This is a genomic window from Acidovorax sp. 35-64-16, assembly GCF_002281195.1.
GTDB lineage: Bacteria > Pseudomonadota > Gammaproteobacteria > Burkholderiales > Burkholderiaceae_C > Acidovorax > Acidovorax defluvii.
Genome location: NZ_NCFM01000014.1, coordinates 1 through 110,641 on the forward strand (window position 1 = coordinate 1; position 110,641 = coordinate 110,641).

Genomic DNA, 110,641 nt, shown 5'->3' on the forward strand with positions numbered 1-110,641 from the left:
GCAAGCTGCTGACCATGCTCAACGCCATGGTCAGAACCGGCAAACCTTGGGACGCATCGCTTCATAGTGCTTGACTTTGAAGACGGTTACTCAGGGGGGGCATATCAGTGGCTGCGAATCATGGTGCCGTAGGCCTGATCGGTCAGGATTTCCAGCAGCATGGCGTGCGGCACGCGGCCGTCGATGATGTGCACGGCATTCACGCCAGCCCGGGCCGCATCCAGTGCACCCGCAATTTTGGGCAGCATGCCACCCGAAATGGTGCCATCGGCAAACAGCGCGTCAATCTCGCGCGCCGTGAGGTCGGTGAGCAGCTTGCCCGCCTTGTCCAGCACGCCGGGGGTGTTGGTCAGCAGCATCAGTTTTTCGGCCTGCAGCACCGTGGCCAGCTTACTGGCCACCACGTCGGCGTTGATGTTGTAGCTTTCGTTGTTTTCACCAAAACCAATGGGGCTGATGACCGGAATGAAGGCATCGTCCTGCAGCGCCTTGACCACGCTGGGGTCGATGGACACGATGTCGCCCACCTGGCCCACGTCGTGCTCAATGCTCGGGTCCTTGTTGTCCACCATCTTGAGCTTTTGCGCGCGGATCATGCCGCCGTCGCGCCCCGTCAGGCCCACGGCCTTGCCACCAGCCTGGTTGATCAGGCCCACAATGTCCTGCTGCACCTCGCCGGCCAGCACCCATTCGACCACTTCCATGGTTTCGGCATCGGTTACGCGCATGCCCTGGATGAAATGGCCTTTCTTGCCCAGGCGATTGAGCGCCGTCTCGATCTGAGGGCCGCCCCCGTGCACCACCACCGGGTTCATACCCACCAGCTTGAGCAGCACCACGTCCTCGGCAAAGTCGGCCTGCAGGTCGGGGTCGGTCATGGCGTTGCCGCCATATTTGATGACCATGGTCTTGCCATGGAACTTGCGGATATAAGGCAGCGCCTGGGCCAGAATTTCAGCCTTGTCGCGGGGTGCTATCGAAAGAAGGTCGGTCATGGGGGCGTGCCATCCGGTGAAAACAATGAGGCGCAAATTGTGCCGCATTCGCGCGCACTGCCTATCAGCTGCCCCTGCCCGTGATCAGCGCCGCAGCCAGCCAGGCACCTTGAAGCGCACGATGGCAAGGTAAGCCGCCACATAGCTCACAACAAACAGGCCGCAAAACGCCATCAGCACCGGTGTATTGCTCCAAAACAACACGGCAGGCACTACCGTCAGCAAGGTGAAGCCCCACAGGTAGGGCGATGTGCGGTTGTTACGCATCAGCACACGACGCGACTCATCGTCGTGGAACACGCTGCGCACAATGCGCCGATAAATCAATTGGTGGAAATGCAGCGCATCGGCAACACCCGGCGACACCCCGCGAACCGTCTTGCGATAGATGGAAAACAAGGTCTCCCACACCGGGTAGATCAGCAGCAGCAAGGGGAACCAGGGCGAGACATCCGCGTTGCGCTGCACCAGGGAAATGCTGGCCATGGCAATCACCACACCCCAGATGTAGGCGCCACCATCTCCCGCGAACAACATGCCTCGGGGGTAATTCCACACCAGAAACCCACCGGTTGCAGCCGCAGTGCATACCAGCAGCGCCGCCAGTCCCCGGTCGCCCACCTGCAGCGCCACATGGGCCAGTGCAAGACAGACGATGATGGCCACCATGCCCGCCAGACCGTTGTAACCGTCAATGATGTTGAAGGCGTGGGGCAGCCCCGTCACGGCCAGCAGCGCAATGCCCAGGCCCAGCCAGGGCGCAGCCACCAGCAGGGTGTCTAGCCATGGCATGCCCAGGCGCGGCACAGCCATGTCCAACAAGCTGATGGCCAGCAAACCCGACATTCCGGTGAAAGCAAGTCGATAGCGCACTGTTAACCGTTGGGTCAGATCTTCGGCAATGCCACTCACAGCCGCCGGCAACACCACCAACAACCACAACCCCACCCAGCCGCCCAACCGAAGAGAACCAGAGTCCCCCCACCATTGCGATTGCGCCACCCCCAGCACCCAGCTGCAACACATTCCCAACAGAACCGCAGCGCCACCTACGCGGGGCACATCTCCCAGATGAAAGCGCTGGGGCATGCCATTGCCATACACGGACGCGTGACCGCTCATCCAGCGGACGATAAGCCCCGCCACCAACGCCGCCACTGCAAAAGCCACCAAAGACAACCAGATCATGAACGACCGATGGTACCTTCGCTTTTGTCCTGCGCGCGTAACATTTGGCACGCCTGCCAGTACACCGGCGAGCGCCATAGCCTTAGCAGACTTTGCACATGCCAGCGCAGATGTAACCATCGACGATGGCTGGCGCGCTGCCCGGCGTGCACCACCTGAGCGGGTGCAGGCGCCAGCGCAAGGCCCGCCAGGCGCAGACGCAGACACAAGTCAACGTCTTCGCAGTACATGAAATAGGCCTCGTCAAATCCCTGCAGTCTCTGCCACACAGGCTGCGGCAACACCAGACAGGCGGCATTTACCCAGTCCACACGCGCTTCCCGCTGGCCCAGCACCCGCCGTCGAAACAGCGCCGCGGGCGTGGGCAAAGCGCGCGCGCTGTCTTGCCAGCACCCAACGTTGTCTATCTGAACCGGATACGAACAGCCCACGCCTGGCTGCGCAGCGGCCTGAACCATCGCTTCCAGGGGATCACACCCATCCCACCGGACATCAGGGTTGAGCACACACACAAACGGCTCGCCAGCCCCGGATAGTGCGCGGTTATGGTTGGCCCCAAAACCCAAAGGTCGAATATTGCGCACGATGTGTAGCGCAAATGGCCAGCCCGCCGCAGGTGGCTGTGGCGCTGCTTCGGGCTGGTTCAGTGTGAGCACCACGCGGGAGATCCTGCCCCTGCTGAAGCGAACCAAATCGTTCAACAAGCCCTGCACTTGATGTTTATGTCCATGGCTGACTACTGACACCACCACAAGCCCTGATGAACCGCAGTCTGGTGCGGCCTCACTTGCCAGTGGCTGCATGGTGATCACGGCACCAATGCGCTGTTGACCTGAGCAACGCTTGCCTGCCGATCCTCACCCACCAGGGCCTGAAGACGGAGGCGTGACACCAGATACAAATACCGCGCCTGCGCCAGATCACGCTGGGCCGTGGTTTTCTGCTGTTGTGCATTCAGCACATCCACCGTGGTGCGCGAGCCGGCCTGAAACGACTTCTGATTCGACAGCACCGCCTGTTCGGCAGAGCGCACCGCCTGCTCCAGTGCCCTGACACGCAAAACGCCCTCCGTCACACCGCGAAACTCGCGGTGTACCCGCACGCCCAGATCCAGGCGCGTGGCCTCCAGCGCCTCACGCGCACGCTCTTGCGCTGCCACCGCCTGCCGCACGGCGGAGCTGACAGCGCCGCCCGCATACAAGGGCACCGAAAGCTGCAGGCCAATGGTCTTGTTGTCATAGCGCGAATTGACGTTGGTCACGCTGTCGCTGCTGCTGCGCGACCACTGCGCCACCGCATCGAGCGTCGGCTTGTGGCCCGCCTTCGCCTTCTCCACCTCCTCGCGCGCGGCATCGAGCTGCGCACGCAGGGACTGCATCTCGGGGCTGGCCTGCTCCGCGCGGTCCACCCAGGCGTCCAGCTGATTGGGCGTGGGCAATGCCGGGGTAAACCGCTGCACATCCAGGGGCGCCAGCACATCCACCTGCCGACCCGTCAGCACCTCCAGGCGCCGGCGGGTGAACTCCACGTTCTGCTGCGCTTCCAGCTCCTGGGCCAGCGTCAGGTCCAGCCGGGCCTGCGCTTCATCGACATCGGTACGCGTGCCCGATCCCGCCTGCAGCCCCCTGCGCGCAGCCTCCAGCTGCGTGGTGTAGGTGGACTTTTGCGCCCCCACCAGCAGCACCTGGTCCTGTGCCAGCAGCGCATCAAAGTACGCCTCGCCCACCCGGGTCACCAGTGACTGCTCATCGCGTTCGAGCGCCGCATCGGCATCCTTGACCTGCGCCTGCGCCTGGCGCACCTGCGCACTCACATAGGGCCGGTACAACGGCTGGCGCACCGACAGCGTCTGGCTGCCGCTGTAATACTGGTTCTCGGTCGTGGTGGGCTGACCCAGGATGTTGAGCGTCCGGCTGGTCAGGTCATTGTGGTTGCGGTTCGCGTTCAAGCTCACGTTGGGCAACTGCTGGGCACGCGCCTGCGGCAACCGCTCACGGCTGGCCTCGGCCCCTGCGCGTGCAGCGCGGATGGTGGCATCGTTCTCATAGGCCGCTTCATAGGCCTGTCGCAAGTCCATTGACCAGGCGGGCAGCGCCAGCCCCATGCCCAGCCATGCCAGGCAAGCGCTGGCCAGGCGGGCGCGCGGCGCAAATGCAGTGCGGTACTTCATGGGCTCACTCCTCCGTCATTGAAGCGGCCAGCCGCTTGGTCAGCGGATGCAGCAAATACGTCAGCATCGACCGCTCACCGGTCTTAAAGATCACTTCGACCGGCATACCCGGCTGCAACTGGCGCTTGCCCAAGTGCTCAAGCCCCTCGGGCGTCACCTGCACACGCGCCAGGTAATAGCTCACATTGGTCTGCGGCTCGGTCAGCAAATCCGCCGAGATCGACACCACCTTGCCCCCCACCACCAGTTGGGGCGAATGCGCGAAAGAAGAAAACCGAACATCTACGGGCAAATCAGCGTGCACGCGGTCGATCAGGTGCGGCGCCACATGGGCTTCCAACAACAGCGGCGCCCCCTTGGGCACAATGTCCATGAGCTTTTGCCCCGGTTGCACCACCCCGCCCACGGTCTGTACCGCCAGGCCCACCACCTGGCCACTGGCGGGTGCCTTGATCTCGGTGCGCGCCAGCTCATCCGTCACGGCGCGCATCTTCTCGTTGTCTGCCAGCACCTCGCGACTCACGTCGGCCAGCTGGGTTTCCACCTCTTTGCGGTGCTCCTGCTTTCTCGACAGCGCACGTTGGCGCATCTCGCCAATGGAACGGCGTGCGCGCTCGGTGTTGCCCATCAGGTCAGCGATGGCCGTGCTCGAATCAGCCACCATGCGTTCCATCTCCAGCTGGCGGTTGCGCGGCGCATAGCCCTCCTTGACCAACCCCCGCAAATGGCCCAACTCCTCATTGATCAGGCGCAACTGGCTCGAGCGGTTCTCCAGCATCCCCTTGTAGGCCACCAGCAACCCCTCCTGGCCCTGAATACTCTCCTCGATCGACTGCAGGTCCGAGCGCAGCAGGCTGCGCCGCGTCATGAACAACTGTTCCTGGTTCTGCATCTGCTGGCGAATCAGCGGATCGGTGCTGGCCGCCACCAGATCCGGGTGGAACGTGATCGACGCCTGCCCCGACTGCTCGGCCAGCAGCCGTCCCTGCATCGCGCGCAGCCCCAGATAGCGCTGGCGCACCGACTCATAGTTGGAGCGCGCCACGGCAGAGTCCAGGCGAATGAGCAACTGCCCTTCCTGCACCTCATCGCCCTCGCGCACCAGCACCTCCTGCACGAGGCCGCCACTGAGATGCTGCACGGCCTTGCGCTTGGTATCGATGGCCACCGTGCCCGGTGCGGGCACACCTTCGTCCAGCGGCGCCAGCGCTGCCCAAGCCAAAAAGCCCCCAAAGCCGAGGATCAGCGCCCACAGACCAATACGCCCCGGACGTCCAGAATCCTTTTTTGCTACATTATCAGTAGCAATTGAACTAGATTCCACAGGCGCTAAGCCGGTTTTCTTATCTAAAGACAACAAAGATTTGACCATATCAGTACCCGACAGAAAGAGGTATCCATAAAAGAAGACATAGCGCAACAGGCCTGCACATCACGCGGCCTGAGGGCGCAAAGCGCCTGAACCCTCAGGCCCGGATTGCGCCGTGCGAAGCGCGGCCAGCACCTCATCACGCGGTCCATCCGCCTTCACCACGCCATTGCGCAGAATCAGCACACGATCGGCCACCGCCACAATGCCCGGGCGGTGCGTGATCAAGAACACCGTACAACCCTTCACTTTGAGCTCCTGCACAGCGCCCACCAAAGCCGCCTCGCCTACGTCGTCCAAATTGGCATTGGGTTCGTCCAGCACCACCAACACCGGATCGCCATACATCGCGCGCGCCAGCCCTATGCGCTGGCGCTGGCCGCCCGACAGCAGGTGACCTGCTTCGCCAATCGGCGTGTCGTATCCTTTTGGAAAGCGCAAAATCATCTCGTGCAGGCCAGCACTGCGCGCAGCAGCAATCACCTTTTCGGGAGACACCTCGCCAAAGCGTGCAATGTTCTCGGCAATCGATCCCTCGAACAGTTCCACGTCCTGCGGCAGATAACCCACGTAGGGCCCCAGCTCATTGCGGTCCCAGCCTGCAATCGGCAAACCATCGAGAAGCACTTCGCCCGACACATCAGGCCAGATACCCAACATGCAGCGCGCCAAAGTCGACTTGCCCGAGCCCGAAGGGCCCAGAACCACCGTCACCGTGCCAGCCGACACCGCTACGCTCACGCCCTTGAGAATGGGCTCTGCCCTGCCCGGTGCCACCGCCACCACATCACGCAAAGCCAGCGCGCCCTGTGGCGCCACGCGCGACAGCGCCGGATCACGCTCGGGGTGGGCAGCCAGCAAGGCCTCCAGCCGCCTGAAAGCGCTGCGCGCCCCGATGAAACCGCGCCACGTACCCACCAGCATGTCAATCGGCGCCAGCGCCCGCGACATCAGCACATTGGCAGCGATCATGCCGCCCGGCGACAACTGCCCATCAATCACCAGCAACGCGCCTGCGCCCAGAGCCAGCGACTGCTGCGAATAGCGGATGAACTTGCTCCACGCCGTGATGCGGTGCGTGAGCGCCTGCGCCCGGCCCTGCAGTTGCTGCGCATGGGCATGGCGCTTTGCCCAGTGCGGGCGCAGGTTGTGCACCATGCCCATGGGCTCCAGCACCTCGGCATTGCGCAGCTTGCCCTGCAGGTACGACGTTGCTTCGCTGCCCGCCTTGGAAGCCTCCTCGGCCGGTGCCACCGTGGTCCGGTGACCGAACCAGGCCAGCGCACCCTGCACCGCCGCGAAGAACAGCGACAGAAAGCCCAGCATCGGGTGCAGGATGAACAACACCGCCATGTAAACAGGCGTCCATGGTGTGTCAAAGAAAGCCAAAATGCCATTGCCCGTCAGAAACTGGCGAATCTGGATCAAATCGCCGAAAGCGCGCGCCGGGCTCACGCCCGAAGGCGCCAGGTTTGCCTCGAAGCTGGCATTGAACACCCGCGTTCCCAGCAACGCATCGAGCCGCACCCCCGAGCGCACCAGCACGCGCGAGCGCATCCACTCGGCAAACGCCATCACGCAAAACAGGAACAGGGTGATCAGCGACATCGCCAGCAGCGTCAGCTCGCTGCGGCTGCTCATCACCCGGTCGAAAATCTGCAGCATGTACAGCGTGGGCGAGAGCATGAGCACATTGGCCACCATGCTGAAAGCACCCACCACCAGAAACTCGCGGCGAAAAACCCACAGCGCCTGGGTCAGCTCGCTGCGCTCAAAAAAACCAGGGGTCGTCATGAAAGGCTACCTTGTGAAAATCAGGATGCAGCCAACGCCGGGCCACGCGCAGCCGGCGCGGCGGGCTGCTGCGCCTGCTGCTGCGCTTGGTGCAGCGCCGCCAGCACCTCATCGCGGGGGCCAAAAGCCTGCTGCATGCCATCGCGCAGCACCAGCATCTTGTCGGCCACGGCCAGCACGCTGGTGCGGTGCGTCATGACCACAAAGGTCGTTCCGCGCGCCTTGCTCTCTTGAATGGCGCGGGCCAGCGCCGCATCACCCTCTTCGTCCAGGCTTGAATTGGGCTCGTCCAGCACCACGAAGACCGGGTCGCCATACAGCGCCCGCGCCAGTCCCACGCGCTGGCGCTGCCCACCCGACAGGCGCGCGCCCTCAGGCCCCACCGGGCTGTCGTAGCCCAGCGGCAGCGAAAGAATGAACTCATGCAGGCCAACGGCCCGAGCCGCCGCCTCGACCTTGGCGGGCTCGACCTCGGCAAAGCGTGCGATGTTTTCAGCCAACGTGCCCTCGAACAGCTCCACGCCCTGCGGCAGGTAGCCCAGATGCGCGCCCAGTTCGGCCTTGTTCCAGGTGTGGATGTCGGCGCCATCCAGGCGCACCTTGCCGCCCTGCGCCGGCCACAGCCCGACCAGCAGGCGCGCCAGCGTCGTCTTGCCCGCTGCAGACGGCCCCACCACCGCCAGCACCTCGCCCGGCGCCAGCGCAAACTGCACGCCGCGCAAGATGGGCGCGGGGCTGCCAGGGGCGCCAGCCACCAGCTGCTCGACCTGCAGCGCGCCGCGCGGCGCAGGCAACGCCATGCCTGGCGGCCGTGCCGGCACCGCCGCCAACAGCCCATCGAGCCGCGCCCAGGCATCGCGCGCATTCACCACCGTCTGCCACTGCGACACCACCTGCACCAGCGGCGCCAGCATGCGCCCGCCCAATATGGACGCCACAATCATCATCCCCCCGCCGCCATTGAGCTCGTTGTGCAACAGCAACCAGCACCCCAACCCGAGCAGCAAGGAGCTGAGCGTGTTCTGCAGCAGCTTCGAAATAGCCTGAAAGCCCCCTGCCCGCTCCGAGGCCAGCGCCTGCAGATCCAGAAAATCGCGCTGCTTGAGCAGCCAGCGGCGGTGCGTGTCGCGCAGCATGCCCATCGACTCGATCACCTCGGCATTGCGCAGCGTGTTGTCGGCATATTGCTGCGCCTCGATGGCCGCGCGGTTGGCCTGCATCAGCGGCGGCTGGGTGCTGCGCTCATTGAGCCACGCCACCAGCGTCTGCAGCACGGCAAATACCAGTGCCGACCAGCCCAGCACCGGGCTGATCAGGAACAGCAGCACCATCATCACCAGCGAAATGGGGGACTCCAGCAACGCCAGCAGCACCGGCGAATACAAAAAGTCACGCACCTGCCGGAAGTCATTGAGCGGCTGCTGCGTGCCCCCAGGAAGGCGGCGCAGGTTGGCCTCGAAAATGGCATTGAAAATGCGCGTGCTCATCTTGTGGTCCAGCTCCACGCTGGCTGCGCGCATCACCTCGCTGCGCGCCCACTCCAGCACCTCCATCACCACGTAGGCTCCCAGCACCAGAAGGGTGAGCATGACCAGCGTGGTGTGGCTGCGGCTGTTGACCACCCGGTCGTACACCTCCAGCATGTAGCCCGAAGGCGCCAGCACCAGCAGGCTGCAGACCAGACTGAACCAGCCAGAACGCACAAAAAAAGGCCGCAGCGAAGCGATGGCCTCGCGCAGCTCGGACGGTTGTTGTTTTTGCTTCATTGCACTTCTTCGACCACGATGTATTCGGGAATCTCGCCCTCGGCGCCATCAACTGCATCCGTTCCAGTGTGGGCCTGGACATTGCTGCTTTCCTGGGCGCTCACCAGCATGAACGCCAGCTCAAAAACGCCGTCGCTGCGCCGCGAAAGCACGATCTCGCGCAGCTTTTGCGTGTGAAAACGTTCCTCGTCCTGCGCTGCCAGCGCCAGCTGAAAACGCATGCGCCCATCCAGCGTGAACATCGACAACTGCCCTGCCTTCAGGCTCAGCGTGTGCCGGTCAAAGTACACCGGGCAACTGTCGGCAAAGCGCAACAGCGGCAAAGGCTTGTCGCCCAGGCGCGCCAGATTGAAAGGGCTTTGCGGGTGCTGAAACACCAGCCGCGCCGTGCGCGAAACCGAATAGATAGCGTTGCAGACCATCTGCGAGCCCATCTCGGGAAACTGCTCGCGCAGCTGGCGATAGCTCAGGTGGTGCAACGCCACCCGGTTCCACACCTTGGTCTGCTGCACCAGCGGCGCCAGCACATTGCACACGCGCGCAAAACCCACCTGCAAGGCCTGCAGGCGCTGCACCTGTTCGGAGTCGGCTTGTAGAGGGATGCGCAGCACGGAATTCATAAAGAGTGGCGAGTTTAACCACTTCTTATATGAAATTCATATAGGAAGCCCGCGTGTCGACATAAAACCAACATGCGCCTCCTGCAGACAGGCGGGGACCGCGGATTCAAAAGCACCTGATACTGAGGTTGCCCCTGAAAAGTGGAGTTCTTATTGATCCGGCACGGTTTATTCCTGAGATTCGATATCGTTCACCCTGAGTTTTTCGAAGAGCTTCGACAAACTCAGTCCGAACGGGGTTCACGAATAATTCGCGCCGAATCAATAGAACCTGTTCAAAATCTCTTGAGCAAGAGTGCCAGGAATGCCAGATGAATGAACTGCAAGCTGGTGTTCAGATGCCTCTCGCAGTTCTTCCACAGCCGCCTGTTTTTTTCCAGCCACGCAAAGCTGCGCTCCACGACCCAGCGCTTGGGCATGACCTTGAACGTGTGCAGCTCGCTGCGCTTGGCAATCTGCACCGTCACCTGCTCGCCCAAGATGCCCGTGACCCCTTGCGCAAAGGGCTGGCCCACGTAGCCACTGTCACACAGCAGGCTTTGCACCTTGTTCAGGCGCGGTTTGCAGCGCTGCAATGCCTGCAAGGCTCCCTTGCGATCCGTCACCTCTGCCGTGGTAACGGCGATAGCGTGTGGTAGCCTGCAGCCGCACATGCAGGCCAGCCTGGTCAAAGACGCGCTGGCCATGGCGTGGTGGCGCCGTAGCGCATCACTCAGGCAGGCAGCTTCGATCTCGTTCATCGTTTCGCGATCCACGGCGCCGATCTGATGCAAAGCCTGCATCGTCTCGTGAATGGCTCCCAAGGCCTCGCTGCGCGGTTTGGCACGCATCCTGACACCGACTACGGCATGACCACGCTGGTGTGGACTTCCACTTTCAGCGCACGCTTGATGGCGGCGAAGATCGCCGAGATGTTGCTCATGGTTGGATTGCCCGATGCCGACAGCATCCGGTGCAGGCTCTTAGCCGGTTTGTGGATCTCCTCAGCCAGTGACTCGAACCCGACCGTCGCGTTCACCAGGTCGCGCAGGATCAGTTTGGCCGTGTCGGGCTCGCCATCGATGAACAGGGTGATCGCCTCGTCCAGCAGCGCCTGCGCAAAAGCCGGATCGCTCTGCACACGGGCAGCCACGGTTTCTTTGAAATCACGGGTCAGTGCCATGGTTCACGTTCCTTTTTTCGTTTGTGCCTTACGGCGCTTGTAGTCTTCCCACAAGGCCACAGCCTCATCAATGTCCTTCTGCTGGCCCTTCTTTGTGCCACCACCGATCAGGATGATGATCTTCAGACCGTCCTTGGCCAGGTAGATACGGTAACCCGGCCCCCAGTCGATCTTGTACTCGCCAATGCCCCGGAACCACTCCACGTTGGAGAAATTGCCCTGTTCCATCCGCGCAGCGGCCACACTGACCTTGGCGGCGGCCATCGGGTCGAGTGTGGCAAACCACGCTGCGTAGGGGCTGCTTCCATCGGGCAGGAGCAGTTCTTTGACTTGGTAGCTCATTGAAGAAATGGTAACACATACGTTCCCATTGACGCCACTTGTATTGTGGGCGGCCCCCTGTGCCAATATGACCTGCGCCACCTTCCTCCGAAAGATTAGTGAGTAAAGAGGCAGGTAACGGAAGCGGCTGCATTCACATCAACGTCGTTGCCGGAATTGCCCGAGTCAGTAACGTTGGTCAGAGTCAGGGACTGACCAGAAGCCAGCGTGTAAGCGCGGGCTGCAGCGTTGACGTTGACCGTGTCGATTTCGAGAGAAACCAGGCCGGAAATGGTGGACACGTCGTAGTCAGCCGTTGCGCTCTTTATATAGAGGTTTTCAATACCAACCAAAGTTGGAAGAGCAGGGTTTGCGCTGCTGTTATACAGCTTCACAGTATCAGTGCCTGCACCGCCGTTGATTTGATCAGCAGCCGAAGCGGTATTGTTGTCGCCGATGAAGGTGTCATTGCCAGCCGTACCGGTCAGAACGTCAACACTGTTAGTGAGCGTAATAGCCAGCTACTCAGCAATCTCTTTACGAATCAAAGACTTACGCGCGTTTTGAAGCCCTCGAAACGCTTACTTCCGACGACTTTCCTACCGTAAAAGGCATATTTTCAGTCTTATCGGATATTTTCTTTGTGTTTTCAAAGACTTAGCCGCGTCACCTATCTATATAGACGCAATTTGCAGCCAATCCGACGCACCAACTACCTACCAACCGAAGCCATCTAGTTCAAAGGCCACCCAATGTGTCTCATCGGGTGGCCTTTGTGCCTTTTGGGTGGCTCAGGATGCTGTGGTCATTGTGGCGGATCAGGCGGCCTGATTGCCGTGTTCGGTGCCTTGAGGATGACGCCAATCGCGCCGTCATCGCGGGTAACAAATTCAATGCCTGCCCGGGTCAGGGCCTTGGCCACTTTGTTGAGGGTCGAGCCCCGGCTGTCGGCCAGTGCTCCTTCCATGCGCAGCAGCGCCGACATCGAGATATCCGAAGCCTTGAGAAGGTCTTCCCGGCTCCAGCCCAGCATCGCGCGTGCGGCGCGGATCTGTCTTCCGTCGATCATCGTCGACTCCTTTTGGTAGGTAAAAATATCTGCTCGTCTAGATGCTTTTTATGTCTTTTAGGACGCATTATATGCATAACATGACCTTCAATTGTTGAAGGAGGAAGACGATGCCAGCACAAGCCTTGACCACCGAATTTCTGGCCACGCTGCCAGGCCGCGAGCCCGCCTCTGGGGCTGTGGGTTACTTTGATACCGAGATCAAGGGCTTCCTGCTGGAGCATCGCGCCAGCGGTGGTGCCACCTTTTACTTCCGCTACCGCGATGCAGCCGGCAAGGTGCGCCTGAACCACATTGGCCGCTCCGACGAGATTTCGCTGTCGGACGCCCGGGCGAAGGCGCACAAGATGAAGCAAATGGGCACCGAGGGTGGCGACCCCAAGGTAGAAAGCCATCGCTTCAAGGATGTGCCGACCTTCGGGGATTTCGTCCGGGATCGCTACCTGCCCTACGCCAAGACCCGAAAGCGCAGTTGGGAGACGGATGAGACGATGCTGCGCAACCACCTGCTGCCGGTGTTTGCCGAGTTCCGGATGAACCGGATTTCGCGCTCGGACGTGGTGGCGTTTCACCACGCAGTATTCGAGAAAGGCTATGCAGCGGGCACCTGCAACCGGATGATCGTATTGATGAAATTCATCTACAACTGCGCGATCCGCTGGGATGTGCTGCCGCCCAAGGGCAACCCCTGCGATGGAGTTGAGCCTTTCGAGGACAACGGCGCAAGGGAGCGGTATTTAACGCAGGCCGAAGTGCAGCAGTTGTTCGACGAACTCGATACCAATCGCAATGTGCAGGTGGGTCAAGTGATCCGGCTGCTGCTCTACACCGGCGCCCCCAAGCGCGAGGTGCTGGACGCCAAGTGGGATGACATCGATTGGGCGCGCCAGATCTTGACGGTGCCGGCGGCGCGCTCGAAGTCGAAGAAGGCGCGCTACATCCCGCTGTCTGATGCAGCAGCCATCGAGTTGCTGCAGACGCTGCCCCGGCAAGACGACATCCCTTGGGTGTTTTTCAACCCCAAGACAAAGAAGCCGCCGGTGTCGATCTTTTATGCCTGGGACTCGATCCGCAAGAAGGTGGGGCTGGCCGAAGTCCGGTTGCACGACTTGCGGCACAGCTACGCGAGTTTCCTGGTGAATGCTGGGCGGTCGCTGTACGAGGTGCAAAAGCTCCTGGGCCACCACGGCCCGAAGGTGACGATGCGCTACGCGCACCTCTCGCCGCAGGCGATGCTCGAGGCGGTGAATGTGGTGGGGAATGTCGTGGGCAGGCGGCCGGTGGTGGCGAACCCGGGGCAGGCGAGTGTCGCACTTGCGTGACACATTGGACCGAGGCGCGACAAAAACAGCTTGAAGCGCGACACAAAGCACGACATAATTTTGTCGCTCTTTGTCGTGCTTTCATGACATTGCGTGACAGATTCACCACGAGGAGCCAGATCCGATGCCACGAGCCACGCTGACCGAAGAACTTAAACTGATCGAATTCATCGTCGAGGCGCATCCGAGCGGTATAGGTATTGCTGGCATTGAGGCCGAGATGGCTCGGCGCCAAGGTGACAAGCCTAACCGTCGCACGCTGCAACGCCGCCTGAAAAAGCTCATCGACGAGCAGCGCTTGACCACCGAGGGCGAGAGCATCGCATTGGTCTACAAGCTGGTCTCCGGCAGCGTCGTGCCGGCCAGTGGTTCGATGACGCTGACCGCAACCGCAACGGCGGAGGCTGAGCTTTATGTCCCAGTATCCCCGGAAGGAGCAGTGATCCGTGATCAGGTTCGGCTCGCGCTGATGCATCGCCGCCCAGTAGGCTATCAGCGTGAATTCCTGCAGGCCTACCAGCCCGGAGAAACCTTCTACCTGCCCGAGTCGCTGCGACGGCAGTTGCACGAGATGGGGCGCACGTCTGCCAATGAGCGACCGGCGGGCACCTACGCGCGGGACATCCTGGGCCGACTGCTGGTCGATCTTTCGTGGGCCTCGTCGAAGCTCGAGGGCAACACCTACAGCCGGCTTGACACCCTGAATCTGATCGAGTTGGGGCAAGTCGCCAAGGGCAAGAACGCCATCGAAACGCAGATGATCCTGAACCACAAGGCGGCTATCGAAATGCTGATCGAAGATGCCGATGAGGTCAGCTTTGATGCCTTCACCTTCAAGAACCTGCACGCGGTGCTGTCCCAGGACTTGATGCGCGATCCGCAAGCGAGTGGCCGCTTGCGTCGGCGGCCGGTGGATATCTCGGGCACCGTGTTTCATCCGCTGGCACTACCGCAGGTGATTGAGGACTGTTTTATGCAGCTGCTGGACAAGGCTGCTGCTATCCCCGATCCGTTCGAACAAGCCTTCTTCCTGATGGTGCAATTGCCCTACCTGCAGCCGTTTGAAGATGTGAACAAGCGCGTCTCGCGCATCGGTGCCAACATTCCGCTCTTCAAGCACAACCTTTGCCCGCTTTCCTTCATTGATGTGCCGGAGCACGCCTACATCGAAGGAACGCTGGGGGTGTATGAACTTAACCAGATCGAGTTGTTGCGCGATGTGTTCGTCTGGGCCTACGAGCGCTCCTGCCAGCGGTATCTGGCCATCGCGCAAACGATGGTCGAACCCGACCCGCTGAAGATCAAGTACCGGGAGGCGCTGATTCAGGCGGTTCAGACGGTCGTCAAGGGGCTAAGGCAACCCAGTCCTGCGGTGATTGCCGAAGTGGCACAGGATCACGCCGCAGAAGCCGACCAGGCAGCCTTCAGGGAGATGCTTACGGCAGCACTGCAACAGTTGCACGAAGGCAGCATCGCGCGGTATCGACTGCGGCGCTCAGAGTACATCGCGTGGCAGCACGCGCAAGACCAGGCCTGAGTCGATCAAAACGTCGCTAGATGTCCATATTCCCCGACGCTTTGATGCCCGCCAGGATCCGTAAATTCCGGAAGCAAGCGACGTAAATCTCGGAATCATCGGCCTGAGAATTCCGCCAATTGGCGGATTTACGCTTCGGATGGTGAACTCAGAGCCACGCCACCCAGCCCTCAACGCCAAACTCCCCCGACCCCACCGCCGACAAAGGCAGTGAAATCGGGGGATCGTCGTTTCAGGTTGTCGTGCGCTACCGAGCCGGCCCGCGTCACTTGTCGAAGCTGCGCGCACCGGTGTAGCCCAGGTAGCCGGCGCCAAAGAGCCACCACAGGCTCTCGGGTACGCGCACCTGTCGCCGCAGGCGATGCTTGAGGCGGTCAACGTGGTGGGGAATGTGGTCGCCGGAGCTAGGGTGGGACGGACGGTGGCGGCGGCGAATCAGTCGCAAGCGGCAGTGGCCACCGCCTGATTTGTCCGAATAGTGTTGCTTACTTTCGGACATGAATCCTCGATACCTCGCATTTTGTCCGATTTGTGTATATCCTATTCGGACAGGAAGGCGCCATGCGAGGTCCCAGTCTCAATCTCAAATCACAGATCAGCCAACGCGTCGCCGGGCATCAGCCGGGCTACGTGTGGACGCCTGTCGACTTCCTCGACCTTGGGCCACGCGATGCCATCGACAAAGCGCTACAGCGCCTGGTGGCAACGGGAGATTTGCGGCGTGTGGATCGCGGCCTCTACGACCAGCCCCGACACAATGCACTGACAGGCAAGACTGCAGCACCAGACTACCGCAGCGTGATTGATGCGGTCAGCCGCCGAGACCAGGTGCGTGTGTTGGTCGACGGCATGACCGCTGCCAATGCCCTGGGGCTGACCGATGCCGTGCCTGCTCAAGTGGTGGTGCATACCGATGGACGCCTGCGGCCCATTCAATTGGGCAACCTCACCATCCAGTTTCGCTTGACGGCCGCTAGCAAGTTGTATTGGGCTGGCCACCCGGCCATGCAGGTCGTCCAGGCATTGCACTGGCTGCGCGACACCCTTTCCGAGCAGCGCGATGCTGTCATCGTCCGACTCACGCGATTGCTCGCCAGCGACGCCAGCGGAGTGCTGAAAGACGACCTCCGGCAAGGACTGCCCACACTGCCTGCGTGGATGCAGGACCTGCTGCGCGAAATCCTGAAGGAAGCCGACGAGGCCGATACTGGCAGTAGGCCTTACTTGATGGCTCCAATACGACCAGCATTTCCCGCTGAGCGGCACCTAGTCCACTGAATCATTGAGATTGGCTGTATCGACGCTGCGGATTGTCGTACTTCCACTTGATGGGTTTGGGGTCTTTGTTGTACTGGCGGATGTAGCGCATGAGCTTCTTGTCCAAGTCTTTGACCGAGGTGAAAACGCCCCTGCTGATGACGTCGCGCTGGATACGCGCGAACCAGTTCTCGACTTGATTGAGCCACGAAGAGTAGGTGGGGGTGTAGTGGATCCGCACGTTCGGGTGCCCTGCGAGAAACTCCTGCACCAGCACCGTCTTGTGGCTGCTGACGTTGTCGCAGATGACATGTATCTCCCGGCCCTGCTGCTGGCTATCTATGACATCGCCCAGGAAACTCACGAACTGCTCGCTGGTGTGTCGCGGCGCTGTCATGCCCAGCACCTCGCCAGTGGCTGTGTTCAGCGCAGCAAACAAGCTGAGCGTGCCGTTGCGCTTGTACTCAAACCCGTGGCTCTCGGCGCCAATTCAAAATTGACCACCTGGGGGTGCGGATAAAAACTTGGACTGGTTTTATGCCGCAAGTCCAAGGCTCACCCGGTATTCGATCGGGCTGAGGGCCCCCAGGGAGATCTTGATCCGCTTCTCGTTGTACCAACGGATGTAGTCGTCGAGCACTTCAATGAACTGCTCAACTGTGACGCTCTTCCAGTCCCGAGGATAGAACAGTTCATTCTTCAACCGACCGAAGAAGCCCTCGCACGCTGCGTTGTCAGGCGAGCAGGCCTTGCGGGACATCGAGCGGGTGAGCTTGGCCTCGCTCATTCTGGATAGCCAGCCAGGCCAGCGGTAGTGACCTCCGCGGTCTGAGTGGACCACTGGTCGATCGCTTGTCTCTGTGACGGTCTCGATGGCTGCATCCAGCATGGTGTTGACCAGCTCTGCATCCGGACTCGTGCCGATGGTCCAGCTCACCACCATCCCGTCGAAGCAATCGATGATCGGCGACAGGTAGACCTTGCCTGCAGGGATCTGGAACTCCGTGATGTCGGTCAGCCATTTCTTGTTGGGGGCTGCTGCCTGGAAGTCACGGTTGATGATGTTCTCTGGTGCTGGGCTGATCTCGCCCAGGTAAGACGCATACCGACGCCTCTTGGGTTTTGCAACGACCAGGCTCTCTTGCTTCATCAGCCGCTGTATCACCTTCTCGGAGATCGGGCCTTGCTCTCTGGCCAGTGAGGCTTGCAGCCTGCGGTAGCCATAGCAGCGGTGATTGGACTCGAAGATCTCGGTGATGGACTGGCGCACCCTCACGTACTTGTCTCCGATTGCCGCGCGGGCCCGATGGTAGAAGTACGAGCTACGCGCAAGACTCAACTGTGCAAGGAGCTCTGGCAGGCCATAGTGCTCCCTGAGGGCGTCAATCAGCAGTGTCTTCTCCCGGTTGGACAGGAGCTGCAGATCGACGCCCAGGCCTTTTTTTAACAGTTCATTGGCCTTGTTCAAGAGGTCCTGCTCAAGGCGCAGTTGCCTGACTTCGTGGCGCAGTATCTCAACTTGGCGCTCGAGCTCTTCACGCTCTTGCGCCTGCGGTGATCGATCGGTGTGTTTCATTGATGCGGGTGCCTCACGCCCCAGAAGCTGGTTCTTCCAGTTGTACAACGTTGGCCGGCACACGCCGAGCCTGTCGGCAACAGCCTGTGCACTTTCCTGCCGGGTGCAAAGCTCCATCACTCCCGCGTGCTTCAAGCTATCGGGATATCTTCGCTGGCCCACACTGCCGACAAGGGCCATCCTGGCTTCAGGGAATGCCTCGCGGACCCACTTGGTTAGCGTTCCACGCCCTGGATAGCCCAGCGCCCTCATGGTGGCAGCGATGCATCGATCATGTGTGAGGTAGTGCTCGATGGCCGCTGCCTTCTGGCCCTGCGAGAACTTCGGCTGCCGACGGGCATATCCCAGCGGCAGGTCGAGCCGCTGCTGATACTCGCGGTACCACCCCTTCAATGCATTCTTGGTTGGGTAACCCAGCTGACGGATGGTCGGGCTGGTGCGTTTGCCGAGCTTGATGTAGAGCTCAACGGCTCGGATTCGGTCTTCGTAGGAATACATGAACTACCTTCTAGTAGTCCAAGTTTTCGTCCGCACCCCCCCTGATTGACGTCATCAGAAGGGTGTTGACGCCATTGACGGAGTCAGCAGCAGAAATCACTGCATTGACCGTTGCGTCAGCGATGAAGGTGTCGTTGCCAGCCGTACCAACCAGGGTGTCCACACCAGTAGTGAGCGAACCTGTCTAGCAACCCGGAAAGCCGAAGCCGCGCAACAGCTTACGGCTGTTCCGGTGAGCGGATTTCGCACCGCCCCACCACTTTCCCACCGGCAGTGGGGCAAAGTCGGCCCCTAAAACGGCCATCTGGCGAGTAAAGCCAACAGAATTTGCCCCGTTGGGTGCCCCACCCACTTCCCACCCAGCCACCGGAGCGGGCCAGCAGGATGGGCGAACCCGGCCGGTTAGCGGCCGGGCATCGCCCTTGCCGAGTCAAGCATGCAGCAGCGACAGCGCGTTGGGGTTGGCCTCAACGATCTTCAGTAGCGCACGGGCTGGACCGGCCGGGCGCACTCGGTGCTGTTCCCAGTTCTGTAGGGTCTTGGGCCTGACGCCGATCAGGTAAGCGAAACGGGTCTGGCTCAGGCCAGTACGTTCCCGGATGGCCTTGACGTCGGGCTCTGGAAACTCGCGTACCTTCGCACCAACGACAACTTCGCCACGCATGTGGCGACCCATGTCGCGAACGCTCGCCAGCAGGTCGTCAAATTGCTTATTGTCCATGGTTCACCTCCACATCAATCACATCGATCACATCGGCCAGGCGCCTTAGCTGGTCCTTGGTCAAGTCAGCGGCCACATTCTTGGCGTAGGCATAGACCAAATAGCACTGGTCGTGGCTGACCCAGTGGTAGTAGATCACTCTGGCGCCGCCTCGTTTTCCTCGCCCAGGCAACGGCACGCGCAACTTGCGAAGACCGTGCATTGGATGGTACGCTAGAAGCGGAGTTCCTTGCTCGCAAAAAAACACGCACAACCGGACATCGCCTTGGCGGGCGATGTCCGTGTTGCGTGCTTTGTCGTCAGGCCACCGCCAGGCTCAGCCCGGACACTTGCCCCAGGCTGTCCACGGCTTCGAGCAACGTGGCCTGCGACAGGTGCGCATAGCGCTGCGTCGTCTTGAGCTGGGTGTGCCCCAGTATCTTCTGCACCTCGTACAGCGACCGGCCCGAATTCACCAAAAAGCTGGCCGTACTGTGGCGCAGGTCGTGCATCCGCACCTCGGGCAACCCCGCCTGCTTGCGTGCGGTATCCCAGCTGTAAAACACCGAAACGTAGGGCTTCTGGGTCTTGGGATTCGGCACCACGTAGGCACACCTGTTCCAGCGTGGCAACTGATGGAGCAGCGCGATCACGTCCGCCGACAGCGGCACGTGGCGCGCCTTGCCGGTCTTACTGAGCGGGATGCGCCAGGCCCGGCGCTCCAGATCGAAGTGGTCCCATTGGCTGCCCAGCAGTTCGCGCTTGCGGCACCCGAGCAGCAGGAGCAACGGCACGATGTACTGCAGCTGGCGGTTGTCGCTGGCCCGGACGGCCGCGACCAGCCGCTGCACTTCTTCGGCGTTCAGGAAACGCTCGCGCTTGTTGTTTTCCTCGAACAGCTCCACCCCAGAGGCGGGATTGTGTTCGGCGCCAGGGATCTTCCACTTCTTGGCGAGGTTGAACATGTAGCGGGTCAGGATCACCACCCGGTTCGCCGTGGCCGGGGCGTAGCCCTTCGCTTGCAGGGCATGGTGGAACTCGATCACATCCTGCTGCTGGATTTCGTCGAGGTGGCATTTGCCCCAGCGCGGCAGCACATGGTTGCGCAGGAAGGACTCGTCGGTGTCCCAGCTGCGCTTGGCTCCTTTGACGTAGGGCAGGTAGCGATCGGTGGCGAAGGCTTCCAGCGTCGGGATGGTGCGCAGCAGCTTCTTGTCCTCGGCGGGGTTGTCGCCAAGGATCACCTTGGCCCGCAGGGTCTGCACGGCATTTCTGGCTTGTTCGAAGCTGATCCCGGCAGCATCGCCGATGCGGTGCTGGCGCTGCTTGCCGTGGGCATCGCGGTAGCGCAGGTAGTAGGTCTTGCCACCGCTGGGCCGGACTTCGAGGACGGAGCCCGGCGTGGCGGTGTCGTACAGGTCGAGCTTTTTCTTGTCCGCTGGGCAGGTGGCAGTACGGACCGTGTTGGCGTCGAGGGTGATGGTCGGCATGGGGAATCTCCTTGGGATTTTTGAAGTGAGGGGAATGGAGGGGATGGATAGCCCGGTGGGTCTGGAACCGGGCTATCCATCTGTTCACCCACCGTGAACTTCCGGTTTGGGGGTCAGATCAACTTGGGTGTAACGCATGGGGTTCTCCATAAAGGTCGAGGCAGTTCAGGCCAGCCGACCAGACAGCGCGTGCTGTCCGCGTCGGCGGCCCAGGGGCAAGGAGGTTGCATGGGAAAGGGCTCAAGCCAGAGCGATAAGAGGCTTCTTGCTGTAGGTGCAAAAAGCAAAAAAGCCGTTGGCGGCAATGGCCAACGGCTTGGTCGAAGGGGAAGACAAGGGGGTGCGCAATCAACTTCGCCAGCGCAGGCGCAGCTGCAGTTCGGCATCGAACTGGCGGGGAACAATAGTCAGGTCAAAGGGTTTCAGCATGGGGTTTCTCCTGGTTCAGACGGCAAAAAGCCTGTTCCCGCGCGGGCAGGAACAGGCACCAGAAAAATAATATCTGCCCCAAATCACCGTTGCTACGCCCACTGCGGCAGGCGAGGCCCCGGCCCACGGCAGGGGGGCCGGATGCACCGCTCTCCCTGCCCTGCCTGCACTGTCTGACTGTGACTGCGAAGCGTAGGCTAGGACATCCCGGCGAGCCGGCTTGGCAGGCGTTGCAGCGCACGAACACAAAAGAGGGGCCCGTTTTTTACAACAAGCAATCCTGCAGGCCAGGGCAGACCCATGCAGCAGTCGCTTGTCAGGACATCATCCGGACGATATGATGAACCCCATGCCAAAAATTGGGGGTAGCCATGAGCACCTTGAATCTGTCGAAAACCGAGCGAATCGATGTCCGGGCGAGCAGCTCCGTCAAACAACTGCTGCAGGAAGCTGCGCGCGCATGCCATAAAAATGTCAGCGAATTCCTGCTGGACGCGGGCGTGACTGCGGCCAATCAGGCGCTTGCGGATCGCCGCAATTTCGTGCTGAGCGCTGACCAATGGCAAGCCTTTGAGGTGGCGCTGGACCGCCCTGTTCAGGCCAAGCCACGTCTGAAGAAACTGCTCCGTGAGCCCGGAGTGCTCGATTGAGCGCAGCCTATGGACCGGTCCACAAACTCTCGGCTGCCGACCCGGTCGAGCCATTTGATTGCGGCCAACCGGCACTGAACCAATTCTTGCAGCGTTACGCCCTCGCCAACCAGAAAGCCAACAGCGCGCAGACCTACGTCTGCTGTGCGGACAGTGCCGTGGTGGGGTTCTACAGCCTGGCAGTGGGAAGCGTCGATCCAGAAGATGCACCGGCGCGGATCCTGAAGGGATTGGCGCGACATCCCGTGCCGGTCATGGTTTTGGCTCGACTCGCTGTCGATCTGAATCACCAGGGCAAGGGGCTGGGCAAGGCGTTGCTCAAAGATGCGTTGTTGCGCACGGTCCAGGCTGCTGATATCGTCGGCATTCGTTGCGTGCTGGTTCACGCCAAAGACGATGCGGCACGGCAGTGGTATGCGTCTTGGGAGTTCGAGTCCAGCCCAACCGACCCTTACCATCTTTTCCTGATGCTCAAGGACCTCAAGGCATTGTTGGCCGGTTAAAGCACACAAGAAGACCCTCAAGCACATCACTGCCCCGCTCAAGCTCCTTGCTGCTACGCCCGCCACAGCAGCCGACGCGCCCCTGGCCTCGGGCAGGAGGGGGGCCGGATGCACCGCTCTCCCTGCACTGTCTGACTGTGACTGCGAAGTGCAGGCAAGGAAATCCTGGCAAGCCCACCCTGGCGGGGCGGCTGGGGGCGGTAGCGACAGGGAGTGCAGGGAGCGCGCCACTCCCCCCCCCGCCACCGACAACACGGGCCGCTCGCTCTGCCAGGTCTGCGCGCACACGCTACAAGGCTTGACCCCGGCGTCTCTTCTTTGACCGATGGTGAAAGCTTACGCAACCTCCGCCTGTAAGCTGAATCGCTTTGCGGTCGCTCGGACTTCCTTCATCCGTCCGTGGCCAGGCAACACCTTGTAGGCAATCGTCACCAGCCCAGCACGCTCCAGCTCATCTATATCGCGCTTCACCGCACTGCGGTCTCGATGCAGACGCTCCGAAATCTGAGTAATCGAGCCGGGCATCTCTTTGACTGCACGGAACAGCGCCAGACGCGCCGCCGTGATGAGCTTCATGACGTCCGCAGGGTCTTCGAAGCTCACAATGCGTTCGTCGGGTAGCTGTTCACCGCGATCGGCCGCCTTGGCCAACTGGCGGCCACGCTTGAAAAAGTCTTCTTCAGTTCCGGTCTTGATGGTGAGTTTGGTCATTGGCTGTCCTTCAGGGCAATCCAGTCTTGTTCAAAGCGATCTTCAGTGTCTTCGAAACTGACAAATTCGACAGGTTCCACGACACCGAAATAGTGGCGATGGTGGCCATCATGCGCATTGTCGTAACCAACCACGCGCCCATTGTCGCCAGGATGGATGCTGTGATTGATGTAGGCCAGGTTGTATCGCGTGATCTTCTTTGTGACTTCATCAACCCAGACTTCCCGACGCAGTCTCCCATTCCCTCGCTTGTCGGAAATCTTGTGGGATTCATCGATGATCTTCTCGTCAGCCATGATAAATAACATCATGGCTGCTTAGGTTCTCGACGTTACGCCCGCCACGGCAGGCGACGTGACCAGGCCCGAGGTGGCCGGGTCACGCCAGCTTCCCTCCCTGCAATACCTGCCAGTGCTTCAGAGCAGGGCCGTGGATGCGCTAGTGTAGTGTTTCGTTCTGTTTAGAACTTATCTTTGAGTTCGCCCGAATGACCTTTTGCAGGATGTCGCGGGCGCTCTTGGTCCAGATGAACGGCTTGGGGTTTGTGTTGTGGTGCCGAACGTATTCATCAATGGCGCCCACCTGCCGGCCACGCTGCAGTGCGAACTGCCGGGGATCTTCAACTGGGCGCTGCAGGGGCTGCAGCGCCTGGAGCGCCAAGGCGGTTTCACCGAAGTGCCCAGCAGCCTGCAGGCCCAGGAGGCGTACCGGGCGGCGTCCGATCCGGTGCGGGCTTTCGTCAAGGATTGCCTGCGGATGCCGGCAACCACTACGAACAACGGCACCCGGGCCAAGCCCGGCAAGACGCTGACCAGCACGGTGTTCCGCGCGTTTCTGCGCTACTGCGAAGACCACGGTTACCAGGCACTTGATGATTCGTACTTTGGGCGCTCGCTCAAGGAGCTGGGGCTGCAGGCCCAGCGCTCCAATGGCCTGCGGTTTTACCCGGTTGTGCTGCGCGACAGCGACAGCGACGTGTAGGGCAGGGAATGCAGCCTCGGCAGCCGTGCCGCTTGATGAGAGCCTCACGGTGTCGGAAGCGCGCTGCCAGGGCTCAGCACCGTGCTCAGCAGACAAACTGGTGCCCATGGCGGGAATCGGACCCGCGACCTCTCCCTTACCAAGGGAGTGCGCTACCACTGAGCCGGGCGATTTTGTTGGCTGTTTTCTCTGAAGGCACTTTTTCGCTGGATTACACCGCCTTGGCCTCAAACACCCGCTGTGCCGCAGCCAAGCCGCGCAGCGCGCGCTGCTGTCGGTGGGCAGCAATTGCTATCAGCTTGGCCGGCGTGCCTATGGCGCTGGCAAAGTCTTTGAAGAAATGGTCTGCGGCGTTGATGAAGCCTTCAGCGTCCATGCCCAGGCGGGCAAGAATGGGCGGGGTGGTTGCGGGTATGGCGCCGCGCTTGGCAGGGTGCACAGCGCGGCCCATGGTGTCCACCAGCTCAATGTACTCTTGCAGGCCGAAGGGAATGGCCTGCTCAAAGCGGCCGGTCGCATCAAAGGGCATCAACGGCGCCTCTGGTATTGCCGCCAGCGCTGCCTCCGGTAGCAGACCAGGCAATTCAGATGGGGGCATGGGGGCTGCCGCGGTGGCTGCTTCTGGCTGCACAACAGGGGCCATCACAGGCACAAAAGGCTGGCCTTGCAGCTCGGCCAAGCGCGCTGCGATGGAGGTGTGGGCGCTGTCGTGCAGGGTTTCGGCCATGCCAGCGCGAATGGGGTTGAGGTCCACATAGGCCATGGCGGCCAGCAGCGCCTGTTCGTCCAGCAGCGCCTGGCTTTTGAAGCGCCCTTCCCAGAACCGGCCCTTGCAACCATCCTCGGCATTGGCCTGGCGGGCTATGGTCTCGTTAAGCACCCGCATGAACCACGATACATCCGCCAGCCTCTGGCGATAAAGGGCGGCAAACTCTTGCACCTTGGCACGCTCGGCCTCGCCCATCTGATTGCGGTCATCTGCCAGATAGCGCTGCACCAGCAGCGGGCCGGCAAACAACTGCGTCCAGCGGCGCAACACCGCCTCATCGTCGAGCGCACCCGCGCGGGCAGCATCCACACGCAACACCATGTGGTAGTGGTTGCTCATGACGGCATAGGCTGCCACATCGATGGTGAACACCGAGGCCAGCTCGCGGATACGGGTCTCGATCCAGCCCCTGCGGTGGTCAAAGTTTTGACCAGTAACGCCGTCTGCGCCGCACAAAAAAGCACGGCGCACGCAGCGGTTGACCACGTGGTACCAGGGCGTATCGGCCAGCGAGATGAGGGATGAGCGGGGGCGGGTCATGTCATGCGGGCGAATGCGTTTGCAGCCAGTCTTTCAAGGCGTCATTCATCCGTGTCTGCCAACCCTTGCCGGTAGCCTTGAAGGCCTCGATGACCTCCGCGTCATAACGCACCGTCAGGGCCTGTTTGGTGCTTTGCGCCTTGGGGCGACCACGGGAAAGCGCCTCACGCAGCGCGGCCGCGCCTGCTTGTGCCGATACCGGCTGATCACCGATTTTCCACTCGCCCTGCTCGAAGAAGTCTTGAGTCAACTCCGGTGCGTCGTCCGGGTCAACCCATGGCTTGGGCGAATCTTGCGATTTCACGTTCATTGGCTTTCCTCATGCTGATGATGCGGCGAACCTCGCCGCGAGGCGTCCAGACCAGGATAACCATCCGGCTGTCCAGCACGCCGACAGTGGTGAACCGTGGCTCACCGTAATCAAACCGGGCATCTTCCGCAGTGACGTTCACCCCGGCGAACACCTCGCCAGCATGGGCGAAATCCAAGCCACGCTGCGTGAGTGTCTTATCGCGCTTGTCGAGAGCGGCTCGTTAAGTCTAGGAAATGGCATTGAGATTGTCAACTAACGTGGGTGTCCTTTATATCCGGCCATGGGCAGGAGTTTAAAGAATGCTGTTTATTTAGGCAATTAAAGTGGGTGTCCTTTTTGTTAACCTGAATCACCATGTCGTCATGGCTGGCTTGCGGGTCGCCATGGTGCAAATACCCTCCTTGACCGAGTGGCAGCCAGCCTATGGATTCGGCTTGGATGGCTTGCAGCTCAGCGGCAAGAGCATCGACTACCAATGTGAGGCTGCTGTCCAATGGGGAAATCATTTCAATTGAACTTCAAGGTCTCACTGGTCTGAGCCTGCATCAGTGGTGACGGCAAGGCTGCTTTCAAGGCTTTGACATACGCCGCACGAGCGGTTTGCAGAACAGCCGCTTGGGCTTGCAGGCGGGCCAGCTCAGAGTCGACGAACTTCAGGCTTTGGAGCTGGGCCTTGGCTTCTGTGGAGAGGGTGTCGAGGTCGTAGGTGAGGTTGTCTATGGTGATTTGGGGCATGGTTTGGATGGGAGAAATGGTTGGCGTTGGACATGAAAAAACCCCTGCAACCGAAGTCACAGGGGTCTTGATAGGTTATCGCTTCAAGCACCTACCAGAGGGCGGGTGCTTGTCTCCGGGGGAGATTAGACGATGCCGTTCAACGAGGAAACCAGCAGGTCGAGGTCGGCGGTGCCGGTTACCTTCACCAACACGTCGACGTCGTCCACAAAGTTTGCGTCCGTACCGTTGTCGGCGTAGATGTAGGTGTCGCCACCGAACGTGAAGACCACTTCGTTCTTCGAGGAGCTGGCAGCCAGGTCGATCAGCGCAAGGTTCAGCGAAGTCGCGGCAGTCGTGACTTTCTCGAACGTTGCAGCATTCACCACCAGCACATCGGACAGGTCGAAGTCGATCTGCTTGCCGGTCACGTCTGCATTGTCCACCAGGTTCAGACCCGTCACCGTGTCCATGTTCTTCACGGTGGAGTTCTGCAGGCCGACCCAGTCAATGCCGGAGCCCAGCTTGACAGTTTCAGACTTGGAGCTGGTGGACCAGAAGTCCAGACCAATGGTGGTGTCGCCCTTGTCAGCACCCAGCGCATAGGTGCCACCCAATGCGGAGGCATCCACCGTCACCAGTGCGGAACCATCGAAGTTGGTCACAACGGCTTCACCGTTGCCGGTCAGGGTCAGGGTGGTCATGGCCTTGAGCACGCTGGCACTGGCAGTAACGCTCACGCTGGCGATGGTGTCTTCGGTTGCCAGTTCGGCCTTGGCGTTGTTAACGCCGTTGGTCAGGCTGACAGAAGCGGTCTTGACATCACCGTTCAGCGTCACTCCAACGTCGCCAGCAACCAGGCCAGCCACCTTCAGGTTGACGCTGTCAGCTTGAGCGGTGATGACGGTTCCGTCACCCTTGGCGGTAATGTCCAGCGAACCAGCGTAGGTGGTCTGGTTACCGGCGGTCACTGCGTCGCTGTCGAGCACGTAGCCAGCAGCGGTGGCAATCAGGTTGCCATTAGCCACCAGCGCCTGGTCCGCAGCAACCTTGGTCACGGTGGACTCATTTGCATTGAGCGTCGCAGCCAAGGTAGCTTGCGCCGAATTGTTTGCCGTGATCGCGTCCTGCTTGTTCGTCTCAGTTGTGACAGCGGCAGCCATAGCACCATCCAGAGTCGACTGGGTCGCAGCAGCGGCAGACACAGCACCATCCAGAGTCGACTGGGTCGCAGCAGCGGCAGCCACAGCACCATCCAGAGTCGACTGGGTCGCAGCAGCGTCAGCCACAGCACCATCCAGAGCCAGCTGGGTCGCAGCAGCGTCAGCCACAGCACCATCCAGAGCCAGCTGGGTCGCAGCAGCGCCAGCGATAGCAGAAGACAGAGTGGACGCAGCGGTATTGGCTGCGGTTTGAGCAGCTACCACAGCAGCGTCAGCGGTTGCATCAGCAGCAGTTGCCGTCACCACAGCAGCGTCAGCGGTTGCATCAGCAGCAGTTGCAGTCACCACAGCAGCGTCAGCGGTTGCGTCAGCAGCAGTTGCCGTCACCACAGCAGCGTCAGCGGTTACGTCAGCAGCAGTTGCATCCGTCACTGCAAGGTCAGCGGCGTTGTCAGCATTCTGCGCTACAGTAAATGCATTCTGAGCTGCGACGAGATCGGGACTGTTGTCGTTCAGCGTAGCAGTTGCCACATCTGGCGTCGGGTCGGAAAGCGTAGCGGTACCGGCAATAACGGGCTGCGTTGCAGCTGGTGCTGTGGAAGCCACCACGATGGCCGTGCCAACAACGGTCGCTTGAATGGCGAAGCCACCAGCCGTAAATGCGGTGTTCAGTGACGCCACAAGCGCTGTAATGTTTGACGCTGCCGGCGTGACAACAATATCACCGGTCGCAGCACCAGCAATAGTAAGGCCCGCCAATGTGTACGTGGCACCAGCAGTGATCGTGAAGCCCGTAGCGGACGTATCAAACGAAACCTGGTTTCCAGCAGCCGCCGTATTGAGATCGGTAGTAGCACCATTCAGAGCCAGCTGGGTCGCAGCAGCGTCAGCCACAGCACCATCCAGAGTCGACTGGGTCGCAGCAGCGTCAGCCACAGCACCATCCAGAGCCAGCTGGGTCGCAGCAGCGGCAGACACAGCACCACCCAGAGCCAGCTGGGTCGCAGCAGCGCCAGCCACAGCACCATCCAGAGCCAGCTGGGTCGCAGCAGCGGCAGACACAGCGGCTGCCAAGTCGTCTTGAGCAGTCAGGTTGGCAGTATCGGCTGCAGCGAATGCAGCGTCAGCGGCGGCATCAACAGCGGCTGCATTCGTCACTACAAGGTCAGCGGCGTTGTCAGCAGCGGTTGCATTCGTCACTACAAGGTCAGCGGCGTTGTCAGCAGCGGTTGCATTCGTCACTGCAAGGTCAGCGGCGTTGTCAGCAGCGGTTGCATTCGTCACTGCAAGGTCAGCGGTGTTGTCAGCAGCAGTTGCCGTAACCACAGCAGCGTCAGCGGTGTTGTCAGCAGCGGCTGCAAAAGCCAAATTCAGGGCCGTCGTGTTGGCAGCAGCTTGAGCGGCTGCAACAGCTGCGGAATCACCAGAAAATTCCAGTGTCTTGTAGCCGGCAATACGGCTTGCATCGAGAGTCGCCTTGCTGGTGAACGTGATGGCTTCAAAGCCGGTTGCCACTTCGTTCAGGGTGATGTAGTCCTCGGCACCCAGGGTCTTGCCAGCGATCACGATGGTATCGGTGCCTTCGCCACCATCGACCTTGTCGGTCGAAGCCAGGCTGCCCAGACCATCGACCAGAGTGACGGTATCGTTGCCTGCACCAGCTTTGATGTCAATACCGACGAGGCCGGTGTTGTTGACGTTGATCTTGTCGTCACCAGCGCCTGCATCGGCGGTTGCCTTGACACCGGTCTGGCCGTTGGCATTGACGAACACGTTGACGGTGTCCTTGCCTTCACCAGTCGCCACGGAAGCCGTCTTGCTGGTGGCGGTGGCAACCGTGTTCAGGGTCACGGTGTCCGCACCTGCGCCCGTCTTCACGTTGGCAACGGTGTTTGCAGCGTTGTAGGTGATGGCGCCAGCCGAAGCGGAGGCGTCAACGGTAGAAACGGTCTTGGTGCCGTTGTTGTTAACAGCCAGAGTGGTCTTCACGGCAGTGTTGACCGACAGGGATTCGACATCCTTGCCGACGGTGATGTTCAGCGCGGTAGCTGCAACAGTCTTGTCGTTGTTGGTGTCCTTGACGGTACCGGCAACGGTCACGCTATTCAGCGTGCCAGCAGCGCCAGAGGTCACGTTGATGGCGCGGCCTTCACCCAGGTTGTCCAGGGCAATCTTGGCGGTGGCGGCTGCATCGGCAGCTGCGACAGCGATGTTGGCGTCGACATTGCGGAAACCAGCAGTGGTGGTCGCAGCCAGCTTGGTTACGTTGGCGGCCGCGCCAATTTGCCACAGTTGCTCAACGCCTTCGAACTTGGATGCGTCGCCCAGAGCGGCAGCGCCTTCGGCGTTGTGAATATTGACGATTTCAACGTTCTTGACCGTGGTGTTGGTCGGGAAGGCAGCGTTGAATGCGTTGGTGGTGTAGATGTCCAGGGTATCGGAACCTGCGCCGCCGTCGATGGAGTCGAAAGCCGAGAAGGTGGTTGCGCCAGCGCCGTCAGCCTTGATCGACAGAGCGGTGATGGTGTCGTTGCCGGCGGTGCCAGCAACAGCATCCGCACCCGTAGTGAGCGTGAACGTCTGACCATTAGCGCCCTGAGCAGCCAGCTTGGCGGCGTCCACCGAAGCGGCAACTTCCGTCACGGAGGCAATGTAGGAGCTCAGCTTGGTCAGGTCGGTGGTGTTGACCAGCTGGGTTTCGGTGATGTACTGGGCCACGGCAACCTTGTTGGCCAGCATCAGGGAGGTTTTGCCCCACTGTGCATCGGTAGAAGCCTTGGCAGCCAGGTTGGTGAAAATCTGGAACACGATGTCGCCCTTGGTCCAGCCGGCGTTCAGTGCGGCGGCCACGTCAGCCTTGGCTTCCGTCTTGGCGGCGGCGGTGGCGCTGGCGCCCACCACGTTTTCGATCAGACGCTCGGCGAACTGCTCGTTCGTATCGAAACGGGGGTACAGCGTTTCGAACTGGGGCTTGGTGGTGTACACGTTGACGATCTGCTTGGTCGTCATGCCGGCGTTGTAAGCGTCGTTCAGCTGGTTCATGTATTCGACGCCGGTGGCGGCGCCAAATGCGACGATGAAGAATTGGTACGCCTCAGTCTTTTGGGTGGTGGTCAGTGCCATTGAGAACTCCTAGTGTTGAAAAAACCAACTGCGGGCTCGCAAGAACGCCAGCAGCCGCAGCGGCCATTCTAAGGGGCACTTTTTTTTCGCAAAGCATGTTGTGTGATGGCCGTCACACGGTTTGCCAAAACCCGGCCGGTGGCCATGCCCTGCGGCTAGCCCCCTGGCATGGGCGCGGCGGTGCTGGCAACCCTGGTGCCACACGCTGGCGCGGCACACACAATGTTAGTAAACATGACCCAAAAAACCTTGCAACCATGGGATTAGCGCCACTGGCGCTGCCATTGCAGGCCCAGGCCATAGTCTTTCCAGGCAAACAGGGGCAGGTTGCTCCAGCGCTGCGACCAGTGCAGGCTGAGCGCCAGTTGCCCCCCCAGCACCTCAGAGGCAAACTGGCGCTCAAGCGCCAGAGAGCCGGTAAAGATGCGCCGCGGCTTGTTGTTTGCAAGCAACGGACTGTAGCCCGCGCTGTCGGCCTGCGCTGTGCCAGAAGCGTGCAACAGCCAGCGCGGCGCCAGCTGCCGGTAGCCTTGCCAGCCTGCCCGCACGGCATTGGGCGATGGGCCCTGGGCATGTTCGTATTCGGCCCAGGCCAGGCCCTGCTGCGCCGCCGTGGGCGCGCCGGGCCAGGCCTTTTGCACGCGCGCAGTAAAGCCACGGCGGTTGGCCTGGGGTTCATCAAACACACCCAGGCCGTACAACGCAGGCTGCTCGTCAAAGTTGCCCCGTTGCCCCCCTGCGGCCTGCCATAGCAGCGACGCAGCATGGCGGCGGGCGCCATCGAGCGTTTGCTGGGCGGCCAGGCTCCAGTACAACGGCGCACGCGCGCCTTGCCCCAGGGGGCCGACCAGGGTGAACCGGCCGGCCGTGCGGGCATTGGCGGCACTGCTGGCCTGGGTGGCGGCCTGCAGCTCCAGCCCGCCAGACCAGCGGTGGTAGAGCTGCAACTGGCCGGTGGCGCCTTCGCCGCTGCGCTGTTGCAGGGGCACGGTGACGTTGCCTTGCGGGAGGGTGAGCACCAGTTCCTTGGCCTGGGTGGCTGCCAGCGGGTTGTGGCTGTAGGTCAGCCCCCAGCTCACCACGGTATGGGGCGGCGACTGCGTTGGCGTGGCCTGCACGGCGGCTGCCAGGCTCAAGGCCCTGGCGTTGCCCAGCAAGGTTTGCAGACGCTGGCGGTGTGCCGCCGGGGTGGCGGGGTCGTCCAGCAGCACTTGGATGAGCGCCATGGCGCTGTCGGGGTCGTCGCGCTGCGCCAGCAGCAAGGCCAGCTGCAGCAAGGCCTCGGCGTGGGCCGGATAGAACATGAGGGTGCGCTCAAGCAGCAACTCGGCTTGCAGCCATTGCTGCTGCAGCAGCGCCTGCATGGCCTGGGCGAAGGCGGCGTCGGCCTGCTGGCGGGCCTGCGCCAGGTCGGCTGCCTGCTCGGCCTGCGCACCGGCTATCTGGGTTGCGGAGGTTGCCTGGTCGGTTTGCACAGGGCGGCCCGATGCGGGGGCCGCATGCAGCGCAGGCGCAGTGGCGCAGGCCAGGGCAAGCACCGCGGGGGCCAGCAGGGCGGCGTGGCGCCGTTCAGCCCACCGCTGCGCAGGAAAAATTTTCGACATGCCCAACACGCCCCCGCGCGCAGCGGTCACAGCGGGACTCGGTACAGGGTTTTGGCGCACAGCTGGTCGGGCAGTATGAATTGGCCCAGGCTTTGCAGGTGCTGCTGCACCTGGGTGGTGAGGGTTTGCGCCGCCTGGGGGCCAATAAGAATGGGGCTGTCGAGTTCTTCGCACAAGGCCAGCATGCCGGCCACGTCGTTGGCCACTGGCCCGAGCAGCACGCTGCGGCGCGCGCCCGCCGCCCCCACCAGGCCCAGCAGGTAGGCGCCGCTTTCCAGCGCCGCGTAAAAGCTCAATGGGTAGCCTTCGCTGGCGTTGCGCTCCAGGATGGGCGCCAGCGTTTTGCGCAGCTGCCGCAGGCCGTCGAGGGCGGTGGCGGTGGCATTGGCGTCATTGCTGGGCCAGCTCATATAGAAGACGTCGCCCTGGGCATGTTCGAGTTGGCCACCATGGGTGCGCGATTCGGCCGAGGCAGCCGAATGCAACGCATGGATAAGTGCCAGCCCCTGCAGGCTGTCGACATGCCCCACCCAGCGCTGCAGGCCGGTGATCCGCACAGCGGCCAGCACGCCGTTGCAGGTGTAACCCAGGCTTTGCCCGCCGGGCAGTTGGGCTGCCACCTGCAGGGCCAAGGCCGGCGGCAGAAAACTTTGCAGGTGGCTGGACAGCTGGCGTACCCGTTGCCGCTGCTGTTGCACCTGCCACGCCAGCAAGGCTAGGCCGTGCAGCATGAGGGCCAGCAGCGGCGCGGCCACGGGCAGCATGAGCCCGGCAAGGCGGCCCAGCAAGGACAGCGCCAACGGGATGAGCATGCCGACGCAGACACCGGCCACAAGGGCACCGATGCGCCTGCGCGGCTGGGCCAGGGGCAGCAGCAGCCATGCTGCCAGCACGGTCGAGACGGCGGCCAGCAGCGTGGCACCACGCGGCACGATGGCAGTCCAGGTCTGCGCCTGCAAGCCGGCCGCCAGCAGTTCGGCGTGCACGCTCACGCCGGGGGCATTGGGGTGATAAGGGGTGCTGACGACATCGCTTAGCCCCAGCGCGGTGCCACCGACCAGAACAATCTGGTTGCGCAACGAGGGAATGGAGGCATCGGGATCGAGCACCTGGCTGGCGCTGATGGCATGCCAGGCGCCATGCGGGCGCTGGTAGGGTATGGGCAGATAGCCTTGGGCATCGAGAGCGAACTTCCAGGGGCCGCGGTGCAGCCATTGCTGCGGGCCGAACAAGAAGTTGCCGGGCTCCAGGTTCCAGGGCTGATCGGGCGTGTCGGCGGCGGCGGCGGCCAGCGTGATCTGGGGGATTCGGCGCATGGCGGCAGCCTCTCCCGCCCCGCCAGTGCGGGTGGCCTGCTCTGTTTTTGCTGCTATTTCCGAGGGCAGGCAAAGCACTGCGGGCAAGCGGCGCAGCGGCCCGTCAGAATCGGGCGTGGCCGAGAGGTGCCCTACATGCGCAGGTGCCAAGCCTGGTGCAACGCCCAGGTAGCCGTGTACAGGCTGGTGGCGGCTGCACAGCAGCGGCGCATGGGCGTCGGCCACCAGTTGACCTTCTTGGGGCGCGACGAGAACCTGCGGGTCCAGCACCGGGATCTGGCCAATGACGATGTCGGGCTGTTGCAGCTGGCGGCCGAATTCTGCGTCGGCAGGGCCGGCCTGCGAAAAAAACAGGTCCCATACCTGCAGACGGGCCCCTTTGTCGCGCAGTTGCTGGGCCAGCTGCGCCAGCACGGGCCGGGGCCAGGGCCAGGGACCGACCTCCTGCAAACTGCGCTCGTCGATATCGATGATGGTGACGGACTCGGGCGCAGCTTGCACGGCCAGCAAGGGCGTGACGGCGTCGTGCCAGGAGTGGTCGACCTTGCGCAGAGCGCCTATGGCCACCAGCCCCGCACTGAGCAAGGCCAGCAGGACCAGCCACAGGGCCAGGGCCCAGCGCCGCGTGGGGTGCGGCGGGCGCTCGGAATCGGCAACGCTCACTTTTTGGTCCAGAGCGTGAGGCCGTTATAGACACCTGCGGGGGCATTTAGCTGAAAGAGGTAGCCGGCTTCGGTGCCTTGCGCATTGAGCGCCCCAGCCACGCGCTGGTCAGTGGCCTTACCCAGGAAAACGCCTTCGGTATTGATCTTGCCGCTGACATTGAGCTGGGCCGCCGGCACAGTGGCAGCCACCATGCTGAGCCGGGTGGAGAACTGCATGCGATCGAAATCGACTTGCAGCTGGGGCTGGCTGAGGCTCAGCGCCGTGGTCTGGCCGCCAGCGCTGTAATAGCCTTCACCTGCGGCCATGGCGAAATCGGCGGTGCCGCGCAAGGGGGCCAAGGTGCTGGCGCCTTCGCGCCACAGCGCATAGCTGCCCAGCTCGCCTACCGTAACTTCGCGCCCCGTTCTGGCCTGGCTGTAGGCCACGGGCAAGCTCAGGGGCAGCTGGGTGGCATCGCTGAACCGCCCCCAAACGAGTTGCCGGGGCAACGCAATCACTTCAGGCAATGGCTGCGGACCTGCATCAACAACCGGCGGCTGAACGGGCGCGATGGCAGGCGGGGTGGCGACATCGGTGGCAGGCCGCATGGAGTCGACGGCGTGGGTTTCGGATGTGACCACCCAGCCGCCCCGCGAGGCCGTTGTGGACTGGGCCAGCAGGGGCGTGTCTGCCGCGGCGTCGCTGCGCGCAGGCGTGCCCGAAGCGCTGCCCTGCTGCGCCACCGCCAAAGCCGGCTTGCCGAGCCGGATGCCGAAGATGCGCTCGGCGTCCTCGGCAACCACATGGTACGACTCAACAGCGCCTTCAGCGCGGGCCAGCAGATAGTGCGCCTGGCCGGCCACGCTGAGCATTTGCGTACCTACGCTTTGGCCCATCTGCATGGGCTGCACGGTAATGGCACCCTCATGCACATAGGTCTGCACCGAGCCCTGGGTGGCCTGGGCCAGAAAATCCGTGCCGCGCACACCGATAGCGGCAATCGGGGTATTGAGGCGGTAGCGATCGGGCTGCCTTTGTGCCGCCTGGCCGGAGATTTGGCGCACTGTGCCGCGCATGAGCTCCAGTTGCAGCTGGGTGGCCTGACCGGAGGGGTCGTCCTCGTATTTGCGGATGACCAGCTCGCTCTCGGGACGTATGGCGACGCGGCCCTGGTCCGTGAAAACCAGCATGACCATGCCGCTCTTGCCGGTGACGACGCGATCTTGCTCGGAGAGTTCCACCCCCCGCACCAGCACCGACGATGCGCCGTTGGGCTTGAACAGGGTCGCTTCCCCGACAGCAAGGCTGACACGGGCCACTTGCACGGCCGACGCCATGCCCGCCCAGCAGCCCAACGCGCCCAGGACGATTGCCATTACCTTGTTTTTCATATGAACCCTTTGTTTGCGCGCCAACCCGTCTGCGCCGGACATTTGCTTATTTTAAGATAGAGCTCTTTTTTCAATCCCTCGGGAAGGCAGGTAATGTGGCAATTTCGGTGATGACGCTCACACCCTGTGCCTTTTTTTCGACTGCCTCAACGCCCGCCCTGCAATTTGCGGCCTCTCACATGAACCTGCTGCACATGCGCCGGCGCGAGGTGCTTCACCCGGGTGCCCAACCTGGCCAGCCGTTCGCCGGACTGGGCGTGGTGCTTCAAGGAGGGCTGCAAGCCATCGATCTGACACTGGACGGCAAGGAGGTCGGGTTGATGAACGTGGGGCCTCACGAGCCCTTCGGCCACACCCTGCTGCTGGCCGAGCGACCCATCGAGCTGACCTGGGTGGCCAGCAGCAACCCAACGACTGCCGCCGTCATGGAGCGGGACAAGGCCCTGCAATTGCTGGCATTCCCCGAAATGATGGCCATGGTGGCGCGGCTCAATGGGCAGCAGGTGAATGATTTGCTGGGATGGCAGAAGGTCCAGGCCATTCATCCGGTCAGCGCACGGGTCTGCGCCTGGCTGTTGCGCCAGAGCCACAAGGACAGCGTACTGCGACTGCCCACGCATGCGGAAATGGCGTGGAAATTGAACACCACGCGGGAATCGGTGACCCGGGTGCTGCAAAAGTTGCTGACGGAAGGCGTGTTGCGGCGCGACGGCGACGATTGGCATATGGTGAGCCCCAGTACCCTGGAGGAGATGGCTCGCGGTGAAGACCGGTGAGAGCCTGGCGTACACAATGAACCATGTCGTAGAAGTCTGGCGGGGTATCGCGTCGCTGATGGTGCTATGGGTGCACTGGGGCCCTGTGCTGGGTTGGCCCATGGGTCCAATGGTGTTTGGCTTCACGGGGGTGGATCTGTTTTTTGTGCTGAGCGGTTTTGTGTTCGCGCCGACCGTGATGGCTGGCAGAGCGCCATCGCTGGGGGCCTATGCCGTGCGCCGCTTCGCTAGGATTTATCCCACCTATCTGGCCGCGCTGGTTTTGTATGCGCTGCTGGCATGGCATGCGGGCAAGCCGCTTCTATACCTCCCGGAGCACCTGCTGATGGCGCATATGCAGTCGCGCGAGATGACCTTTTATTACAACCCGGTGTTCTGGAGCCTGCCTTCCGAAGTGGCGTTCTATGCCCTGGTGCCGCTGCTGGCACAGGGGCTGTGCCGCCACCGCCAGATCCGCTGGACCTTATTGTTTGCGCTGGCACTGGCGCTGCGCCTAGCCATGGTACGCCCGGCCGACGGTGCGACTCAAAACCTGGCCTATATCGGCCTGCACCACATCCCTGGTCTGCTGATCGAATTTTTCCTGGGCATCTGGGTCTGGCAGCGCAGCCAGCTGCCGCTGAAGACAGGGCATGCCTGGGCGCTTGGACTGGGCTCGGCCCTGGGCTGGCTGGCGCTGGCCACATTGTTCCGGCAGCTGGAGCAATGGACTGGGGGTTTTGACTGGCGCAATGGGCAGATCGGCCTAGCCGCCGCCGGATGTTTTGCATTGGCGTTGCTGGCAAGCCTGCAAGCCCCCTCTCCCCGCACGGGCAGTTGGACCGAGGTTGTCGGGCGTTGGAGCGGCAAGTTTAGTTATGCCATGTATCTGCTGCACATCGCCTGGCTTGCACCGGCGCAAATGCTGGTGCGTGACTGGGGCTGGCTGGCTGGCTCTGCGGTCGCCCTGGCAGGCCTGCTACTGAGCTGCTGGACCTTGCATGTCTTGGTGGAAGAGCCTGCACGTACACTGGGGCGCGCCTGGGCCGCGCGCATGCTGCCACCACACCGCGCCACCCACGACGTGTGAGCGCTGTGCCGTGTACGCACCGGCAATCCGGCACCGATGGCACCCCATTTCTACGAAAGAAACATGAAGACCGCAGCACAGCATTGGGATGAATGGCAACAGCAACGCACGCCCGGACGGTTCACTGACTGGGGCGACCATCCGTTGGCCTTCGCGCAGATCTGTGAAAACGCTTTTGGTGATGGTGACTGCGACTTCATCGAATACATCCGACGCTGCCTGCCTGACCTGTCGCAGGCCCATGTTTTAAGCCTGTGCTGCGGAGACGGCGCCTTCGAGCACTCCCTGCTGCAAAAAGGCGTGTTCGGGCAGGTCACCGGATTCGACTTATCGGCAGAGCGCGTGAACGCGGGCAACGCTGTGTTTGAGAGCGCGCATGGCGATGCATGCGCGCAAAAGATCCATCTCGAGTGCAAGGACGTCAACACGGCATCCTACGGTACAGCGAAGTACGACATCGTCTTCGCAAAATCTGCGTTGCACCATATCGAGAATCTGGAGCACGCCTTTGAGCAGATCGCCCGGTGTCTGAAGCCTGGTGGCAAACTGGTGACCATCGATTTTTTCGGGCCCACGCGCTTTCAGTGGACACAGGAACAATTGAAGGTCCGGTCGTGGTTCTGGCGCAACCACGTGCCAGAAGATCTGCGCAAAGACAGGGATGGCAACGATATTCCCGAAATTGGACGCCCCACCGTCCAGGCCATGATCGCCATGGACCCCTCGGAGGCGGTGCGCTCGGGCGAACTCTACGCGTTACTAAAGCAGTATTTCGCGCCCAGCCAGGATATTGCCCTCGGTGGCAGCCTGGTGAATCTGCTGCTGTACGGGGCCATTGTCAACAATTTCGACCCCGCGATCGAGAAGCACAACGCAGTGATACGAGATGCCTTTTCGCTGGAGCGGCTGCTGATGGACCTGGGTGTGCTGGGCAGTGATTTCCGACTCATCATTGCCGAGCCGCTTGCCCGCCCCACCCCACCACCGGGTCTGAGCAAACGCCTGGCAAAGCTCTGGAGCGCTGGCGCGAAATAAGCACCGCGCGCGGCGACCATCCCGATGGCCAGAACCGCAGCGCTCCCACTTTATTCAAAACACGTCGGTGTCGCCAGGTTGAAAGTGCGGACTTGTCCAGTGCGGGTGAAACGGCTGCCCCAACACTTCGACGGCATGAATAGGCGTTTGCTTGGCCGCTGCCTGTGTCTGGGGCAGCCAGCTGATCCAGCCAGGGGCTGGTGCCGCTACAGGGCCTGGCGGAGGCAGTGCCTGCAAGGCGGCAGTGGCCCAGGCGGGGCCCGGCGGCAAGCAGCTATCGACGACCACCGGTTGCGGTTGCTCGCGCGTGACCAGCCAGCCGAGCGGGGTCTGCCCGTATCGCCGCAGCAGCCACAGGGTATAGCGCGGCGCCCCCCCCTCGCCCGCCGGGACTTGCTGCGGATGCAGGAGATAGCGCCAGCGCAGATAGGCCGCATTTTTGATAACGTGAGGAGCGGCATCCCGTTCTGGCTGCGTTGCAATCCTCGCACAGTGCTGTTGCCATATGGCATCCAGCATTGCATCACTCCATGCATCCGTGCTGGCAGGCAGCGCCTGTACCCTAAGACGCCACGGACCATGGCGGCCCCAGAACGCAGCCCAGGCGCTTTGCGACGCGGTGTATTCGGTGCATATCTGCAGGGGCCGGTACACACCGATGCGCTCCCCCAGGTTGGCGGGACGCAGGCCGGGAAATCCGTACATGAACAGGGGTGCACACTGATCTCGCGACGGCGCATGGGCCAGTTGGCGCAGTGCGTTGTTCATGCGCTGATAGATGCTGTGCGGGCCGATGCCTGCACGAACATCGGGATGGAGCATGACGTCGCAGACCTGCCCCATGCGCAGCGCCTCGCCAGCCCGTGCCCCCGGCACGACGATGACCCCCATGTGACCGACCAGCCGGCCGGTTTCGATCTGCTCAACCACCACATTGAAGCTGCCGCCAGCGGGAGCTTGCGCGTATTTCCAGCGCCAATAGGACGGGTCCATGGGCTGGTGGAACACGGTTTCGAAGAGTTGGCAGACCCCTGCCAGGTCGGTTTTCGGGCACAGCCTGCGGAACCGGAAGCCGTCCGCCTCTGCGCCATTGCCAGAGTCATGCGGTATCACGGAAATATCTGATGCGCAAAAGTTCATAGCCCTGTAAATATCCCAAGTCGCAGACAGCGCGCCTCAGTTGCCACGCCCGGCGAGACCACGCAGGGCACGGGCCCAGCGCACGGGTCGCGATTGCAGCAGCATCTGCAGGCTGCGCTGGGCCAGGTCGTGCTCGGCCCGCAGCTGCAAAACCTGCGCCTGGGCCTGCTGCAGTTCGGTGCGGCAGGCGTGCAGCATGTCCTGGGACTGCTGCTGGGACTGCTGCAGTTCGGTGCGGCAGGCGTGCAGCAGCCCCTGGGTGTGCTCTAGGGCTTGGCGGCAGTCGCCCAACTGATCTTGGGTGTCCCGCAGGTCGTTGGCGGTGGCAAGTTGAGCCAGCTCGGCCCGATCAAGTGCGATGGCATGCCAGGCCAAGGCGGCGCTTTGCTCGCCCACGCCCCAGCGCTGGGCGTGCTGCTCCAGGATGCGCTGGTGCCATTTGGCCCAATGGTTGTCATGCTCGGGGTCGCCGAGGTGGGAGTCGCCCAGCCCCTGGCGATAAGTAGCCCCGATGCCGGGCACATGCACGAAGGTGCCGAGGCGGCTGAGCTGGCACCAGAAGTCCCAGTCTTCGAGCACGGGCAGGGCTGGGTCGAAGCATGCGCCCCCGGCCCGCACGGTTTGCAGCTGGAACAGCACGGCATGGATGGGCAGGTGGTTGATGCCTTGCAGCCTGCGTGGCTCCCAAGGGCTGTCGTAGTCGCGTATCCACTGCCCCCCAGGGCCTTCGACCCGCACACCGGAATAAGCCGCTACAGCCCGCCCTTGCGACTGCAACGCATCCACCAGGGTTTGCAGATGGGTGGGGGCCAGCAGGTCGTCGTCATCGAGAAACAAGGCGTAGCTCCCCACGCTGGCCTCCAGGCCGCGGTTGGCGGCTGCAGAGCGCCCCAGGCGCGGCAACTCTACGGCGCAATGCTCCCGGGTGGGCTCCCCTGCCGCAACGGGGTTGACCACGCGCAGCGCCATGCGCTGCGGCGGATAGGCCGGCACGGGATGGGTGGCACCGCTGGCGTTGACCACGACAACTTCGATGTGGGGATAGGTTTGTTCCGCCAGGCTAGCAATCGCCTGTGCCAGCGACGGCCTGTTCATGCTGCGAATGATGACGCTGACCAGCGGCACCTGCTCGGCATCTGAGGCCAATCCCACCGCTTGGCGCTGCAGGGGCCAGAATGCCATGTTGGCCAAGGCATCGGGTGCGTCCAGCGCCTGCGCCGGCAGATGCCAGAAGGCTTCGGCGGCCTGCACCTCGGAACCTGCGCCAAAAGCCCGCAGCGCAGCCAGCGACTGGGCATGGCTGCGGTAGGGATGGAGTGCCTCCTGCGACACAAACGCATCGAGTGCCCGCCATTTGAGGTCAGCGACGGAGGAGATGTCGACCACCGTGTTGGGCTGGGTCGGAGCCCCCACTTCATAGAACAGCAGATCGACCGGGGCGCCGGCACGGCGCGCGGCAGCCATGCCGGCCAGCGCCAGGGCCTGGTGGTCGGGATGCGGTTCGGTGAGGGCTGGCAACAACAGCCAATGGGGTTGAAACGCCTGCAGCGTGTTGACAATGCGCTCGATGAGTGGCTGCGCGTGGCGCAGCTGGCGATCGGACAGGTGCCAGCACTCGGGTTCAGGCAGCCCTAAAATGCACGCCGCGGCTTGCGATTCTGCCAGCCGCAGGTTGGTGGCCCCGCCCTCCGGGGCCACGCCCTCCTGACCCGCGGTGGCGATGATGGAACGCACCTGCAAACCCTGGCGCTGCGCCAGAACCAGTAAGCCGCCACAGCCCAACACCTCGTCGTCGGGGTGCGGGGCCAGACACAGCATACGATCCGAAGCGGCGAGCGCAAGCCTGCCGAAGTGGTAGTCGGGGATGTTGGCGAGTCGATCAAGCATGCTGGATTGTAAAAGTCATGTGACAGCAGGCCGGCGCGACCTGTATGGCTGATTCTGGCCTTTGTAAGGAATGTCTGTTGAAACGTCTTGTATATCTGGCCCCGGTACCGCTGAACAGCCCGTCGCAGCGGCCGCACCACTTTGTGCAGTGGGCGCATGAACGCCTGGGCTGCGAGGTCTGGTGGATAGAGCCCTACCCGGTGCGGTTGCCTCGCATCGGCGACCTGCGCCGGCTACACCCCCAGGCCCGCAGAAAAAGCCACGACCTGGGCCCAGTGTGGCGCGATGCACCCTGGCTGCATGTGCGGTCGGCCCGGAGCTTGCCGCTGGAACCCTTGCCCGGCGGAGCGCGGCTGCTAGGCTGGATGCAGCGCCCGCTGCGCGCGCAACTGCACGCCCTGCTGGAGCAGGAGGACACCTGGCTGGCCGTGGGCCGGCCCAGCGGGCTGGCGCGGGTGCTGTGCACGGGCCGCCAGGGTCAGCGCGTGCTTTACGATGTGATGGACGACATGCCCCAGTTCAGCCGGGGGTTGTCGCGCCGCTGGATGGGCCGCACGCACGACGCCCTGCTGGCCCAGGCCCAGGTGGTATGGGGGTCGTCCGCCCGCATCATCGAAACACTGGCGGAACGCACCCGCCAGCCGGCGGCCCTGGTGCGTAACGGAACCGTTCTTGTACCCGAGCTGGCACCCGGCGCCGATTCGGACCGCGATGGCGTAGGCAGCGCCGTGCATGCCCAGGCACCCCTGGTGCTGGGCTATGTGGGCACGATCGCGGCCTGGTTCGACTGGCAGGCGCTGCGGCAGTTGGCCCTGGCGCTGCCTCAGGCGCACATCCACTTATATGGACCGCTGGAGTGCACGCCCCCTGCGGTGCTGCCCGCGAATGTGCAGCTGCGGGGACCCGTACCGCATTCGCGGGTCTTCAGCCTGATGCGCAGCTGGCATGCGGGATTGATCCCATTCGTGCACAACACGCTCACGCAGTCGGTCGACCCGGTCAAATACTACGAATACCGCGCCTGCGGGCTACCGGTGCTAACGACGCTGTTCGGCGAGATGCCCCACCACGCCGCCGAAGACGATGGCGTGTGGCCGCTGGAGACGCTGCTGTCCGAGGGTCTGGAGGAACGCCTGCGCAACTGGCACCGGCAGCAGGCGTTGCTGCATGCACAATGCCTGCCGCTGGCGCCTGCAAGTCTGCAAACCGCAACCTGGGCGGATCGTTTCGAAGCAGGTGCGAGAGTCTGCGGCTGGGTGTAGAACAACGGGGGGCGACTGCAGCACCGCAGCACTACCATCGCTGACGTGTGTCAGCCTTGGCTACGGCGCAGAAGATGGCAGCGATACCCAGGCACCGGGCATCAGCCACGGCCCTTGATTGCTGCCCGCAGCCTTCAGCTCGATATGGGCGAACGGATCCACCCATTCGTAGACATAGCGTGCGTCCTTGCACAGCAGGTACACGCCCACGCGGTAACGCCCCTTGTTCAGGGGGAGATGGGGCAACTCGAAACGGATGCTGGCATGGCCCTGGTCGTTGTGCGCCCTAATCGCGCCTGCATCGCAGAAGGTGGAGCCAATGATCTTGCCGCTGTCAGACGAGATGACCACGGCCGCGCGCGGATTCGGCTCCGGCTCACTCACCTGCAGATGCATGTCCACTACAAGATGGCTTTGCATGCTGTGGCCACGCAGCTCCTTGCCCGAAATGCCGTCGAGCCAGACTTCGGCCTGGAGCAGCCGCACGAGTTCAGGGCGGGCGGCGCTGATGAGCCCCTCGGCAACCTCGGTGTGACTGTCCGTCCCCTCGGGGTCAGCAGGCGGCAAAGGAACCTGGTTGAGCGCATCAAGAAACTCCTGGTACTGCGGCACGACGGTGGCAGTGGGACCGAAAGCCTTGAGCTGGCCTCGGTCCAGCCAGAGCGTTTTGTCGCAGAACAGATCCACATGGAACAGCGCATGCGAGCACAGCAGCAGCGCCGTGCCTTTTTCGCGCAGTTGCATGACCCGGTCGAACGAGCGCTTGGCGAAAACACCGTCGCCAACGGACAGCGCCTCGTCCACGATGAGGACGTCGGGGTCCACGCTGGTAGCCACCGAGAAAGCCAGGCGCACCTGCATGCCGCTGGAATAGGTTTTGACGGGCATGTCGAGCGCGTCTCGCAAGCCGCTGAATTCGATGATGGAATCGATGCGGTCTGCCACCTGGGCACGATCCATGCCCATGGTGGCGGCATACAGGTAGATGTTCTCGCGCCCCGTGGCCTCGGGATTGAAGCCCGAGCCCAGCTCCAGCAGTGCCGCCACGCGCCCGTGCGAGACGACTTGACCTGCTGAAGGCGTGAGGGTTCCGGCTGCCAGTTGCAGCAGGGTGGACTTGCCGGCCCCGTTCAACCCGACGATGCCCAGCGACTGGCCCCGGTTGACTTGCAGCGACAAGGGCTTGAGTGCATGAAAGCTGCCCTGGGCTGCTCCCTGACGGCCACGCAGCTGGTTCCACAACTGGGCCATCGGCGTTCTCTGGGGGGGATAGGTTTTGCTGACTTCAGTGAACTGGAGAACGGTATCAGAGGACATCGGCAAACCCTGGCTTGGTGCGCTGGAAAAAGGCCCAGCCCATGACGGCGAAGGCGCAGGAAACCGCCAGGTGCAAGCCCCAGCCATCCCAAGGCGCCACCGTGCCGTTGAGCAACACGCTGCGGGCAGCCTCTGCGGCCCAAGCGAGGGGGTTGAGGTCGATCATCCAGCGCATGGACTCGGGCACCATCGAGGCGGGATAGAAGATCGGCGTGAGGAACAGCAAAAGGCTGCTGACAGAAGGCGCCAGGTGGACGATGTCGCGCAGATACACCGACAGCGCCCCGAGCAACCATCCCAGTCCCAGCACGTAGAGCAGCAGCGGCAGCAGGTACAGTGGAAGCAGCACCACGGCCCAATGCAGCCCTCCCCGCCACAACATGAAGGGCAAGGTGATCAGTAGGGCCAGCACTAGCTGCAGTCCTGCGGCGCCGACCTGTACCACGGGCAGCATTTCCACCGGAAAGCGCACCTTGGTGACAAGATAGGGATGCGACCATACGCTGGTCGGAGCGCGGTTGATCACATCGGCAACAAAGGTGTAAAGCGACAGTCCGATGAACACCTGCAACCCATATTCAGTGGCGGAGCCGTCGCCTACGGGCCAGCGCACTTGAAAAAATTTGTAGAACACCAACGTGAACAGCAAAATGTGCACCACGGGTTGCAAGATAAGCCAGCCCCCACCGACCGCAGAGGCCCGATAACGCATTCGCAACTCGCGCAAAAGCCATTGCAGGTAAACATATAACCACTGCTTCATTTAAACTTAATCCTTTTACTTTCTAGCGCAAGCCGCATGGCTCCAGCCATATGGCGGCGGTCTCCGATGAAGATGCTGTCTGTATTGGGCGCCGTTTGGCGCCGCTTGCCGTTGTCGATAGAGCACAAAAGAAATCTCAAGGCATGGATTGTGCGCCGCTGGCCTGCTCTTCAGCCTCGGGCTGCACTACCGGCAAGCAAGACAGTCGCCATGGACACCATGGCGAGCGATTCGCGAGCGCAGCCAAGGCGTGAGCCGCATCGGAATACGCCCGTTGGGCGCAGGGACTGGCTGGTTTTCAGCATCATAGGGTGGGATTTTCGCATTCAAAGGCCTCAGCATCTCGCGCGCGAACTGTCTCGAACAGGTGATACGACCTTTTACATCGAGCCACATTTCATTGCGGATGCGAAGGCGGGCTATCAAATCCGCCAGATTGAACCCGGCTTGCCGTTGTATGCAGTGACCCTGTACCTGGCTGGCGCGCCGCAGATCTATTTCAAGGCCGCAGATGCCGGGCAGCAGGCGCAGCTGCGCCAGTCGCTCGCCCTGCTGATGCAGGACTGGGGCATCGAGGCCAGCGCCGCCATGGTGGAGCATCCCTACTGGACGCCCGTGGTTTTGTCCATGCCTAACACGGTGCGCATCTATGACTGCATGGACCACCATGAGGGCTTTGGCGGCATGCCGCAGGATCTGATGGACCTGGAGCATGTGCTCATGCAACAAAGTGATGTCGTCACGGTCACGTCGCAATGGCTCCACGATTGGGCGCGCGACAAGGGCGTAGCCAGCAGCATCGTGCGCAACGGTTGTGACTACGCGCATTTTGCCAACCGCCCGGCACAGATCTATCAACCGTCGCAGAGCCAGCCTGTCATTGGCTATTTCGGAGCCATTGCAGAGTGGTTCGATGTGGTTTTAGTGGAGAAAATTGCCAAGGCTTTCCCAAACTGCGAGGTGCTGCTGGTGGGTGCCGACACAGTAGGTGCGGGCAAGACATTGGGGCAATTGCCCAACGTGCGCATGCTGGGTGAGCGGCCCTATCAGGAGCTGCCGTTTTACCTGCACAGCTTCGATGTCTGCCTGCTGCCCTTCCAGCGCATCCCCCTGACCCTGGCCACCAACCCGGTCAAGGTGTATGAGTATCTGTGCGCCGGCAAAGAGGTGGTCTGCAGCGACTTACCCGAAGTGGGCCAGTTCAGCGCCCTGGTGCACAAGGCGGCGGATCACGATGCGTTCATTGCCGCCATTCGGGCCAGCCTTGAACACCCAGGCGAGAGCGACGCGCAGACCGCCCGCATGAAGTTCGCGCAGGAGCAAACCTGGCAACATCGCGCCCAAGAGCTGCACGAGTGTATGCAGCGCATGCGTTTTCCCTCCATCAGCGTGGTGGTGCTGACCTACAACAATTGGGCCTATACCAAAGCATGCCTGGACAGCCTGCTACAGTGCACTGACTATCCGGGCCGTCTGGAGATCGTGGTGGCAGACAACGCTTCGAGCGACGAGACGGTGGAGCGACTCAAGGAGTGGGCCTCCCGGGAGCCGCGGATGAAACTGGTGCTCAACCAAGCCAACCTCGGTTTTTCTGCAGGCAACAATACGGGGCTGGCTGCGGCCAGTGGCGACTACCTGGTCATGCTGAACAATGACACGGTGGTCACCCGTGGCTGGCTGTTGACACTGCTGCGCCATTTCCAGGCCGATGCCCAGCTGGGCCTGCTCGGCCCCGCGACGAACCACATCGGCAATGAATCCAAAGTGCCGGTGGTCTATGACTCCATCGAGCACATGCCCGCCGCCGCCCGCCGGTATACGCTGCCCCACATGGGCCAGCTTTATCCCATGAAAACCCTGGCATTCTTTTGTGTGATGATGCCCCGTGCGGTATACGAGAAGGTCGGCCCCATGGATGAGAACTTCGGGCGCGGATTCTTCGAGGACGATGATTACAGCCGACGCATCGAGCAGCAGTGCCTGCATCTGGCATGCGCCGATGATGTGCTGGTGCACCACCGTTTATCCGCCAGTTTTGACAAGGTGAACAACGGCGAACGCCAGGCCTTGTTTGAAAGGAACAAGGCGTACTACGAATCGAAATGGGGGCCATGGACCCCTCACCGATATCGCGCGCAATAAGATGCAGATGCGCGACGGTGCAGGCGCCCCGCAACATGCCGGCCGTACTGACATCGGCCGCGCGTGCCTTGCCTGTCAGGCGAACAGGTACCGAGGATCGATGTCTCGCAAGACGGGTGCCACCTGGTCTTTAGCGGACAGCTGGGGGGGCACCCCGATCTCGGGCCAGGTGATGCCAATATCGGGATCGTTCCAGGCGATGGCACGCTCATGGCTGGGCGCGTAAGCCGCCGTGGTCTTGTAGAGAAAATCCACCCCATCCGTGAGTGTCAGAAAGCCATGCGCAAATCCGGCCGGCACCCAGAGCTGGCGATAATTTTCCTCCGTCAGCTCGGCGCCCACCCACTGCCCGAAGGTGGGGGAACTTTGGCGAATGTCGACCGCCACGTCGAATACGGCGCCCCGCGTCACCCGGACCAGCTTGCCTTGCGCAAAGGGCGGCAGCTGGTAGTGCAGGCCACGCAAAACTCCACGCCCGCTGCGGCTGTGGTTGTCCTGCACAAACTGCGTCTCCCCGATGGCCTGCGTCCAGGCTTGCGCGTTATAGCTCTCCATGAAAAATCCACGCTGATCCCCAAAAACCTGCGGCTCAATGATCAAGACACCAGAAATTTTTGTTTCAATAAACTTCACACCAACTCCTCTGAAAAATCTGGCCTGCAATGAACAATGCAATATCCACTGCAAGTGCCCCACCCCAAAATTCCAAGCTAATTAAATTCTGACATGAAAGTATTGACTGTATTTGGAACCAGGCCAGAGGCCATCAAGATGGCCCCCTTGGTCAAGGCGCTCGAGGCGCAACCGAGACTTGATGCCAGGGTGTGCGTCACGGGGCAGCACCGGCAAATGCTGGACCAGGTGTTGTCACTGTTTGACATCGCTCCGGACTATGACCTAGACATCATGCAGCCTCGGCAGACGCTCTCCAGCATCACCAGCCAGATTCTGTTGAAGCTGGAGCCGGTGTTGCAGGATTTCTCTCCGGATCTGGTGCTGGTTCACGGCGACACGTCCACAACGCTGGCGGCGGCCTTGGCCGCCTATTACCAAAAGATAGCAGTGGGCCATGTGGAGGCCGGCCTGCGCACGGGGAATATCTATTCCCCGTGGCCGGAGGAGGCCAACCGGCGTTTAACCGGCTCGCTCGCCGCTTGGCATTTTTCTCCGACACCCCAAACCCGGGACAACCTGCTCAAGGAAAATGTACCGGACGCCCATATTCTCGTTACCGGGAATACCGTTATTGATGCTCTTCTCTTGGTGCAAAGCAAGCTGCAAAACCAGCCGGAACTGCAAAAACAATTCCGGGATACGTTTAATTTCATCCGGGATGATGCCCGCATGGTGTTGATCACCGGCCATCGCCGCGAAAATTTTGGCGATGGTTTTGAAAGAATTTGCACGGCCATTCAAGATTTAGCGACGGAATTCCCTGAAACTGATTTTATCTACCCCGTCCACCTCAACCCCCATGTGCGGGAACCGGTCAACCGCCTGCTGAAGAATCTTCCGAACGTCCACCTCATCGAACCGCAGGAGTATTTGCCGTTCGTTTATTTGATGACACGTGCCTATCTGATTCTCACGGATTCGGGCGGTATCCAGGAAGAAGCTCCCTCGCTGGGCAAGCCGGTGCTGGTGATGCGTGAGTCCACCGAGCGACCCGAAGCCGTGGCGGCTGGCACTGTAAAGCTGGTGGGAACGGATGTCGCTGTGATCGTGCGCGAGGTGACGCGCCTCATGGACGATCAAAGTGCCTACGACGAGATGGCTTTCGCCCATAACCCGTATGGAGATGGCAAAGCCAGTGAGCGCATTGTGGAGTTCATCGCCAGGGGCTGATCCAGTCTGGCCTGCGATCGCAATAACCCAGTGCGTTGACGGGGCGATGCATCAACATTTTCTGCCGAACTAAACCATTGAGCCTGCCAACCGAAAGCTCTGGAACAGATCAATGCCCCACCTTGCCCTGCTCCAGCATTCGGAGCAGGTATTGCCCATAGCCGCTCTTGGCCAAAGGCTTGGCTAGCCGCTCGACCTGCTCAGCGGCGATAAAACCATTGCGCCAGGCAATTTCTTCCGGACAGGCAATCTTCAAGCCCTGGCGATGTTCCAGGGTGGCGATGAACTGCCCGGCATCCAGCAGGCTTTCGTGGGTGCCGGTGTCCAGCCAGGCGTAGCCACGCCCCATGGTTTGCACAGTGAGCTGGCCTTGCTCCAGGTAGGCCTGGTTGACGGTGGTGATCTCCAACTCGCCTCTCGTGCTGGGCTTGACGTTTTTGGCTATCTCCACAACCTGTACATCGTAAAAATACAGCCCCGTGACGGCAAAGTTGGATTTGGGCTGGAGCGGCTTTTCTTCGATGCTCAAAGCTTCGCCATCGGCATTGAAGTCCACCACACCGTAGCGCTCGGGATCCTGGACATGGTAGGCAAACACTGTGGCCCCCTGCTGTTTGTCATCGGCGTTAGAAAGCAGTGTTGCGAGATCGTGGCCATAAAAGATGTTGTCGCCCAGCACCAGCGCGCTGGGGTGGTTGCCGATGAAGTCTTCGCCAATGATGAATGCCTGCGCCAGGCCGTCGGGGCTGGGCTGCACGGCGTATTGCAGGTGGATGCCCCACTGGCTGCCGTCGCCCAGCAGCTGCTCGAAGCGCGGGGTGTCTTGCGGCGTGCTGATGATGAGGATGTCGCGAATGCCGGCCAGCATGAGGGTGCTGAGCGGGTAATAGATCATTGGTTTGTCGTACACCGGCAGCAGTTGCTTGCTGATGGCCAGCGTGGCCGGGTGCAGGCGGGTGCCGGAGCCGCCGGCAAGGATGATGCCTTTGCGGGTGGTGGCTGGGGTGGTTTGGAAAGTATTCATGGCGGGGACTGATGACCTTGATTCAGTGTTTTTTTTCGGTATGCGCCAAGCCCAATTCGGCGGCGATGGCGTGCAGCCTCTTGTCCCGCGTCCAGAGCAAATGCGCACCCAGCCGGGTGGCTGCCAGCAGGTGCATATCCACATAGCCTATGCCGCGCCCCATCAGCGCGTGCGCGTCCATAAAAAACAGCACTTCCTTGTCGGTGGCCACCTGGAGTTGGGGCAGCGCCTGCAGCAGGCCCAGCACCTCAGCGCGTGCTTGCAAGTTTCCACATGCCAACTCTCCCACCACAAATGGATGCATATCCACCTGCCCGACCTGAAGTGCTGCCGTCAGCTCAGCTTCACCATGGCGCAAATGGTCAATCCACACGGATGTGTCCACCAACATCACGCTTGAGGCTCTCGGCGGCGGGGAATGGGCTGCAATTGGGGTTCGGTCCCGCCGAGCCGGGCCAGACGGCGCGCGCTCTCGCGCTGCACCAGCGCCCGGAGTGCTTCGCGGATCAACTGGGTGCGTTCAGTCAAACCACTGATCTGCTGCGCCTGCGCGAGCAATTCATCGTCAAGAGTGAGTGTGGTACGCATGGGTTCCTCCTTTGGACACCAGACAATGCATCGGTTGTCGCATCAAATGATGGCCGATTTTATGCCAATGCCTCTTGCAGCATACGTGCCACGCCCTGCTGCCAGTGGGGCAGCGTGAGGCCGAAGGTGGCTTGCAGTTTTTGGGTATTCAGGCGCGAGTTGTGCGGGCGCCGGGCGGGTGTGGGGAAGGCGCTGGTGGGCACGGGTGCCACTTCAGTTGCTTTTAATTCAATAGCAGCTTGCGCTTTCTGCGCCTGGGCTAGAACGTATTTTGCGTACAAATGCCAGTTGGTCTCGCCGGCAGCCACGCAGTGGTACAGGCCAGCGTCTTGTGGGCATTGCTGCAGGTGGCGGATGGCGTGCGCGGTGACGTCGGCCAGCAGGTCGGCGCCGGTGGGTGCGCCCCACTGGTCGTCGATGACGGTCAGGCGCTCGCGCTCTTGTGCCAGGCGCAGCATGGTCTTGGCGAAGTTGCCGCCACGGGCGGCGTAGACCCAGCTGGTGCGCAGGATGAGGTGTTTCGCGCCCGATTGCGCGATGAGCTGTTCGCCCTCCCACTTGGTGCGGCCGTAGACGCTCAGGGGCGCGGGGGCATCGGTTTCCACCCAGGGGCGGGTGCCGCTGCCATCGAACACGTAGTCGGTGCTGTAGTGCACCAGCCAGGCGCCCAGGCGGGCGGCTTCTTGGGCCAGCACGCCCGGCGCGGTGGCGTTGAGGGTGCGGGCCAAGTCGGGTTCGCTCTCGGCCTTGTCCACCGCGGTGTGGGCGGCGGCATTGACGATGATGTCGGGGCGCAGCGCGCGCACGGTGTCGGCAAGGCCTGCGGGATTGCTGAAGTCGCCGCAGTGCTCGGTGCTGTCAAAGTCGAGTGCGGTGACTTGGCCCAGCACCGAGAGGCTGCGCTGCAGCTCCCAGCCGACCTGGCCACCTTTGCCAAAGAGGAGGATGTTCATGCGCTGGCGGGGGTGGAGGCAGGGGCTTGCGCGTATTGGGTCTGCACCCATTCGCGGTAGGCGCCGGTCTGCACGTTGGCCACCCAGTCGGCGTTGTCCAAGTACCACTGCACGGTTTTGCGGATGCCGGTTTCAAAGGTCTCGGCGGGCTTCCAGCCCAGTTCGCGTTCAATCTTGCGGGCGTCGATGGCATAGCGGCGGTCGTGGCCGGGGCGGTCTTTGACGTAGGTGATCTGGCTGCGGTAGCTTTGCCCGTCGGTGCGGGGGCGCAGTTCGTCGAGCAAAGCGCACACGGTGTTGACGATGTCGATGTTGGGTTTTTCGTTCCAGCCGCCCACGTTGTAGGTTTCACCCAGCTTGCCCGCTTCGAGCACGCGGCGGATGGCGCTGCAGTGGTCGCGCACGTAGAGCCAGTCGCGCACCTGCATGCCGTCGCCGTACACGGGCAGGTTTTTACCGGCCAGGGCGTTGACGATCATGAGGGGGATGAGTTTTTCTGGAAAGTGCAGCGGGCCGTAGTTGTTGCTGCAGTTGGTGGTGAGCACGGGCAGGCCGTAGGTGTGGTGCCAGGCGCGCACGAGGTGGTCGCTGGCGGCCTTGCTGGCCGAGTACGGGCTGTTGGGCTCGTAGGTGTTGTCTTCGGTAAAGGCGGGGTCGGTGGCCGAGAGGGTGCCGTAGACCTCGTCGGTGCTCACATGCAGGAACTTGAATGCTTCTTTTTTGATAGCTGGTAGCGCTTGCCAGTAGTGCCGCACGGCCTCCAAAAGCCTGAAGGTGCCCAGCACGTTGGTCTGAATGAAGTCTTCGGGGCCGTGGATGGAGCGGTCTACGTGCGATTCGGCCGCAAAGTTGATCACGGCGCGCGGCTGGTGCTGCGCCAGCAGGCGGTCCACCAGGGCGGTGTCGCCAATGTCGCCTTGCACGAAGATGTGGCGCGCATCGCCTTGCAGGCTGGCCAGGTTGTGCAGGTTGCCGGCGTAGGTGAGTTTGTCGAGGTTGAGCACCGGCTCGTCGCAGGTGGCAAGCCAGTCAAGAACAAAGTTGGCGCCAATGAAGCCGGCGCCGCCGGTGACAAGAATCATGATGTGAACCGAGGAAGCAGCCTGTCGGCAAAGTCGCGAATTATCCCACCCGCTCGCGGCACGCACGTAACCAAGCGCAGCGCTTGCCCGGCACGACCGGCGCCAGCCGCGTCCACTGCACTTTTAGGAGCACACCCCTACACCGGCAGCCCCACGCGGCGTAAAGTGCATTTTTGTGCCAGCGGCAAGGGGCCCTGGCAACCCACCCTTACCCATTCCGGAGTCCCCATGGCCAAAAAAATGCAAAAGACCAGCAACGACAAAAAGCAGAGCAATGCCCAACTGTCCAGCACCGTCAAGGATTCGGCGCAGCAAATCTGGCTGGCGGGCCTGGGGGCCTTCTCGAAGGCGCAGGAAGAAGGTGGCAAGGTGTTTGAAGCCCTGGTCAAGGAAGGCATGACCATTCAGCGCAAGACGCAGGCCGTGGCCGAAGAGAAGATTACTGAAGCCACCAACCGCATGACGCACATGGCCAGCGACATCGGCTCCAAGGCCCAGGGGCAGTGGGACAAGCTGGAGAACATTTTTGAAGAGCGTGTGGCCAAGGCCCTCGGCAAGCTGGGTGTGCCCTCGGCCCGCGACATCGAGGCGCTGCATGCACGCATCGAGGCGCTGACCAAGGCTGTGGGCAAATCCGCAAGCGCAAAGACCACGGCGAAGCCGGCAGCCAAGACCGCCGCCATAGCCAAACCTGCCGCACCGTTGGCAACCAAGGCCGCCCCGCGCAAGGCAGCCGCCAAGCCCGCAGCCAAGCCCGCCGTGAAAGCGGCTGCCGCCAAAAAGGCCGCTGCAAAGCCGCGCACGCCTGCGGCCCCCAAGGCCGTTACCGAGCCAGATACGCTCTCGGCGAACTGAGCACTACCGGCCCATGCCGGGTTCCGGCCTCTGGGGTCAAAGCGACTGACACGCCCGTGCGTGCAGTCGCTTTTTTCTTGCCTCTCAACGCTCCACCGCAGCGTGGCAACCGGGCCGATGCTCCCGCAAGCGGCACCAGCGCTGCGCCTCGATGCTGCATTGCAGCAAATGCAGCTCGGTTAGAGTAGCCACAAGAGAGCAAGAAACAACGACATCAAAGGGCATGCATCCATGGTGAAGAAAGCGCCGCGCCGCACTGCCGAACGCATCCTGGAAGCATCGCTGGACCTGTTCAACCGGTTTGGCGAACCCAACGTTTCCACCACGCTCATCTCGGCCGAGCTGCGCATCAGCCCCGGCAATCTTTACTACCACTACCCGGCCAAGGACGAGCTCATCAATGCGCTCTTTGACCGGTATGAACACGCGCTGAACGAATTGCTGGGTGCCGGCGACAGCGTGCGCAATGTGGAGGACGCCTGGTTTTTCATGCACACGCTGTTTGAAATCATCTGGCAATACCGCTTTTTGTACCGCGATCTCAATGACTTGCTGTCCAAGAACCGCCGGCTGGAAACGCATTTCCAGACCATCCTGAAAAGCAAGACCCGCGCGGTGCGGGCCATGCTCGACAGCATGGCCCGTGCAGGGGCCTTGCGCATCGAAGCGTGCGACCAGAAGGTCACCGCCACCAGCATGGTGGTGGTGCTGACCTATTGGCTCAGTTTCGAGTATGTGCAGGACCCACGCCATGCACTGGAGCCCGAGAGCGCCCAGGCCGCAATGCAGCGGGGAGCGCACCATGCGCTGACCCTGCTCATGCCGTATCTGGAAGACGGACAACGGGCGCATCTGCAGCACATCGTGGCCGCCTACGCGCCGGCAAATGGCTAAACGCCAAGCGCAACAACCCCTACCGAGGAGACACACCATGGCCCGATGGACCCCTTTCCCCCATGCTGGTGACTACCGGTTTGATGTGGCCAGCGTGAAGAATCTGTGGAGCCAGCTGCACTTCGGCGATGCCGAGCCCTGCCCCCACGATGCCGCCGTGCTGCAGGCCTGGGCCCTGTACCACAACGGCGAATTTGAGCAGGCGGCGGCAGCGGGCCTGGGCGCAGGCGGGCCGGGCATCACGGTGGCCAACAAGGCCACCGCGATTTACGCCAACTACCTTGAGCCCAAGGAAAGAACCCGCCTTGATCTGTTCATGCAGGCGGCCGAGCGCGCCCAAGCCCAGGCGGCCCAGGAGCCAGCCAACGCCAACGCCTGGTACTGGCATGCCTACGCGCTGGGCCGCTACAGCCAGGGCATCAGCGTGGGCAAGGCGCTGGCACAAGGGCTGGGCGGCAAGGTCAAGAATGCGCTGGAGACAGCCATTGCCCTGTCGCCCCGACATGCCGATGCCCGGATTGCACTGGGCACCTTCCATGCCGAGGTGATCGACAAGGTGGGCGCGCTGATTGGCGGCATGACCTATGGTGCCAAGAAAGACACAAGCCTGCAGTTGTTTCAGGAGGCGCTGCGGATCCACCCGGGCTCAGCCATTGGCATGATCGAATATGCCAACGCGCTGGTGATGCTGGAAGGCGAGCCAAAAATGCAGCAGGCTACGCAGCTATATGAGCAGGCTGCTGCCTGTGAGCCCCGGGACGCGCGAGAGCGCCTCGACGTGGAAATGGCGCGCGTCGAACTGGAAGCAGACTGAGCCAGCGCACTCCCTGAGCGCGGTAGGGATGGGTGGTGCTGGAAAGCTGGGTAGCGGGGTGGGGGCCGACGCCCCGGCTCAGCCGAAACGCCGTGCGGCGATCTCCAGCAGGCCGTCAAAAATCAGGTTGTCCACCAGCTCGAATGGGCGCGTCATGCTGGGCGCCATTTTCCAGCCGGCACCACCGGTCATGACGCACGCCGGCTCGGCGCCGCAGTGGGCAATGACATGCTGCACCATGCGCTCGACCGCCCCGGCAATGGCATAGGTGCCGCCGCTGGTCAAAGCATCGCTGGTGTTGGTGGGAAAAAGGCGCACCTCGCCCGTTGGCACATGCAGGCCGGCCGTGCCGGCCTCCAGGGCGCGCAGCATGATGCCGTGGCCGGGCAGGATCAGGCCGCCCAGAAAGCGCCCTTCTGTGTCGATGCATTCCACGGTGACCGCCGTGCCCACCATCACCACCACGATGGGGCGCGCGGGGCCCTTTGCCAGCACATGGTGGCGCGCACCGATCATGGCCACCCAGCGGTCCGAGCCCAGGCGTGAAGGGTAGTCGTACCCGTTGGTGACACCGGCCTCCTGCGCCGACGACACCACCCATTGCGCCGGCACATCCCACAGTTCCATCTGGTCTTGCACGCGGCGTTTAACGGCATCGCCCGCCACCACGCACCCCAGCATGCGGCTGGGCGCCGACAGTTGCGCCCACGAGCCTTCGGCCAGGCGGTCGATGTGATCCAGGAACTCGGCGCCGTGCGCCAGCAACGCAGCGCCCGGGCGGTGAGCGTCGTACAACGCCCATTTGAGACGCGTGTTGCCGACGTCGATGGCCAAAAATGTCATGCGGCGGATTATCCAGAGTTTTTATTCCCCCCATTTGCACTTTTCGCAGGCAAGGTTGGCACCCCAACCCAGCCACCCACACTGGGCGCGTGGCGACAAGCAGCAAGACCGGTACGACGGGTGCGCACGAGATCAGGCACTTGTCTGACATGGCGCGCAGCACCTGTTGGACTACAGTGACCATTCAATAATTTGCAACCACAGGAGAATTGACATGGGTCTATTCAGTTTCATCAAAGAAGCCGGCGAAAAACTTTTTGGCGGCAAGGACGCAGAGGCGGCAACGCTGAACAACCCCGCGGCCACCGAAGAACTCAACGCCAAGGCGGCCAAGGCCATCGAGACCTACATTGCATCGCAGAACCTGGGCGCCAGCAACGTGCAGGTGGCGTTTGACGGCGCGCAGGGCAAGGTCACCGTAAAAGGTACGGCACCCACGCAATCTGCCAAGGAAAAAATCACCTTGTGCTGCGGCAACGTGGCCAATGTCACCAGTGTGGACAACCTGATGGATGTGACCAACCCCGAGCCCGAAGCCCAGTACCACGACGTGGTGCGCGGCGATACGCTCTCGGCCATTGCCAAGAAGTTTTACGGCGATGCCAACAAGTACCCACAAATCTTCGAGGCCAACAAGCCCATGCTGACGCACCCCGACAAGATTTACCCCGGTCAGAAACTGCGCATTCCGCCCGTTTAAGGGCACTGGGGCGCTTCAGCCCCTCAAAAAAAGCGGGCCCCTCCAACCGGACGGGCCCGCTTTTTCATGGAGCAGCGCCGTTCAGCCTTGGCGCCAGGGCAGCCCCTGCCTGCGCCAGCCGCCCTTTTTGCCTCGCTGCGCATGGCTGTCGGGGTCGCCCTCAAAGCCTTCGAGGATGTTGTAGGCGGTGATGCCCAGCTCGGTGGCGCGGCGCGCGGCGGCCACCGAGCGCACGCCGCTGCGGCACAGCAGCACGGCGCGGCCGCCTTCGGGCACGGCGGCGCGCAACTGTGCGTCGAAATCGGCATTCATCACCATGCCGGGCCATTGCTTCCAGGCCACGGCAATGGCGCCGGGCACCTGCCCCACCCATTCGCGCTCGGCATCGCTGCGCACATCGATCAGCACGGCCTGCCCGTCCTGCACCCATTGCCACGCCAGGTGGGCCGACACATCACCCGCATAGCCCTCGGCTGCGCGGGGTGCCTGCAGGGTGGCGCCATCGGCATCGTGCCGCAGGCCCGAGTGCTGGTTGGCGGGCACCGCCTCGTCGATGCGGCGCGGGCGCGGCAGGTGCAGCGACTCCATCAGCGCCACAAACTCGGCCTGGCTGCGCCCGGCCACGCGGGCGTTGTTGACCTTTTCGGCGCCGATGGTGGAGTGGCTGCGCCCGTTGTAATCGTGGCCGGGCCAGACGGTGGTGCCCTCGGGCAAGGCAAACAGCACGCCGGTGATGCTGCGGTAAAGGTCGGCCGCGCTGCCCGACTGGAAATCGGTGCGGCCGCAGCCGTTGATGAGCAAGGCGTCACCCGTAAAGACATGGTCGCGCCACAGGTACGACATGCTGCCCGCCGTGTGGCCGGGGGTGTGCAGGGCGCGCAGGGTTTCGCCGCCAAAGGTCAGCGTCTCGCCGTCGAGCAATTGCACCGCCGCCGTGCCAATGCCGCAGCCCGCAGGCACTGCCGTGCGCGCACCGGTGTGTTCGGCCAGGCGGCCCGCGCTGGTGATGTGGTCGGCATGGGCGTGGGTCTCCAGGGCCCAGCGCAGCGTGAGGTGGTGCGACTGCAGCACCGCCAGATCGCGGTCGAGCTGCTCGTCCACCGGGTCGATGATCAACGCATCGCGCGTGGCGGCGTCGTGCAGGATGTAGGTGTAAGTGCTGGAAGCGGGGTCGAACAGTTGCAGGGGAATCATGGTGGGCATCCAGGCAATGAGATTCAGGCGGAATGGATCGTCATTTTGCCGCGCACTGCCCTGGACTTCCAACCCTGGCCGTGCGTTGCTGCGCGCTTATTCCCACAGCGGTGCCGGTTGTTCGCGCAGCGCGTGGCGCAGCACCGGGTAGTCGGGCACCACCGTGGCCACTGTGCCCCAAAAGCGCGGGCTGTGGTCCATCACGCGCAAGTGCGCCAGCTCGTGCGCCACCACGTAGTCGATGATGGCCGGGCGGTAGTGCAGCAGGCGCCAGTTCAGGCGGATGGAGCCGTCGGCCTTGGCACTGCCCCAGCGGGTCTGGGCGCTGGACAGGCGCAGGCTGGTCCAGCGCACATCAAGCAGTGGCGCGAAATAATCGAGCCGGGCGGTGAAATGGCGGCGCGCATCGCGCATCAGCCAGGCCTGCACGGCATCGCGGATCTGCGCCGGGCTGGCGCTGTGGGGCAGGCCGATGCGCAGGCTCGGCCCACCAGCGTCTTCACTGCCAGAGTGCAAGGCGCCGCCCTTGCCAGTAAAGCCGTGGGTGGGGTCCAGCACCACGGTCAGCGCCTCGCCCAGGTAGGGCAACTGCGCGCCATGGCCCCAGGCGATGCGACCGCCTTCGATGCGCTGCTGGCGTTCGCGCGACTCGTTCAGTTTGCGCAGGATCCAACCCGATTTCTCGCGCAGCGCCGCATCCACGGCCGAGAGCGTGACCCACGTGGGCGCCCGCACGGCCAGACCATCGGCCCCAACCGTGAAGCCAATGCTGCGCCGGCGCACGCGCTGCAGCGCATAGGCCACCACGGCATCGCCCAGCAGCACCTCGCGGTTGGCCTGGGGATGGCGGAATTCAGCGGGGGACAGCAGCGACGCCAAGGCGGGCGCCGGTGCAGCGGAGGGAGGCGCGGCGCTTGCTCCTGTTTCAGGAGCTTCTTGCGCTTTATCGATAAGGGCTACAGGCCGTTCTGGCTTGATTTTCTCTGTCGACAAGCCCGCCACCGAGGGCGAAGCACCGGCAGCGCGCTCCTGCGGCCCGGGCGGGTCGAACAGGTCGAGCGCCAGTTGCACCAGCCGCTGCATCATGGCGCGCTCAGGGTTTGGCGGGATATGCCTCGGGGTCGAGGCGGCGCATTTCGGCTTCAATCCAGTCTTCGACCTCCCGCATCAGCTCGTCGGGCTTGCGGCCCACGCTGGGGATGGGCTGGCCAATCGACACATCCACCACCCCGGGGCGCTTGATGAAGGCCTTGCGCGGCCACACCCGTGCCGAGGTGACGGCCACGGGCACCACGGGCACCCCGGCGTCAATGGCCAGCCGCGTGCCGCCACTCTTGTATTGGCCCACCTGGCCGCGCTCTATGCGCGTGCCCTCGGGGAACATGATGACCCAGGTGCCCCGGGCCAGCAGCGCCCGGCCCTGTTGCACCACCTTGACAAAAGCCCGCACGCCCTGGCCCCGGTCGATGTGGATCATGTCCAGGCTGCCAATCGACCAGCCAAAAAACGGCACGCGCAGCAGCTCTTTCTTGAACACATAGGCCAGCGGGCGCGGCATGATCGCCGGCATGAGGAAGGTTTCGTAGGTGGACTGGTGCTTGACGAGCAGCACCACGCCCTGCTTCTCTTGCGTGGGCAGGTGCTCCATGCCGGTGATGCGGGTGCGGATGCCCATGATGACGCCGGCCGAGTCCACACTGAGCTTGAGCCAGGCCCGCGCAATGCGGTAGCGCGTGCGGCTGCTGGCACCGAACAGCCGCACCAGCAGGATGGCCAGCGTGTAGGGCACCACGGTGATGCCCATCCAGAGCATGTGAAGGATGGAACGGATCAAGGCCATATTTATAGTGTTTTTTGGTTCTAGCGCTTACCAATCAAGCGCAAGTAGCTATTAAATATATAGCATCAAGAAAAGAGCGGCGGTGCATCCGCTGCGGGGCGGTGCGATGCGTCTGGCCCACCGGCAGCCTGGTGCGCAGCCGCTGGCTGGGGCACAGGCGTTGAAGACGCCGGGGGCAGCAAATGCTCGACAAATGCTGCCAGGCTGGCATGCGCCCGCGTGGTGGCGGGAAACTCGATGGGCAAGGGCTGCCCGGGTTGCAAATGGGCCGCGCTGCCCGTGCACACCAGGTGCACCTGCGCGCCCAGCGCCGCGCCCGCCTGCAGATGCTCGGCGCAACTGCCCACCACCCGCGCATCGAAAGGCTCCACGCCATAGCGGTCGCAGATCTGTTCCAGCAGGCCGGGCGCAGGCGTGCGGCAATGGCAGGCCTCGTCGGGCGCGTGCGGGCAATAGAACACGGCGTCGATGCGCCCCCCCACCGCCGCCACCTGCCGCAGCATCTTGGCGTGGATGGCGTTGAGCGACACCACGTCGAACAGGCCCCGCCCCAGCCCCGGCTGGTTGGTGGCAACCACCACACGCCAGCCGGCATGGTTGAGCCGGGCCACGGCCTCCAGCGCGCCAGGCTGGGCGCTCCACTCCTCGGGCGAGGTGATGAAGTCATCCCCCAGCGGGTTGAGGGTGCCGTCACGGTCGAGGATGGCGAGTTTCATGGGTACCCTTGCCAAGTTGAAGCAGCCAGCCTAGCAGACGGCTCAGGAAGCCAGGCGCGAGAGATCGGCCACGCGGTTCATTGCCTCGTGCAGGGTCTTGAGCAGGCCCTGGCGGTTCAGTCGCAGGTCGAGCTGCTCGGCGTTGACCATCACGTCGTCAAAGAACGCATCCACCGGTGCGCGCAGCACGGCCAGGGTTTGCAGGCTGGCGGTGTAGTCGCCCGCATCAAACTGGGCATTGGCCTCGGGCACGAAGCGCTGCAGGGCGGTATAGAGGTCTTTTTCGGCCTGTTCCTGCAGCAAGGCGGGGTTGACGTGGGCGTCCACCGGGCCTTCGAGCTCGGCCTTCTTGAGGATGTTGCCCACGCGCTTGTTGGCCGCAGCCAGGGCCGGGCTTTCGGGCAGTGCGGCAAAGGCGCGCACCGCCGCGAGGAACTGGGGCACCTGCGCCAGCCGCTGTGGGCGCAGGGCCAGCACGGCATCGACCTCTTGCGCGCTGTAGCCCTGCTCGCGCAGGCTGCCAGCGAGGCGGTCGTAGATGAAATCGGCCAGCGCGGCCGAAGCATCGGCGATCTTGTCGCCAAACGCGGGCACGGCACCGGCCAGCAGCGCGTTGAGATCGAGCGGCAGGTCTTTCTCAACCAGCATGCGAATCACGCCCAGCGCGTGGCGGCGCAGCGCGAACGGGTCGCGGTCGCCCGTGGGCAGGTTGCCAATGCCGAACATGCCGACCAGGGTTTCGAGCTTGTCGGCCAGCGCGACCACCACGCCCGAGGTGTTGCGGGGCAGGGTATCGCCGGCAAAACGCGGCTTGTAGTGGTCTTCGATGGCATCGGCGACCGTTTCGCCCAGGCCGTCGTTGAGCGCGTAGTAGCGGCCCATCGTGCCCTGCAGCTCGGGGAACTCGCCCACCATGTCGGTCACGAGGTCGGTCTTGGCCAGTTGCGCGGCCAGGTCGGCTTGCTGCACCAGTTGCGCATCGCCCAGCTGCGTGGCAATCGCCTTGGCAATGGCGCGCACGCGCTCCACGCGTTCACCCTGCGTGCCGAGCTTGTTGTGATAGACCACCTTGGACAGGCCCTCGACGCGCGAGGCGAGCGTCTTCTTGCGGTCCTGGTCGAAGAAGAACTTGGCGTCGGCCAGACGGGGGCGCACCACGCGCTCGTTGCCGCCGATCACAAAACTCGCATCGTCGGGGTTGATGTTGCTCACCACCAGGAACTTGTTGGTCAGCTTGCCTGCGGCGTCGAGCAGCGGGAAGTATTTCTGGTTGGCCTTCATCGTGAGGATGAGGCATTCCTGCGGCACATCGAGGAACTGTTCTTCAAACTGGCAGATAAGCACATTGGGGCGCTCGACCAGCGCGGTCACTTCATCGAGCAGCGCGTCGTCTTCAATGGGGCGCGCGCCGTTGCCTGCTTGGGCGGCGGCAGCGGCCAGCTGGCGCGCGATTTCGTCGCGGCGGGCGGCAAAGCTGGCAATCACGGCGCCGTCGCTCTGCAGCACTTCGGCGTATTGGTCGGCGTGCGGCACCACCACCGGGCTCACCAGGGCCTCAAAACGGTGGCCTTGCGTGGTGCAGCCGGCGCTCAAGCCCAGCGCCTTGACGGGCACCACGGTCGTGCCGTGCAGCGCGACCAGGCCGTGCGCGGGGCGCACAAAGTGAACGCTGCTCCAGCCGGGCAGCTCGCAGTCGGTCTCCAGCTGGTAGCTCATCACCTTGGGGATGGGCAGCTTGGCAATGGCCTCGTCCAGGGCCTTTTGCAGGCCGGTGTCCAGCGTGGCACCGGTGACCAGGCTGTCGTAGAACAGCGCCTCGGCCTTGCCGTCCTGCGCACGCTTGAGCGCGGCCACAGCGGCAGCGGGGGCAGACAGGTCAGCGCCCAGGGCTTGCAGTTTTTTCAGCAGGGCGGGCGTTGCCTGGCCCTCGGCATTCAAGCCCACGCTCACAGGCATGAGCTTTTGCTGAACCGCCTTGTCCTCGGCCTTGATCGCCACATGGCTCACATGGGCCGCCAGCCGGCGCGGCGAGGCGTAGGCGGTGACGGCAGTGTCGGCAGAGGTCAGGCCTTGCGCCCTGAGCTGGTCAGCCAGCACCGTGGCGAAGGCATCGCCCAGCTTCTGGAGCGCCTTGGGGGGCAACTCTTCCACAAACAGTTCGACGAGAAGATTTTGGGTGGTCATGGGATCGATCAGCTCAAAGACGGCGTAACCGCGCTGTAGTGCAGCACGGTGGGAAAGGGGTCATAGAAATGGTGCAGCAGCGCACGCCATTCCTGGTATTGCACAGAGCCACGGAAGCCCTCGGTGTGGTCCTGCAGCCTGGCCCAGCGCACCAGCAGCACGTACTGGTGGTCGTCCTCCAGACAATGCTGCAACTCATGCCCTTCGTACCCGGGCATGGAAGCAATGATGCGCTGCGCCTGGGCAAAAGCCTGCTCAAACGCGGCCGTCTGGCCGGGCTTGATCTGCAGGGTGGCAATCTCCAGAACCATCAGGCGGCCTTCTTGGCCGTGGGTGCCATTTGTGCCACCCATTCGCGGGGCGCCATGGGAAAGCCCAGGCGTTCACGGCTCTCGTAATAGCTCTGCGCCACGGCCCGGGCCAGGTTGCGGATGCGGCCGATGTAGGCGGCGCGCTCGGTCACGCTGATGGCGCCGCGGGCATCCAGCAGGTTGAAGCTGTGCGCGGCCTTGAGCACCTGCTCGTATGCAGGCAGCGCCAGTTGCTGCTCCATAAGGTGCTTGGCCTGCTTTTCGTGCGCATTGAAGGCGGTGAACAAAAAGTCGGCGTCGCTGTGCTCGAAGTTGTAGGTGGACTGCTCCACCTCGTTTTGCTTGTACACATCGCCGTAGGTCAGCTTGGAGCCGTCGGCGCCTTCGGTCCAGGTCAGGTTGTAGACGTTGTCCACGCCCTGCAGGTACATGGCCAGGCGCTCCAGGCCGTAGGTGATCTCACCCGTGGCGGGCTTGCAGTCGATGCCGCCCACCTGCTGAAAATAGGTGAACTGCGTGACTTCCATGCCGTTGAGCCAGACCTCCCACCCCAGGCCCCAGGCGCCGAGCGTGGGGTTTTCCCAGTCGTCCTCGACAAAGCGGATGTCGTTCTTTTTCAGATCGAACCCCAGCGCTTCGAGCGAGCCCAGGTACAGCTCCAGAATGTTGGCCGGTGCGGGCTTCAGGACCACCTGGAACTGGTAATAGTGCTGCAGGCGGTTCGGGTTCTCGCCATAGCGGCCGTCCTTGGGGCGGCGGCTGGGCTGCACGTAGGCGGCCTTCCAGGGCTCGGGGCCGATGGCGCGCAGAAAGGTGGCGGTGTGGCTGGTGCCAGCGCCCACTTCCATGTCGTAGGGCTGGAGCAGTGCGCAGCCCTGGGCGTCCCAGTACGACTGCAGCTTGAGAATGATTTGCTGGAAGGTCAACATGCGTTTGTCTGGCATGGCAGCAAGGCCATGCGCGGTTGGTGTGTGTGGGTGCGCCTGGTGCTGCGCAAGATCCCCTGATTTTACGAGCCGTGGCCGCAAACAGGGCTTATAAGCAAAAAGAGCCGCAAGCGCCCGTCCATCAAGCGCAAGCAGCTCTCACTTTAATAGCAACCAGTGCGCGCGACTCAAGGCTCCCAGCGGCGCAGCACCAGGCTGGCGTTGGTTCCGCCAAAGCCGAAGCTGTTGGACAGCGCGGTGCGAATGGGCGCGTCAACCGTCTTGCGCACCAGGGGCATGCCTTCTGCGGCGGGCTCGAGCGTTTCAATGTTGGCCGAGCCGGCAATGAAGCCCTGGCGCAGCATGAGCAGGCAATAGATGGCCTCTTGCACGCCCGTGGCGCCCAGCGAGTGGCCGGTGAGTGACTTGGTGGACGAGAACGGCGGAATGGTGTCGCCAAACACTTCGCGAATGGCGCGCAGCTCGGGCACGTCGCCCACGGGGGTGGAGGTGCCGTGGGTGTTGATGTAGTCGATGGGCTCGCTCACGGTGGAGATGGCCTGGCGCATGCAGGCAATGGCGCCGTCGCCCGAAGGGGCCACCATGTCGGCGCCATCGGACGTGGCACCAAAACCGACAACCTCGCCCAGAATGGTGGCGCCGCGCGCCAGGGCGTGATCAAGGCTTTCGAGCACCACGGCACCGCCGCCACCCGACAGCACGAAGCCGTCACGATTCGCGTCGTAGGCGCGCGAGGCTTTCTCGGGCGTGTCGTTGTAGGCGCTGGACATGGCGCCCATGGCGTCAAACAGCAGGCCCATGCCCCAGGTGACCTCTTCGCCGCCGCCGGCAAACATCACGTCCTGCATGCCCCAGGCGATCTGCTGGGCTGCGGCACCGATGCAGTGCGCCGAGGTGCTGCAGGCCGAGGTGATGGAGTAGTTGATGCCCTTGATGCCGAAGTTGGTCGAGAGACACGCAGACACGGTGGAGCTCATGCAGCGCGTGACCTGGTATGGCCCCACGCGGCGGATGCCCTTGCTGCGCAGAATGTCTGCCGCCTCGATCTGGTTGGCGGGCGAGCCGCCGCCCGAACCCATGATGAGGCCGGTGCGGGGGTGCGACACCTGCTCGGGCGTGAGGCCCGACTCGGCAATGGCGTTGGCCAACGAAATGTGCGCATAGGCCGCCGCATCGCCCATGAAGCGCAGCTGCTTGCGGTCGATCAGCGCTTCCAGATCGATCTGGGGCACACCTGCCACGCGGCTGCGCATGCCCAGCTCGGCAAACTGCGGCATGGCACGGATGCCCGAGCGGCTTTCGCGCAGCGAGGCCTCCACCGTAGCCATGTCGTTGCCAATGCACGAGACGATGCCCGAGCCCGTGATCACCACGCGTTTCATGCGGCCTCTCCTTGCGGTGCTCCGTCTTTTGCCGCGTCTTCCTCGCGCTTGAACAAGCCCACGCGCAGGTCGTTGGCCACGTAAATCTCTTTGCCATCGGCCAGCAGGCGGGCATCGCCAATGGCCATGACCAGCTTGCGCTTGATGACGCGCTTGATGTCGATTTCGTAGGTCACCAGCTTGACGTCAGGCCCTACTTCGCCGGTGAACTTGACTTCGCCCGCACCCAGCGCACGGCCACGGCCAGGCAGCTGCAGCCAGGTCAGGTAAAAACCGATGAGCTGCCACATGGCATCCAGCCCCAGGCAGCCGGGCATGACCGGGTCGCCCTGGAAATGGCAGGCAAAAAACCACAGGTCAGGGCGCACATCGAGCTCGGCCCGGATTTTCCCCAGCCCATGGGCGCCGCCATCGCTGTCGATGTGGGTGATGCGGTCAAACATCAGCATGGGTGGCAGCGGCAGACGCCCGCTGTCAGCGCCGAACAGCCGGCCCTCGCCCGAGGCAATCAGTTGTTCATAGGAAAAGGAATCTGCCATTTTCAGTCGTGCTCCAGAACAGCGGCCGTGCCGCTTCAAAAATTCACCATTTGCAACCCCCTGCTACCGGTTGCAGGGCTCCATTATCAAGGCACATCCAGGCCGACCGACCGCACAGCCGCCGATTGGCCTGCCGACCGACCACCACTCCCCCGCACGGCATGACCTGGATCAATGCCTGCCATGCCGTGCGGCCGCGTGCCGTGGTGTTGGGTTTAGCGCCGCCAGCGCCGCGCGAACGCCGCACCGGCAACCACGCACACGCCCACCACCCACAAGGGCGCCAGGCCCCAGCGCGCCACCCACCAGGCATACGGCGTGATGCCCCAGCCCTGCTGTGCGCTGAGCCCGCGCCCGTGCACCTCGCCGGTCAGCACGCCACGGGTGTGGCGTGCCAGCGCATGGGTGACCACGCCCCGATGGTCGATGATGGCGGTGGCCCCGGTGTTGGTTGCGCGCACCATGGGGCGCTCGAACTCCAGCGCACGCATGCGGCTGATCTGCAGATGCTGGTCGATGGCGACGGTGTCGCCAAACCAGCCAATGTTGCTGAAATTGACAAACAGCGTGGGGGCGGTGGCCGGGTCCGCAAACCGTGCGCCCAGCTCTTCGCCAAACAAGTCCTCGTAGCAGATGTTGGGGGCAATGCGCTGCCCCGCCCAGGCCAACGAGGGCTGCCCAACGGCACCGCGATTGAAGTCGCCCAGGGGAATGTTCATCATGGCCGTGAACCACTTGAAGAACGGCGGGATGAACTCGCCGAACGGCACCAGATGGTGCTTGTCATACTGGTACGGCACCTGCTGGGCGGGCTTCAGGCCCAGCACCGAATTGGTGTAGCCGCGCGCCTCGTCGCCCAGCGGAATGCCGATCAGCGCTGCCTGCTGGCCCTGGCCGAAATGCGCCGCCAGCCCCTCCAGATACCCCGGCATGAGTTGCTGCGGCAGCAGCGGGATGGCGGTTTCAGGCGCCACGACGAGGGTTGCCTTGGCCGCGAGCAGTGCATCGGCATACCACCGCAGCGCCAGCGGCACGCCGCTGCCGGGCTGGAACTTTTCGTCCTGCGGAATATTGCCCTGCAGCAGTGCCAGGCTGATGGGGGCAGGCTGCGCCGCCGCCGGTGTGTGGCACCACTCGATGGCGCATTGGCGCTGCAGCCCCGCGCCCACCAGCACCAGCGCGCCCCCCGACACGAGTGCCCAGGCGCGCAGGCTGCGCCAATCGCTGGTGCGCGCCTGCGCCAGCAGCATGGCCAGCACCGCGGCCACGAACCCGACGCCATACACCCCCACGGTGCGCGCCAGCGCACTCAAGGGCCCTTGCACATGTGCATAGCCGCCAGCGCCCCAGGGAAAGCCCGTCCACAGCGTGCCGCGGGCCAGCTCGGCCAGCAACCAGACCGCTCCGAAAAGCATAGCTACCAGCGCACGGTGGGCGGGCGCAAAACGCGAAAAAAGCGCCAAAGCGGCAGCGTAATAGCCGCCCAGAAAGCCCGCCAACCCCAGCACGGCAACCACCGCGAGCGGCGCCGCCAGGCCGCCATAGGTGTGCATGGAGATGAAAAGCCACCAGAAGGTGGCCGCCAGCCAGGCGGTGGCGAACACCCAGCCCAGGCCGGCAGCCTGGCGCCAGGTCGTTGGGCCGCGCACCAGCCAGGCCAGCACCGCCAGCGACAGGATTTGCAGCCACCACTGCGGCGCGCCATTCCCGGGCCAGGCCAGCGACAACGCCTGCGCCACACCCGCCGCAGCGGCCAGGCAGGCGCGCACGGCGAACGCAGCCCCAGGCAGGCGTGGCAGCCGGGCCATCAGTCGGCGGCGCTGTTTTCGTCGACGCGCGACACCTTGAACCAGCGCACTGCGCCGCCCTTGGTGTGCAGCACCACAAAGTGCAGTCCGCACAGCTGCAGGTGCTCGCCGCGCTTGGGCACATGGCCCATTTCATGGGCGATCAGACCGCCGATGGTGTCGAAGGTTTCGTCGGGATCGCTGCCTTGCACGGTCACACCAAAGGCCTCGGCCACACGCTCGATGGGGGTGTCGCCGCTCACGCGGTAGGTGCGGTCTGCCAGACCAAAGATGTCGCCTTCGTCCTCGGGGATGTCGAACTCGTCCTCGATCTCGCCCACGATCTGTTCCAGCACATCCTCGATGGTGATGAGACCTGCCACACGGCCGAATTCGTCGATCACGATGGCCAGGTGGTTGCGGTTGCCGCGAAACTCGCGCAGCAGGTCGTTGAGCCCCTTGGTTTCCGGCACAAAGGCGGCCGGGCGCAGCAAGGCGCGGATGTTCAGCTCGGGTGCCCGCTGCAGCTTGAGCAGGTCTTTGGCCATGAGGATGCCGATGATGTTTTCGCGCTCCCCCTGGTACACCGGAAAGCGCGAATGCGCGGTGTTGATCACCAGCCGCAGCAGCTCGTCGAAGGGCGCCTCGATGTTGACGAGGTCCATGCGTGGTGCGGCCACCATCACATCGCCGGCCGTCATGTCGGCCATGCGGATGACGCGCTCAAGCATCACGCGGGAGTCGGCGCCAATGATTTCGTTGTCCTCGGCCTCGGCCAGGGTTTCAATGAGCTCTTCAGTGGAGTCCGGTCCGGGATGAATGAACTCGGCCACTTTTTGCAGAAAAGTGCGCTTGTCTTCCTTGTCGGGCAAGCGCTGGGGGTGCGGGTCGGACACTGTCTTGGAGTGCAGGACGTGCGGTAGTGAAACAGGCCGCTAGGATACCGGATTGTTGTGACACCGCCCCTGCCGCGGGCCGACGAGTGGCTATTCGGCCGATTGGTGGCGGGCTTTGCGCACGCCTTGGCGTACTTCCTGCACACCCGCCAGAAAGTCCCAGAACTGCTTTGCCTGGCGCTTGAGGCGGTAGTCCAGCTCGGCGTATTGCTGCTCGACAATCTCGGCCATGCGCGTGTCCAGGCTGGGCGGGGCAATCTGCAGATAGGCCTCGGATTCAGATCCGTCGCGCTGCACCGTGGCACCCGCGTTGCGCGCAATCTTGAGCATGGCGGTGTTTTCCGTCAGTGCATGGATGAACACCATGTTCACCCCTTCATTGCGGGCGTGCATGACGGCCCGTTCAAACAGCCGCGCACCAAATCCCCGGCCACGCGCCTTCTTGAGCACCGACACGCCAAACTCGGCACATTGCTTGTGATCGGCGTTCTCGGCAAACGCCAGATGGGCCATGGCGATGAGCTCCAGACGGCGGTTGTAGATGCCGAAGATTTCGTCGCGATCAAAATCGAGCTGCTCGGTGTAGCGGCGAATCTGCTCGTCGGTGGCGGCGTAGCCAAAGCGCAGGTAGCGGTCTGGCGGCTCCAGCTGCAACAGATGCTGCGTGATGCGCTCGCGGTAAGACGGGCCCAGCGCTCGGATGGGCACCATCACGGGAGTGGGCGCGTGGGCCTCACCCGACGAACGGCCAGAGAGGGGCGTCAGCATGTCCTTGCCAGCGTCCCACGAAGCCTTGAGCCAGTCTTTGGTTGCGATCATGGAGTCCACTTTACGGGTTTTCCCTCGTCAATTCCACATTTTTTGCTGCACTGCAACAAAAATAGTGGCGCCTACCAAAACCCAACAAAATGCGCTAAGACCCATACGGATAAAGCGCTTACAGCTACTAACATCATAGCAACTGTTACACAACCACCCCGTTGCGGCGTCCTGCCAGCGTCACACGGGCACGGCGGTGGTGGCTTTTACCCGGTCGAGCACGAAGCTCGTTTTGCAATCCTGCACGCTGGGGTGTTTGAGCAGCGTATCCATGATGAAGCGGCTGTAGTGCGCCATGTCGGCCACCACCACGCGCAGCAGGTAATCCATCTCACCCGTGAGTGCGGCGCACTCCACCACTTCGGGCCAGGTCTGCACGCTGGCGCGAAACAGGTCCATGGGATTGCGCTTGTGGCTTTCGGTGTGTTTTTCGAGCCGCACATTGAGGTAGGCCGTCAGCCCCAGCCCCACGGCCTCGGGCCGGACCAGTGCCACATAGCGGGCGATCACGCCACTGTCTTCCAGGCGCTTGACGCGGCGCAGCACGGCGCTGGGAGACAGGCCCACCTGCTCGCCAATCACATCGTAGGTTTCGCGTCCGTTGTCCTGCAGGCGGCGCAGGATGGCCTTGTCCAGCTTGTCGAGGGCATTGGCGTCGTTCATTGCGCAGGATTCTACGAACAGGGCCGGCGTCAGGCGCCCCCGATTTCGGGGCACCGGGTATGTCCCGATAGTGACAACGCACAGGCCGCTGAACAATGAACTTCGCGAAAAAGTACGGCCGTTCTTTTTCGCGAAACCAAAAATCAAATACCAGGAGACAAACACATGACCGGTTTTACCAGGCGCCTCTTGCGCCACCTTTCGTTCGCTGTCACGGCCTGCGCGCTCATGCTCGGGGCCAGCGCCCATGCGCAAAATGGCTACACCCAGACACGCTACCCCATCGTGCTGGTGCATGGGCTTTTTGGCTTTGATTCGGCGCTGGGCGTGGATTATTTTTATGGCATTCCGGACGCCCTGCGACAAGGCGGGGCGCGGGTCTTTGTGGCGCAGGTATCTGCCGCCAACAGCACCGAGGTGCGCGGTGAGCAATTGCTGGCACAGGTGAAGACCATTCTGGCCGTCACCGGCGCGTCCAAGGTGAACCTGGTGGGGCATTCGCACGGCGGGCCCACCACGCGCTACGTGGCCGGTGTGGCGCCGGGTCTGGTGGCATCGGTCACCTCGATTGGCGGCGTCAACCGGGGCTCCCGCGTGGCCGATATCCTGCGCGGCGTGGCGCCCGCCGGATCGGTCTCGGAAACCGTGGCCAACGGCGCCGCCTCGGCGTTGGTGGGGTTGATCAACCTGGTGTCGGGCGGCAGCGGCCTGCCACAAATGCCCACGTCAGCGCTCGATTCGCTCACCACCGCCGGGCTGGCAGACTTCAACCGCCGGTTTCCACAGGCTGTCCCCACGGGCTGCGGCAGCGGTGCCGAGCTGGTGAATGGCGTGCGCTATTACTCGTGGACCGGCACCCAGCAACTCACCAACGTGCTGGACGTGACCGACGGCCCACTCGCCGTCATGGGGCTGGTGTTTGGCGAAGCCAATGACGGGCTGGTGTCGGCCTGCTCCTCGCGCCTGGGCAAGCATCTGGGCGACTACCGCCAGAACCACCTGGACGAAGTGAACCAGCTGGTGGGCCTGCGCGACTGGTTCTCTGCAGATCCGGTCACGCTGTACCGCCAGCACGCCAACCGCCTCAAACAGGTCGGCCTGTAACGCCATGCCCCGCCACCGCACCCTGCCTGTGGCGGCCGCCGCCGCCACGGTAGCCGCCGGCGCGCTGCTGTGGCTGGCCTGGCCGGCGGACCCTGCGCCACTGCGCACGCAGCTGCAACCCGGGGGCGCGGCGGTGGCCGGCCACAACCCCGGCGCCCTGCGCGCTGCAACGCCGACAGAGCACCGCCTCGCAGCGCAGGCTGCGGGCGCCGGCGTGGATGGCCGCGATTCTTTTCTGACCCGCGAACTGCGCAACACCCTCGAAGCCCTGCTGCTGGAGGCTGGCGACGCCGCCGACCCCGCCACACTGAAGCAGCGCCTTGCCGCACTGGTGGGGCGGCACTTTGCCCCCGACCTCGCCACCCGCGCGCTGGCGATGGCCGAGCGCTACGTGGATTACCGCGTGGCCCTGGGGCAACTGCGCGCCCCCACCGACCTCGCCGACCCGCGGGCCCTGCGCAGCGCACTGGCAGAGCGCGAGCAATTGCGTCGCCAGCATTTTCAGGACGAGGAATACGAAGCGCTTTTTGCGCACGAGGCCGAGCTTGACCAGTACACCCTCGCGCGTCTTGAGATCGCCCACAACCCCACGCTGACCGCACAACAAAAAGAACTGGCCCTGCGCGAGGCGCAAGCCGCGCTGTCCCCTGAGCGCCAGGCCGAGCGCGCCAGCGCCACCCTTCATATGACCGTGGCCCAACAGACCCAGCAATTCAATGCCCAGGGCACGGACGAGCGCACGCGCCACGCCGCCCGCAGCGCCCAATATGGTGAAGAGGCCGCACGCGCCCTGGCCCAGCTCGACCGGGACGAGACCGACTGGCAAAACCGGCTCGACCAGTACAGCCAGGCCCAGGCGCAAACCACCGACAGCGCCGCCTTGCAGCAGTTGCGCCAGCAACTCTTCACGCCGCAAGAGCAGCAGCGCCTGGCCGCCGCACAGGCCGTGCGCAAGCTGCAGCCGGCGCCCGCCCCGCGCTAAGCCCTGCCCCAAAGAAGGCGACAAGACACCGCAGAGGGCCGCGAACCGGCTAGCACCATCCCTTCATCGCGCATTGATCTGACGCAGCATTCCTGCAAACAACCGTTCATTGCATCTCCAAATCGCCGGAAACATGAGACAGCACGCGCCTACAGTGCACGGCATTCCTATTTTTTTGGCCGGAGACAACATGAACGCAACATTGCCGCAGCAAGCCACGCAAGACACCGCCGCCTGGGAGAACCCCATGGGCACGGACGGGTTCGAATTCATCGAATTCGCCGCGCCCGACCCGCAGGCCATGGGCAAGGTGTTCGAGGGCATGGGCTTCAGGCCGGTGGCGCGCCACCGCCACAAGAACGTGCTGCTGTACCGCCAGGGCGAGATCAACTTCATCATCAACGCCGAGCCCGACAGCTTTGCCCAGCGCTTTGCCCGCCTGCACGGCCCCAGCGTCTGCGCCATTGCCTTTCGCGTGCACGACACCAAAGCCGCCTACGAGCGCGCGCTGGGTCTGGGCGCCTGGGGCTACGCGGGCGTGGCGGGGCCGGGCGAGCTGAACATTCCGGCCATCAAGGGCGTGGGCGACAGCCTGATTTATCTGGTGGACCGCTGGCGCGGCAAAAACGGCGCCCAGCCGGGCGACATCGGCAACATCGGCTTCTTTGACGTGGACTTCGAACCCCTGCCCGGCGTGAGCGCCGACGAGGCCCTTAACCCCGTGGGCCATGGCCTGACCTACATCGACCACCTCACGCACAACGTGCACCGGGGCCGGATGAACGAATGGGCCGACTTTTACGAGCGCGTGTTCAACTTTCGCGAGATCAAATACTTCGATATTGAAGGCCAGGTCACAGGCGTCAAGAGCAAGGCCATGACCAGCCCCTGCGGCAAGATCCGCATCCCGATCAATGAAGAGGGCAAGGAAAAGTCCGGCCAGATCCAGGAGTACCTGGACATGTACAAGGGCGAGGGCATCCAGCACATCGCCATGGGCTCGGACCACCTCTACGACACCGTGGACGCGCTGCGCGCCAGCGGCGTGCGCCTGCTCGACACGCCCGACACCTACTACGAGCTGGTGGAAAAACGCATCCCCGGCCACGGCGAGCCGCTGCAGGCCCTGAAAGACCGCAAGATCCTGATCGACGGCGTGGCCGGCAAGCTGCTGCTGCAGATCTTCAGCGAGAACCAGCTGGGGCCCATCTTCTTCGAGTTCATCCAGCGCAAGGGCGACGACGGCTTTGGCAACGGCAACTTCAAGGCGCTGTTTGAAAGCATCGAGCTCGACCAGATCCGGCGCGGCGTGCTCGAAGGCAAGAAGGCCTGAGCGGAATACGGCCATGGCCATCGAACCCGTCGTCTACGGCGCCAGCGAGCGGGCGCCGCGCGGCGACTACTCGCGCGCAGCCGCCAACTACACCTGCCCGCAAAACCATGCGGCCTACACCGCCGCCGACCACGACACCTACCGGCGCCTGTACGAGCGCCAGAGCGCCCTGCTGCCGGGCCTGGCCAGCGAGGCCTTCATCGCCGCCCTGCCCTCGCTGGGCATCAAGGACCACATTCCACGCTTCGAGGAAATCAACGAGCGCCTGTACCGCGCCACGCGCTGGGAGATCGTGGCCGTGCCGGGGCTGATTCCCGAGGTGCCGTTCTTCACGCTGCTGGCCAACCGCCAGTTCCCTGTCACGGACTGGATCCGTACACCACAAGAGTTTGACTACATCGTCGAACCCGACATCTTTCACGACCTGTTCGGCCATGTGCCGCTGCTGTTCAACCCGGTGTTTGCCGACTATGTGCAGCGCTACGGCCAGGGCGGGCTCAAGGCCCAGCAGCTCGGCGCGTGCGAGATGCTGAGCCGCCTGTACTGGTACACCATCGAGTTCGGGCTGATCCGGGAGGCCGGTGGACTGCGTGCGTATGGCGCAGGCATCCTGAGTTCATCAGGGGAGTTGCCGTATGCCGTGCAAAGCCCCGAACCCCAACGCCTGCCCCTGCAGCTGGAGCGCACCATGCGCACGCGCTACAAGATCGACACCTACCAGCAGACATATTTCGTGATCGACAGTTTTGAGCAGCTGTTTGACATGACGGCGGCGGACTTTGCGCCGATGTATGAGCGGCTGCGGGGGATGCCGGAGTTTGCGGCGGATGAGCGGGGCGTTGTGGTTTGATTTTTGAATGGAATTGGCCGCTGGCGCTTATTTATCAAGCGCTAGCAGCTATTGTTTTTATAGCTTGGTGGGTGCGCTGGGTGAGGGCGGAGGCCGGGTCTCGCCCCGGCGGGCGAGGTACTTTTCTTTGCTTCGCCAAAGAAACGTACCCAAAAGAAAGGCGACCCTACACGCTGCGTCCCTTCGCTTCGCTGCGGGCAACCTGCGGTGCTCGCGTCCAGCGGGGTCTCGCTCGAACTCGCTTCGCTCAAACAATCGCGAGCCCTGATCCGCTGGCCGCTGCGCTCCTCGGCGCATCCTGAAGGGAACCCGAAGCCGGACACCCCTTCGGGCCATCGCTTCGCTCGGCCCAGTTTGCGCAGCGCGTGGCGCTTGCGCCCGCGCGGTGTGGGCCGAGCGCAGCGATGGCCCGTGCGGCTGTTTGGCGGTTTACCCCCTTCTGGCTGCGCCTGCGGCGGGGCGCTTGCGGGGTGAGCATGGGCGCCTTCGCGCGCATGCCTCGTCAACTGACTCGCCGTGGTTGTCCGAACGGAGCGCCGCAGGCGCGCAGTGAGTTACGCGGCGCACCCCGCAAACGCCCCGACGCAGGTTTGCCCCGTAGCAACGCGAAGGGGTCGCAGACTGCAGGGTCGCCTTTCTTTTGCTTACTTTTCTTTGGCGAAGCAAAGAAAAGTGAGTCGCCCGCCGGGGCGAGACCCGGCCTCCGCCCTCAAAAAACACACAACATTCACTACAAAAACAATAGCTACTACCGCTTGATACATAAGCGCCAGCACCCAAAAACGCCCAAACCGAACATCACCCCCGCGCAATCTCCTCAAGACAAGCCCGCATTACCGCTGGATCAAAAGCCATCTGCATATGCGCAACCCCCTCCACCAACCGGTTGTCCGCGCCCGCCAACATCGCCGTGCCCGCCGGAAAAACGATGTTGTCGCAGTTCGAATACCAGCAGGTAAACCGGGCCGCACGGGCCGCAGGCTCTTCCTGCTGCAATTGCCGCACCCACTCGCCCCCCAGCGCCATTTGCTGGCCATTCACCGAGCGGCTGAAACGCCCGGCCCAGGTGCCGCCATGCGGCGTTCCCAGCGTGATGACCCGGTGCACGCGCGCCGCAGCGCTGTCCGCAGGCAACGAGCGCAGCCAGGCGCGGACCACCAGCCCGCCCATGCTGTGGCCCACCACCACCGGGGCCATGCCGGTGGCCTCTTGCACCCGCTGCACGGCAGCGTCGATGGTGGCGGTGTAGTCGTCTATCGAGCCAAAGGCGGGTTCCAGCGTGACCGCTACATGGGCGTGGCCGCGCTCGCGCAGCGCGGCCATCCACGGCAGCCAGAAGCCGCGGTTGCACAGAAAGCCGTGCACAAGCACCACGCCCCGGCGCGTGGCCTGCTGGCCAGGCGACAGGGGTGACAGGGGTGACAGGGGCGGCAGCCAGTCGGGCTCGGCGTTGTGGCGAAAAGGCTGGCGCCAGCCAAACACCACCAGCGCCAGCCGCGCCTCGGCCCACCAGGCCACCACCAGTTGCCGCCATGACGGCCGTGGCGCGTGGTCGGACCGGTTCACGCGCCGCATGATCACAAACTGCAGCCCCAGCACCAGCCCGAACAACGCCAGTGCGCCACCCACGCCCGCCAGCGCCACCAGCGGCGAGCGGGGCCACTGCCATGCCAGCCAGGCGATGGTGGCCAGTGCATTGAAAAGGACCACAACTTGCTGCCAGCGTGCGTTCATGGAATCGGGTTTGTCGTTGTAAAGCAGCGCGCATTGTGCGGCCTGGCCCTTCAGCACTGCTTGGATGCGGCGACGCGAAACCCTGCAGACGCTCTGGCTGTTGGACGCCAACCCTGTCGCCTGCGAGACCGAACCGGCCCGCACCCTAGGACAAGCCCGGTAGTCGAATTCGCGCCCCTGCTCCCACAATCTGTGCCCACACCTATTCCCCCCTTTCGGAGCACCCGAGGACACCGCATGGAAAAGATCTGGCTCAAAAGCTACCCCCCGGGGGTTCCCCACGATGTGCAGCCCGAGCAATACCGCTCGGTGGCGCACCTTCTGGAAGAATCCTTTCGCAAGCACGCATCGAGCCCGTTTTCGGTCTGCATGGACCAGTGGATGTCCTATGGCGAACTGGAGCGCCTGTCGGCAGCCCTGGGCGCCTACCTGCAGGGCCTGGGGCTTGAGCCCGGTGCGCGCGTGGCCATCATGCTGCCCAACGTGCCGCAATTTGGCGTGACCATGGCGGCCGTGCTGCGCGCCGGCTACACCTGCGTCAACGTGAACCCGCTCTACACCGCGCGCGAGCTGGAGCACCAGCTCAAGGATTCGGGCGCCACGGCCATCGTGATCCTGGAGAACTTTGCCCACACCCTGAGCGAAATCGTCGACCACACGGCGGTGCAGCATGTGGTGATGGCATCCATGGGCGATCTGCTGGGCACTTTTTATGGCCGGTGGATCACCTTTGCCGTACGCCACCTGGCCAAGATGGTGCCCGCCTACGAGTTGCCCCTGTCCCATGGCCGCAAGGTGGTCAGTTTCAAAAAGGCGCTGTCGCTGGGCGAGCGCCGCACGCTGGCCCCCAGCCAGGCCACGCTCGACTCCATCGCCTTTTTGCAATACACGGGCGGCACCACAGGCTTGTCCAAGGGTGCGGTGCTCACCCACCGCTGCATTGTGGCCGCCACGCTGCAGGCCGAGGCCTGGTTCACCCCGGCTCTGGCCAAGGTGGGCGATCTCAGCCGCGCCAACAGCATTGCCGCGCTGCCGCTGTACCACATCTTCGCGCTCACGCTGTGCCTGCTGGCCATCCGCCAGGGCTCCAGCCTCACGCTGATTCCCAACCCGCGCGACATTCCCAAATTCGTCGAGGTGCTCAAAAAGCGTCCCTTCCACATGCTGCCGGCCGTGAACACGCTGTTCAACGCGCTGCTGCAGCACCCGCAGTTCAAGTCCATCGATTTTTCGCACCTGTGCGTGTCGCAGGCTGGCGGCATGGCCGCATCAGAGGGGACGGCGCGCCACTGGCAAAAGGTCACGGGCAGCACCATGATCGAGGGCTGGGGCATGAGCGAGACCTGCGCCATCGGCACCAACAACCCCGTGACCAACACCGAGTTCAGCGGCTCCATCGGCCTGCCGCTGCCGGGCATCGACATCGCCATCAAGGACGACGCGGGCAACAGCCTGGCGCTGGGCGAATCGGGCGAAATCTGCATCCGCGGCCCCAATGTGATGACCGGCTACTACAACCAGCCTGCCGAAAACGCGCTGGCCTTCACGGCCGACGGTTTCATGCGCACGGGCGACATCGGCATCATGGACGCGCAGGGCTACACGCGCATCATCGACCGCAAGAAGGACATGATTTTGGTGAGCGGCTTCAACGTGTTCCCCAACGAGCTCGAACAGGTCATCAGCCTGTGCCCCGGCGTGGTGGAGTGCGCGGCCATCGGCATCCCGGATGAAAAACAGGGCGAGGCCATCAAGGTGTTCATCATCAAGAACGACCCGGCCCTCACCGAAGACGAGGTGACCAATTTCTGCCACGCCAACCTCACCGGTTACAAGCGCCCCAAGTACATCGAGTTCCGCGACGAGCTGCCCAAAAGCAACGTGGGCAAGATCCTGCGGCGCGAGCTGCGCGCGGCCAAGTAATTTCGTTCACTCACCTATTCATAGCAGATGCCGCAACACCCACCTGCGCTGCCGCCCGATATCACGGTGCTGGAGCGCGGCTGGCTGTCGGCCAACAGCATCGTGTTCAGTGGGCGGCACGGCACGGCGGTGGTGGACACCGGCTACTGCAGCCACGCCGACCAGACGGTGGCGCTGGTGCACGGCGCACTGGCGGGCCGTGCGCTCGACCGCATTCTCAACACCCACCTGCACAGCGACCACTGCGGCGGCAACGCCGCGCTGCAACAGGCCTGGCCAGGGGTGGAGACCTCCATCCCGCCGGGGCAGGCTGCCCAGGTGCGCAGCTGGGACGCCTATGCGCTCAGCTACACCCCCACCGGCCAGGAATGCCCGCCATTTCGCTTCGACACCCTGCTGCAACCCGGCACCACCACGCTGCTGGGCGACAGGGCCTGGCAGGTGCACGCCGCGCCGGGGCACGACACGCACTCGGTGGTGCTGTTCGAGCCGCACAACCGCATCCTGATCTCGGCCGACGCGCTGTGGGAAAACGGCTTTGGCGTGGTCTTTCCCGAGCTGGAGGGCGAAAGCGCCTTTGCCGATGTGGCCGCCACCCTCGATGTGATTGAGCACCTGGCTCCGCGCACCGTGATCCCGGGCCACGGCCCGGTGTTTACCGACGCGGCCCGCGCACTCGACGGCGCCCGCCGTCGCCTGGACGGCTTTGCGCGCAACCCGGCCAAACACGCGCTTTATGCCGCCAAGGTGTTGCTCAAGTACAAGCTGCTCGAATGGCAGCAGATTGCGCTGGCAGACCTGCTCGCCTGGGCGCGGGCCACGCCCTATTTCGGTATGCTGCACGCCCGCCACTTTGCCGACCGGGACCAGGCCGAATGGCTGCAAAGTCTGGCCGATGATCTGGTGCGGTCAGGTGCCGCCGTGAGCCAGGGTGAGTGGCTGCACAACGCTTGACGCCGCAGGGTGCCGAGGGGCCCTGCCACCACCGCAGCGACAACCGGGTTGCGACATATTTAACAAAAACAGGCTACAGCCCTTATATAACAAGCGCTAACAGCTATTAATTTAATAGCATAAACACGCCGCCGACCCGCGTGTGGGGCTTCAGGGCAGATCGGTGTTCACCTCGGGCGCAGCCGCATCACGCGGGCCGATGGTACCGAGGCGTGCCTTGAGCGACTGGGGCTGGCCCGTCAACATGGCGGCGTAATTGGTGGTGTTGGCCAGCACTTTTTTCACATAGTCGCGCGTTTCGGCAAACGGCACGTTTTCGGCCCAGATGGCGGCGTCGAGCACCGGACCATTGCGCCAGCTGCGCGGGCGGCCGGGGCCGGCGTTGTAAGCAGCAGCAGCCATGGGCATGGAGCCCGCGAAATCGTCCAGCGCCAGCTTGAGGTAGGCCGTGCCAATGGTGATGTTGGTGTCACGGTCGGTGATCTGATCGGCGGTGAAGCCGGTCAGCCCGATCTTGCGTGCCGTCCAGCGCGCGGTGGCGGGCATCACCTGCATGAGGCCCGATGCGCCCACATGCGAGCGGGCGTCCATGATGAAGCGGCTTTCCTGGCGGATCAGGCCATACACATAGGCCGGGTCCAGCCCGATGCCCTGGGCACGCTCGACCACTGCGGCGCGAAACGGCATGGGAAAGCGTTGCGCCATGTCGGTCACGGTCTTGGTGCGCTCGCTGGTGTTGATGCAGCGGTCCCACACCTCGCGCTGGCAGGCAAAGTCGGCGGCGGCCAGCAGCTCGCGGTCGGCCATGCCGCCGGGCGTGTGCAGGTTGGTGGTGTAGTTCCACTCGCGCACGCCTTCGCTGCGCAGGCCCAGCAAGATGGCGTAAAGGCCGCGGTTGAGCCCCGGGTTGGCGCGGGCAGCTGCCTTTTCCTCGGCGGTCAGCGGCGCAGGCGCGGGCGGCACGGTGATGCGCTGGCCCAGCTCTTCCAATGCCAGCTGTTCATAGAAACCGCGCGTTCCGGCAATGCCCTCCAGCAATTGCCGCGCTTCGGCGCGATCGGCTTCGCTGGGCTTGGTTGCCAGCATGACGCGGGCTTTCCAGTACACCCAGGTGCTGTCCTGGCGGGCCTCGGCGCCCATGGCATCCACCACATTGCGCACAGCCTTCCACTGGCCGGCGCGCAACGCGGCGCGCACCTTCCAGCCCAGCAAATCGTCGTTCAGGTGGCTGTTGCGCGTCACGTTGGAAAAATAGCCGTGTGCGCTGCCCGAGAGCTTCTGTGCAGCAGACTTGCCAATGACGCCCCAGGCCCAGTTGCGCTCCTCGGCAGAGAGGTATTCGCTCCACTTGCTGTCGAGCTGGTGCGCAGCGCTGTCAGGGTCGCCGGAGGCCAGCCTGATCAGCGCAAGCAGCACCAGTTCCTGGCGCACCCTGCTGCCTGCCATGTTGCGCGCCAACAGGTATTTGCTGGGCGCGTCCAGCACCTCCTTGAGCTGCGTCAGCACCTCGGGTGCGACGATCTCCACCGCAGCCCGCACCGCGCGGGGGCGGTTGGCCTCGGCGCCCAGGCGGGCCTTGCGCCAGATGTCCACCGCCGAGAGCTTTTTGTAGCCGTACAGCTCTCCCGCAGCGTGGGTGCAGCCGTCGTCTGCATCGCGCTGGGCATACCAGTTGCTGCGCACATCGTCGGCCACCGTGGCGGGCGCCGTGCCCTTGATCTGGTCGATCAGCAACGCGTAGCAGCGCACTTCGCGGTCGTCGGACATCCGGTAGTGGGGGTGCTGCTCGGCAAACTGGCCCCAGTCGCGCCGCTGGCCCAGCAGCAGCAGCCAGTCGTTGCGCAGGCGGTCTTCCTGGTAGCTGCCGGCATAGCGCTGCATGAAAGCCTGCACTTCTTGCGGCATGGCTTCGTTCAGGCGCGCCTTCAGCTCCCAGTAGGCGGCCCAGGGTTCCAGCGCATGGCCGCGCGCGGCGGGCAAGAGCTGTTCGAGCTTTTTGCGGTCACCCTTGCGGAAGGCCTGCTGCATTTCCAGCAGGGTGTCGTCACCCCGGTTTTGCGCCTGGACAAGGGGCGCAGCAGCGGCCAGCACGGCGGCGGCGACAAGGGGTGTCAGAATCGCTCTGAGTAATTGCATGGGGGAATTATCTGATGGACAAAGCAGCCCTTCGGCGCGCATTGATAGAAGAACGCCTCAATCTGCCCGACCGCCTACAGCGCTCCGACCTGTTACAACAAGTGATGCGCATCTGGCTGGTGAACCGGCCGGACACCGTGATCGGCGCCTACTGGCCTATCAAGGGCGAGTTCGACCCCCTGCCCGCCCTGCACCGCTGGAAGGAAGACGGCGAACTGCTCGATGAACCCCAGCGCCGGCGCATCGGCCTGCCGGTGGTCAACAAGGTGCACAAAACGCTCACCTTTCATGCCTGGCACCCCGGCTGCCCCATGGAAGAAGACGCGTATGGCATCCCCAAACCCAAGGACACCGAGGTCATCGTGCCCACGCTGCTTTTTGTGCCCTGCGTGGGCTATGCGGCGGGCGGCTACCGCCTGGGCTATGGCGGCGGTTTTTACGACCGCACGCTGGCCACGCTGCAGCCCAAGCCGTTCACCGTGGGGCTGGGCTTTACCAACGGCTATCTGGATGACTTCGAGCCCGAAGCGTTTGACCTGCCACTCGATGCCATCCTGAATGACAACGGGGTGGTCTGGCCGGTATAGAGTCGTGTATAGAAGCCCCCCCCCCTGTGTCGCCTGCGGCGCCTTCCCCCGAGGGGGCGCCACCCGTGGCCTGGCGAAGCCAGTTCCACGATGGCACTGGTATGGGGGGCTCACTCGGAGGCCAGAGTCTGCACGCATTGCAGCTTTGATGCGCATCGTGCATCAAACAACGGGGCAATGAGCATTGGCGAAAGCCAGGGCCGGGGTTAGCATCCATTTTTCCGCCCCAGCAAGACTTTTCAATCATGCCCAAGCTCTATATCGGCAACAAGAACTACTCGTCCTGGTCCATGCGCCCCTGGGTGCTGCTGCGCCAGGCCGGCATTGCGTTTGAGGAAGTGCGCGTGCGCTTTGACAGTTTCGAGGCCGACTCCGAGTTCAAGCGCACCATCGGCCCCGTGAGCCCCACCGGCAAGGTGCCGGCGCTGGTCGACGGCGACCTGGTGGTGTGGGACACCCTGTCCATCGCCGAATACCTGGCCGAAAGCTACCCCGAAAAACATCTCTGGCCCCAGGACAAGGCCGCCCGCGCCCACGCCCGCAGCGTCTGCGCCGAAATGCACAGCGGCTTCACCGCCCTGCGCGGCGCCTGCCCCATGAACATCGAAGCCCACCTGCCCGATACCGGCGCCCTCATCTGGCGCGACCAGAGCGCCGTGCGCGCCGATGTGCAGCGCCTGGTGGACATGTGGAGCGGCCTGCTCGCGCAATATGGCGGCCCGATGCTGTTGGGCGAGTTCAGCATCGCCGACGCCTACTTTGCACCCGTGTGCATGCGGCTGCACACCTACGCCCTGCCTGTGCCCGCCCCCATCAAGGCCTATGTGGACCGCGTGCGCGAGCTGCCCGGCGTCAAGGCCTGGATCGACGAGGCCCTGGCCGAGAAGGACTTTCTGGACTTTGAAGAGCCGTACCGGCTGAGGCGCTGAAACGATCGGCCCGGCTGATTTCCCGAAACGCATGGCACATGTAGCACTTGCGTGCTACATTGACCTACCATTGGAGCCGCGATGTCCACCACCACCATACGCCTTGAAGACGACCTGAAAGCCCGCATCAACGCCGCTGCTGCGCAGGCGGGAAAAACGGCCCACGCCTTCATTCTGGAAGCCATTGCCCAGACGGTGGAGCAGGTGGAGCTGGACAACACCTTTCATGCACTGGCCGACGAGCGCTGGGCCCGCATCCGCGCCACGGGCCAAACGGTGGGCTGGGAAGACGCCAAGGCCTACCTCGCCTCTCGCGCCCAGGGCGGGCGCCCCCGCAAGCCCGCTGCACGCCTCCCGAACGAGTAAACGCCAGCGCCTACCGCCACATGACCCGCATTGAGCTGGCCCCGGAAGTCCTGGACGACTTCGACCGTTTCTTCGAGCACATCGCCCAATACGACCCCGAATCCGCACCCGATCGCATTGGCTCCATTCTGGAAGCCCTGCAAATCCTCGCCCACAGCCCGCAGATCGGGCGGCCCGTGCAAGGCGGCAAGCGCGAACTGGTGATTGGCCGCGCCTCGCGGGGCTATGTGGCGCTGTACCACTACGTGGAGGCTATTGACACCGTGTTCGTGCTGGCGGTGCGCAGCCAGCGGGAGGCAGGATTCAAGCGCTGAGGCCTCGCCTCACCCCTGCCGGAACTGCTTGCGCAAAAACGCCTTGTGCCGTGCGATGTGCGCCAGCTGCGCGGCGGCGATGGTGCCACCCAGGTCTTCCTCTTCCACGTTGAGCACCTGGTTGGCATAGGCCAGCGCGCGCGCCACCACGTCTTCGTCGCTCACGCCCTGCTCCGCGGCCAGGTCCAGCGCCACGCGCTTCATGGCGCGCTGCGACAGCATCCACATGGCGCCAAAGGCATCCCACGCGGCCATCGCCTCCTTGAACTTATCGCGGTCGGCCAGGATTTCATTGAGCGGCTTGGCCAAAATTTCCTGCAGGTCGTCCACTTTGGTCTGCAAGGCTTCGAACTGCGCCTCGCGCTGCAGGGCTTCGGCTGCGGCGTTGGCCGCCGCATCGGGCGCGGTGGGCACGGGAACGCTGCCGTCAGGGTTGAGCTGGGCGATGGTGAGGTCGGGCGACAGGGACATGGTGGGCTGGAATATACGGCGCAGCGCAGGTTCTAAACTCGCCGCATGCAAATCTACATGGTAGGCGGCGCCGTCCGCGACAAGCTTCTGGGCCGCCCCGTGAATGACCACGACTGGGTGGTGGTGGGCGCCACGCCCGAGCAGATGCTGGCGCTGGGCTATCTGCCGGTGGGGCGGGACTTTCCGGTTTTTCTGCACCCCGAAACGCGCGAGGAGTACGCGCTGGCGCGCACCGAGCGCAAGAGCGGGCGCGGTTACCGGGGCTTTGTGGTGCAAAGCTCGCCCGATGTAACGCTGGAGGAAGACCTCTCACGGCGCGACCTCACGATCAATGCCATAGCCTCTTGCACCAGCGAATCAGGCGCTGGCAGCCTGTTTGATCCCTACCATGGCGCCCGCGACATCGAGGCGCGCGTGCTGCGCCATGTGACCGACGCCTTCCACGACGACCCGGTGCGCATCCTGCGCGTGGCGCGCTTTGCCGCACGCTTCACCGATTTCACGGTGGCGCCCGAGACGATGCAACTCATGCGCTCAATGGTGACGCATGGCGAGGCCGACCACCTGGTGGCCGAGCGCGTGTGGCAGGAGCTGGCGCGCGGGCTGATGGAAGAAAAGCCATCGCGCATGTTCGATGTGCTGCGCGCATGTGGCGCCCTCGCCGTGGTGCTGCCCGAAGTGGACCGCCTGTGGGGCGTGCCCCAGCGCGCCGATTACCACCCCGAGGTGGACACCGGCGTGCACCTGATGATGGTGCTGGACATGGCCGCGCGGCTGCAGACGCCGCTCACCGTGCGCTTTGCCTGCCTGGTGCACGACCTGGGAAAAGGCACCACGCCCGCCGACATGCTGCCGCGCCACATCGGCCACGAGCAGCGCAGTGCCAAATTGCTCAAGGGCCTGTGCGAGCGCCTGCGCGTACCCACCGAATGCCGCGAAATCGCCGACGTGGTGGCGCGCGAGCACGGCAACATCCACCGCAGCGGCGAGCTGGGCGCAGCCGCCCTGGTGCGCCTGATCGAGCGCTGTGACGGCATCCGCAAGCCGGCACGCTTCGACGAAATTTTGCTGGCCTGCGAATGCGATGCGCGTGGACGCCTGGGCTTTGACGAAGCGCCCTATCCCCAGCGCCAGCGCCTGCGCGAAGCACTGGCCGCCGTGCAATCGGTTACGACCAGTGAGATCGCTGCGCGCGCAGCGCAAGCGGGCGTTACGGGGCAGAAAGTGGGTGAAATGATCCACGCTGCACGGGTGCAGGCTGTGGCCCGTTGGCTTCAGACCACTGCAGCCGACTGAACCTGCGCAGGAGCACCACCAGCCGCCTCACCAGCGCAACAGGCGCGGCCCCAGCGCCGCACCCACGGCCGTGGGGATGGCCATGCCCAGCAGATACCACACCGCCAGGAACGGCGCCGCCATCTCGGGGCAATGCAGTGCATAGACCAGCGTTCCCAAGGTGCCTGCCAGCAGGCCGGCGCCAGCCCCAGCCCATGCCGGGCGGGTGGGCGCCGCCCCTTTGAGCGCCCACAAGCAGGCCGCCAGGGCCGGCGCCGACAGGGCTGCGATATTGAACGGGCAGGTGCGCCAGGTGCTGCCCAGCAGCAGGGGCAGGCGCTCGGCCGGCGCGGCCTGCCACAGGGCCCATGCGGCCATGGTCCACACCACCAGGGGCGGCACGGCCAGCCACCAGGCCGCGCCCCCCAGGGCCGCACCGGGGCGTGCCAAGCGCCGCAGCAACCCCAGACCGGCCACCGCGAGCGACGCAGCAAACATCAGCTTGCCCCAGAACATGGGCAAGGTCGCGGCCTGCGCCAGGTCCGGCCGCAAGCCAAACCCGGCAAACAGCAGCATGCCGGCGCCCGCAAGACCCGCCACGGCGGCCACGGCAAAGCGCTGCTCGATGCGATGGCGAGCCACCGGCGTGGCATTCGTGGCCAGCAAAGAGATCAATTCATCGGTTTTCATGCCATTCCCCTGATCTTGGCGGCCAGGGCCTTGAGCCCCCGATGCACGCCGATTTTGACCGCCGACTCCGACAGCCCCGTGAGTTGCGCCGTCTCGACCACCGATAGCCCGTGCAACTTCACATGCACGATGGGCAAGCGCTGGCGGTCGGGCAGTGTCTGCAGCAACTGACCCAGATCGCGCCGGGCCTCAGCGGCTTCGGCATCGCTGCTGGAGAACAGCTCGTGGGCATCGTCCAGCGGATCGTTGCGCGCTTCTTTCACCGCGTGCGAGCGCAACCAGTCCACCAGCTTGTAGCGGGCAATCGCATGCACCCACGCCGTCACCGGCATCTGGGGCTGGTAGGTGTGGCGCTGGTTGTGCACGGCCAGCAGCGTCTCCTGCACCAGGTCTTCCACCGCGTCCGGCCACTGCGCCAGACGGCGCCGCAGGAACGCCCGCAGATGGGCGCTCAACTCCTTCAAAAACCGCTGGTAGGCCGCTGCGTCGGCGTCCAGCCCTTGCAGCAGCAGCGCACGCAGCCTGTCTTCAATCTCCATGGTGTCTCCCAGAAGGGTATTCGTGCGCTGGAGCCATCCGGTTACAGCAGGCTTCAAAAAAAGCTGCCCATTTTTTTGCACTCGGTGTAACCCGCCCCGCATGCAGCGCGAATTACATCGCAGATCGGGGACTGCGGCGCACCGCGCTCTGGCACCCAGGTCTGCTTTCCTGTCATTCATCTTTTCTGGAGAAACTGCCATGACCACACGCACCCTCACCCTTGGCGCACTCGCCTTTGCCGCCCTCGCCTCCGGCGCCGCCCTGGCGCAGTCGGACAACATGAACAAGTCCGGCGACATGGCCAAACCCGCCATGGAGAAGTGCTACGGCGTTTCCATGGCCGGCAAGAACGACTGCGCCGCCGGCCCTGGCACCACCTGCGCGGGCACCGCCAAGGTGGATTACCAGGGCAACACCTGGAAGTATGTGCCCGCAGGCACCTGCACCAGCATCAAGACGCCCAAGGGCATGGGTTCCCTGGAAACCATGAAGAGCTGACCGAAAGCCGCGCCATGACACCCCTTCTCACCGCGGGCCTGGGCCTCAAGCCCCAGCACTACGACGAGGCCCTGCACTGCACCGCCAGTGGCCTGTGGTGGGAAGTGCACCCCGAAAACTACCTGGCCGACGGCGGCCCGCGCCTGGCCTGGCTCGAAGCCATCCGTGCGCGGCACCCGGTGTCGCTGCATGGCGTGTCGCTCTCGCTCGCGGCAGATGCGCCGCCCGATGCGGAGCACCTGCACCGCCTGGCGCAACTGGCGCGGCGCATCGAGCCTGCGCTGGTGTCCGAGCACCTGGCCTGGTCGGCCTGGCGCGGGCGCTACCACCCGGACCTGCTGCCCTTCCCGCGCACGCACGAGGCGCTGGCACGCATCGCGGCCAACATCTGCGCCACGCAGGACGCCCTGGGCCGCACCATTGCCATCGAGAACCCCACGCACTACCTGCACCTCGAGGGGCACGACTGGTCTGAGACCGATTTCCTGGCCGAGCTGGTGCGCCGCACTGGCTGCAGCCTGCTGTTGGACGTGAACAACCTGTACCTCAGCGCGCACAACCTTGGCACTTGCGCCAGCGACTACCTCGACGCCTTTCCGGTGCAGGCCATCACCGAAATCCACCTCGCGGGCCACCATGCCGACCCGCGCCTGGGCGACGCGCTGCTCATCGACAGCCACGACGCCCCCGTGGCCGAGCCCGTGTGGGCACTGTACGAGCACCTGATCGCGCGCACCGGCCCCCGGCCCACACTGATCGAACGCGACGATGCCATTCCGCCTCTGTACGAGTTGCTGACCGAGCGCGAACGCGCGCACAGTGCCCTCACGAACCTGGAGGCAATGCCATGCGCCTGAGCGATTTTCAGGACGGCCTGGCCAGCGCCCTGCTGCCAGGGCCCGGCGCCAGCACACCGCCGCCCGCCTGGCTCGATGCGCTGCTCGCGCAGCCCGGTTTTGCCGTGTACCGCAACACCGTGGCCAAGGGCTGCATCGACGCGCTGCAGGCCAACTACCCCGCCGTGCACGCCCTGGTGGGCACCGACTGGCTGCGCGCTGCGGCGCACGCCTTCGTGCACCAGCACCCGCCGACGGACGGGCGGCTGATGGGCTATGGCGCGGGTTTTGCCGAATTTCTGGAAGGCTTTGGCCCCGCCGCCAACCTGCCCTACCTGGGCGCCGTGGCGCGGCTGGACCGCTGCTGGACCGAGTCCCACCTGGCCGCCGACGCACCCGCGCTGCAAGCCGCCTGGCTGGCCCAGCAAGCGCCCGAGGCCCTGGCGCTGCTGCGCCTGCAGCCCCACCCGGCCGCGCGCTGGCAGTGGTGCGAAGACCACCCGGCCTACACCCTGTGGCAGCGCCAGCGTGAGCAGCTGCAGTGGGACGCCCACCTGCCCTGGCACGGCGAAGGCGCACTGCTGACCCGCCCGCACGACGCCGTGCAGTGGGTGCCCCTTTCGCACGCGGGCTGCGCGCTGCTGGACGCCTGCGCAGCGGGCGCCACATTTGAGGACGCCGCCGCCCAAGCCCTGCAGGCCGACCCCGCCGCCGACCTGCCCGCACTCGTCGCGCTGCTGCTGCGCAGCGGCGCACTGCGCGCCCCCGAAACCTCGTTGAACTAGGAGCACCCCATGCACACCACCCACTCCCCCATCGGCAATGCGCCCGCATCCCACCCCGGCCTGCGCGGGCTGTGGAACGGCCTGGCCCAGCGGCTGGAGCAGTGCACGCCGCACAGCCTGATCGCGCTGGCCGCACGCCTGGCGCTGGCGGGCATATTCTGGATGTCGGGCCGCACCAAGGTGGATGGCGTGTTCACGATCACCGACACCACCTACCTGCTGTTCCGCGAGGAATACAAGCTGCCGCTGATTCCCCCGGAATGGGCGGCGCAGATGGCCACCGTGTCTGAGCACCTGTTCCCGGTGCTGCTGGTGCTGGGGCTGGCCACCCGCCTGTCAGCCCTGGCGCTGTTGGGCATGACGCTGGTGATCCAGGTCTTTGTGTACCCCGATGCCTGGCCCACGCACTTGTCGTGGGCGGCGCTGATGCTTTACCTTGCCGGACGCGGCGCGGGCAGCCTGTCGCTGGACCGCTGGCTGGGACTGCGCTGAAACTCGCGCATCACAGCACCGAACGCACCCAGCGCTCGATGTCCGCCGCACCCAGCGCGCCCGAAATGCGTGCCACCTCGGCCCCGCCGTTGAACAGCACCATGGTCGGAATGCTCCGGATGTTGTAGGGCGCCGCCACCTGCGGATGCGCTTCGGTATCGAGCTTGGCCAGCCGCACCTGCGGCTCCAGTGCGCGCGCCGCCTGCGCAAAGGCCGGCGCCATCTGGCGGCAGGGACCGCACCAAGGCGCCCAAAAATCGACCAGCACCGGGATATGGCTGCGCTGCACATGCTTGGCAAAGCTGGTGGCGTCCAGCGCCAGCGGTGCGCCCGCAAACAAGGGCTTGTGGCAACTGCCGCAGTCGGGCGCGCTGCCCAGTTGCGCCGTCTGGACGCGGTTGGTGGTGTGGCAGTGGGGGCAGACGATGTGCAGGGATTCGGTCATGGCACAGACATCGGGCCAAACCCCGCAAAAATCAAGTCAGTGTCTCCACTGCGCATTGCGCGACCCGCGACGCCTGAACTGGCGCGACCCAGGCCAGGGCTCCCGCGCAAGGGCCGCCCCGCTGCGCTGGGAGCGTCCCCTTGCCCGCAGCGCGCAGCGCTGCGAGAGCGGGGGGAAGGCACAAAGCGCCACAGGGGGGGTGTTTCATATCAGAGCCACTTCACCGCCAGGCTCAGCACAAAACTCAGCAGCACCGTGCTGGCCAGCGGAATGAACCACTCGCGCCCGAACAGCCGAAAGCGAAAATCCCCCGGCAGCCGCCCCAGCCCCATGCGCTGCAGCCAAGGTGACAGGCCGTTGATGAGCACCAGCGCCAGGAACACAACGATGAGCCAGCGGATCATGGCAAGGCCTTTTTCATGAACTCATAACCGGTGCGAACGGTCGCCGCGCACAAAACCCAGTGCATCCCACGCCGTGCCCTTGGCCAGCGCAAGCACCTTGAACAGCTCGCCCATCTCGTGTTCCATGATCAATTTGGCCGCTGTTGCCCGCTGCGCCTGCGCAAGCTGCTCCATTTTTGGGAGCATTCCGCAGTTGATCAGAAAGTGCGCCTGCGTGGTGTAGCCCAGCACTTCCAGCCCGGCATCTTGTGCGGCCAGCGCCATGGCGGTGAAGTTGACATGGGCGGTGATGTCTTTCAGGCCCACCGCCACCAGCGGGTCGCTGTCGGCCAGGTGGCCCTGATGGCACATCACGGTGCCCATGTGGCGCTGCGGGTGGTAGTACTCACTCTCGCCAAAACCATAGTCCAGCAAGAAGATGGCGCCGCGCTCCAGCCGGTCGGCCAGGGTGCGGATGAAACCCTCGCCCTGGGCGTGGATTTCGGTCAGGTAGTCGTGCGGGCCTTCAATCTCGACGGGCGGGCGCAGCTCGGTAGGCCGGTCGGCCCACGCAAAAGCACCGCTATCGCCCACCACCACGCCGCGTTCATGCCATCGCCCGCCCTCGTGCCCGCCATGGCGGGCCAGCAGCTGCACGGGCATGGCATCGAGCACCTCGTTGCCCACCACCACGCCCTTGAACTGCGCAGGCAGCGCGTCCACCCACTGCAACTTGTGCGCATGCCGGGCCAGCAAGGTCTGCTGGCGCACCCGCAGGCTGCCCGAGAGGTCGACGATGGTGTAGCGCTGCACGCGGTCGCCCAGCGCATCGAGCAGTTGCAGGGCCAGGGCGCCCGAGCCGGCGCCAAACTCCCACACCTCGTGCGTGCCGGTTTGCGCCAGCGCCTCGTCCACCTGCAGGGCCAGGGTCTGGCCGAACAGCGGCGTGAGCTCGGGCGCGGTCACGAAGTCGCTGCCCGACTGCGGCATGGCGCCGAACTTGGTGGAATCGTTGGCGTAATAGCCCAGGCCGGGCGTGTACAGGGCCAACGCCATGAAGCGGTCAAACCCGATCCAGCCGCCGGCAGCGGCAATGGCCTGGGCGATGTGGGTTTGCAGGGCGGTCGTTAAACTGTCGGGTCTTTGGGTCACGGCCCGCATTGTCCCCCACATGTCCACCCCTTTTCATTCTTCCCGCCCGCGCACGGTTCTGGTGACGGGCGCCGCCCGGCGCCTGGGCCGCAGCATTGCGCTGGCGCTGGCGGCAGGCGGCTGGCAGGTGGCGGTGCATTACCGCTCATCGCAGCAAGACGCTATTGATACAGTAGCTGCTTGCGCAAGCCTGGAAAGGGCTAGTGCCCATTTTGATGCTGATTTTGAAGACGAGGCATCGGTGCGCACCCTGCTGCCCCGGGTGATCGAGCACTTCGGCGGCGTGGATGCGGTGGTCAACAGTGCCTCGCTGTTCGAGCACGACAACGCCCAATCCTTCGGGTTTGCCGCACTCGAAAAGCACCTGCGCAGCAATACCGGCGCCCCCATCGTGCTGGCCCAGGCCCTGCACCAGCATCTGCAAGACCGCGCTGCCGCAGGCGAAGCCGACGCACAGGGCGCCGTGGTCAACCTGCTGGACCAGAAGCTCTGGAACCAGAACCCCGATTTTTTAAGCTACACGCTCTCCAAGGCCGCGCTGGAAGCCGCCGGCACCATGCTGGCGCTGGCGCTGGCCCCGCGCGTGCGGGTGGTGGGCGTGGCGCCGGGCCTCACGCTCACCAGCCATTTGCTGAGCGACGAGAAGTTTCAGCAGCTGCACGCCCTCTCCCCGCTGGGCCGCTCGTCCACCTCCGACGACGTGGCGGCCACCGTGCGATTTGCGCTGGAAAACCGTTCCATCACCGGCACCACGCTGCTCGTCGATGGGGGCCAGCACCTGATGAAATTCGAGCGTGACTTTTCCCTGATGTGAGCCCATGCTCACACCCAACACCATGAACCAAGCCTCTGGTCTCCAGACCCTGACCCTCACCGGGCTGCGCTTTGATGCCAACCTGGGCATCCTGGCGCACGAAAAAAACGCGCCCCAGCCCATCCAGGTGGATGCCGAGCTGAGCCTGGGCGCGCAGCCGCTGGCGCCGCACGACGACGACATCGAGCATGTGCTCGACTACCGCAAGGTGCGCCAGATCATCATCGACGAGTGCACAGCCGAGCATGTGAACCTGCTCGAAAGCCTGATCGGCAAGCTGGCCCAGCGGCTGATGCAGCTGCCCGGTGTGCGCGGCGTGCGCGTAAAAATAGCCAAGCTCGAAATTTTTGACGACTGCGAAGTGGCCATTCGCATGGAAACAGGACAGTGGTGAACGCAATGAATGCAATGGATACCAGCGCCTGGACGGGCGAAGAAACTGCGGCGGCGGCGGAGCGCGTGCCCTTTGATTTCAAGATCGAGCGCGAGGCGCACAAGCTCGAAAAGCGCCTGTGCCGCGAGGCCGGCAAGGCCATCGTGCAATACAACATGATCGAAGAGGGTGACAAGGTCATGGTTTGCATGTCGGGCGGCAAGGATAGCTATACGCTGCTCGACATCCTGCTCAAGCTCAAGGCCCGCGCGCCCATTCACTTTGAGCTGATCGCGGTCAACCTGGACCAGAAGCAGCCCGGGTTTCCCGAGCATGTGCTGCCCGACTACCTGCGCAGCGTGGGCGTGCCCTTCCATATCGAGAACGAGGACACCTACAGCATCGTCAAGCGCCTGATCCCCGAGGGCAAAACCACCTGCAGCCTGTGCAGCCGCCTGCGCCGGGGCATTCTGTACCGCGTGGCCGACGAGCTGGGCGCCACAAAAATAGCGCTGGGCCACCACCGCGACGACATTCTGGCCACGCTGCTGCTCAACATGTTCTTTGGCGGCAAGCTCAAGAGTATGCCCCCGAAGCTGGTGAGCGACGACGGCCGCCATGTGGTGATCCGCCCCCTGGCCTTTGTGGCCGAAAAAGACACCACGCAGTGGGCCAAGGTGCGCCAGTTCCCCATCATTCCCTGCAACCTGTGCGGCAGCCAGGAGAACCTGCAGCGCAAGCAGGTGGGCGAAATGCTGCGCGAGTGGCAGAAAAAATACCCCGGCCGCGTGGAAAACATGTTCAACGCCCTGCAGAACGTGGTGCCCAGCCACTTGCTCGATGGCGCGCTGTACGATTTCAAGGGCGCACGCGCCACAGGCGTGGCCGATGACAACGGCGACAAGGCGTTTGACGCCGAAGATTTCCCGGAGCCATCTGCCTTGCCTGGCGTTCAGGTGGTGCGCATCCAGTAAAGGCCGGCGCACCGCAGCCGGCGTTTTTTCTCAAGGAGTTGCCATGAGATGGATCACTTTGCCCCTGCTGTGCGCAGCACTGTGGCTGACCGGTTGCGCCAGCACCCGCCTGGTGGACAGCGACGTGCAATCGTTCTCCCAGCTCGCCGGCGCGCCCGCGCGGGCCACTTACAGCTTCGAGCGCCTGCCCTCACAGCAGGCCCAGGGCGCCCAGCAGTCGGCCGTGGAAGAACAGGCCCGGCTGGCGCTGGCCAAGGTGGGCCTGCGCCAGGACAGCGCGGCGCCGTTTTATCGCGTGCAGGCCCATGCCCGCATCGACCTCCAGGCCTATCCGGACTACTGGGATGGCCCCGGGTGGGGCTGGGGTGGCTGGGGTGGCCTGGGCGGTGGCCGCGGCTTTTATGGCGGCCTGTCAATGCGTTTTCCGCCCCCCACGTTGTACCGGCGCGAAGTCGGCCTGATCCTGCGCGAAGCGGCCACCGGCAACGTGGTGTACGAAACCCGCGCCGTGCACGAGGGTGTGTGGACCGACAACCCGGCCGTGTTTGCCGCCATGTTCGACGCGGCCCTGAACGGCTTTCCCACACCGCCCACAGGGCCGCGCCGCATCGTCCTGGAAATACCGCGCTGAGGCGCGCCCAGTCCCCATGCATGCCACCCGCATCATTGCCATACGCCATGGCGAAACCGCCTGGAACGTGGACACCCGCATCCAGGGGCATCTCGACATCCCGCTCAACGACACCGGCCTCTGGCAGGCGCGGCAGCTGGCGCGGGCCCTCGCCGACGAGCCCGTGGCCGCCATCTACACCAGCGATCTGCAGCGCGCCCGGGCCACGGCCCAGGCCGTGGCAGACACCACGGGTGCACCCCTCACGCCCGAGCCCGATCTGCGTGAACGCAGTTTTGGCCACTTTCAGGGCCGCACCTTTGCGCAGATCGAGGCCGAGCTGCCCGAAGACGCACTGCGCTGGCGCAAGCGCGACCCGCACTACGCGCCCGAGGGTGGCGAATCGCTGACCTCTCTGCGCACCCGCATCGACAGCACTGTGCACCGCCTGGCCGCGCGCCACCCCGGCGAGCTGGTGGTGCTGGTGGCGCACGGCGGTGTGCTCGACGTGATTTACCGCCTGGCCACCGGCCAGGACATCCAGGCGCCGCGCACCTGGCAGCTGGCCAACGCGGGCATCAACCGCTTGTTGTGGACCCCCCAGGGCCTGAGCCTGGTCGGCTGGGCCGACACCCAGCACCTGGACAACGCCGCCCGCGATGAAACCACTGCCTGATCTCCCGGGGGCGCTGGAGGCCAGCATCGGCCTGCGCGTGGACCAAATCGACACGCCTGCGCTGGTGGTGGACCTGGACGCCATGGAGCGCAACATCGCGCGCATGGCCGACTTTGCGCGCAAGCACCAGGTGCTGTGGCGCCCGCACGCCAAGATGCACAAGAGCGCCGAGATCGCCCTGCTGCTGCAGCGCGCCGGCGCCGTGGGCGCCTGTGTGCAAAAGACCGCCGAGGCCATGGCCCAGGCAGCGCCGCAAGCGCGCATCGACGTGCTGGTCGAGATCGACGTCGGCCAGGGCCGCTGCGGCGTGCCGCCGGGCGAGCCGGCCCTGGCGCTGGCCCAGGCCGTGGCGCGGCTCACGCCGCTGCGCTTTGCCGGCCTGCACGCCTACCACGGACGTGCCCAGCATCTGCACAGCGCGGCCGACCGGCGCGACGCCATCGCGGCGGCCGTGCAGGCCGCGCGCCACACGCGCGACCTCCTCACCAACGCGGGGCTGCCGGTGCCGCTGGTCACCGGTTCGGGCACCGGCACGCTGGTGCACGAAGCGGCCAGTGGGGTGTACGGCGAGCTGCAGGCGGGCTCGTTCCTGTTCATGGATGCCGACTACGCACGCAACGAGCGCGAGCCCGCGCAGCCCGCTTTCGAGCAGGCGCTTTTCGTGAAAACACAGGTCATCTCGGCCTGCAGCAGCCACGCCGTGTGCGACGCGGGGCACAAAAGCCACGCCATCGACTCGGGCCTGCCCACCGTGGCCCTGCTGCCACCGGGGCGTGCCCTGCGCTACGCCAACGGCGGCGACGAGCATGGCGTGCTGTATGCCGACGGCCCCCAGGCCCGGCTGCCCGCGCTGGGCCAGATGCTGTGGCTGGTGCCGGGGCACTGCGACCCCACGGTGAATCTGCACAATTTCTTGATCGGCGTGCGCGGTGGGCTGACCGCAGGCGTGGTGGAACGCATCATCAGGGTTGATGCCAGAGGCGCTTTGACCTGATTGGGGCAAGAATCAGCGGACATTTTGTTGTCCTGCCATGAGCCCCAGCCAAATCATCGTTCTTGCCACCCCGGTCTTTTTTCTGCTGATCGCCATCGAGCTGGCCATTGGCCACAGGCGCCAGCGCAACACCTACCACCTGGCCGATGCCATGAGCAGCATCGGCCTGGGCATGCTGAGCCAGACCAGCGCGGTGTTCACGCGGCTGCTGCGCATTGGCATTTACATCGCCCTGTTCGAGCATGTGGCGCTGTGGCGCAACGATGCGTTCTGGACCAGCCTGCCGGGCTGGCTGCTGGCGCTGGTGTTCTACGATTTTTGCTACTACTGGCTGCACCGCATGGGCCATGAGTCGGCCGTGCTGTGGGCCGCGCACGCCGTGCACCACCAGAGCCAGGACTACAACCTCAGCACCGCGCTGCGCCAGACCAGCTCGGGCGCTCTTCTGGGCTGGGTGTTCTACGTGCCCATGGCCTTGGCGGGCGTGCCGCCGCTGGTGTTTGCGGTGGTGGCGCTCATCGACCTGCTCTACCAGTTCTGGGTGCACACCGAGCAGGTGGGCAAGCTGGGCTGGTTTGACCGCTGGTTCTGCAGCCCCAGCAACCACCGCGTGCACCACGCCGTGAACGACGCCTATCTGGACAAGAACTATGGCGGCATCCTGATCCTGTGGGACCGGATCTTCGGCACCTTCAAGGACGAGGATGACAAGGAAAAATGCGTGTACGGAACGCGCGGCCTGCTCAACAGCTGGGACCCGCTGTGGGCGAATGCCCAGGTGTATGCCGGGCTGGCGCACGACAGCTGGCACGCGCGCAGCTGGGGCGACAAGCTGCGCGTGTGGCTCAAGCCCCCGGGCTGGCGGCCCGCCGACGTGGCGCAGCGCTTTCCCAAGCCGGCCTTCGACATCGCCCGGATGCCGCGCTACAACCCCGCCATGACGCCCGCCACCCGCTGGTTCGCCAGCGTGCAGTTTGTGTTGCTGCTTGTGGGTGTTTCGGTGTTTTTGTGGCACGCAGACAGCGCCCCGCTGGCACACAACACCGCATGGTTTGCCGCCCTGCTGGCCACGCAATGGGCCCTGGGTGCCGTGGTGCAGGGCCGCATCAGCATGCTGCTGGCACTGATGATCGAAGCGGGTGCACTGGCCACCGCCACCAGTGCCGTGGGCTGGACCGAGTGGCACCTGGTGTTCAAGCCCCTGACGATGGTGATTGCTATAATATTAGTAGCTTCCTGCGCTTTATCCATAAGCGCTAGAGGCCGATTTGATGCAAAACCATGGGTCACCATGGTGCTGGCTTTGGGGTTGTCGCTGGCCGGCGATGTGTTTTTGATGCTGGACGGGCTCTTCATTCCCGGCCTGGTGAGTTTTCTGGGTGCGCACCTGGCCTACATCGCCCTGTTTCGGCAGGGCGTGCCGTGGTTTGCCCACCGCGGCGCACTGGTGACCACACTCGCCGTGGGTGCCGCCATGTACGCTTTTTTGTGGGCGGGCGGTCTGCCTGCTGCACTGCGCGGCCCGGTGGCGGCCTATGTGCTGGTGATTGCCCTGATGGCGGCGCAGGCCCTGAGGCGCGCACGGGTGCTGGGCACCAGCGCGGCGCGCATGGTGGCAGTGGGCGCGTGCCTTTTCATGGTGAGCGACTCGCTGCTGGCCACCAGCCGCTTTGTGCAGGCCTTGCCCATGTCGCAGTTCTGGGTGCTCTCCACCTACTACGCCGCGCAGGTGCTCATCGTCTGGGGCTGGTTGCGCGGCCAGTCGCAGGAACAGGCCGATGCACGCCTGGGGGTGGATGCGGCGCAGGCCCCAGGGACAACTCCCGCGCCTGTCGAAACTTACCCGGCAGCGCAGACAAGCCCGGGCTGAACCCCTGCGCGTCAGGCGGTACAGGCCAGGGCCTGGGGCGAAGCTGCATCGACCACCGCCGGGAACCCGGTGAGCACCTCGGCCGACGATCCGATGCGCGCGTGCAGCGCCACGGTATCCCCAATCATGACCAGCGCGGGCGGGTTCACGCCGTAGGCCACGCTCAACTGCGGCAGCGTTTGCAGCGTGCCCACAATGCTGCGCTGCCCGGGCAGCGTGGCGCGCTCGATCATGGCCGCTGGCGTGCTGGCCGGCAGGCCGTGGGCGATGAGCTGGGTGCAAATGGTGGGCAGGGTGCCGACTCCCATGTAGATCACCACGGTCTGGTGGGGCCGCGCCAGCGCCGCCCAGTCGAGCGCGACGGTGCGCTCGCCCTCTTCGCCCTGCAGATGGCCGGTGGCAAACACCAGCATGGCGGCATGGTCGCGGTGTGTGAGGGGAATGCCCGCAGACGCGGCCGCGCCCTGGGCCGCACTGATGCCCGGCACGGTGTCGCAGGCAATGCCGGCAGCGGCCAGCGCCTCGGCCTCTTCGCCGCCGCGCCCAAAAATGTACGGGTCGCCTCCCTTCAGGCGCACCAGTGACCGGCCACTTTGCGCCAGCCGCACCATGAGTTCGATGATGCCTTCCTGTGGCAAGGTGTGGTTGCGGCTTTGCTTGCCGACATAAATCCTTTCGGCGCCGGCCGCGACATGCTGAAGCACGTCATCGGACACAAGGTGGTCATACAGCACCAGACCAGCGCTGGACAGCGCACGGGCTGCCTTGAGCGTGAGCAGGTCGGCATCGCCCGGACCCGCGCCCACCAAAGTGACACGGCCCCATTCAGAAGGCGCGAGCCGGGGAAGAACCCCGCCAGAAGGGGCGGCGGCTGTGTTGCCGAGGGGGGGCTGCGAGGAGGGGTTGGCGGTGTCCATCGGGGATGGCCCATTGAAACTGGGCACGGTTGGTAAACAATGGCCCCATTGTCAAAATGACCGGGGCCATCGTCCTTGATGTGAATCAAGGACGATGGCTGCAAATCCAGCGATATTTCGCCATGCCTTGCAAGAACGCGCACCAGACGCCACGCCCCTCCAACGCCGGCCATCATCCCACGGTCGGCGGGGTGTTTCGAGGTTGGCACCGTGCCGTTGCCTGGTTGGCGCTGATGGTCTGCGCCGCCGGGCTTCATGCCCAACCGGCCCCACCCACCGCACAACGCCAGCAAGAGCTGGTGCGCATGGTGCGCCAGGACTGCGGCTCGTGCCACGGCCTGCGCTTGACCGGTGGCCTGGGGCCCGCACTCACCCGCGAGGCACTGGCCGACAAACCGATTGGTTCCCTGGCAGCCACCATCTACGGCGGTCGCCCCGGCACCCCCATGGCGCCCTGGAAAGCCATGGTGAACGAAGCCGAGGCCCTGTGGATTGCCCAGCAACTGATGGCCGGATTCCCCGAGCCGCAAAAGGATTCCCGATGAAACGCCGCGACTGCCTCGCCCTGATGAGCGCCTCCTCCCTGTTGCTGGCCGGATGCGCCGGTGTACCTGCCGCCACCGGCACGGGCGATCTCGGCGTCGTCGTGGCGCGGTCCACGGGCACGCTGGCGATCGTCAACACCAGCCAGCGCACACTGCTGGCCGAGGTCAAGGGCCTGGGCGACCTCTCGCACGCATCGGTGGTGTTCTCGCGCGACGGCCGCTACGCCTTTGTGTTTGGGCGCGACGGCGCGCTGACCAAGGTGGACCTGCTGACCCAGCGCATTGCCGGCCGCGTGATGCAGGCGGGCAACTCGATTGGCGGCGCCATCAGCGCCGACGGCCGCCTGGTGGTGGCACAAAACTACACGCCCGGCGGCATCAAGGCCTTCGACACCACCACGCTGGAGCTGGTGGCCGACATCCCGGCCGAGTATGAGCACGGCAAGCTCTCGCGCGTGGTCGGCCTGGTGGACCTGCCGGGCCGCCGCTTCGCCTACAGCCTGTTCGACGCGGGCGCCATCTGGATCACCGACCTGTCCAACCCCACACGCCCCGTTACCACCAAGCTGCCCAACATTGGCAAGCAGCCCTATGACGCGCTGGTCACGCCCAATGGCCGCCACTACATCGCGGGCCTGTTCGGCGAGGACGGGCTGGCCATGGTGGACCTGTGGGAAGACAAGCCCACCGTGCGCCGCATCCTGGGCGGCTACGGCCGTGGCCAGGAGCCCCTGCCGGTCTACAAGATGCCGCACCTGCGCGGCTGGGCCGTGGCCGGGCGCCGCGCCTACCTGCCCGCCATCGGCCGCCACGAGGTGCTGGTGGTGGACACCGACACCTGGCAAGAGGTCGGCCGCATCCCGGTGGCTGGACAGCCCGTGTTCGTGATGGCCCGTCCCGACGGCCGCCAGGTGTGGGTGAACTTCTCGGTGCCTGACTACCACCGCGTGCAGGTCATCGACACCACCACGCAAAGCATCGTGCGCACGCTGGAGCCCGGCAAGGCCGTGCTGCATATGGAGTTCACGCCGCGCGGCGAGTCGGTCTGGATCAGCTCGCGCGACGCCCACCGCGTCAGCGTGATCGACACGCAGACCTTTGCCACCCAGGCCACGATGACGGTCGATTCGCCCAGCGGCATCTTCTTCACGTCCCGCGCAGCGCGGGTGGGGTTCTAGATGGCCCCCGACGCCGACCTTCGCCTGGCGCTGCTCAACCCCTGGCAGCGCGGCTTTCCGCTGGTGCGCGAGCCCTTTGCGCACGTCGCGGGCACGCTGGGCCTGTCGACCGACGAGGTTCTGGCGGGCTACGCCCGGCTGCAGCGCGAAGGCGCGCTGAGCCGCATCGGCGGGGTTTTTGCGGGCAACGCCGGCGGTGCGGCGCTGCTGGCCGCCATGGCGGTGCCCCCCGAGCGGCTGGACGCCGTGGCCGCCGTGGTATCCAGCCACCCCGGCGTCAACCACAACTACCAGCGCGAGCACCACTACAACCTCTGGTTCGTGATGACCGGACAGGACGATGCCGCCGTGCGCGCCGCCATGCGCTCGCTCGAAGACGCCACGGGGCTGCCCGCTTTGCAGCTGCGCATGCAGCGCGCCTACCGCATCGACCTGGGCTTCGATCTGCGCGGCAGCACTGCCCCCGCGCCCATGGCCGCCGCGCGCGAGGCCACGCCGGTGCAGGGCGCCGACCGGCCGCTCGCGGCCCTGCTCGAAGACGGCTTGCCGCTGGTGCCGCGCCCCTACGACGCCTGGGCCCAGGCGCTGGACCGCACACCCGAATCGGTGCTGCACACGCTGCAGCAGTGGCTGGACCAGGGCACGGTACGGCGCATCGGCGCCATCGTGCGCCACCACGAGCTGGGCTTTGACGCCAACGCCATGACGGTGTTCAACATCCCCGAAGCGCAGGTGGACGACTGCGGCGAGGCGCTGGCACGCGTGACCGGCGTGACCCTGGCCTACCGGCGCGAGCGCGCCGAGGGCTGGCCCTACAACCTGTACTGCATGGTGCATGGCCGCGACCGCGCTGCCGTGCGCGACGTGATCGCACGCGCCATCGCCGACGCAGGCCTCGGCAGCTTTCCGCACGAGGTGCTGTTCTCCTGCCGCCGCTTCAAGCAGACCGGCCCCCGGCGCTTCCGCGCCCTGCCCGAAGCCGCCGCCCCCAGCGCCGCCACACCGGAGGTGCTCGATGCTGTCGCCGGATGACGCCCGCCTGCTGGAGCGCCTGCACGGCGACCTGCCGCTGACCGAGCGGCCGTTCGCCGACGTGGCCGCGGAGTTCGGCTGGACCGAGGACGACGTCATCGGCCGGCTCTCGGCCCTGCTGGAGAGTGGCATGCTCACGCGCTTCGGCCCGCTGTTCCAGATCGAACGCGCGGGCGGTTTGTTCGTGCTGGCCGCCATGGCCGTGCCCGAGGAACGCTACCAAGCCGTGACGGCCCAGGTCAACGCCCACCCCGAGATCGCGCACAACTACCGGCGCGACCATGCGCTCAACATGTGGTTCGTGCTGGGTACCGAAACCCCGGCGCAGTGCGCGGCCGCCATTGAGCGCATCGAGGCCGAAACGGGCCTCCCCGTGCTGGCCTTCCCGAAGGAGCGCGAGTTCTTCGTCGAACTCAAGCTCCCCCTGACGAGCGGAGAAACCCATGGCGCTTGACGAATTCGACCGCCAGCTGATCGCCGCCACCCAGGGCGGCCTGCCGCTGGTGGCGCGCCCCTACGACGCCGTGGGCGAGCGCCTGGGTGTGAGCGGCCAGCAGGTGCGCGAGCGCCTGGCGCAGATGCTGGAGAGCGGCCTCATCCGCCGCATCGGCGCCGTGCCCAACCACTACCGCCTGGGCTTCACGGCCAACGGCATGAGCGTGTGGGACGTGGACGACGCGCTGGTGGACGCTTTAGGCGAACGCATCGGCCAGCTGCCCGGCGTGAGCCACTGCTACCGCCGCCCGCGCCGCCTGCCGAAGGCATCGCCGGGCCGCTCCCAAGATGCCGAGTCCCCCTCGGGGGGAGACGGTGCGCAATGCACACCGACAGGGGGCATCTGCTGGCCCTACAACCTGTTCGCCATGCTGCACGGCCGCACGCGCGCCGAGGTCGAGCAGCAGGCCGAGCAGGTGCGCGAACTGCTGGGCACCGCCTGCCGGGGCCACGACATCCTGTATTCGACCGCCATCCTCAAGAAGACCGGCCTGCGTCTTCGGCAAAGCCAAGAAAGCTAATCATGTTCCGCATCAGCCAATACATGCGCGAGCTCGCGCAAGCCCAGGCCACCGGCGCCTATCCCGCCCCCGCACGCACCCGAGGCAACGGCCAGGCGCCGGGCCCGGTGGTGATCTGGAACCTGATCCGCCGCTGCAACCTGACCTGCAAGCACTGCTATGCGCTGTCGGCCGACCACGACTACGAGGGCGAGCTGTCCACGCAGGAAGTGTTCGGCGTGATGGACGACCTCAAGGCCTATAGCGTTCCGGTGCTGATTCTTTCGGGTGGCGAGCCGCTGATGCGGCCTGACATCTTCGAGATCGCCGAGCGCGCCAAGGCGATGAAGTTCTACACCGGTCTCTCGACCAATGGCACGCTGATCGACGAGCCCATGGCCGACCGCATCCAGGCCATGGGTTTCGACTACGTGGGCATCAGCCTCGATGGCCTGCGCGAAACGCACGACCATTTCCGCCGCCTCGAAGGCGCCTTCGACCGCAGCCTGGCCGCTGTGCGACACCTGCACCAGCGCGGTGTAAAGGTGGGCCTGCGTTTCACCATGACGGCCATGAACGCGCACGACTTCCCTGCGCTGCTGGACCTGATGCGTACCGAGGCCGTGGACAAGTTCTATTTCTCGCACCTCAACTACGCCGGGCGCGGCAACATCCACCGCGGCAAGGACGCGCAGTTCCAGGCCACGCGCGACGCCCTCGACCTGCTGTTCGAGCGCGCCTGGCAGTCGGCACTGGAAGGCCGCGAAGAAGACTACGTGACCGGCAACAACGACACCGACGGCCCCTACCTGCTGCAATGGGTGCGCGAACGCATGCCGCAGTGGGAGGCACCGCTGCGCGAGCGCCTCATCGCCTGGGGCGGCAATTCGAGCGGCGTGAACGTGGCCAACATCGACAACCTGGGTACCGTGCACCCCGACACCATGTGGTGGCACCACGACCTGGGCAACGTGCGCCAGCGCCCGTTCTCGGCCATCTGGTCCGACACCTCCGAGCCGTTGATGGCGGGCCTGAAAGCCAAGCCCCGCCCGGTGGGTGGGCGCTGCGCTGTGTGCCACTACTTCAGCATATGCGGCGGCAACACGCGCGTGCGTGCCCAGCAACTCACGGGCGATGCGTGGGCCGAAGACCCCGGCTGCTACCTGCGCGACGACGAGATCGGGCTGCAAGCAGGCAGCGACGCACAACGCGTGGCGCTGACGCCTTTCAGCAAGGGCCGCCGCACCATCGACATCCACCCGGAGAACGAACATGCATGACACCCTGCGCCGGTTTGCTGCAGGCGCCGCACACCTGGCCTTGAGCGCGGGCCTGCTCTGGATGGGCCACGGCCTGGCCCAGGCGCAGACCCACAGCGCCGCAGCTACGGCCAGCACGGCAGCCGCCAAGACTGCCGCGCCCACCACCGCCGCCTCTGCTGCCGCGCTGTACGGCGAACACTGCGCCAGCTGCCACGGTGCCCAGCGCACTGGCGGCATGGGCCCGGCGCTGCTGCCCGAGAGCCTGGCACGCCTGCGCCGCCCCGAAGCGCTGAAGGTCATCCAGCAGGGCCGCGCCGCCACGCAAATGGGGGGCTTCGCCGCCACGCTGGCCCCCGCAGACATTGCGGCACTGACCGAATGGATCTACCAGCCGGTCACCCCCGCACCAGCGTGGAGCGACGACGATGTGCGCGCCTCGCGCGTTGAAACCGCAGGCACCAGAAACCTGCCGGCCCGCCCCAGCTGGAAGGCCGATCCCATGAACCTGTTTGTGGTGGTGGAAGGTGGTGACCACCATGTCTCGCTGGTCGACGGCGACCGCTTCGAGGTCATTCACCGCTTTGCCAGCCGCTACGCGCTGCACGGCGGCCCCAAGTTCACACCCGACGGGCGCTTTGTGTTCTTTGGCTCGCGCGACGGCTGGATCACCAAATACGACCTGTGGAACCTTACCGTGGTGGCCGAGGTGCGCGCCGGCCTGAACATGCGCAACGTGGCCGTCAGCGGCGACGGGCGCTGGGTCATGGCCGCCAACTACCTGCCGCGTACCGTGGTGCTGTTCGACGCCGATCTGAACTTTGTCAAACGCTATGACGCCACCACGCTCGACGGCAAAGAGGCCTCGCGCGTGTCTGCGGTGTACGACGCTGCCCCACGCAAGAGCTTTGTCGTGGCGCTCAAGGACATTCCGGAGGTCTGGGAGATTTCCTACGACCCCAAGGCACCGCCGATCTACGACGGCCTGGTGCACGACTACAAGATGGGCGAGGCCATCGCCAAGCCGGGCTACCACGGGGTTCGCCGCACGCCGCTCGATGAACCGCTGGACGATTTCTTTTTCGACCAGGACTACCGCCATGTGCTGGGCTCGACCCGGCCCAAGTCCGGTGCGGCCGACGGCGCCCCCACGGCGCAGGTGGTCAACCTCGATGTGCGGCGCAAGATTGCCGAGTTGCCGATTGCAGGCATGCCCCACCTGGGCTCGGGCATCACCTTTGCCTGGAACGGCACCACCGTGCTGGCCAGCCCGAACCTCAAAGACGGCGCCATCGACGTGATCGACATGAAGACCTGGAAAACGGTCAAGACCATTCCCACCCCCGGGCCTGGCTTTTTCATGCGCAGCCACGAGACCACCCGCTACGCCTGGGCCGACTCCATGATGAGCCCCACGGCCAAGGACACGCTCACACTCATCGACAAGGCCACGCTGACGCCCATGGCCACGCTGCGCGAACCCGGCCGCACGCTGGCGCACACCGAGTTCACCAAGGACGGCCGCTACGCACTGGTCAGCGTGTGGGAGACAGACGGCGCCATCATCGTGTTTGACGCGCAGACCCTCAAGGAGGTCAAGCGCCTGCCCATGAGCAAGCCGGTGGGCAAATACAACGTGTGGAACAAGATCACGCGCTCGGAAGGTACCTCGCACTGAGAGCGCCTGCGGATTTTTGGTCAAATAGGCCTCTAGCGCTTATACAGCAAGCGCTAATAGCTATTAAATAAATAGCATTTTTTGCGGTGCGGAGCAACGCTCCACCGCCCCGCTGCCCTCACACCGGCAGCGCGCTGGGCGCAGGCTCCCCCCCCGCAGTGACCGCCTCGTCGCGCGCAATGCGCCCGTCGATCAGCTCCACCAGCCGGTCGCAGCGTGCCGCCAGCCGCGGGTCGTGCGTGACCACCACAAAACTCGTGCCGCGCTCGGCATGAATGCTGCGCAGCAGGGCAAACACCTCTGCGGACGAGGCGGTATCCAGGTTGCCAGTGGGCTCGTCGGCCAGCACCAGCGGCGGGTTCATGACCAGCGCGCGGGCAATGGCCACACGCTGCTGCATGCCGCCCGACAGCTCCCCCGGACGCTTGTCCATGGCCTGGGCCAGGCCCACGGCGGCCAGCAGGCTGCGCGCGTGCTCGCGCTGCGCGCTGCTGACGCGGCCTTCGGCCATGAGGGCCGGAAGCGTCACGTTTTCCAGCGCCGAGAACGCGGGCAGCAGGTGGTGGAACTGGAAGACAAACCCCAGCGTGCGGCGACGGCGCAGCGTCAGCGCGGCATCTTGAAGACCCTGTACCGCTTCGCCGTCGAGCCGGTAGCTGCCGGACGTCATGGACTCGAGCAGGCCCAGAATATTGAGCAGCGTGCTCTTGCCCGATCCTGAGGGCCCCATCAGGGCAATGAACTCGCCACGGCGCACCTGCAAGGTGATGTCATGCAACACCTCGGCCTCGCTGGGTCGGCCCACGTTGTAGCTTTTGCGCACGTCGCGTAGTTCGATCAACATTTTTGCAATCCATTGCGCTGCGCACCGCCAGTGGCGCAAAAAACCGGCGCAGCCAGTGCCAGCGCCCCCCGCGCAAGGGCAGCCCCGCAGCGCTGGGGGCGTCCCCCTGCCCGCAGTGCGCAGCACTGCGAGAGTGGGGGGAAGCGGCGCAGCCGCTCAGGGGGGTGTCTCATCACTACATGCGAATGGCTTGCGCCGGGTCCAGCGCCGCCGCGCGCCGCGCTGGTGCCACGGCGGCCAGCACGCCGCAGACCGACGCAATCAGCGCCACCTGCAACGCCATGGCAGGTGGCAGCGCAATAGAAAACAGCGGCAAGCCATCCGAGCCGCGCACGAAGTGGGTAAACACCCATATCAGCGCCACCGCCAGCAGCAGCCCCAGCACCGAGCCCAGCACCCCCACCACGGCGCCCTGCACCAGAAACACCCGCAGCACCTGCCCCCGGGTCGCGCCCATGGCGCGCAATATGCCGATTTCGCGGCCCTTTTGCACCACCGATACCACCAGCACGCTGGCGATGCCCAGCACCACCACGGCCAGCACCACGCCGCGAATGATGGAGGTGCTGATCGACTGCGCATTCAGCGCCGACACCAGCTGGGCATTGCTCTCTTGCCAGCTTTCAATCTTGTAGGGAAACTGCCCCTGCAGCGCGCGCGCCAGGGTCTGGGCCACCCACACGTCCTTGAGGGTCAGGTCGAGCTGGGTGGCACCACCGGGCAGTGCCAGCAGGCTTTGCGCAGCCCGCAGCGGCACGATCACGGTGCGCCGGTTCAGGTCTTTCACGCCCAGTTCCACCAAGGCGGTGACGCGCACGGAATCGCTCACGGTACCGCTCACGCTGCCGGTCTGCACCGTGAGGCGATCGCCCACGCGCACGCCAAGGTCCTGCGCCAGCTCGCGCCCCACAATCGCCTCGCCCGGCAACAGCCGTGGGCTGCCACTGACCACCTTGGAGCGCAGCCCCACCACCCGGTCATAGCGGTCCAGGTCCACGCCCATCAGTGCAATGGCCTGTGATGCCTCGCCGCGCAGCGCCAGGCCGCTGCCCGACACCATGGGCGATACGCCGACCACCTCGGGCAGACGCTCCAGCAGCGGCACCAGCGCCTGCCAGTTGGCCACCGAGCGCAGGCGCTGCGCGCGCGGCTGCGTTTCGGTGAGGACGGCCACCCCGGGCACGGGCAGTGCTGCCGGTGTCACCAGGTCGTCCGCTGCCCGCAGACTGATGTGCGCCTGGGCGCCCAGCGTCTTGGCCAGGGTGTTGGATTGCAGGCCGTTGATCAGCGCCGAGATGTAGGCAATCACTGCCACCCCCGCCGCCACGCCCACGATGATCAGCAGCGTCTGCATGTGCCCCTCGCGCAAAAAACGCAGCGCCACACGCAACTCGAAGCCGGGCCAGATCATCCTAAAAATCGCAGTTGGATGCGCCTGCCAGTGCCATGATCGGCGTGCCAGGCAAGACGCGACGAGGCAGCGCACTCCTGTGCGCAACGAGGAGCAACGCCGCATGGCTTTTCACAGGGCCTATCCAGGGATTGCAAGCGGTCAACTGCGATTTTTAGGATCAGCATGGCAGCGAGCTCAGCGGCCCTTGGTGCCGCTCGGTGCAGCGCCCGAGGCGGCATCCGCCCGGCCCTTGGCACCTGCGCCTGTTGCAGGCGCCGCAGTGCCTGCCATCCATGGCACCGTGCGGGCACGCACGCGGTCGCCCGCCTGCACGGCGCCGCCGCGCAACACGGTGTCGCCCCCGGTCAGGCCCTCCAGCACCTCCACGGCATCCAGCGTGCGCAGTCCCAGCCGCACGGCGCGGGCTTCAGCGCGCCCGTCCTGCAGCACCAGCACCAGCACCGCGCCCGTGTCGCCCGCCATGGCGCCGCGCAAAGTGGCCTGGGGCAGTACCAGTGCGCTTTCGCGCCGGGCGGTCTCCACCTCGACCGACAAGGTCATGTCCTCGCGCAGATACGCGGGCGCCAGCTGCTCCAGCGCAAATTTCACCTCGATGGCACCGCGCTGCGCATCCACCGCCGGTGCGATGGAGAGCACGCGCGCTGCAAAACGCTGGCCGGCAAAGGCATCGGCCACTACCGCGGCCTTCTGCCCCGGCTCCAACTGGTCCAGAAAACGTTCATCCACCTGGGCCACCAGCTGGGTGGGCCCTGCCAGCGCCAGGCTGAGCAAGGCCTTGCCGGGCTGCACGATCTGCCCGGGCTCGACCGCGCGCACCAGCACGCGGGCATCGGCTGGCGCGACCAGAGCAGTCTGCGCCAGGCGGGCCTGCGCCGCCACGGTGGCCGCCTGGGCCAGCGCAAGCTGCGCCTGCGCCTGCGCCACATCGGTACCGGCATCGGCATTGGCCTGCATCTGCGCCTGCGCGCTGAGCTGCTGCGCCCGCGCCACATCCACCGCCCGGCGGGCCTCGTCGAGCTGCGCGGGGCTGTAGAACCCCTCGGCCACCAACTGCTGCACCCGCGCCAGGCTGGCGTTTGCGGCTTGCAGGGTGGCGCTGGCCTGTGCGCTCGCAGCCTGCGCAGCGGTACGGCCGCTGCTGCGCAGGCCAGTCAGTCGCGCCTGCGCCTGGCGCTCGGAGGCAACGGCCTGCGCCAAAGCGGCACGCAGTTCATCCGATTCGAGCTGCACCAGCACATCACCCTGACGCACCTGCGCGCCTTCGGCCACCCGCACCTGCGCCACCCGGCCGGTGAGCGTGCTGCCCACATCCACGCGCGACAGCGTGGCCACGCGGGCCGAAAACTGCAGGGTGCGCACCAGCGGTGCCGACTGCACCACCACGGCATCGACCAGCGGCCCGCGCAACGACGGCCCCGACGGCGACGCCCACCGCCACGACGGCAGCGGCCAGACCCCATGCGATCCAGGGGCGCTTCACAAAAAATTCCTCAGTACCATGGGTTTGATTCGATCATTCAGAAAACAGCCCCCCGGCAGCCTGCGGCGGCGTGACCCCGAGGTGCCGATAAGCGGCCAGCGTGGCGATGCGCCCGCGCGGTGTGCGCTGCAAATAGCCTTGCTGGATCAGGTAGGGCTCGATCACGTCCTCGATGGTGCCCGCCTCTTCACCAATGCTGGCGGCGATGTTGTCGAGGCCCACGGGGCCGCCGTCAAAGCGATGTATCAAGGCTTCGAGCAGCTTGCGGTCCATCACGTCAAAACCCTGCGGGTCCACGTCGAGCATGGCGAGCGCCTTGTCGGCGATGGACTTGGTAATGCGGCCATCGCCCTTCACCTCGGCATAGTCGCGCACGCGGCGCAGCAGCCGGTTGGCGATGCGCGGCGTGCCGCGCGAGCGCCGCGCCAGCTCAAAGCCGCCGGCCTCGTCCATGGGCGTGCCCAGCAATCCCGCACTGCGCGTGACGATGCGCGCCAGCTCCTCGGGCGTATAAAACTCCAGCCGCGCCACGATGCCAAAGCGGTCGCGCAGCGGGTTGGTGAGCATGCCCGCGCGCGTGGTGGCACCCACCAGGGTGAAGGGCTGCAGGTCAAGCTTGATGGAACGCGCCGCCGGCCCCTCGCCGATCATGATGTCGATCTGGTAGTCCTCCAGCGCGGGGTAGAGGATTTCTTCGACCACGGGCGAGAGGCGATGGATCTCATCGATGAAGAGAACGTCGTTCTTTTCCAGGTTGGTCAGCAGTGCCGCGAGGTCCTTGGGCTTTTCGAGCACGGGCCCGCTGGTCTGGCGCAGGTTCACGCCCAGTTCGGCCGCAATGATGTGGCTCAGCGTGGTCTTGCCCAGGCCGGGCGGGCCGAACAGCAGCACATGGTCGAGCGCCTCGCCGCGCTTCTTTGCGGCGCCGATGAAGATCTCAAGTTGCTCGCGCGCCTTGGCCTGACCCACGTATTCCTGCAGCAGCTTGGGGCGCAGGGCGCGCTCAATGGCTTCCTCCTGCGGCGATGCCGGAACGGCAGAGATGACGCGCTTGGCGGGCGCGGGGGCGAAGTCGTCGGTCTGGATAGTCACTTTGGCAGTTTTCCGGCTAACGTTCCACTATAGGCCACTCCAGGGGGCCAATGCCGGCGCCAATCAGTGCGCTCACGGAAAGTTGTGGCGCTGAGGCTCCTTCAGCAGGAACACAGACTTTTGCGTCAGCACCAGAGTTGTTACCCAACCGCCCACCCGATTACTCCGGTACCCACGGGGCGAACCTGACACGCAGCCGTCGGGCCACCTCACGGGTGCGACAGGCATACCGTCCAATGTTCCATTAATTGGCGGCGTGGTTTGCCACCGGTGCAGGCGCTGCCTGGCCTGTGGCCTGAAGGCTGGCCTCTTCCTCCACGTCGTACGAGCCAAAAACTTCGCGGGGCGATCGGATTTCGGGCAGCACATAGACAATGCCATCCGTTCCGGTAAATGCCGGGCTCACCACGGTGTCGTAAAACTTCACGGGAATATTGATACAGCCATACGAAATCCGGCGCTCTGACGGCGACGAACTGGCCAGCCTCTGGGCGCGGCGCTCCTTGGCATTGCTGGTGACGACACGGTGCATCGAAATAGCCGTGTCGTAGTCGACCCAGAGAATTTCATTGCCCTTGAGGTTTTTGTCCAGGTTGGCCACGAAACGCCCCGCGGGGGTGGTCCGTTCCTCCGGGCGAATGGCTGACATTTTTTTGGTGCCGATGCCAGGCACCGAGTGATCGCCAATGGCCAGTCCAAGCAGCGCGGGAGATTCTCCGCGCAGCATGCCGTTGGCATCGAACACGAACACCCTGGCGTCCCGCTTGTCGATGATGACAAAGGGTTTGTTCAGGTTGTCGCCTGAATCCACCACCCAATGGGCCACATGCCGCGCGTCCTTGGAGGCTTGGGTCTGTTCGAAGTTGGCGCGCTTTGTGCCTTTTGCTGCCCGCGTGGGCGGCTGCATGACCGTGGGAACGGCATCGCTGCCAATCGCCGGCACGGCCCCTTCCAACCCTGGGCCTGGCCCATGAGCAGCGTCATGCGACGCATAGGCCTGGCTGCAGATCAGCCCTGTGGCCAGCAGGCCCTGAAAAATCCTTCGGAGCATGGGGACCAATGTTTTTTCAGGGTTTCTCATCACGACCTGTTAGTTGCGTTCCGGTTTGGGTTGGCGCACGGGCGCCTGGTATTTCTGGGGTGGCGCTTCGACTGGCGCCACTA

The 110,641-nt window shown here is 64.3% G+C and carries 111 protein-coding genes, 1 tRNA gene and 3 pseudogenes; 45 read left to right on the forward strand and 70 right to left on the reverse strand.

Annotation, left to right across the window (positions count from 1 at the left end):
* Window positions 1-104 precede the first annotated feature (104 nt).
* From argB to B7Y64_RS10680, 13 genes and pseudogenes are all read right to left on the reverse strand, one after another.
* Window positions 105-995, reverse strand: a complete 891-nt coding sequence (gene argB / locus B7Y64_RS10620; RefSeq protein ID WP_024813012.1) for an acetylglutamate kinase — start codon at window positions 993-995, stop codon at window positions 105-107.
* A gap of 84 nt (window positions 996-1,079) precedes the next feature.
* A complete protein-coding gene (locus B7Y64_RS10625; protein ID WP_291328837.1) occupies window positions 1,080-2,183 on the reverse strand; it encodes a glycosyltransferase in 1,104 nt (367 codons plus the stop codon).
* Window positions 2,180-2,986: a glycosyltransferase gene (locus tag B7Y64_RS10630; protein WP_291326338.1), complete on the reverse strand. Its 807-nt coding sequence runs from the start codon at window positions 2,984-2,986 to the stop codon at window positions 2,180-2,182. Before B7Y64_RS10630 ends, B7Y64_RS10625 begins: the two co-directional genes overlap by 4 nt.
* 5 nt (window positions 2,987-2,991) lie before the next feature.
* Window positions 2,992-4,353: a TolC family outer membrane protein gene (locus B7Y64_RS10635; protein ID WP_291326332.1), complete on the reverse strand. Its 1,362-nt coding sequence runs from the start codon at window positions 4,351-4,353 to the stop codon at window positions 2,992-2,994.
* Between the two features lie 4 nt (window positions 4,354-4,357).
* Window positions 4,358-5,725: an HlyD family type I secretion periplasmic adaptor subunit gene (locus B7Y64_RS10640; protein WP_291326334.1), complete on the reverse strand. Its 1,368-nt coding sequence runs from the start codon at window positions 5,723-5,725 to the stop codon at window positions 4,358-4,360.
* A gap of 60 nt (window positions 5,726-5,785) precedes the next feature.
* A complete protein-coding gene (locus B7Y64_RS10645; protein ID WP_291328839.1) occupies window positions 5,786-7,516 on the reverse strand; it encodes a type I secretion system permease/ATPase in 1,731 nt (576 codons plus the stop codon).
* A gap of 20 nt (window positions 7,517-7,536) precedes the next feature.
* A complete protein-coding gene (locus B7Y64_RS10650; RefSeq protein ID WP_291326678.1) occupies window positions 7,537-9,282 on the reverse strand; it encodes a type I secretion system permease/ATPase in 1,746 nt (581 codons plus the stop codon).
* Window positions 9,279-9,902 carry a hypothetical protein gene (locus B7Y64_RS10655; protein WP_291326676.1) on the reverse strand — a complete coding sequence of 208 codons (624 nt, stop codon included), beginning with the start codon at window positions 9,900-9,902 and terminating at the stop codon, window positions 9,279-9,281. The genes B7Y64_RS10650 and B7Y64_RS10655 overlap by 4 nt, the downstream gene beginning before the upstream one ends.
* A 275-nt stretch (window positions 9,903-10,177) precedes the next feature.
* A pseudogene (locus B7Y64_RS10660) lies at window positions 10,178-10,540 on the reverse strand (transposase); the annotation flags it as partial.
* A 203-nt stretch (window positions 10,541-10,743) separates the two neighbouring features.
* Entirely contained in the window at window positions 10,744-11,064 is a 321-nt protein-coding gene (locus B7Y64_RS10665) for a transcriptional regulator (RefSeq protein ID WP_291326674.1), read from the reverse strand.
* A gap of 3 nt (window positions 11,065-11,067) precedes the next feature.
* Window positions 11,068-11,406 (reverse strand): type II toxin-antitoxin system RelE/ParE family toxin, encoded by a 339-nt coding sequence (locus B7Y64_RS10670; protein WP_291326672.1) that lies wholly within the window; start codon window positions 11,404-11,406, stop codon window positions 11,068-11,070.
* A gap of 95 nt (window positions 11,407-11,501) precedes the next feature.
* Entirely contained in the window at window positions 11,502-11,780 is a 279-nt protein-coding gene (locus tag B7Y64_RS10675; RefSeq protein ID WP_291328841.1) for a hypothetical protein, read from the reverse strand.
* A 410-nt stretch (window positions 11,781-12,190) separates the two neighbouring features.
* Window positions 12,191-12,454: an XRE family transcriptional regulator gene (locus B7Y64_RS10680; protein ID WP_291326258.1), complete on the reverse strand. Its 264-nt coding sequence runs from the start codon at window positions 12,452-12,454 to the stop codon at window positions 12,191-12,193.
* Window positions 12,455-12,564: 110 nt separating this feature from the next.
* On the opposite strand from B7Y64_RS10680, the gene B7Y64_RS10685 reads away from it, so the two are divergent.
* Window positions 12,565-13,776 (forward strand): site-specific integrase, encoded by a 1,212-nt coding sequence (locus B7Y64_RS10685; RefSeq protein ID WP_291326256.1) that lies wholly within the window; start codon window positions 12,565-12,567, stop codon window positions 13,774-13,776.
* Window positions 13,777-13,900: 124 nt separating this feature from the next.
* Window positions 13,901-15,313, forward strand: a complete 1,413-nt coding sequence (locus tag B7Y64_RS10690; protein ID WP_291326254.1) for a Fic family protein — start codon at window positions 13,901-13,903, stop codon at window positions 15,311-15,313.
* Between the two features lie 265 nt (window positions 15,314-15,578).
* Here B7Y64_RS10690 and B7Y64_RS10695 read toward each other — a convergent pair whose 3' ends face one another.
* A complete protein-coding gene (locus tag B7Y64_RS10695; protein WP_291326252.1) occupies window positions 15,579-15,812 on the reverse strand; it encodes a hypothetical protein in 234 nt (77 codons plus the stop codon).
* Window positions 15,813-15,874: 62 nt separating this feature from the next.
* Between B7Y64_RS10695 and B7Y64_RS10700 the strand changes: the two genes are divergently transcribed.
* A complete protein-coding gene (locus B7Y64_RS10700) occupies window positions 15,875-16,591 on the forward strand; it encodes a DUF6088 family protein (protein ID WP_291326250.1) in 717 nt (238 codons plus the stop codon).
* Window position 16,592: 1 nt separating this feature from the next.
* On the opposite strand, the pseudogene B7Y64_RS10705 reads toward B7Y64_RS10700, so the two are convergent.
* The 5 genes and pseudogenes from B7Y64_RS10705 to B7Y64_RS10725 all read right to left on the reverse strand — a co-directional run.
* Window positions 16,593-17,054: pseudogene (locus B7Y64_RS10705) on the reverse strand (IS630 family transposase); the annotation flags it as partial.
* Window positions 17,055-17,105: 51 nt separating this feature from the next.
* Complete coding sequence (locus B7Y64_RS10710; RefSeq protein ID WP_060987626.1) at window positions 17,106-18,644, reverse strand: IS3 family transposase; 1,539 nt, start codon at window positions 18,642-18,644, stop codon at window positions 17,106-17,108.
* Between the two features lie 430 nt (window positions 18,645-19,074).
* A complete protein-coding gene (locus B7Y64_RS10715; protein WP_291326248.1) occupies window positions 19,075-19,365 on the reverse strand; it encodes a transcriptional regulator in 291 nt (96 codons plus the stop codon).
* Window positions 19,355-19,567, reverse strand: a complete 213-nt coding sequence (locus B7Y64_RS10720) for a type II toxin-antitoxin system RelE/ParE family toxin (protein ID WP_291326246.1) — start codon at window positions 19,565-19,567, stop codon at window positions 19,355-19,357. Before B7Y64_RS10720 ends, B7Y64_RS10715 begins: the two co-directional genes overlap by 11 nt.
* A gap of 97 nt (window positions 19,568-19,664) precedes the next feature.
* Entirely contained in the window at window positions 19,665-20,834 is a 1,170-nt protein-coding gene (locus B7Y64_RS10725) for a site-specific integrase (RefSeq protein WP_291326244.1), read from the reverse strand.
* An 800-nt stretch (window positions 20,835-21,634) separates the two neighbouring features.
* Here B7Y64_RS10725 and B7Y64_RS10730 point away from each other — a divergent pair.
* Window positions 21,635-21,913, forward strand: coding sequence for a DUF1778 domain-containing protein (locus B7Y64_RS10730; protein ID WP_291326242.1), 279 nt, complete (start codon window positions 21,635-21,637; stop codon window positions 21,911-21,913).
* A complete protein-coding gene (locus B7Y64_RS10735; RefSeq protein WP_291326240.1) occupies window positions 21,910-22,416 on the forward strand; it encodes a GNAT family N-acetyltransferase in 507 nt (168 codons plus the stop codon). The genes B7Y64_RS10730 and B7Y64_RS10735 overlap by 4 nt, the downstream gene beginning before the upstream one ends.
* 336 nt (window positions 22,417-22,752) lie before the next feature.
* On the opposite strand, the gene B7Y64_RS10740 is transcribed toward B7Y64_RS10735, so the two are convergent.
* Together B7Y64_RS10740 and B7Y64_RS10745 are read right to left on the reverse strand one after the other, a co-directional pair.
* Window positions 22,753-23,127 carry a helix-turn-helix domain-containing protein gene (locus tag B7Y64_RS10740; protein WP_291326238.1) on the reverse strand — a complete coding sequence of 125 codons (375 nt, stop codon included), beginning with the start codon at window positions 23,125-23,127 and terminating at the stop codon, window positions 22,753-22,755.
* Window positions 23,124-23,438: a DUF6516 family protein gene (locus B7Y64_RS10745; RefSeq protein ID WP_291328845.1), complete on the reverse strand. Its 315-nt coding sequence runs from the start codon at window positions 23,436-23,438 to the stop codon at window positions 23,124-23,126. The genes B7Y64_RS10740 and B7Y64_RS10745 overlap by 4 nt, the downstream gene beginning before the upstream one ends.
* 241 nt (window positions 23,439-23,679) lie before the next feature.
* On the opposite strand from B7Y64_RS10745, the gene B7Y64_RS10750 reads away from it, so the two are divergent.
* Window positions 23,680-24,108: a primase-like DNA-binding domain-containing protein gene (locus tag B7Y64_RS10750; protein ID WP_291328847.1), complete on the forward strand. Its 429-nt coding sequence runs from the start codon at window positions 23,680-23,682 to the stop codon at window positions 24,106-24,108.
* A gap of 98 nt (window positions 24,109-24,206) precedes the next feature.
* Here B7Y64_RS10750 and B7Y64_RS10755 read toward each other — a convergent pair.
* The 10 genes from B7Y64_RS10755 to B7Y64_RS10800 form a co-directional block, all read right to left on the reverse strand.
* Window positions 24,207-24,277: transfer RNA gene (locus B7Y64_RS10755), tRNA-Thr, on the reverse strand.
* A 42-nt stretch (window positions 24,278-24,319) separates the two neighbouring features.
* A complete protein-coding gene (locus tag B7Y64_RS10760) occupies window positions 24,320-25,417 on the reverse strand; it encodes a transposase (protein WP_291326232.1) in 1,098 nt (365 codons plus the stop codon).
* 1 nt (window position 25,418) lies between these two features.
* A complete protein-coding gene (locus B7Y64_RS10765; RefSeq protein WP_291326230.1) occupies window positions 25,419-25,727 on the reverse strand; it encodes a BrnA antitoxin family protein in 309 nt (102 codons plus the stop codon).
* Window positions 25,687-25,905 carry a BrnT family toxin gene (locus tag B7Y64_RS10770; protein ID WP_291326228.1) on the reverse strand — a complete coding sequence of 73 codons (219 nt, stop codon included), beginning with the start codon at window positions 25,903-25,905 and terminating at the stop codon, window positions 25,687-25,689. The genes B7Y64_RS10765 and B7Y64_RS10770 overlap by 41 nt, the downstream gene beginning before the upstream one ends.
* Window positions 25,906-25,978: 73 nt before the next feature.
* Complete coding sequence (locus tag B7Y64_RS10775; RefSeq protein WP_291326226.1) at window positions 25,979-26,236, reverse strand: hypothetical protein; 258 nt, start codon at window positions 26,234-26,236, stop codon at window positions 25,979-25,981.
* 1 nt (window position 26,237) lies between these two features.
* Window positions 26,238-26,465, reverse strand: coding sequence for a DUF6447 family protein (locus B7Y64_RS10780; RefSeq protein WP_291326224.1), 228 nt, complete (start codon window positions 26,463-26,465; stop codon window positions 26,238-26,240).
* Between the two features lie 125 nt (window positions 26,466-26,590).
* Window positions 26,591-30,730, reverse strand: coding sequence for a hypothetical protein (locus B7Y64_RS10785; RefSeq protein WP_291326222.1), 4,140 nt, complete (start codon window positions 30,728-30,730; stop codon window positions 26,591-26,593).
* Between the two features lie 263 nt (window positions 30,731-30,993).
* Window positions 30,994-32,334 carry a hypothetical protein gene (locus tag B7Y64_RS10790; protein WP_291325303.1) on the reverse strand — a complete coding sequence of 447 codons (1,341 nt, stop codon included), beginning with the start codon at window positions 32,332-32,334 and terminating at the stop codon, window positions 30,994-30,996.
* Between the two features lie 26 nt (window positions 32,335-32,360).
* Complete coding sequence (locus B7Y64_RS10795) at window positions 32,361-34,313, reverse strand: CHASE2 domain-containing protein (RefSeq protein ID WP_291328849.1); 1,953 nt, start codon at window positions 34,311-34,313, stop codon at window positions 32,361-32,363.
* Window positions 34,310-35,671: a FecR domain-containing protein gene (locus B7Y64_RS10800; RefSeq protein WP_291325306.1), complete on the reverse strand. Its 1,362-nt coding sequence runs from the start codon at window positions 35,669-35,671 to the stop codon at window positions 34,310-34,312. The genes B7Y64_RS10795 and B7Y64_RS10800 overlap by 4 nt, the downstream gene beginning before the upstream one ends.
* A 194-nt stretch (window positions 35,672-35,865) precedes the next feature.
* On the opposite strand from B7Y64_RS10800, the gene B7Y64_RS10805 reads away from it, so the two are divergent.
* The 3 genes from B7Y64_RS10805 (at window position 35,866) to B7Y64_RS10815 (ending at window position 38,566) form a co-directional block, all read left to right on the forward strand.
* Complete coding sequence (locus B7Y64_RS10805; protein WP_291325308.1) at window positions 35,866-36,462, forward strand: Crp/Fnr family transcriptional regulator; 597 nt, start codon at window positions 35,866-35,868, stop codon at window positions 36,460-36,462.
* Between the two features lie 16 nt (window positions 36,463-36,478).
* Entirely contained in the window at window positions 36,479-37,531 is a 1,053-nt protein-coding gene (locus B7Y64_RS10810) for an acyltransferase (protein ID WP_291325309.1), read from the forward strand.
* Window positions 37,532-37,594: 63 nt separating this feature from the next.
* The gene (locus tag B7Y64_RS10815; protein WP_291325311.1) at window positions 37,595-38,566 is read left to right on the forward strand and encodes a class I SAM-dependent methyltransferase; all 972 of its coding nucleotides are present in this window, start codon (window positions 37,595-37,597) and stop codon (window positions 38,564-38,566) included.
* A gap of 54 nt (window positions 38,567-38,620) precedes the next feature.
* On the opposite strand, the gene B7Y64_RS10820 is transcribed toward B7Y64_RS10815, so the two are convergent.
* Together B7Y64_RS10820 and B7Y64_RS10825 are read right to left on the reverse strand one after the other, a co-directional pair.
* Entirely contained in the window at window positions 38,621-39,706 is a 1,086-nt protein-coding gene (locus tag B7Y64_RS10820; protein ID WP_291325312.1) for a GNAT family N-acetyltransferase, read from the reverse strand.
* 36 nt (window positions 39,707-39,742) lie between these two features.
* Window positions 39,743-41,593: a PIG-L family deacetylase gene (locus tag B7Y64_RS10825; RefSeq protein WP_291325313.1), complete on the reverse strand. Its 1,851-nt coding sequence runs from the start codon at window positions 41,591-41,593 to the stop codon at window positions 39,743-39,745.
* Window positions 41,594-41,670: 77 nt separating this feature from the next.
* Here B7Y64_RS10825 and B7Y64_RS10830 point away from each other — a divergent pair, with 77 nt between their 5' ends.
* Complete coding sequence (locus tag B7Y64_RS10830; protein ID WP_291325314.1) at window positions 41,671-42,855, forward strand: glycosyl transferase; 1,185 nt, start codon at window positions 41,671-41,673, stop codon at window positions 42,853-42,855.
* 60 nt (window positions 42,856-42,915) lie between these two features.
* Here the strand turns inward: B7Y64_RS10830 and B7Y64_RS10835 are convergent, their stop codons facing one another.
* Both B7Y64_RS10835 and B7Y64_RS10840 read right to left on the reverse strand, forming a co-directional pair.
* Entirely contained in the window at window positions 42,916-44,106 is a 1,191-nt protein-coding gene (locus B7Y64_RS10835; RefSeq protein ID WP_291325315.1) for an ABC transporter ATP-binding protein, read from the reverse strand.
* A 55-nt stretch (window positions 44,107-44,161) separates the two neighbouring features.
* A complete protein-coding gene (locus tag B7Y64_RS10840) occupies window positions 44,162-44,935 on the reverse strand; it encodes an ABC transporter permease (protein WP_291325316.1) in 774 nt (257 codons plus the stop codon).
* A gap of 447 nt (window positions 44,936-45,382) precedes the next feature.
* Here B7Y64_RS10840 and B7Y64_RS10845 point away from each other — a divergent pair, with 447 nt between their 5' ends.
* On the forward strand, window positions 45,383-47,077 hold the full coding sequence (locus B7Y64_RS10845; RefSeq protein ID WP_291325317.1) for a glycosyltransferase: 1,695 nt from the start codon (window positions 45,383-45,385) through the stop codon (window positions 47,075-47,077).
* Window positions 47,078-47,152: 75 nt separating this feature from the next.
* Here the strand turns inward: B7Y64_RS10845 and rfbC are convergent, their stop codons facing one another.
* The gene (rfbC, locus tag B7Y64_RS10850) at window positions 47,153-47,710 is read right to left on the reverse strand and encodes a dTDP-4-dehydrorhamnose 3,5-epimerase (RefSeq protein ID WP_291325319.1); all 558 of its coding nucleotides are present in this window, start codon (window positions 47,708-47,710) and stop codon (window positions 47,153-47,155) included.
* A gap of 93 nt (window positions 47,711-47,803) precedes the next feature.
* Here rfbC and wecB point away from each other — a divergent pair, with 93 nt between their 5' ends.
* Window positions 47,804-48,922 (forward strand): UDP-N-acetylglucosamine 2-epimerase (non-hydrolyzing), encoded by a 1,119-nt coding sequence (gene wecB, locus B7Y64_RS10855; RefSeq protein ID WP_291325320.1) that lies wholly within the window; start codon window positions 47,804-47,806, stop codon window positions 48,920-48,922.
* A 109-nt stretch (window positions 48,923-49,031) separates the two neighbouring features.
* Here the strand turns inward: wecB and rfbA are convergent, their stop codons facing one another.
* The 5 genes from rfbA to rfbB are packed head-to-tail and all read right to left on the reverse strand — an operon-like array spanning window position 49,032 to window position 52,569.
* Window positions 49,032-49,946 carry a glucose-1-phosphate thymidylyltransferase RfbA gene (gene rfbA, locus B7Y64_RS10860; RefSeq protein WP_291325321.1) on the reverse strand — a complete coding sequence of 305 codons (915 nt, stop codon included), beginning with the start codon at window positions 49,944-49,946 and terminating at the stop codon, window positions 49,032-49,034.
* Between the two features lie 22 nt (window positions 49,947-49,968).
* Entirely contained in the window at window positions 49,969-50,337 is a 369-nt protein-coding gene (locus B7Y64_RS10865) for a type II toxin-antitoxin system VapC family toxin (RefSeq protein ID WP_330862436.1), read from the reverse strand.
* Window positions 50,337-50,534 carry a type II toxin-antitoxin system VapB family antitoxin gene (locus B7Y64_RS10870; protein ID WP_111866461.1) on the reverse strand — a complete coding sequence of 66 codons (198 nt, stop codon included), beginning with the start codon at window positions 50,532-50,534 and terminating at the stop codon, window positions 50,337-50,339. The genes B7Y64_RS10865 and B7Y64_RS10870 overlap by 1 nt, the downstream gene beginning before the upstream one ends.
* Window positions 50,535-50,593: 59 nt before the next feature.
* A complete protein-coding gene (gene rfbD / locus B7Y64_RS10875; RefSeq protein ID WP_291328851.1) occupies window positions 50,594-51,487 on the reverse strand; it encodes a dTDP-4-dehydrorhamnose reductase in 894 nt (297 codons plus the stop codon).
* Window positions 51,484-52,569, reverse strand: coding sequence for a dTDP-glucose 4,6-dehydratase (gene rfbB / locus B7Y64_RS10880; RefSeq protein WP_291328854.1), 1,086 nt, complete (start codon window positions 52,567-52,569; stop codon window positions 51,484-51,486). The genes rfbD and rfbB overlap by 4 nt, the downstream gene beginning before the upstream one ends.
* 228 nt (window positions 52,570-52,797) lie before the next feature.
* Between rfbB and B7Y64_RS10885 the strand changes: the two genes are divergently transcribed.
* The 3 genes from B7Y64_RS10885 (at window position 52,798) to B7Y64_RS10895 (ending at window position 55,132) form a co-directional block, all read left to right on the forward strand.
* On the forward strand, window positions 52,798-53,424 hold the full coding sequence (locus B7Y64_RS10885; RefSeq protein ID WP_291325324.1) for a phasin family protein: 627 nt from the start codon (window positions 52,798-52,800) through the stop codon (window positions 53,422-53,424).
* 231 nt (window positions 53,425-53,655) lie between these two features.
* The gene (locus tag B7Y64_RS10890) at window positions 53,656-54,318 is read left to right on the forward strand and encodes a TetR/AcrR family transcriptional regulator (protein WP_291325326.1); all 663 of its coding nucleotides are present in this window, start codon (window positions 53,656-53,658) and stop codon (window positions 54,316-54,318) included.
* Window positions 54,319-54,355: 37 nt separating this feature from the next.
* On the forward strand, window positions 54,356-55,132 hold the full coding sequence (locus B7Y64_RS10895) for a hypothetical protein (protein WP_291325327.1): 777 nt from the start codon (window positions 54,356-54,358) through the stop codon (window positions 55,130-55,132).
* Between the two features lie 78 nt (window positions 55,133-55,210).
* Here the strand turns inward: B7Y64_RS10895 and B7Y64_RS10900 are convergent, their stop codons facing one another.
* Entirely contained in the window at window positions 55,211-55,975 is a 765-nt protein-coding gene (locus B7Y64_RS10900; RefSeq protein WP_024813033.1) for a type III pantothenate kinase, read from the reverse strand.
* A 214-nt stretch (window positions 55,976-56,189) separates the two neighbouring features.
* Here B7Y64_RS10900 and lysM point away from each other — a divergent pair, with 214 nt between their 5' ends.
* Window positions 56,190-56,675 carry a peptidoglycan-binding protein LysM gene (gene lysM / locus B7Y64_RS10905; RefSeq protein ID WP_024813034.1) on the forward strand — a complete coding sequence of 162 codons (486 nt, stop codon included), beginning with the start codon at window positions 56,190-56,192 and terminating at the stop codon, window positions 56,673-56,675.
* A gap of 81 nt (window positions 56,676-56,756) precedes the next feature.
* Here the strand turns inward: lysM and B7Y64_RS10910 are convergent, their stop codons facing one another.
* The 14 genes and pseudogenes from B7Y64_RS10910 to B7Y64_RS10975 all read right to left on the reverse strand — a co-directional run bounded on the left by B7Y64_RS10910 (window position 56,757) and on the right by B7Y64_RS10975 (window position 69,953).
* Window positions 56,757-57,194, reverse strand: a complete 438-nt coding sequence (locus B7Y64_RS10910) for a rhodanese-like domain-containing protein (protein ID WP_291325332.1) — start codon at window positions 57,192-57,194, stop codon at window positions 56,757-56,759.
* A 174-nt stretch (window positions 57,195-57,368) separates the two neighbouring features.
* Window positions 57,369-57,878 (reverse strand): annotated as a pseudogene (locus B7Y64_RS10915) (MBL fold metallo-hydrolase); the annotation flags it as partial.
* 87 nt (window positions 57,879-57,965) lie between these two features.
* Window positions 57,966-58,952 carry a SprT family zinc-dependent metalloprotease gene (locus tag B7Y64_RS10920; protein WP_291325334.1) on the reverse strand — a complete coding sequence of 329 codons (987 nt, stop codon included), beginning with the start codon at window positions 58,950-58,952 and terminating at the stop codon, window positions 57,966-57,968.
* A gap of 10 nt (window positions 58,953-58,962) precedes the next feature.
* On the reverse strand, window positions 58,963-59,709 hold the full coding sequence (locus B7Y64_RS10925) for a lysophospholipid acyltransferase family protein (protein ID WP_291325329.1): 747 nt from the start codon (window positions 59,707-59,709) through the stop codon (window positions 58,963-58,965).
* Window positions 59,710-59,774: 65 nt separating this feature from the next.
* Entirely contained in the window at window positions 59,775-60,425 is a 651-nt protein-coding gene (locus tag B7Y64_RS10930; protein ID WP_291325330.1) for an HAD-IIIA family hydrolase, read from the reverse strand.
* A gap of 42 nt (window positions 60,426-60,467) precedes the next feature.
* Entirely contained in the window at window positions 60,468-62,609 is a 2,142-nt protein-coding gene (glyS, locus tag B7Y64_RS10935; protein WP_291328856.1) for a glycine--tRNA ligase subunit beta, read from the reverse strand.
* An 8-nt stretch (window positions 62,610-62,617) separates the two neighbouring features.
* Entirely contained in the window at window positions 62,618-62,920 is a 303-nt protein-coding gene (locus B7Y64_RS10940; protein WP_111866568.1) for an antibiotic biosynthesis monooxygenase, read from the reverse strand.
* Window positions 62,920-63,849, reverse strand: coding sequence for a glycine--tRNA ligase subunit alpha (gene glyQ, locus B7Y64_RS10945; RefSeq protein ID WP_111866570.1), 930 nt, complete (start codon window positions 63,847-63,849; stop codon window positions 62,920-62,922). Before glyQ ends, B7Y64_RS10940 begins: the two co-directional genes overlap by 1 nt.
* Before the next feature lie 185 nt (window positions 63,850-64,034).
* Entirely contained in the window at window positions 64,035-65,249 is a 1,215-nt protein-coding gene (fabB, locus tag B7Y64_RS10950) for a beta-ketoacyl-ACP synthase I (RefSeq protein ID WP_291328858.1), read from the reverse strand.
* The gene (gene fabA / locus B7Y64_RS10955; RefSeq protein ID WP_291328860.1) at window positions 65,246-65,788 is read right to left on the reverse strand and encodes a 3-hydroxyacyl-[acyl-carrier-protein] dehydratase FabA; all 543 of its coding nucleotides are present in this window, start codon (window positions 65,786-65,788) and stop codon (window positions 65,246-65,248) included. Before fabA ends, fabB begins: the two co-directional genes overlap by 4 nt.
* Window positions 65,789-66,003: 215 nt before the next feature.
* Window positions 66,004-67,596: an apolipoprotein N-acyltransferase gene (lnt, locus tag B7Y64_RS10960; RefSeq protein ID WP_291328862.1), complete on the reverse strand. Its 1,593-nt coding sequence runs from the start codon at window positions 67,594-67,596 to the stop codon at window positions 66,004-66,006.
* Window positions 67,596-68,471: a transporter associated domain-containing protein gene (locus B7Y64_RS10965; protein WP_291328864.1), complete on the reverse strand. Its 876-nt coding sequence runs from the start codon at window positions 68,469-68,471 to the stop codon at window positions 67,596-67,598. Before B7Y64_RS10965 ends, lnt begins: the two co-directional genes overlap by 1 nt.
* Window positions 68,472-68,561: 90 nt before the next feature.
* Window positions 68,562-69,290: a GNAT family N-acetyltransferase gene (locus tag B7Y64_RS10970; RefSeq protein ID WP_291325530.1), complete on the reverse strand. Its 729-nt coding sequence runs from the start codon at window positions 69,288-69,290 to the stop codon at window positions 68,562-68,564.
* A 180-nt stretch (window positions 69,291-69,470) separates the two neighbouring features.
* Entirely contained in the window at window positions 69,471-69,953 is a 483-nt protein-coding gene (locus B7Y64_RS10975) for an Lrp/AsnC family transcriptional regulator (protein WP_024813046.1), read from the reverse strand.
* A 165-nt stretch (window positions 69,954-70,118) separates the two neighbouring features.
* On the opposite strand from B7Y64_RS10975, the gene B7Y64_RS10980 reads away from it, so the two are divergent.
* The 4 genes from B7Y64_RS10980 to phhA all read left to right on the forward strand — a co-directional run bounded on the left by B7Y64_RS10980 (window position 70,119) and on the right by phhA (window position 74,222).
* Window positions 70,119-71,057, forward strand: coding sequence for a triacylglycerol lipase (locus tag B7Y64_RS10980; protein ID WP_291328866.1), 939 nt, complete (start codon window positions 70,119-70,121; stop codon window positions 71,055-71,057).
* A gap of 4 nt (window positions 71,058-71,061) precedes the next feature.
* The gene (locus B7Y64_RS10985) at window positions 71,062-72,039 is read left to right on the forward strand and encodes a lipase secretion chaperone (protein WP_291328878.1); all 978 of its coding nucleotides are present in this window, start codon (window positions 71,062-71,064) and stop codon (window positions 72,037-72,039) included.
* Between the two features lie 190 nt (window positions 72,040-72,229).
* Window positions 72,230-73,372, forward strand: coding sequence for a 4-hydroxyphenylpyruvate dioxygenase (gene hppD / locus B7Y64_RS10990; protein WP_291327191.1), 1,143 nt, complete (start codon window positions 72,230-72,232; stop codon window positions 73,370-73,372).
* A 13-nt stretch (window positions 73,373-73,385) separates the two neighbouring features.
* Window positions 73,386-74,222: a phenylalanine 4-monooxygenase gene (phhA, locus tag B7Y64_RS10995; RefSeq protein ID WP_291327188.1), complete on the forward strand. Its 837-nt coding sequence runs from the start codon at window positions 73,386-73,388 to the stop codon at window positions 74,220-74,222.
* A gap of 798 nt (window positions 74,223-75,020) precedes the next feature.
* Here phhA and B7Y64_RS11000 read toward each other — a convergent pair.
* Window positions 75,021-75,956 carry an alpha/beta fold hydrolase gene (locus B7Y64_RS11000; RefSeq protein ID WP_291328880.1) on the reverse strand — a complete coding sequence of 312 codons (936 nt, stop codon included), beginning with the start codon at window positions 75,954-75,956 and terminating at the stop codon, window positions 75,021-75,023.
* 237 nt (window positions 75,957-76,193) lie between these two features.
* Here B7Y64_RS11000 and B7Y64_RS11005 point away from each other — a divergent pair, with 237 nt between their 5' ends.
* The gene (locus B7Y64_RS11005) at window positions 76,194-77,879 is read left to right on the forward strand and encodes an AMP-binding protein (protein ID WP_291327184.1); all 1,686 of its coding nucleotides are present in this window, start codon (window positions 76,194-76,196) and stop codon (window positions 77,877-77,879) included.
* 27 nt (window positions 77,880-77,906) lie between these two features.
* Window positions 77,907-78,833, forward strand: coding sequence for an MBL fold metallo-hydrolase (locus B7Y64_RS11010; protein ID WP_291327182.1), 927 nt, complete (start codon window positions 77,907-77,909; stop codon window positions 78,831-78,833).
* A 150-nt stretch (window positions 78,834-78,983) separates the two neighbouring features.
* Here B7Y64_RS11010 and B7Y64_RS11015 read toward each other — a convergent pair whose 3' ends face one another.
* Window positions 78,984-80,969: a lytic transglycosylase domain-containing protein gene (locus B7Y64_RS11015; RefSeq protein ID WP_291328882.1), complete on the reverse strand. Its 1,986-nt coding sequence runs from the start codon at window positions 80,967-80,969 to the stop codon at window positions 78,984-78,986.
* A gap of 14 nt (window positions 80,970-80,983) precedes the next feature.
* On the opposite strand from B7Y64_RS11015, the gene B7Y64_RS11020 reads away from it, so the two are divergent.
* From B7Y64_RS11020 to B7Y64_RS11035, 4 genes are all read left to right on the forward strand, one after another.
* Complete coding sequence (locus B7Y64_RS11020) at window positions 80,984-81,556, forward strand: 5-formyltetrahydrofolate cyclo-ligase (RefSeq protein WP_114655134.1); 573 nt, start codon at window positions 80,984-80,986, stop codon at window positions 81,554-81,556.
* 245 nt (window positions 81,557-81,801) lie between these two features.
* Window positions 81,802-82,485 (forward strand): glutathione S-transferase family protein, encoded by a 684-nt coding sequence (locus B7Y64_RS11025; RefSeq protein WP_291328884.1) that lies wholly within the window; start codon window positions 81,802-81,804, stop codon window positions 82,483-82,485.
* 81 nt (window positions 82,486-82,566) lie between these two features.
* Window positions 82,567-82,851, forward strand: coding sequence for a ribbon-helix-helix protein, CopG family (locus B7Y64_RS11030; protein WP_111866501.1), 285 nt, complete (start codon window positions 82,567-82,569; stop codon window positions 82,849-82,851).
* A 20-nt stretch (window positions 82,852-82,871) separates the two neighbouring features.
* Window positions 82,872-83,165 carry a type II toxin-antitoxin system RelE/ParE family toxin gene (locus tag B7Y64_RS11035; protein WP_291328887.1) on the forward strand — a complete coding sequence of 98 codons (294 nt, stop codon included), beginning with the start codon at window positions 82,872-82,874 and terminating at the stop codon, window positions 83,163-83,165.
* 9 nt (window positions 83,166-83,174) lie between these two features.
* Here the strand turns inward: B7Y64_RS11035 and B7Y64_RS11040 are convergent, their stop codons facing one another.
* A complete protein-coding gene (locus B7Y64_RS11040; RefSeq protein WP_291328889.1) occupies window positions 83,175-83,636 on the reverse strand; it encodes a hypothetical protein in 462 nt (153 codons plus the stop codon).
* Window positions 83,637-83,681: 45 nt separating this feature from the next.
* Here B7Y64_RS11040 and B7Y64_RS11045 point away from each other — a divergent pair, with 45 nt between their 5' ends.
* The gene (locus B7Y64_RS11045) at window positions 83,682-84,932 is read left to right on the forward strand and encodes a multifunctional CCA addition/repair protein (protein WP_291325570.1); all 1,251 of its coding nucleotides are present in this window, start codon (window positions 83,682-83,684) and stop codon (window positions 84,930-84,932) included.
* Between the two features lie 27 nt (window positions 84,933-84,959).
* Here the strand turns inward: B7Y64_RS11045 and B7Y64_RS11050 are convergent, their stop codons facing one another.
* Together B7Y64_RS11050 and B7Y64_RS11055 are read right to left on the reverse strand one after the other, a co-directional pair.
* Window positions 84,960-85,601: a DUF1109 domain-containing protein gene (locus B7Y64_RS11050; protein WP_291325572.1), complete on the reverse strand. Its 642-nt coding sequence runs from the start codon at window positions 85,599-85,601 to the stop codon at window positions 84,960-84,962.
* Window positions 85,598-86,140 carry a sigma-70 family RNA polymerase sigma factor gene (locus B7Y64_RS11055; RefSeq protein ID WP_024813062.1) on the reverse strand — a complete coding sequence of 181 codons (543 nt, stop codon included), beginning with the start codon at window positions 86,138-86,140 and terminating at the stop codon, window positions 85,598-85,600. Before B7Y64_RS11055 ends, B7Y64_RS11050 begins: the two co-directional genes overlap by 4 nt.
* Window positions 86,141-86,339: 199 nt before the next feature.
* Between B7Y64_RS11055 and B7Y64_RS11060 the strand changes: the two genes are divergently transcribed.
* Genes B7Y64_RS11060 through B7Y64_RS11075 form a run of 4 tightly spaced genes read left to right on the forward strand, consistent with a single transcriptional unit; the run spans window position 86,340 to window position 88,752 of the window.
* A complete protein-coding gene (locus B7Y64_RS11060; protein ID WP_291325574.1) occupies window positions 86,340-86,639 on the forward strand; it encodes a DUF2282 domain-containing protein in 300 nt (99 codons plus the stop codon).
* 14 nt (window positions 86,640-86,653) lie between these two features.
* Entirely contained in the window at window positions 86,654-87,496 is an 843-nt protein-coding gene (locus B7Y64_RS11065) for a DUF692 domain-containing protein (protein ID WP_291328892.1), read from the forward strand.
* Entirely contained in the window at window positions 87,487-88,260 is a 774-nt protein-coding gene (locus B7Y64_RS11070; protein WP_291325576.1) for a DNA-binding domain-containing protein, read from the forward strand. The genes B7Y64_RS11065 and B7Y64_RS11070 overlap by 10 nt, the downstream gene beginning before the upstream one ends.
* Window positions 88,261-88,269: 9 nt before the next feature.
* Entirely contained in the window at window positions 88,270-88,752 is a 483-nt protein-coding gene (locus B7Y64_RS11075; RefSeq protein ID WP_114655142.1) for a DoxX family protein, read from the forward strand.
* Window positions 88,753-88,762: 10 nt separating this feature from the next.
* Here B7Y64_RS11075 and trxC read toward each other — a convergent pair whose 3' ends face one another.
* The 3 genes from trxC to B7Y64_RS11090 form a co-directional block, all read right to left on the reverse strand.
* Entirely contained in the window at window positions 88,763-89,197 is a 435-nt protein-coding gene (gene trxC, locus B7Y64_RS11080) for a thioredoxin TrxC (RefSeq protein WP_291328894.1), read from the reverse strand.
* Window positions 89,198-89,406: 209 nt separating this feature from the next.
* Window positions 89,407-89,601, reverse strand: coding sequence for a DUF2905 domain-containing protein (locus B7Y64_RS11085; protein WP_024813073.1), 195 nt, complete (start codon window positions 89,599-89,601; stop codon window positions 89,407-89,409).
* Between the two features lie 21 nt (window positions 89,602-89,622).
* Complete coding sequence (locus tag B7Y64_RS11090) at window positions 89,623-90,741, reverse strand: SAM-dependent methyltransferase (protein WP_291325437.1); 1,119 nt, start codon at window positions 90,739-90,741, stop codon at window positions 89,623-89,625.
* 10 nt (window positions 90,742-90,751) lie between these two features.
* Between B7Y64_RS11090 and B7Y64_RS11095 the strand changes: the two genes are divergently transcribed.
* Genes B7Y64_RS11095 through B7Y64_RS11125 form a run of 7 tightly spaced genes read left to right on the forward strand, consistent with a single transcriptional unit; the run spans window position 90,752 to window position 97,043 of the window.
* Window positions 90,752-91,546 (forward strand): SDR family oxidoreductase, encoded by a 795-nt coding sequence (locus B7Y64_RS11095; RefSeq protein WP_291325434.1) that lies wholly within the window; start codon window positions 90,752-90,754, stop codon window positions 91,544-91,546.
* A 22-nt stretch (window positions 91,547-91,568) separates the two neighbouring features.
* Window positions 91,569-91,940, forward strand: a complete 372-nt coding sequence (locus B7Y64_RS11100) for a dihydroneopterin aldolase (protein ID WP_024813076.1) — start codon at window positions 91,569-91,571, stop codon at window positions 91,938-91,940.
* Between the two features lie 5 nt (window positions 91,941-91,945).
* Complete coding sequence (gene ttcA, locus B7Y64_RS11105; protein ID WP_291328896.1) at window positions 91,946-92,893, forward strand: tRNA 2-thiocytidine(32) synthetase TtcA; 948 nt, start codon at window positions 91,946-91,948, stop codon at window positions 92,891-92,893.
* A gap of 43 nt (window positions 92,894-92,936) precedes the next feature.
* A complete protein-coding gene (locus tag B7Y64_RS11110; protein WP_291328898.1) occupies window positions 92,937-93,524 on the forward strand; it encodes a DUF4136 domain-containing protein in 588 nt (195 codons plus the stop codon).
* A 16-nt stretch (window positions 93,525-93,540) separates the two neighbouring features.
* Window positions 93,541-94,179: a histidine phosphatase family protein gene (locus tag B7Y64_RS11115; RefSeq protein WP_291328900.1), complete on the forward strand. Its 639-nt coding sequence runs from the start codon at window positions 93,541-93,543 to the stop codon at window positions 94,177-94,179.
* The gene (locus B7Y64_RS11120) at window positions 94,163-95,173 is read left to right on the forward strand and encodes a DSD1 family PLP-dependent enzyme (RefSeq protein WP_291328902.1); all 1,011 of its coding nucleotides are present in this window, start codon (window positions 94,163-94,165) and stop codon (window positions 95,171-95,173) included. Before B7Y64_RS11115 ends, B7Y64_RS11120 begins: the two co-directional genes overlap by 17 nt.
* 37 nt (window positions 95,174-95,210) lie before the next feature.
* Window positions 95,211-97,043 carry a lysoplasmalogenase family protein gene (locus B7Y64_RS11125; protein WP_291328904.1) on the forward strand — a complete coding sequence of 611 codons (1,833 nt, stop codon included), beginning with the start codon at window positions 95,211-95,213 and terminating at the stop codon, window positions 97,041-97,043.
* 11 nt (window positions 97,044-97,054) lie between these two features.
* Here B7Y64_RS11125 and cobA read toward each other — a convergent pair whose 3' ends face one another.
* On the reverse strand, window positions 97,055-97,960 hold the full coding sequence (cobA, locus tag B7Y64_RS11130) for a uroporphyrinogen-III C-methyltransferase (RefSeq protein WP_291328906.1): 906 nt from the start codon (window positions 97,958-97,960) through the stop codon (window positions 97,055-97,057).
* Window positions 97,961-98,193: 233 nt separating this feature from the next.
* Between cobA and B7Y64_RS11135 the strand changes: the two genes are divergently transcribed.
* Genes B7Y64_RS11135 through B7Y64_RS11165 form a run of 7 tightly spaced genes read left to right on the forward strand, consistent with a single transcriptional unit; the run spans window position 98,194 to window position 104,647 of the window.
* Window positions 98,194-98,505: a cytochrome c gene (locus B7Y64_RS11135; protein ID WP_051463499.1), complete on the forward strand. Its 312-nt coding sequence runs from the start codon at window positions 98,194-98,196 to the stop codon at window positions 98,503-98,505.
* Complete coding sequence (locus tag B7Y64_RS11140; protein ID WP_291328908.1) at window positions 98,502-99,683, forward strand: cytochrome D1 domain-containing protein; 1,182 nt, start codon at window positions 98,502-98,504, stop codon at window positions 99,681-99,683. The genes B7Y64_RS11135 and B7Y64_RS11140 overlap by 4 nt, the downstream gene beginning before the upstream one ends.
* A complete protein-coding gene (locus B7Y64_RS11145; RefSeq protein WP_291328909.1) occupies window positions 99,684-100,715 on the forward strand; it encodes an Lrp/AsnC family transcriptional regulator in 1,032 nt (343 codons plus the stop codon).
* Window positions 100,699-101,169: an Lrp/AsnC family transcriptional regulator gene (locus B7Y64_RS11150; protein ID WP_291328911.1), complete on the forward strand. Its 471-nt coding sequence runs from the start codon at window positions 100,699-100,701 to the stop codon at window positions 101,167-101,169. Before B7Y64_RS11145 ends, B7Y64_RS11150 begins: the two co-directional genes overlap by 17 nt.
* Entirely contained in the window at window positions 101,159-101,731 is a 573-nt protein-coding gene (locus tag B7Y64_RS11155) for an AsnC family transcriptional regulator (RefSeq protein WP_291328913.1), read from the forward strand. Before B7Y64_RS11150 ends, B7Y64_RS11155 begins: the two co-directional genes overlap by 11 nt.
* A gap of 2 nt (window positions 101,732-101,733) precedes the next feature.
* The gene (gene nirJ, locus B7Y64_RS11160) at window positions 101,734-102,990 is read left to right on the forward strand and encodes a heme d1 biosynthesis radical SAM protein NirJ (RefSeq protein ID WP_111866531.1); all 1,257 of its coding nucleotides are present in this window, start codon (window positions 101,734-101,736) and stop codon (window positions 102,988-102,990) included.
* Window positions 102,983-104,647 carry a cytochrome D1 domain-containing protein gene (locus tag B7Y64_RS11165; protein ID WP_291328915.1) on the forward strand — a complete coding sequence of 555 codons (1,665 nt, stop codon included), beginning with the start codon at window positions 102,983-102,985 and terminating at the stop codon, window positions 104,645-104,647. The genes nirJ and B7Y64_RS11165 overlap by 8 nt, the downstream gene beginning before the upstream one ends.
* 118 nt (window positions 104,648-104,765) lie before the next feature.
* Here the strand turns inward: B7Y64_RS11165 and B7Y64_RS11170 are convergent, their stop codons facing one another.
* The 5 genes from B7Y64_RS11170 to B7Y64_RS11190 form a co-directional block, all read right to left on the reverse strand.
* A complete protein-coding gene (locus B7Y64_RS11170; protein WP_291328917.1) occupies window positions 104,766-105,491 on the reverse strand; it encodes an ABC transporter ATP-binding protein in 726 nt (241 codons plus the stop codon).
* A 175-nt stretch (window positions 105,492-105,666) separates the two neighbouring features.
* Entirely contained in the window at window positions 105,667-106,902 is a 1,236-nt protein-coding gene (locus tag B7Y64_RS11175) for an ABC transporter permease (protein WP_291328919.1), read from the reverse strand.
* 177 nt (window positions 106,903-107,079) lie between these two features.
* A complete protein-coding gene (locus tag B7Y64_RS11180) occupies window positions 107,080-108,312 on the reverse strand; it encodes an efflux RND transporter periplasmic adaptor subunit (protein WP_291328921.1) in 1,233 nt (410 codons plus the stop codon).
* A 106-nt stretch (window positions 108,313-108,418) separates the two neighbouring features.
* On the reverse strand, window positions 108,419-109,477 hold the full coding sequence (gene ruvB, locus B7Y64_RS11185) for a Holliday junction branch migration DNA helicase RuvB (protein WP_024813093.1): 1,059 nt from the start codon (window positions 109,475-109,477) through the stop codon (window positions 108,419-108,421).
* A 244-nt stretch (window positions 109,478-109,721) separates the two neighbouring features.
* Window positions 109,722-110,528, reverse strand: a complete 807-nt coding sequence (locus tag B7Y64_RS11190) for a hypothetical protein (RefSeq protein ID WP_024813094.1) — start codon at window positions 110,526-110,528, stop codon at window positions 109,722-109,724.
* Window positions 110,529-110,641: the final 113 nt, after the last annotated feature.

What these genes read in the sequence shown, in the direction of transcription:
- argB (WP_024813012.1), bottom strand. Translation starts at nt 995, where the DNA reads ATGACCGACCTTCTTTCGATAGCACCCCGCGACAAGGCTGAAATTCTG.
- B7Y64_RS10625 (WP_291328837.1), bottom strand. Translation starts at nt 2,183, where the DNA reads ATGATCTGGTTGTCTTTGGTGGCTTTTGCAGTGGCGGCGTTGGTGGCG.
- B7Y64_RS10630 (WP_291326338.1), bottom strand. Translation starts at nt 2,986, where the DNA reads ATGCAGCCACTGGCAAGTGAGGCCGCACCAGACTGCGGTTCATCAGGG.
- B7Y64_RS10635 (WP_291326332.1), bottom strand. Translation starts at nt 4,353, where the DNA reads ATGAAGTACCGCACTGCATTTGCGCCGCGCGCCCGCCTGGCCAGCGCT.
- B7Y64_RS10640 (WP_291326334.1), bottom strand. Translation starts at nt 5,725, where the DNA reads ATGGTCAAATCTTTGTTGTCTTTAGATAAGAAAACCGGCTTAGCGCCT.
- B7Y64_RS10645 (WP_291328839.1), bottom strand. Translation starts at nt 7,516, where the DNA reads ATGACGACCCCTGGTTTTTTTGAGCGCAGCGAGCTGACCCAGGCGCTG.
- B7Y64_RS10650 (WP_291326678.1), bottom strand. Translation starts at nt 9,282, where the DNA reads ATGAAGCAAAAACAACAACCGTCCGAGCTGCGCGAGGCCATCGCTTCG.
- B7Y64_RS10655 (WP_291326676.1), bottom strand. Translation starts at nt 9,902, where the DNA reads ATGAATTCCGTGCTGCGCATCCCTCTACAAGCCGACTCCGAACAGGTG.
- B7Y64_RS10665 (WP_291326674.1), bottom strand. Translation starts at nt 11,064, where the DNA reads ATGGCACTGACCCGTGATTTCAAAGAAACCGTGGCTGCCCGTGTGCAG.
- B7Y64_RS10670 (WP_291326672.1), bottom strand. Translation starts at nt 11,406, where the DNA reads ATGAGCTACCAAGTCAAAGAACTGCTCCTGCCCGATGGAAGCAGCCCC.
- B7Y64_RS10680 (WP_291326258.1), bottom strand. Translation starts at nt 12,454, where the DNA reads ATGATCGACGGAAGACAGATCCGCGCCGCACGCGCGATGCTGGGCTGG.
- B7Y64_RS10685 (WP_291326256.1), top strand. Translation starts at nt 12,565, where the DNA reads ATGCCAGCACAAGCCTTGACCACCGAATTTCTGGCCACGCTGCCAGGC.
- B7Y64_RS10690 (WP_291326254.1), top strand. Translation starts at nt 13,901, where the DNA reads ATGCCACGAGCCACGCTGACCGAAGAACTTAAACTGATCGAATTCATC.
- B7Y64_RS10695 (WP_291326252.1), bottom strand. Translation starts at nt 15,812, where the DNA reads ATGTCCGAAAGTAAGCAACACTATTCGGACAAATCAGGCGGTGGCCAC.
- B7Y64_RS10700 (WP_291326250.1), top strand. Translation starts at nt 15,875, where the DNA reads ATGCGAGGTCCCAGTCTCAATCTCAAATCACAGATCAGCCAACGCGTC.
- B7Y64_RS10710 (WP_060987626.1), bottom strand. Translation starts at nt 18,644, where the DNA reads ATGTATTCCTACGAAGACCGAATCCGAGCCGTTGAGCTCTACATCAAG.
- B7Y64_RS10715 (WP_291326248.1), bottom strand. Translation starts at nt 19,365, where the DNA reads ATGGACAATAAGCAATTTGACGACCTGCTGGCGAGCGTTCGCGACATG.
- B7Y64_RS10720 (WP_291326246.1), bottom strand. Translation starts at nt 19,567, where the DNA reads ATGCACGGTCTTCGCAAGTTGCGCGTGCCGTTGCCTGGGCGAGGAAAA.
- B7Y64_RS10725 (WP_291326244.1), bottom strand. Translation starts at nt 20,834, where the DNA reads ATGCCGACCATCACCCTCGACGCCAACACGGTCCGTACTGCCACCTGC.
- B7Y64_RS10730 (WP_291326242.1), top strand. Translation starts at nt 21,635, where the DNA reads ATGAGCACCTTGAATCTGTCGAAAACCGAGCGAATCGATGTCCGGGCG.
- B7Y64_RS10740 (WP_291326238.1), bottom strand. Translation starts at nt 23,127, where the DNA reads ATGACCAAACTCACCATCAAGACCGGAACTGAAGAAGACTTTTTCAAG.
- B7Y64_RS10745 (WP_291328845.1), bottom strand. Translation starts at nt 23,438, where the DNA reads ATGATGTTATTTATCATGGCTGACGAGAAGATCATCGATGAATCCCAC.
- B7Y64_RS10760 (WP_291326232.1), bottom strand. Translation starts at nt 25,417, where the DNA reads ATGACCCGCCCCCGCTCATCCCTCATCTCGCTGGCCGATACGCCCTGG.
- B7Y64_RS10765 (WP_291326230.1), bottom strand. Translation starts at nt 25,727, where the DNA reads ATGAACGTGAAATCGCAAGATTCGCCCAAGCCATGGGTTGACCCGGAC.
- B7Y64_RS10775 (WP_291326226.1), bottom strand. Translation starts at nt 26,236, where the DNA reads ATGATTTCCCCATTGGACAGCAGCCTCACATTGGTAGTCGATGCTCTT.
- B7Y64_RS10780 (WP_291326224.1), bottom strand. Translation starts at nt 26,465, where the DNA reads ATGCCCCAAATCACCATAGACAACCTCACCTACGACCTCGACACCCTC.
- B7Y64_RS10785 (WP_291326222.1), bottom strand. Translation starts at nt 30,730, where the DNA reads ATGGCACTGACCACCACCCAAAAGACTGAGGCGTACCAATTCTTCATC.
- B7Y64_RS10790 (WP_291325303.1), bottom strand. Translation starts at nt 32,334, where the DNA reads ATGTCGAAAATTTTTCCTGCGCAGCGGTGGGCTGAACGGCGCCACGCC.
- B7Y64_RS10800 (WP_291325306.1), bottom strand. Translation starts at nt 35,671, where the DNA reads ATGGCAATCGTCCTGGGCGCGTTGGGCTGCTGGGCGGGCATGGCGTCG.
- B7Y64_RS10805 (WP_291325308.1), top strand. Translation starts at nt 35,866, where the DNA reads ATGAACCTGCTGCACATGCGCCGGCGCGAGGTGCTTCACCCGGGTGCC.
- B7Y64_RS10810 (WP_291325309.1), top strand. Translation starts at nt 36,479, where the DNA reads ATGAACCATGTCGTAGAAGTCTGGCGGGGTATCGCGTCGCTGATGGTG.
- B7Y64_RS10815 (WP_291325311.1), top strand. Translation starts at nt 37,595, where the DNA reads ATGAAGACCGCAGCACAGCATTGGGATGAATGGCAACAGCAACGCACG.
- B7Y64_RS10820 (WP_291325312.1), bottom strand. Translation starts at nt 39,706, where the DNA reads ATGAACTTTTGCGCATCAGATATTTCCGTGATACCGCATGACTCTGGC.
- B7Y64_RS10825 (WP_291325313.1), bottom strand. Translation starts at nt 41,593, where the DNA reads ATGCTTGATCGACTCGCCAACATCCCCGACTACCACTTCGGCAGGCTT.
- B7Y64_RS10835 (WP_291325315.1), bottom strand. Translation starts at nt 44,106, where the DNA reads ATGGCCCAGTTGTGGAACCAGCTGCGTGGCCGTCAGGGAGCAGCCCAG.
- B7Y64_RS10840 (WP_291325316.1), bottom strand. Translation starts at nt 44,935, where the DNA reads ATGAAGCAGTGGTTATATGTTTACCTGCAATGGCTTTTGCGCGAGTTG.
- wecB (WP_291325320.1), top strand. Translation starts at nt 47,804, where the DNA reads ATGAAAGTATTGACTGTATTTGGAACCAGGCCAGAGGCCATCAAGATG.
- rfbA (WP_291325321.1), bottom strand. Translation starts at nt 49,946, where the DNA reads ATGAATACTTTCCAAACCACCCCAGCCACCACCCGCAAAGGCATCATC.
- B7Y64_RS10865 (WP_330862436.1), bottom strand. Translation starts at nt 50,337, where the DNA reads ATGTTGGTGGACACATCCGTGTGGATTGACCATTTGCGCCATGGTGAA.
- B7Y64_RS10870 (WP_111866461.1), bottom strand. Translation starts at nt 50,534, where the DNA reads ATGCGTACCACACTCACTCTTGACGATGAATTGCTCGCGCAGGCGCAG.
- rfbD (WP_291328851.1), bottom strand. Translation starts at nt 51,487, where the DNA reads ATGAACATCCTCCTCTTTGGCAAAGGTGGCCAGGTCGGCTGGGAGCTG.
- rfbB (WP_291328854.1), bottom strand. Translation starts at nt 52,569, where the DNA reads ATGATTCTTGTCACCGGCGGCGCCGGCTTCATTGGCGCCAACTTTGTT.
- B7Y64_RS10885 (WP_291325324.1), top strand. Translation starts at nt 52,798, where the DNA reads ATGGCCAAAAAAATGCAAAAGACCAGCAACGACAAAAAGCAGAGCAAT.
- B7Y64_RS10890 (WP_291325326.1), top strand. Translation starts at nt 53,656, where the DNA reads ATGGTGAAGAAAGCGCCGCGCCGCACTGCCGAACGCATCCTGGAAGCA.
- B7Y64_RS10895 (WP_291325327.1), top strand. Translation starts at nt 54,356, where the DNA reads ATGGCCCGATGGACCCCTTTCCCCCATGCTGGTGACTACCGGTTTGAT.
- B7Y64_RS10900 (WP_024813033.1), bottom strand. Translation starts at nt 55,975, where the DNA reads ATGACATTTTTGGCCATCGACGTCGGCAACACGCGTCTCAAATGGGCG.
- lysM (WP_024813034.1), top strand. Translation starts at nt 56,190, where the DNA reads ATGGGTCTATTCAGTTTCATCAAAGAAGCCGGCGAAAAACTTTTTGGC.
- B7Y64_RS10920 (WP_291325334.1), bottom strand. Translation starts at nt 58,952, where the DNA reads ATGCAGCGGCTGGTGCAACTGGCGCTCGACCTGTTCGACCCGCCCGGG.
- B7Y64_RS10925 (WP_291325329.1), bottom strand. Translation starts at nt 59,709, where the DNA reads ATGGCCTTGATCCGTTCCATCCTTCACATGCTCTGGATGGGCATCACC.
- B7Y64_RS10930 (WP_291325330.1), bottom strand. Translation starts at nt 60,425, where the DNA reads ATGAAACTCGCCATCCTCGACCGTGACGGCACCCTCAACCCGCTGGGG.
- glyS (WP_291328856.1), bottom strand. Translation starts at nt 62,609, where the DNA reads ATGACCACCCAAAATCTTCTCGTCGAACTGTTTGTGGAAGAGTTGCCC.
- B7Y64_RS10940 (WP_111866568.1), bottom strand. Translation starts at nt 62,920, where the DNA reads ATGGTTCTGGAGATTGCCACCCTGCAGATCAAGCCCGGCCAGACGGCC.
- glyQ (WP_111866570.1), bottom strand. Translation starts at nt 63,849, where the DNA reads ATGTTGACCTTCCAGCAAATCATTCTCAAGCTGCAGTCGTACTGGGAC.
- fabB (WP_291328858.1), bottom strand. Translation starts at nt 65,249, where the DNA reads ATGAAACGCGTGGTGATCACGGGCTCGGGCATCGTCTCGTGCATTGGC.
- fabA (WP_291328860.1), bottom strand. Translation starts at nt 65,788, where the DNA reads ATGGCAGATTCCTTTTCCTATGAACAACTGATTGCCTCGGGCGAGGGC.
- lnt (WP_291328862.1), bottom strand. Translation starts at nt 67,596, where the DNA reads ATGGCCCGGCTGCCACGCCTGCCTGGGGCTGCGTTCGCCGTGCGCGCC.
- B7Y64_RS10970 (WP_291325530.1), bottom strand. Translation starts at nt 69,290, where the DNA reads ATGATCGCAACCAAAGACTGGCTCAAGGCTTCGTGGGACGCTGGCAAG.
- B7Y64_RS10975 (WP_024813046.1), bottom strand. Translation starts at nt 69,953, where the DNA reads ATGAACGACGCCAATGCCCTCGACAAGCTGGACAAGGCCATCCTGCGC.
- B7Y64_RS10980 (WP_291328866.1), top strand. Translation starts at nt 70,119, where the DNA reads ATGACCGGTTTTACCAGGCGCCTCTTGCGCCACCTTTCGTTCGCTGTC.
- B7Y64_RS10985 (WP_291328878.1), top strand. Translation starts at nt 71,062, where the DNA reads ATGCCCCGCCACCGCACCCTGCCTGTGGCGGCCGCCGCCGCCACGGTA.
- hppD (WP_291327191.1), top strand. Translation starts at nt 72,230, where the DNA reads ATGAACGCAACATTGCCGCAGCAAGCCACGCAAGACACCGCCGCCTGG.
- phhA (WP_291327188.1), top strand. Translation starts at nt 73,386, where the DNA reads ATGGCCATCGAACCCGTCGTCTACGGCGCCAGCGAGCGGGCGCCGCGC.
- B7Y64_RS11000 (WP_291328880.1), bottom strand. Translation starts at nt 75,956, where the DNA reads ATGAACGCACGCTGGCAGCAAGTTGTGGTCCTTTTCAATGCACTGGCC.
- B7Y64_RS11005 (WP_291327184.1), top strand. Translation starts at nt 76,194, where the DNA reads ATGGAAAAGATCTGGCTCAAAAGCTACCCCCCGGGGGTTCCCCACGAT.
- B7Y64_RS11010 (WP_291327182.1), top strand. Translation starts at nt 77,907, where the DNA reads ATGCCGCAACACCCACCTGCGCTGCCGCCCGATATCACGGTGCTGGAG.
- B7Y64_RS11015 (WP_291328882.1), bottom strand. Translation starts at nt 80,969, where the DNA reads ATGCAATTACTCAGAGCGATTCTGACACCCCTTGTCGCCGCCGCCGTG.
- B7Y64_RS11020 (WP_114655134.1), top strand. Translation starts at nt 80,984, where the DNA reads ATGGACAAAGCAGCCCTTCGGCGCGCATTGATAGAAGAACGCCTCAAT.
- B7Y64_RS11025 (WP_291328884.1), top strand. Translation starts at nt 81,802, where the DNA reads ATGCCCAAGCTCTATATCGGCAACAAGAACTACTCGTCCTGGTCCATG.
- B7Y64_RS11030 (WP_111866501.1), top strand. Translation starts at nt 82,567, where the DNA reads ATGTCCACCACCACCATACGCCTTGAAGACGACCTGAAAGCCCGCATC.
- B7Y64_RS11035 (WP_291328887.1), top strand. Translation starts at nt 82,872, where the DNA reads ATGACCCGCATTGAGCTGGCCCCGGAAGTCCTGGACGACTTCGACCGT.
- B7Y64_RS11040 (WP_291328889.1), bottom strand. Translation starts at nt 83,636, where the DNA reads ATGTCCCTGTCGCCCGACCTCACCATCGCCCAGCTCAACCCTGACGGC.
- B7Y64_RS11045 (WP_291325570.1), top strand. Translation starts at nt 83,682, where the DNA reads ATGCAAATCTACATGGTAGGCGGCGCCGTCCGCGACAAGCTTCTGGGC.
- B7Y64_RS11050 (WP_291325572.1), bottom strand. Translation starts at nt 85,601, where the DNA reads ATGAAAACCGATGAATTGATCTCTTTGCTGGCCACGAATGCCACGCCG.
- B7Y64_RS11055 (WP_024813062.1), bottom strand. Translation starts at nt 86,140, where the DNA reads ATGGAGATTGAAGACAGGCTGCGTGCGCTGCTGCTGCAAGGGCTGGAC.
- B7Y64_RS11060 (WP_291325574.1), top strand. Translation starts at nt 86,340, where the DNA reads ATGACCACACGCACCCTCACCCTTGGCGCACTCGCCTTTGCCGCCCTC.
- B7Y64_RS11065 (WP_291328892.1), top strand. Translation starts at nt 86,654, where the DNA reads ATGACACCCCTTCTCACCGCGGGCCTGGGCCTCAAGCCCCAGCACTAC.
- B7Y64_RS11070 (WP_291325576.1), top strand. Translation starts at nt 87,487, where the DNA reads ATGCGCCTGAGCGATTTTCAGGACGGCCTGGCCAGCGCCCTGCTGCCA.
- B7Y64_RS11075 (WP_114655142.1), top strand. Translation starts at nt 88,270, where the DNA reads ATGCACACCACCCACTCCCCCATCGGCAATGCGCCCGCATCCCACCCC.
- trxC (WP_291328894.1), bottom strand. Translation starts at nt 89,197, where the DNA reads ATGACCGAATCCCTGCACATCGTCTGCCCCCACTGCCACACCACCAAC.
- B7Y64_RS11085 (WP_024813073.1), bottom strand. Translation starts at nt 89,601, where the DNA reads ATGATCCGCTGGCTCATCGTTGTGTTCCTGGCGCTGGTGCTCATCAAC.
- B7Y64_RS11090 (WP_291325437.1), bottom strand. Translation starts at nt 90,741, where the DNA reads ATGCGGGCCGTGACCCAAAGACCCGACAGTTTAACGACCGCCCTGCAA.
- B7Y64_RS11095 (WP_291325434.1), top strand. Translation starts at nt 90,752, where the DNA reads ATGTCCACCCCTTTTCATTCTTCCCGCCCGCGCACGGTTCTGGTGACG.
- B7Y64_RS11100 (WP_024813076.1), top strand. Translation starts at nt 91,569, where the DNA reads ATGAACCAAGCCTCTGGTCTCCAGACCCTGACCCTCACCGGGCTGCGC.
- ttcA (WP_291328896.1), top strand. Translation starts at nt 91,946, where the DNA reads ATGAATGCAATGGATACCAGCGCCTGGACGGGCGAAGAAACTGCGGCG.
- B7Y64_RS11110 (WP_291328898.1), top strand. Translation starts at nt 92,937, where the DNA reads ATGAGATGGATCACTTTGCCCCTGCTGTGCGCAGCACTGTGGCTGACC.
- B7Y64_RS11115 (WP_291328900.1), top strand. Translation starts at nt 93,541, where the DNA reads ATGCATGCCACCCGCATCATTGCCATACGCCATGGCGAAACCGCCTGG.
- B7Y64_RS11120 (WP_291328902.1), top strand. Translation starts at nt 94,163, where the DNA reads ATGAAACCACTGCCTGATCTCCCGGGGGCGCTGGAGGCCAGCATCGGC.
- B7Y64_RS11125 (WP_291328904.1), top strand. Translation starts at nt 95,211, where the DNA reads ATGAGCCCCAGCCAAATCATCGTTCTTGCCACCCCGGTCTTTTTTCTG.
- cobA (WP_291328906.1), bottom strand. Translation starts at nt 97,960, where the DNA reads ATGGACACCGCCAACCCCTCCTCGCAGCCCCCCCTCGGCAACACAGCC.
- B7Y64_RS11135 (WP_051463499.1), top strand. Translation starts at nt 98,194, where the DNA reads ATGGTCTGCGCCGCCGGGCTTCATGCCCAACCGGCCCCACCCACCGCA.
- B7Y64_RS11140 (WP_291328908.1), top strand. Translation starts at nt 98,502, where the DNA reads ATGAAACGCCGCGACTGCCTCGCCCTGATGAGCGCCTCCTCCCTGTTG.
- B7Y64_RS11145 (WP_291328909.1), top strand. Translation starts at nt 99,684, where the DNA reads ATGGCCCCCGACGCCGACCTTCGCCTGGCGCTGCTCAACCCCTGGCAG.
- B7Y64_RS11150 (WP_291328911.1), top strand. Translation starts at nt 100,699, where the DNA reads ATGCTGTCGCCGGATGACGCCCGCCTGCTGGAGCGCCTGCACGGCGAC.
- B7Y64_RS11155 (WP_291328913.1), top strand. Translation starts at nt 101,159, where the DNA reads ATGGCGCTTGACGAATTCGACCGCCAGCTGATCGCCGCCACCCAGGGC.
- nirJ (WP_111866531.1), top strand. Translation starts at nt 101,734, where the DNA reads ATGTTCCGCATCAGCCAATACATGCGCGAGCTCGCGCAAGCCCAGGCC.
- B7Y64_RS11165 (WP_291328915.1), top strand. Translation starts at nt 102,983, where the DNA reads ATGCATGACACCCTGCGCCGGTTTGCTGCAGGCGCCGCACACCTGGCC.
- B7Y64_RS11170 (WP_291328917.1), bottom strand. Translation starts at nt 105,491, where the DNA reads ATGTTGATCGAACTACGCGACGTGCGCAAAAGCTACAACGTGGGCCGA.
- B7Y64_RS11175 (WP_291328919.1), bottom strand. Translation starts at nt 106,902, where the DNA reads ATGATCTGGCCCGGCTTCGAGTTGCGTGTGGCGCTGCGTTTTTTGCGC.
- B7Y64_RS11190 (WP_024813094.1), bottom strand. Translation starts at nt 110,528, where the DNA reads ATGCTCCGAAGGATTTTTCAGGGCCTGCTGGCCACAGGGCTGATCTGC.